We start from the raw sequence: 115343 nt of genomic DNA, 5'->3' as shown, positions 1-115343 counted from the left end.
CAAATACGGTTGGCGTAACCCCTGTTGGATAAGCGTGATAACGCTTTACATCAGCGCCGCGGCTTACATGAAAGTAAATACCAATATTACCCGTTGAAAAATGTGTACTGTTTTTCGAAACAAGCGTATCGAGTATTTCCCGCCATTGTTCTGGCGTATATGGGTTGTCTATATTTATCGCGCTAAGTCCATCCGACATCCGAGCCGTGTGGCCTTTAAAACCTACAGGAGCACCATCGTAGGTAGGTACTACTTCATAGATGCCGTCGCCAAATAAAAAACCTCTGTCCATGGGCGAAATTTTTGCCTCCGCTAACGGCATGAATTCACCATTTAAAAATGCGATTGTCATAACATCTCTCCTTGTAACTGACGCATTCTACTTGTCGCCAGTAAACATTGTGCTCGTGCTGCTTCATTGTTTTGAAACGCAAAATGTATTTTTTCACCCGGTACCGCTTGCGCTAACCTGTTTATATCTATCGGGTTCACACACCCAAGTTTGGGATATCCACCCAGCGTTTGGCGGTCGCGCATCATAACAATTGGTTGGCCATCTGGTGGTACTTGAACCGCACCTAAATGCACGGCTTCTGAACGCATTGTGTCAATTGATGAGCGAATATCTGGCCCATTAAAACGATACCCCATACGATCGATAGACGATGTAACCGTATATTCGCTACTAACAAATAATTGTTGAGCAACATTGCTGAACCTATCTATTTGGTAACCAGGAATTACGTTTATAGGAATTTCTAGGTTGTATTTAGGCCTTAATGCTTGGTGTAGTTTTCGCAACCGTTTGCGCTCGATATTCAGCAATGAGTTTTGCTTTATTTCAATTACGTGGCCTTGCTGCAATGGTTGCCCATTTTCATTTAAACCGCCAAGACCTTCTCGCATCACGGTACTTGCACTGCCTACTACGTCCGGCACTTGCCAGTTACCGCTTATCGCCAGATACGATTTACAGCCAAGTGTAGCGCTGCCTACGCTTACTTCATCAAAAGCATTCAGTAAAACGGTGGTATAGTTTGGCCGATGCTCTCCGTTTACTGTTAATGTAACATCTCGCCCGGTTGCCGCTATGGCACATGCTTCAGTTACTTGCAGACTTATATTGCCCATAACCTCAAGACACGGCGTATTGTCCATGTTGAAGGCTAAAAAGTTAGCCCAACTATATGCCAATTCATCCATAGGTCCCGACTGACAAAAACCATCTTTTTGTCTACCTACTCGACCGCCGTCAATGATTAGGCTAAGTAAGCCCTTGTTGGTAATTTCAACCTTCATTGTACGCTTTAAATTCCTCTTCAGAGATGGCTACAAATCTTACCTTATCTCCCGATGTTAAACGTGATGTGCTGCCATGTACGTCATGTGTCACCATATCTAACGGCGTTAAACCCAATAAATTCCACCCACCAGGCGATTCGCTAGGGTACACCGCTGTTTGTCTATCGGCGATAGCTACAGCGCCTTTTGGTACGCGTTTTCTGGGCGTGCCTAACCGTGGGCACTGAAGCTTAGTTGGGATCTCGCCCATGTAAGCAAACCCAGGAGCAAAACCAACGGCGTACACTCTGTAAATAACACTCGTGTGCTGCTCGATAATGTCGTCGATGGACAACCCCGTTTGTTTGCTCACTACGCTAAGGTCACTGGCATTTGGTGCGCCATACCAGACGGGTATCAGCTTTGTGTCTGATGAACCTTCATTAGCAATGGTAGCCTGTGCACCTTTATCCAAACTTAAGTGCACACTTTCTATCTGCAAACCTTTGAGGGCTTTATAAACACCGTGGCTGTCAATAAGCTCATAATTAAAAACAATCAATAAGCTGTCATAAGACGGAACACATTCAATTAGCCATGACCATTGTGATGGAAACTGTTTATTGCCATTTTCAATTGCAGCCAGCCACCTTATGCAAGCGTGGTTTGCCTCATCAAGCGTTGCACCATCGAAATACAGAATGAGTGCGTCAATTCCCGCATAGGCAATATGCTTTACATCGCCAAACGCTTTCATCTAGTTTCCTTGGTAATTATGTTTTTTATGTGGCAACGATATTGAAATGTGATTGATTTATTTGGTTTCAAAAACAACGTTCTGACACCCCTAGTCAATGAATTGTCTTATTTGTTTTGCTATTTCAACGGCACCTAATGTATCGCCATGTACACACAGCGAATGCGCATTTACGGAAAGCGTATTGCCCGATGCTGTGGTGACCGTGCCTGTTTCGATTAGCTGTTTCGCTTGCTCAAGGGCTTGAGACTCATTCAAAACCGCACCATCGATTAATCTAGACTGTAGTAAACCTTCATCGGTGTAACGTCTGTCAGCAAAAGCTTCAAAATATAGAGTAAGCCCCAAATCATTAGCCATGCGTTGGTATTGCTCGTTATTGGCTGTTTCTTGAATCATTAGCGCTAATGGCGACGCGGCTTTACTCATTGCACTTACACTATTCATCACTGCTTCCATAACGTCGATGTTTTTCATCATATCGTTATATAGCGCGCCATGAGGTTTTACATAGGTTACCTGTGTATCGCAGATACCAGCCATTCCCTGAAGCGCAGATACTTGATATTGAATGATGGCGATAAGCTCATTTGCGGGTATCGACATACTGCGTCTACCAAACCCCTGTAAATCTGGGTACGCTGGGTGTGCACCAATGGTGACGTTGTTTGCTTTTGCTAGTGCAATTGCGCGCTTCATCACTAACGGATCGCCAGCATGAAACCCACACGCAATATTGGCTTGGTCAATTTGTGCCATAATTGTATCTTCAACAGGCATTGACCACGCGCCATAGCTTTCGCCTAAATCGCAATTTAACTTCATAATGGTTTAGCTCTTAGCCCTGTTTTAGTATCATGTTACCTGTTCTTTTTAAAAAGTCAGTGATAATGATAAATATCGGAAAAATTAATACATTACGCGTAGTGGCCGAGTACCCATTTGGTTACGCTTTAGCGCCTTTACTTGATGGCGAAACAAACGATGACGGCGTTTATGAGGCTATTGAAGATGCGGACCAGCAAACCGTAACACTTGCCATTGATGAAGTTGAAACGCCGCTTACAGAGGGCCAAGAGCTTAGCGTATTTGTTACCACTGACCAGCGCGGAGAACTTTACGCTACTTTCAAGAAGCCGCTTATTCAGGTTGGAGAAACAAAGGTACTGAAAGCAGTATCGGCAACCAATTTCGGCGCGTTTTTTGATTGGGGTTTAGAGACTGATCTCCTTATTCCAAACGATTACCAAGCACAGCCAGTGAACGCCGGAATGTACTATGTAGTGCACGCCTTTTTCGACGAGAAAACACAGCGCGTTCTGGGCGCTACCAAACTTCATTACTTCTTGAAAGAAAACAGTGCTTACTTGAATGAAGGTGATACCGTTGATTGCTTGGTATACGCGAAAACAGACTTGGGCTTTAAGGTGGTTATTAATGAAAAAAGCTTAGGTCTCATTTTTCATAGCGATGCATTTAAACCACTTAAAGTTGGTCACGCCACTGAAGGCGTTATTAAAAACATTCGCGAAGACGGCAAAGTAGATGTAGCACTTCAGCGTGTAGACAAAGGTGGCCGTGACGCACTACAGCAAGCAATATTAGAAGACTTAGAAGCACACGGTGGGATTTCAACGCTAACTGACAAAAGTGCCCCAGAGGCCATTTACACCCACTTTAATGTGAGTAAAGCCGCTTACAAAAAAGCCATTGGCGCTCTGTATAAACAAAAGAAAATAACGCTTAGCCCCGACGCTATTCGTTTGAACAAAGATAATGCTTAACAAGCCACGTAATTATTAGGATTTAAGATGAAAGCAAACGTTTCTTGGGATAAAGATCTGTCGTTTACTGGCACTACCGACAGCGGTTATAAAACGGTGATGGACGGTAACGGTAATGCGATATCACCCATGGAATCTGTACTTGTAGCAGCAGGCGCTTGCTCGAGCGTTGACGTTGTCGACATTTTGAAAAAAGGCCGTTTTGATATAACGCACTGCGACTGTGAACTAGAAGCAAAGCGTGCAGAAGAGCCACCAAGAGTTTTTACTGAAATTCACGCGCACTATAAAGTTACTGGTGAAGGCATTACCGATAAAGCGCTAGCACGAGCGGTTCAACTGTCTGCCGAAAAATATTGTTCGGTAATGCTAATGCTAGAAGGCAAAGTAAAGATCACCACCAGCTACGAGCTAGTTTAACTACTACTTTGGTGTAATAAACCTTAGTTTAGTAATAATTGCTAATGAATAGTGAAAAAAGCCAACGCCTGACGTTGGCTTTTTTGTATTTACGCTTTGTTACACATGTAAAACATTGATAAATATCACTTTTAACATAGGTTAACATCTTTGGCATGTTAGCTGCTGTTTATGGTCAATAATATATAACGACGACAACGTTAGGGTTTTGACCATGGAAACAAACAACCGCTCTTCACTCGCTTTTTCTAAACCAACTTTGCGTTTACTACTTGGTAGTAGCATTGTTGCCCTTTCACTATCAATAACGGCTTGTTCAGACGCAGATGCAGTAGATGCTGAAGCAAATAAACAAGAAGAAGTGGTTTTCGCCATACCGGTTGAAACACAAAGCATTACCACAGGCGATATAACGTCTACTTACGACACCACCGCTATTTTAGAAGCGCGTGAAGAAGCATTTGTTGTAGCGCGTGCCTCGGGCATTATTGAAGAGATCTTCGTTGAAGAAGGTGACTACGTTGAAAAAGGTCAAGCCCTTGCTCAGCTTGATAAACGTCGCTACGAATTAAACTTGTCGAAAGCGCTTGCTGATTTAACCGGCATAGAAAGTGAACTAGACAAAGTGAATAAAGTTTATTCGAAGAAACTCATTAGTGACGACACCTACGATAAATTAAAAGCGCAATACGAATCAGCGAAAGCGTCTGTTCGCCTTGCTGAACTAGATTTAAAAGAAACGACTATTACCGCGCCTATTAGCGGTTATGTTGCCTCTCGTAACGCAAAGGTAGGTAACCTTACCGAGTCGTTCCAGCGTGAGAGAATGTTTCATATTGTTCAGCAGCGCAATTTACAAGGTGTGGTTTACTTACCTGAAAATGAATTACGCAATGTTTCCGTGGGTCAATCTGCTTCACTTACAGTTGCAGCACTTGGCGATTTAACGATTGCCGCTAACGTTGAGCGTATAAGCCCGGTTATTGATGCAACCACCGGTACCTTCAAAGTTACGCTTAAAGTACCTAATGAAAACAATTCGCTTAAAGCTGGCATGTTTACCGATGTATCACTTGAGTATGCCACGCATGCCAATGCCACTCTGTTACCTAGAAGAGCCTTAGTGACTATAGACAACAGTCACAGCGTGTTTGTAGTAGACAACGGAAAAGTGCGAAAAGTAAACATTGATACCGGCTTTGAAAATAACGACGTAGTAGAAGTAGTAAATGGGCTTCAAGGAAACGAGGAAGTGGTTACTGCAGGACACCAAAACCTAAAAGACAGCGCCCCTGTTGAAGTAGTTAACAGCTAAGCACGCTTTAAAAGGAGTTTTATTATGCGCATTGTCGATATAGCAGTTAAACGCCCTGTAGCAGTAAGCATGTTCACCTTTGCGGTACTGTTGTTCGGTATGGTGTCGTTAGGCAGATTGTCCGTAAACCTATTACCCGATTTGTCTTATCCCACGCTTACTATTCGTACCGATTACGATGGCGCGGCACCAGCTGAAATTGAACAGCTTGTATCTAAGCCCATTGAAGAAGCCATTGGTGTGGTAAAAGGCGTGCGAAAAGTTACGTCGACCTCACGAGCAGGCCAGTCTGATGTGGTACTGTCTTTCGCTTGGGGAACAGACATGGACTTCGCCAGCCTTGAAGTTCGAGAGAAGCTAGACGTACTTCAGCTTCCGCTTGATATTGAAAAGCCACGCTTACTTCGCTTTAACCCAAGTTTAGACCCCGTTATTAAACTTGGATTAACCGCACAAACTGAAAGCGCAACCTTGCCTATTGCTGAAATGAAACGCCTTCGTTTGTATGCAGAGCAACAAGTTAAACGTGCGCTTGAATCGGTAGAGGGCGTTGCCGCAGTGCGTGTAGGTGGTGGCTTAGAAAACGAAATTCACATCCTTATCGATCAGCAAAAAGCCAGTCAGCTATCAATTCCTATTACCACCATTATCGACCGCGTCAGTGCTGAAAACATTAATGCTGCAGGTGGTCGTATTGATAACGCAGCTCAAGCGTTTTTGGTGCGTACACTTAACCAGTTCGAAAGCCTAAACGATATTGAAAATTTATACATCGGCCGATTTGAAGGACGCAACATTCAGCTGAAAGACGTGGCGAATGTTGAAAGTGCATACAAAGACCGAGATGTTGTTACCCGCTTTAACGGGTTTGAAGGTGTTGAAATTGCTATCTATAAAGAAGGCGATGCAAATGCCGTAAGTGTGGCAGAAAAAGTAGCCGCCCGTTTAAACGAAGTGCAAAACAACTTGCCCAGCAACTACACGCTTAGTGAAATTTATGACCAAAGTGTTTTCATAAAACAGGCCATTGATAATGTTAAGTCGGCTGCTGTAATGGGCGGAATACTCGCCATGCTGGTGCTGTATTTATTCCTAAAAGATTTTTGGGCTACGGTTATCATTTCAGTCTCTATCCCTGTCTCTGTTATTGCCACTTTCAACCTAATGTACGCTAACGACATTAGCTTGAATATGATGAGCCTTGGCGGCATTGCCCTAGCGGTTGGTTTGTTAGTAGATAACAGCATTGTGGTGTTAGAAAACATTGATAGACATAAAAAGCACAAGCAAGCACTTAACGTTGATGATGCTGACGCACTAGCGGCAAGCCAAGGAACGAAAGAAGTGTCAGGCGCCATTGTTGCCAGTACCCTTACGACTATGGCAGTGTTTGTTCCACTTATATTCGTGGAAGGCATTGCGGGGCAGCTGTTTCGCGATCAGGCACTTACCGTATCATTTGCGCTAGCTGCATCACTCGTTGTCGCGCTAACCCTCATTCCTGCAATGGCACACCAAAAGAAAAAGCAGCAGCTTGATCATGAAGACGTTTTTACCACTGACGCACCACAGCCACCTACCTCAACACTGGGTAAAGTAGCTTATTACTTAACCTGGCCTGTAAGAATGGTGTTCAAGTTTATTTTTGTGTTTCTTCCTGCGGCCTTGGTAACACTGGTTATTGGTGCATGGCATGTTGCCAGTAAATGTCTAAATGTAGTGTTTAAACCAGTACTTTGGCTGTTTAATAAAGCGTTTGATGTGTTAGCAGTAGGGTATGAAAAACTATTAAAAATAAGCCTAAAAGCGCGAGTATTAGTCATTGGTGTTGCCGTTGCGTTATCGGCTGGTGCAGTTACCTTAATACCTAAATTAGGCATGGAGCTAATACCCACATTATCGCAAGGTGAGTTTACTGTAGAAGTTACGTTACCTGCTGGCTCACCGTTGTCTCGTACCGATGCCATCATAAACGAGTTAGCTGCGGTAGCCGTTATGCCCATTTCTACTGTTGCGCCTACAAATTCTTCATCAGTAGAAGACGCTGCTAAAAGCAATGCAAATAGCAACAATACACAAGTGCTTCGCACGTATACTATGTCTGGTACAGGCAGCTTAATAAGTGCGGCGCCTAATCAAGGTGGCGATCATTGGGGCAAGCTTAATATTGTTATGAAACCTGGCGCTTCAGAACAAGACATGAACAATGTTAAAACAGCGCTTCGCGATCACTTAGCACTTAAGCCTCAGGTTCAGGCCACATTCTCAGAACCTGAATTATTCAGCTTTGCTTCACCTATTCAAGTTGAAGTGTCTGGGTACGACTTAAATCAGCTTCAGCAATACGGCGACGCTATTGCTACAAAGCTAGCCAGCTATCCTAATTTCGCAGACGTAACCACCAGCATTCGCGATGGTAACCCAGAGCTTAAGATTGCGTTTCATCATGCCAAACTTGCGAGACTAGAATTAGACGCTGCTACCGTGTCTGAACTTATTGCCGCCAAAGTAGGTGGTCGCGTGGCAACACAATACAGCGTTGAAGATCGCAAAGTAGATGTTCTTGTCAGAACGTTTGAAAATCAGCGCAACAATATAGCCAGCGTGCGTGCCATTGTTGTAAACCCAGGCTCAGTGCAGCCAATCCCTCTGAGCGCCGTAGCTGATGTGTACATGAGCGTTGGGCCAAGTGAAATAACGCGTGTGGGCCAACAGCGTGTAGCACTTGTTTCTGCAAATCTTGCTCAAGGCAAGCTTGATGAGGCCGTGGCGGTAGCAAACAAAGTGCTAAATGAAACTCAGCTTCCTCTTTCACTAAATGCTTCAGTAACAGGGCAAAGTGAAGATATGCAAAACAGCTTCCGCTCTTTACAGTTTGCATTGGCACTGGCGGTATTTATGGTTTACTTGGTGATGGCATCTCAGTTCGAGTCATTGCTTCACCCGTTACTTATATTGTTTGCTGTGCCGCTTGCCGGTGCCGGCAGCGTATATGGATTATGGCTTACAGGTACACCGTTAAACGTAGTGGTGTTTATTGGCTTAATCATGCTGTGCGGCATAGTAGTAAATAATGCCATTGTACTGGTAGACCGAATAAATCAGCTGCGTCGTCAAGGCATGGAAAAACAGTTGGCGATTATCGATGCTGCTAAAACACGATTACGCCCTATTGTAATGACTACGCTCACCACTATTTTGGGGCTGCTTCCCATGGCATTTGGTTTGGGTGAAGGTGCTGAAATACGCACACCAATGGCCATAACGGTAATTTACGGCCTACTGTTTGCCAGTTTACTAACGCTTATCTTACTTCCTGTGTTGTACAGTTTGTTCGACACAAAAAACATTTCGCTAACTGCAGATGCGAAAAGCCAAGTCAAAGACGATGCACAGCAAGGCAATAACAAGTCGCTTCAAGAAGGAGGCGCAGTATGAGCACGCCTTCCTCAAACAACACGCAAAGCATGACAAAAATAGCCGGTATTGGTGCATCGCTAGCGCGCTTTGCCCTTAATAAACCCGTTACAGTCAGTATGCTGTTCCTTTCAATGCTGCTATTTGGCATTGTGTCGGGGCGCTTGTTGCCGCTAGAGAAATTTCCAGGCATTGATATTCCGGAAATGGTGGTACAAATTCCCTACCCCGACGCCACACCAGTTGAAATAGAAACCATGATAACGCGCCCTGTCGAAGAGGCTGTTGCTACCATGTCGGGCATAAAAAGGCTTCGCGCCCGCTCTTATGACAACATGGCCGAAGTGATTGTTGAGTTTGATTGGGACGAAAACCTAAAAGCCAAAAGCATTGAAGCGCGTGAGAAGATTGATGCAATACGCCATACATTGCCTGACGATATCGAGCGCATCATGGTGTATAAATTTAACACCAATGATATGCCTATTTTTCAGCTGCGCGTATCTAGCGATAGAGATCTGTCCAATGCTTATGACCTGCTGGAGCGCAACTTAAAACGCCCGCTAGAACGTGTTGCTGGCGTGTCTAAGGTAGAGCTATACGGCACCATGAAACGCCAAATCACTATTCGTTTAGATCCACAAAAAATGGCGGCCTATCAAATAGACGGCACCCGTCTTGAGCAACAGCTTCAAAGTGCTAACTTTTCGCTTACTGCGGGTTATATGTATAACAACGGTGAAAAGGTACTAGTAAACCCTACTGGTGAGTTTACTGACGTTAATGACTTTAAAAACATGTGGGTAACGCGCAGTGTAAGATTATCAGACATTGCATCGGTAACTTACGAATTACCCGAGCGTAACGAAGGCAGACATTTAGACCGAACTTTCGCCGTTGGATTTAATGTATTCCGTGAGTCTGGTAGCAACCTGGTAGAAGTCTCTAACGCTGTAATGAAGGTGATTGAAAAGGCAAAAGAAGACCCAGAGTTTAACGGTATTAGCTTATTTGTAATGGACGACACCGCAAAAAGCGTAACGTCTTCATTAAGCGATTTACTTAATGCTGGATTGCTTGGCGCACTACTGTCGGTGATCGTGCTTTACTTATTCCTACGCCAGCTAACTACTACACTTATCGTTGTACTATCGGTTCCTTTTTCTATCTGTATTACGCTGGGTATTATGTATTTGCTTGGCTATACGCTGAATATTTTATCACTGATGGGCTTAATGCTTGCCGTGGGCATGTTAGTTGATAATGCAGTGGTAATTACTGAAAGCGTGTTTCAAGAACGCCAGCAAAATAGCAACGTTAAAAGCGCTACGCAAATTGGCGTAAACAAAGTAAGCTTAGCGGTAATTGCAGGTACAGCGACCACCGCCATTGTGTTCTTGCCCAACATTATTGGTGTAAAAATAGATGTCACCATTTTCCTTGAACATGTGGCGGTTGCTATCTGCATTTCACTATTTGCTTCATTATTTATCGCCAAAACGCTTATTCCATTGCTCACCACGAAAGTAGCTATCCCGGTGGTCAAAACACCAAAAGCACCCGGCTATATTCGTGGCTATGGCAAAGCACTTGGTTGGATGTTAAAGCACCAAGGCAAAACCTGTTTTATTGCCTTGCTAATCTTATTGTCTACAGCCATTCCTATGCAGGTTGTTACATCCAATGACGAGGGTAATAACAACCAAGAGCGTATTTGGCTTAATTATCACGTAACGCAGAATTTTACGTTGGACGAAGTAGAAAAAACGGTCGATAAGATGGAAGCCTATTTATATGAAAACCAGTCGCGCTTTCATATAAAGCAGGTTTATACCTACTTTACGGCGGGACATGCAGTAAGTGGTATTACACTAAACGACGAACTTCCCGTACCAGTAAGTAAAATTAAAGAAGATATACGCGAAAACATGCCATCGTTTGTGCGTGCTCGCCCTTCTTTTGAATGGGATAGCGGTAACGGTGGTGGCGTTCGTGTTACTTTACTTGGAGAGTCATCAGACACCCTTTTAGATATTTCGGAGCAAATTGTCCCCATTCTCGCCAGTATTGAAGGCTTAGAAGATGTAAAAGCTGATACAGGTTCGACACGTGATGAAGTTCAGATCCGAATAGACAGAGAGAAAGCAAATAGATTCGGCATTCAAGTAAATGACGTTGCAAAACTAATAGCTACAGCGCTACGTGGCAGTAATCTTCGTACGTTTCGCTATGGTGATGCTGGAGAAGTCGATGTACAGCTTAAGTTTGGCAGCGATGTTCAGGCATCTTTAAACGCGCTTAAGAATATCAATATTGGTTTCTCTCAAGGTCAATCGGTTAGCTTGAGCATGATTGCTGATTTTTCGGTTAAGCCTCAACTTTCACAAATAAACCGTAATTACCGTCAAACTGCGTTGGCTATAGGCGCCAATCTAGAAGGTGAAACAACGACAGAACAAGCTCGTGAACGTATTGAAAAAGCGTTAGAAAACATTGCGCTGCCAACAGGCTATAAGTGGACACTAGATGGCAGTTTCTCTCGTCAAAACGAAGCAAACGCCGTAATGCAAATGAATATGCTGCTAGCCATTTGTATGATTTACGTAGTTATGGCTGCCTTGTTCGAGTCTTTAGTACTGCCTACATCGGTAATTACCTCGCTACTGTTTTCATTTACCGGCGTGTTTTGGGCGTTTATGGTTACCGGCACACCCATGTCGATTATGGGCATGATAGGCATGCTAATACTCATGGGTATTGTGGTGAATAACGGTATTGTTCTAGTAGATAGAATTAACCAACTGGTAAACGAAGGTTTGTCTCTTTATGACGCGGTACTGGAAGGCTGTATTACCCGTATTCGCCCCATTCTGATGACAGTTGCAACCACAGTGCTAGGGCTTATACCCCTTGCAATGGGCAGCACGCGCATTGGTGGAGATGGCCCTCCCTATTCACCTATGGCTATTGCCATTATTGGTGGCCTTGTATTTTCAACACTCACAAGTCTGTTTTTAGTGCCATTGGCCTACGTGTTATTGCTTAAGCTTCGCTTTAAAACACAGCGTTTGTTCAAAACCAGTAAAGCACGGGTTAATCGCTGGGTAAAAGTTTAGTCATATTGTAAGTAACAGCTAAATATAAGCGGGAAGCGACGCAATACTAGTGTGTGTTCGCCTCCCGCTTTTTTTGTTGTTAACTTTGCACTGCTCATTAACTGCGAGACGTCAGGTATTCAAGTACTGCTGTAGCATCACGCTCTACAGAAAACTCTATAAGACTGCTTCCATTACAAGTTAGTCCTTCTTCGGCAGTAACCATTCGAAGCACTTCACGCTGACTTGCACCAATGCGACCGACATTTCTGGATAAACTTGAACGCAGTACTTTAATGTCATCATTAATTACAGCTTTACAAAAGCCTGCAAACTGGGTTTCACCTACAAAGCGCACGCCTTGCTCAGATACAGCTGCAAAAGCCTGACTAGATGCAATAGATGCCGTTAGCACTGTTGCAGATAAAATTGTGGTTAATCGTTTCATGATATCTTCCTCGTTGTGTCTTCCTAATAACTAAGAAAAAATGGTTGTGGCAAACTCATTAGTGATGCACACAACTTTTTAAGCAGGTCTGAATAAGCCATACGTAACTCGTTGGGTGCATATTAGTTATGGAACAAAACGCGGCGCTTTATTGTTGAATCTTTGTACAGAGGTGGTAAACAGTAGGTAAATCAGGATGTTATAAAACTTTTAAATAATTAAACGTCTGAATTAATTGAAGTTTTGTAAACTCCATATTGCAAAAGTAGATATAAAAACGGCTTTTTATATAAAACAAATATAATACTAAAGACTAAAAAGGCTCCCAAAGGAGCCTTAAAACTGTAATTTTAACAAAATAATTAACACACTAAGCTTGAAAAACGCGTATTCAAACCCTCAATATGTAATTAGATTTCCTTATTCGTACTTACGCTCACGCTTCGTTTCTATCGCATCAATGTAAGCATGCCATGACGCATAGCCAATAATGGGCATAAGAACGATAAAACCAACAAAGCCAGTGATAAAGCCAATAGCAACGGTAGTAAATATAATTGCGCCCCAAATAAGCATAGGCACCTTATTAACCCAAACCGCATTCACGCTGGTAAGCACAGCCGTTGCTAAATCTACTTTTCGCTCCATTAGTATAGGCTGAGTAAAAGCTGTAACGAACAGCATAGCAACCGTGAAGACAGCGCCAACAATGGTGCCAAGCGTTAGGAATGGAAGAAGACTTTCCAAATCTGTGTCGATATACGGTGGATAAAGTGCATGTATAATGGAAGCAACTCTTAACCAGAATATCATCATCACCATCAGCAATAGCGCAAAGCCCCATTCATTGGTAGCGTTGCGACGCATTGCGCGCAAAGAATGGCGAAGCGTGGGTTTATGCCCCTTTTCCATTTCCCAGCTTACATCATATAAACCCGCAGCCAAAAACGGACCAACAAGCATAAAGCAAACAATGGCGGGCAATATAACAAGGTGCCACCCTGTCATCGCAACAAGATACATCACAAACCAAGGAATTACAGCAAACAAAACGCCGTAGAAAACGGTTAACCCCGGTGCGCGCATGGCATCACGTAATGCAAGAGACAACCATTTTATAGGGTCTCCAATATCTAATTCTTTACATGGTATAACTCTAGCAATTCCGCTTTGCGTAATCGCGTTTTCAGGAGTTTCTTTAAAATGGTGCGACATATATTAATCACCTCTGCCTGTTAGCTAGCCTCTTACTGGCGTATTTTTTGTACACGCCTTACTACTACGATAGGCGCAGAATGAAAAGTTCACAAGTCATTAACATTATTTTTATTCTTAAGGCCAAATCGAAAGCTTTATCACCTTTATCGTGCAAAAAACAAACATTCAACAAAAAATACGCACATATCTTTCCCTAAATGGCTAAATTGACATCGCATAGTGATGCGCTTTGCGATAATCTCAGGGTATGTAAATCAACCAGATAGACCATGAAACCAGTATCACGCTCACACAAGTTAGATAACGTTTGTTATGACATACGCGGTCCTATAGCTGAACAAGCTAGGAAAATGGAAGACGAAGGGCATAGGATCCTTAAACTGAATATTGGCAACCCTGCCCCATTTGGTTTTGAAGCCCCCGACGATATCGTTAAAGACGTCATACATAACCTTCCCACATCTCAAGGGTATTCTGACTCAACGGGTATTTACGCCGCCCGTGTGGCGGTAATGCAGTACTATCAACAGCGTAATATTAAAAATATCCGCGTAGACGATGTGTACATAGGAAATGGTGTGTCTGAACTCATTATGATGGCCATGCAGGCGCTGCTTAATCATGGTGATGAGGTGCTTATTCCAAGCCCTGACTATCCGTTGTGGACAGCTGCGGTAAGCCTTTCCTCAGGTTCACCAGTTCATTACCGCTGTGACGAGCAAGCGGGCTGGTTCCCAGATATCGACGATATTAAAAGTAAAATCACGAGTAAAACTCGCGCCATTGTGCTGATTAACCCTAATAACCCCACGGGCGCGGTTTACGATGAGGCGTTGCTACAGGAAATAGTAGAAATTGCTCGCCAACACGGTTTGGTGGTTTTCAGTGACGAAATTTACGATAAAATTTTGTACGACGGTGCAAAACATACCAGCATTGCATCGTTAGCAGATGACGTGTTTTTTGTGACGTTCGGCGGGTTGAGCAAGAATTACCGTGTTGCAGGCTTTCGTTCGGGTTGGTTAGTTGTAAGCGGAAACAAGCGTTTAGCGTCAGACTACATTGAAGGTTTAAACATTTTATCGTCTATGCGAATGTGCGCCAATGTGCCCTGTCAGAGCGCAATTCAAACTGCGCTGGGTGGCTATCAAAGTATTGATGACTTGGTAAAAGAAAACGGACGATTACGTATTCAGCGCGACGTCACAACCGATATGCTTAATGGCATAGACGGTATACATTGCGTTAAACCTCAAGGGGCCATGTACTGCTTCGCCCGTGTAGATGAAAAGAAATTCAACATACACAACGACGAGCAAATGGTGTTAGACCTGTTACGCTCTGAAAAAATACTGCTTGTTCACGGCCGTGCTTTTAATTTAAACGAAGGCATTTATTTTCGCTTAGTGTTTTTACCACATAGCGACATTTTGGTGCCCGCACTTCACCGTATTGGCAACTTCTTTAGACATTATAAGCAAGGGGCATAATGTGTCTGATAGAAGCCATTTTTTTGCGCACTTAGCACGACTGAAGCTTATTAACCGTTGGCCACTGATGCACAATGTGCGCACAGAGAACGTGCAAGAGCATAGCCTTCAAGTAGCGATGGTAGCCCACGCTCTCGCCTTGATTAAAAACAAATTCTTTAACGGCACGTTAAACCCCGACCATATTGCCACTATGGCCATGTTTCATGATGTATCAGAAGTATTAACGGGCGATTTGCCAACACCGGTTAAGTACTTTAACCCAGCCATTAAAGAAGAATACAAAAAGATAGAAAAAATAGCGGAAAACAAGCTTATTGAAATGGCGCCAGAAGCGTTTCGCGAAGACTACGCCGCGTTAATCGATCACCACTACCACAGTGAAGAAGAAGCGTTCATAGTGAAAGCCGCTGATGTGCTATGTGCTTACTTAAAAACCCTTGAAGAACTAGCAGCTGGTAATCAGGAGTTTAAGCTTGCTAAAAAGCGTTTAGATAAAATTCTTAAAGACTACCATTCTGACGAGGTAGATTATTTCTTAACGCGCTACGTACCAAGCTTCTCGCTAAGCTTAGATGAAATAACCCTTGATGAGATGTAAAAGCGAAGGACTGAATTGTGACTGCATCAAAATGGGAACAAGCTCTACAGGAAAGACGTTTACCACGCAGTGAAAATCGCGATGGCGATCACCGCAACCCATATCAACGTGACAAAGCAAGGGTTTTGCACAGTGCAGCCTTTCGCCGGCTACAGGCAAAAACACAGGTGCTTGGTGTAGGGCTGAGTGATTTTTATAGAACCCGGCTAACTCACTCGTTGGAAGCAGCTCAAATAGGTACAGGTATAACCGCACAACTTTGTGGTAAGTTTCCGGATGTAGCTGAAACGCTCGCCTTAGATGCAACGCTTATTGAAACACTTTGCTTAGCCCACGACATTGGTCACCCTCCCTTTGGACATGGTGGTGAAATTGCACTGCATTATATGATGCACAGCCATGGAGGCTTTGAAGGTAACGGACAAACGTTTCGTATTATCTCGAAATTAGAGCCCTACACAGCAGAGCACGGCATGAATTTATGTCGTCGAAGTGTGCTAGGGCTTGTGAAATACCCTAATTTTTTAGACACATTACACGGCAATATGGCAATGCCAGCGCGCCCTGCTTCACTGCGACAAGTCAAAGCTGATGAATGGCATCCTCCGAAGGGTATTTTTCGTTGTGATGAACCCTTGTTTGATTGGATGCTAGCGCCGTTTAGCCACAATGATAAACAGCGATTTATGCAGTTTAATACAAAGCAAAACGGACACAGTAAAACCCAGTTTAAATCGTTCGATTGCTCAATAATGGAATTGTCTGACGACATCGCCTACGGCATTCACGACCTAGAAGATGCTATTGTGATGGACATGGTTCACAAGCATCATTTTGTAGACGATGTAACGCTTCCAATTAAGGCCCTTGATGTACCATGGCTCTCGAAAAATATTGAAGCACTTACCAACAAACTTTTTAGTTCACAACATCACGAAAGAAAAAACGCAATAGGCGCGTTGGTGAACAGTTTTATAACCGCAATTGAAATTCAAGGCGTAGATGGCTTCGAGCATCCATTGCTTGCGTTTAATGCCACCATGCCACACCACTTTGCAGAAGCTCTTGAGCTGTTCAAGCGATTTGTGTTTAGAAAAGTCATTCGTCGTCCAGACGTACAACTGCTTGAATACAAGGGCCAGTTAGTGGTTATGGAACTGTTTGAAGCGTTCGCCTCTGACCCCGCTCGATTGCTGCCAGAGAACACGCAAGTTCGCTGGCGTAATGAACAAGATGCTGGAAACGGCATGCGCGTACTCGCCGACTACATCTCAGGTATGACCGACGAGTTCGCAACACGACTGTATGCAAGTATCTTTTCACCTAAACAAGGTGGTATTCAAGACGGCTTTCATATGTAAAAGCAGGCGGTTTACCTTTCTAGACTAGTCAACGACGCCCTTTTACTCTGACTCCGCCACACTTTCTTGTGCTGTAAGTCAAAAACACTGATTTAATTGAAAGTAAAAACGTTTTTACAAGGTCTTATTACTCATAGAAGCAACATTAGCATCGACCCAATATGCCGTTATTTTCGTAATTAGCTTAAACGCTATAAATGAATGCACCTCGCAACGGCCTGCAACAGGTTCGCAAGTGATGAGAAGTAAGGAAGGTAAAACATGCCCAAGCCCTATAAACCCTCGGTAAATCTGAATGAAAGCCACGTAACTGATGAAAACGTGTACATGAATAGACGCAAGTTACTTAAGTCTATAGGGTTTGTTGGGGCTTCAACGTTGCTTGCCAAGTCAGCGAATGCTGCTGGCTGGTTTTGGGAAGATGAAAAAGAAAAAGCCGCGTTTTCTGGTCAACCTCTATCGTTCTCAACGCCACCTGAATATCAGATAAACGAAACGCGAACACCTGAAAGCAAGGTTACTACTTACAACAACTTTTATGAGTTTGGCACGTCTAAAGATGCGCCAGCTAAAAACGCGTCCAACTTTCAAACCAAGCCTTGGCAGCTGAAAGTGGATGGATTGGTAAAAAAGCCCTTCGTTATCGATCACGATGCCCTACTTTCACGTTTTCCACTTGAAGAGCGCATCTATCGACTTCGCTGCGTAGAAGCCTGGTCAATGGTTGTACCTTGGGTTGGTTTTGAGCTTGCAGCACTTATAAAGCAAGCAGACCCGCTTATGTCAGCAAAATATGTGGCTTTTGAAACCTTATACGATCCAGAACAAATGCCAGGGCAACGCAGCCGATTTATGGGTGGCGGTATTGACTACCCCTATATTGAAGGGCTTCGCATTGACGAAGCAATGCATCCGCTTACGTTAATGTCTGTTGGCTTGTATGGTAAAACACTACCTCCACAGAACGGCGCACCAATACGTCTTGTAGTACCTTGGAAATACGGTTTTAAGAGTATTAAATCTGTTGTTCGCATTCGTCTTACAGACAAAGAGCCGCCAACAACATGGAGAAAGCTTGCAGCAAATGAATATGGTTTTTACGCCAATGTAAATCCAAACGTTGACCACCCTAGATGGAGCCAAGCAAGTGAACGTCGAATAACTACGGGTGGTCTTCTTGCACGTAATCGCATCGATACACAAATGTTCAACGGCTATAGCGAGGTAGCTAGCCTGTATGAAGGAATGGATTTGTCTCGATTCTATTAGCCTCGTAACAAACGTTGTTTAAATAACTAAGCTATAGAATCTGTCTAACTTAATTGCATTAACGTTATGGAGAAATTAGTTGGCGTTAATGCAATTTTCAGGAGCAGTATGCCTGTTTTCAAAAAACCTTTTAGAATGTCAGTATGGCAGAGACGAAGCACAAAAGCTGCCGTTCATTTTTTTGCCTTAGGCTATATTGTTTGGCTTTTCTTTGCCGGCATAACCGACAATCTTGGCCCCGACCCCGTAGACACATTAATAAATGAAACGGGAATATGGGCAATCTATTTTTTATTAGCCACACTAACGCTTAGCCCTTTAGCAAAATGGTTACCAAGTCCAGAGCCCATTCAGTTTAGGCGACTCATTGGCATTTACGCCTTCGTGTATGCCTTTGCACATTTGAGCACTTATTTATTGTTTGAACTTCAATTAGACATGTCGCTTATAGCAAGCGAGCTGGTAAGTCGCCCGTATATTATTGTAGGTATGTTTGCACTGCTGCTTTTACTAGCATTAACGCTAACGTCATTTAAGCGCATACAGCGAAAAATGGGAAAGCAATGGCAAAAGCTGCACAATACCATTTACCTTATTCTTCCTCTCACGCTTCTGCACTTCAGCTGGTCTCAAAAAACCTTTTGGCAAGAGCCTATTTGGTATTGGCTTTTGGGTTTACTGGTTATGTGGCCTCGTTTAACGGCATATATAAAAAAGCGAAAGCATCATAAAGAAAGAGCGAAAGAAAGAGAGCGAAAGAAGGAAGCAGCCGTAGTTTAAGAAAGAAAATAAACCAGCGCGGCATAACGCGCTGTTTTTCCAACGGCCACGCATAAAAGAAAAAACCAGAAGTTAGAGCGTAAAACGCCAGCAACCAACGTTATTGGATCGCCAATAACAGGTACCCAACAAAGCAGTAGGCTCCACTTACCCCATCGCGCAAAATAATGCTCAGCTTTGCTGAACGATGTATCGCTTATTCTTAACCATTTTGACGCAAGATGCTTTCCGTAACGAAAACCCAATAAATAATTTAAAAGCGCGCCAAGCACATTACCTATTGATGCAGATGTAAGAAGAAGAAATGGCGTTAGACCATTGCTTAATAATGTGACTAAAACAATTTCAGAACTAAACGGCAAAATGGTTGCTGCTAAAAAAGCAGCTAAGAACATGCCCACATACCCGAGCGTTACAAAACTAATCAATTAGCACTCTCTCATCATTAATAGCTACTTTCTCACATACCCATACTGTGCACGTATGTCAGTAATAGAACAAACGCAGTTAATTTTAAGATGTTTGAATATCTAAAGACAGCTAAGTACAAAATAAAAACGCAAATATATTAATAAGTTACCAAAACAACCTTGATGTGTTTAAAAAAAACGCAACGAAGTACTTGCAAAAACTACCATCCAGTAATACTGTATACACATACACACTGTATATTTAAACAGTTAATAAAAAAACCTGTATAAAGAGTATTGCCATGAACACATCATCAGTTTCTCGATTTAATGCACTACGCACTTCGGTTTCAAATGTTGTACAGCTTCCTCTTCCTTTTGAAGGATTCCCTAGAGATAGCCAAGGCCGAAACGGCAAAAGCCAAGAAGGAAGAGGTTGGAATTATTTGTTAGCAAACTCAGTGTCGTTCTCGAAGGATGTAAACCATGCAATCCGCATACAGAAACCTGAAAAAGAGAAAGTGCCTCAGTGGATCAGTAAACTTATTACCGGTGGTCAGTGTAAAACGTTATATGTTGAGAATATCGATCTTGATTTACAGCCAACAGACAGCGAAATGATTAGAAAGCTATGTGAGCTTTACTCAGTAAGTTTAGTTAACGTTCGCGTTGATGCAGGCGAACAACAGCAAGATGTTGCTGTTGGGCCTTGGTAAGAAAACCATTCAACATTTTATAGCTTTACTTATATCTGTATTCATAGGTTTGAGACATTTTGAAAACAGTTGGGTAGCACCACATACCGCTTTATACTATTAGGCAGTTTATCTAAACCTAATGGTATAAAGTATGCGCTGTTATTGTTGCTCACCTCTCCCGTACGAGAAATGTTGTGAGCCATATTTAACTGGTAAGTCTCTCCCCTCTTCTGCCGAACAACTTATGCGTTCACGGTTTTCTGCTTACGCGACAGAAAACTTTGATTATGTGTTAAAAACCTATTCGAAAGACAAACAGCAGTCGTTAAGCACTGACGCATTAAAAAGCAGTGCCGATGGCGCAACATGGTTTGCGCTTCAAATAAATGCAACACCCTCAGAAGATACAGTTGAATTTACTGCTTACTATTTTGAAAACAAAGCAATGTATCAACTTCATGAGTCTTCTCGTTTTATAAAAGAAGACGGCGCATGGCGTTACCATGATGGCGAATTATTTGATGACTGCGGAAAAGTGAAATACGGGCGTAATCTACCCTGTGTATGTGGCAGCACTAAGAAATTCAAACAGTGTTGCGCGACCAAAGCACGTTAGAGACTAAACACACTTACTAAATATTGAAGAAAACTCATTTAGCCGCCTGAATAAAGGGCGGCTAAATAATGACGGTATTAACACGTCTGGTTAGCAAGCTGCTAATGTTTATGGGTGTAGCGCGGGCAGTCTAAGACTTGAAAAACGTGATACTAAGTGGATAAACCCATAATTCATCGTTATTAGCTTTCATTGCCGCTACAATTGCGAATATCAAGTTAAGCAAACCTAAAATGGCAAAGCCGATAAAGCCAATAAGTACAAACGCCAGCACTGTGCAAATAATTGAATAAACAACAAGGCTTAATATCCAATTTGCTGTTACGCGCCCGTGCTGATTTATACGTTCACTTTGGTCTTTATTCACCACCCACATCACTATAGGTAGTATAAGCCCCAAACCAGGAGCAATGATGCTAGCAAGTTGGCTTAAGTGAATAACTGTACAGTATGTACGCTCGTTCATTCCCCAATACATGTTGTTTTCCATTTTTGTTAATCCTTTATAAGTGCAAAATGCACATTACTTGTGGCAGTTGTTTTATCCAAACTATTTTGTACCACTTTAAATATAAACATGCATTATTTAGCGCTCTCACTTCTTCGTTTAATTGGGAATAAACGCAGCCAAAATGCCGCTTCAAAAACAATACCCAAAAGCACAAATACGAAAGCACCAGATGCAAAGCCTCTGCTGTAACAGGCAATAGCTATAGCTAGAAAAACTAATGCTAAGAGACACCGAAGGAAGGTTTTCATTAAAATATCCTTTTCGAAAATTATTGGTGTGACGCGTTGCTAAAGCCCAACATTGTAAAAGTGCAATAACAAAGCGCTTAGTTGATATTTATATGAGCGCAATAATTCAATAACCAACCCATTGTTTCTACCTTCTTGCCCTCTTAGTTTGTAACACTTTGTTTATCATTTCTTCATTGCTTGTTCAGCTTTACGCCATTTAGCAGTAACAGCACGTGATTTTGTTTACAAATGTCCAATACCGTCTCACAATGAATCTGACATGTCTCTGTGTATACATCGCAGTAAAACCAGAATAACGAAGGACAAACAATGATTAAGCACAAACGCACGCTACTTGCTGCTCTTGTAAGCGTTTCACTTTTGGGTTGTAACGAAACCGCCAAAGAAGCGCCAGTTACTGCACCAACACTTACCGCAGCAGATGCTGAAGCATTCTTAGACAACGCACAGCGCGATATTGAAAAAATGCAGGTTCCTGCCGCTCATGCTGCTTGGAGCTATGCTACAAACATAAATTACGACACTGCAGCCGTAAGCGCCTACTTTAATGAAGTGCTATCAACCAAAGTAGCCAAACTGTCGAAAGAAGCGGCTAAATTTAATGACGTTGAAGTAGATGCAGATACACGTCGTCAATTGGATCTATTAAAAAATGGCTTAACTATGCCACCGCCAGCAGACGCAGCTAAAGCCGAGCGTTTAGCAAAAATAGGTTCAGATTTAAGCGCAATGTATGGCTCGGGTGAGTATTGTCGAGAAGACGGCACCTGCAAAAGCTTAGTAGAGATGAGTGGCGAAATGGCCACAGTGCGTGATGCAGATTTGCTTCTAGAATATTGGAAAGGTTGGCGAGAGGTGTCTAAACCAATGGCGCCTCTATATGCAGAGCAAGTGTCACTTGCCAACGAAGGCGCTGCTGAGCTTGGGTTTGCTAATGTGAGCGAACTTTGGCGCGGTAAATACGACATGCCTGCGGAAGAATTCCCTAAAGAGCTTGATCGTTTATGGTCTCAAGTAGAGCCTTTTTACGAGTCACTACACTGTCATGTACGCGCAAAGCTTGGTGAGCACTATGGCGAAGATGTAGTTCCACAAGATAAGCCAATTCCTGCGCACTTGCTAGGCAATATGTGGGCGCAAACTTGGGGTAATGTTTACGACATTGTGAAGCCTCAGCAAGAAATGAAAGTACCAGATGTGACAGCTGCATTGAATGCACAGGGCTACGATGAAGTTGCTATGGTTAAACAGGCGGAATCATTTTTCTCTTCTCTAGGTTTTGAAGAACTACCTGAAACATTTTGGGAACGCTCAATGTTTCAAAAACCGGAAGGTAGAGACGTACAGTGTCATGCATCAGCGTGGGACCTAGATGACAAGGACGACCTTCGCATCAAAATGTGTATCCAAAAAACTGGCGAAGAGTTTAACGTTATTCACCACGAACTTGGTCACAACTACTATCAACGCGCATACAAAGACCAACCACTGCTGTACAGAGGCTCAGCGAATGACGGTTTCCACGAAGCCATTGGCGACACAATTGCCCTTTCAATTACGCCAAAATATTTGAAGCAAATTGGCTTGATTGACGAGATACCAGACGCATCAAACGATATCGGTATGTTGATGCAGGTAGCGCTTGATAAAATTGCCTTTATTCCATTTGGTCTAATGGTTGACCAGTGGCGCTGGAAAGTACTTGCAGGTGAAGTATCGCCAGAACAGTACAATGATTTATGGTGGGAACTACGAGAAAAGTATCAAGGTGTAATGGCGCCAGTAACACGCGATGCTGATGCTTTCGACCCAGGTGCAAAATACCACGTTCCTGCGAATGTACCGTATACGCGTTACTTCCTTGCGCATATTCTTCAATTCCAATTCCACAAAGCACTTTGTGATATTGCTGGTGATGAGGGCCCGCTTAACCGCTGCTCTATATATGGTAGTGAAGAAGCGGGTAAAGCGCTGAACGACATGCTTGAAATGGGCATGAGCCAGCCATGGCAAAATGCACTAGAAACGCTTACAGGTTCACCTGAAATGGATGCAAGCACAATTGCAGCTTACTTTGCTCCGCTTAAATCTTGGTTAGACGAACAAAATGCTACACGTCAATGTGGCTGGTAGTTGGCTGAGGCTGGTAAACTGCTACAATAGCTAAAACAAAGATAAGTTTAAAAACCTCGCTCTGGCGAGGTTTTTTTATTTTGTATCCCTAGTTTTTTCGTATTTGTTAGCGGCGTTGCAGATTTATGTCATCGAGCGAGACAATCGACATTTCATCGCAAAGTTTGATCGAATTAGCTTGTGCGCCATAACAATGGGTACATACAAATACAAGGAGGATATAATTATGGCAAACGTACTTGTCATTGGCGCATCAGGTCAAATTGGTAAACAGGCTACAGGTAAACTGCTAGAGGCAGGTCACCATGTAAAAGCACCTGTAAGATCACCAGATAAACTTAGTGATATCAATGATGCAAATCTCACCGTGATAGAACAAGACTTAGAAGAAGACTTTTCATCGCACTTTGACAATATCGATGTGGTTGTCTTTACTGCAGGTTCTGGCGGCAACACGGGCGCTGACAAAACCATTATGATAGACCTATGGGCTGCGCGAAATGCAATTAATTATGCTAAAGAAGCAAAGGTGCCAAAGTTTGTAATGGTTAGCTCTATTGGCGCTGATGATCCAGATGCTATTGACTCACCTATCAAGCCTTATCTTGTTGCTAAGCATATGGCAGACGAGCACCTCATTAATAGTGGTTTACACCATATCATTCTACGCCCCGGCACACTTTTAAACGAACCGGGTACTCACTTAGTCAGCACTGAAATGCCAACTAATAGAAGTGATGCGGTTATACCTCGTGAAGACGTGGCAACGGCCATTGTAGAAAGTGTTAATCATGCTGGTAGTGAAAACATTGTGACACACTTATTTAAAGGCGCTACACCAATATCAAATGCGTTCTAACGTTGCTCGTTTCACTTACTAAGAAAAAAGAAAGCCCCTCTTCAGGGGCTTTCTTTTAGCTATGCAACTGTTTTTAGTGGCGTGAGCATTAGGGAATGAGTGCCTGACACACCCAATTACCTTCGCTATTTTTCTCATGCCATTCTCTATTTTGAGGGTTACCGCGCAAATACAAGTAATCGACGGTTTCTATAGCAAGTAAGATCACGCAGAAGTGTTCCGGCGCATGTTTAAAATCGCCTTCAACTTGAAGCGCTGCGGAATCATGTCTTGGTGTTCCAGGCTCTCCCCAAAAGAACTGTTTTTTTCCTGCGTCAGACAATTTGTTCCACTGTTCGCGAACAAGCGCTTCGTCTTGTTGCGCCGTTAACACGGTGGCATTGCAGGTGAAACGATACTGCTCTCGCGTTTTCGAAAAGTACCAACACACCTGTGCTTGAGGGCGTTTTAATAGTTGTTGATATTTCTCAGAACGTGTATCGGATATCACGACAAGCTCGTTATTGTCTGTCAAACCCCGAAAAACCACGGTACGGCAATGGGGAAACCCGCTTTCATCCACACTAGCTAACTGCACATAGCGGCTTTCAGGCATGCTGCGCGTTTGATGTAAACTTTTAGTCAGTCCTTGTCTCCACTGCGGCATAGCGCGTCCCCTTCAGTATGTTGCTTCTATGCCGCTTGCTTTTTAGCAAGCGAGAACAAGTCGTAAAAGTTCTTAGTGGTTATTTGAGCAAGCTCTTTTACCGATACACCTTTTAGCTCAGCAATAAATTCTGCTACTTCCACAACATAACCGGGTTGATTCTGTTTGCCCCTATGCGGCACTGGTGCAAGCCAAGGTGAATCAGTTTCAATAAGCAAACGCTCAAGAGGAATAGCTTTCACCACGTCGCGCAGTTCATCCGCTGAATTAAAAGTCACAATACCTGATATTGAAATGTAGAAGTCCATTTCGATAGCGGCTTGTGCCATTTCTAGTGACTCGGTAAAACAATGAAGCACACCTTTGGTATGCGGTGCTTTATGCTCTTTTAGTAAGTTTATGGTGTCGTCACGTGCATCACGCGTGTGTATTATTAACGGCTTATTTGTTTCATTTGCCACTTTAATATGGTCAACAAACGACGTCAGCTGAACAGCCTTGCTCTCTGGGCTGTAAAAATAGTCTAATCCGGTTTCACCTATTGCAACCACTTCGTCTTGCTGTGCTTTCTCTAACAGCTCTTCATATGAACATGCATCGTCTTGATGAAGAGGATGAACACCACACGACACAGACACATCAGGGAAGTGTTTAACGGTTTCCAGCATACTGTCGTAATCGTTTACTGAAACACAAACACATAGAAAGTGTTCAACGCCTCGTGTACGGGCAAAATCTAATGTTTCTGCAAGCGCCTCTGGGCCCTGCTTTAAGCGGTCTAAATGACAATGAGAATCTACGAACAAAATGTACCTTTACTAATAACTTGATGCTAGTTAGTTAAAATAAAACACTAGCGTTGGAATTGTTTTAACAACCCAAACAACACCATAGACTTGTTAACACCTGGGTGTTGAAGCGTTTTTACCGCCTCTAAACACGCTGAATAACGCGTAAAGTCGCTGGGTTGTTGTTTTTGAATATAATCTTGTTGCGCAATTTGTTGGCACCATTGTGCAACTTGAATAGCGCTATCCTGCCACTTATTGGCTAACGTTTGTGCCTGAAAATCTGGCGAGCCGGCCAACAACGCTTGGAAACCGTCGCTGAAATCTCGGTAACTGAAGTCATCACCACCTTTCAATGCTTCCTCAACTCTCAAAGGCGCACCACCATAAGCCTTTAATAAAGCTTCACTGGCATCTTCTACGCCCTTTGAAGCCAAGTAGTTCACACTTTCCTGTGTAGACGGTAACGCCAGAATGTGCTTTTCACAGCGGCTCAGAATGGTGGGCATAAGCTTATTCATACTGTCGGTAATAAGCACTAAATACGTATTGTCTGTAGGCTCTTCCAAGGTTTTGAGTAACGCGTTTGCCGCCGCTTCAGTCATGGTATGAGCGTCGGGGATCAACAGTACTTTATTCCCGCTCATTTGTGCCGTACCGGAAAGTTTCGCTATGCCCTCACGTATTTTATCAACGCCTAGCTGCTTCTCGCTTTCTAAAATATGAAAATCAGGGTGATTTCCTGCCTGGCGCAAGTGACAACTTTGGCAAGCTTCACACGGTCCATTAACACTTGGCTGTTTGCAAAGTAAAGTGAAACTGAGCGACTGCGCCAATTGGTATTTTCCTATTCCACGCGGACCGCTTAATAACAAGCCATGATGAAGCTTTGCGTCTAGGTATCGCTGCATAAGCCCCGTGTATATATTAGAAAACCAAGGCAACATATTACGCAGTTGCCTCATTTTGGCTGCTTAAATACAACGTAATCTCATCTAAAACCGCTTTGTGTACGCTTTGCATATCTTGCATTGCACTTACTACTTTTATGCTGTCGTCTTGGCCTGCAAGTTCTAAATATCGCTCGCGGGTTCTCTCAAAAAATGCCAAACCAGCCTGCTCTATACGGTCTAACTCACCGCGGCCGCGCGCTCGCTCTAGCCCCACCGCGGGTTCAACATCAAGGTAAATCGTTAAATCGGGTTTGAACCCATTTAAGGCAATATCGCTTATGGCACGCATTGTTTGGGCACTTACTCCCCTGCCACCACCTTGGTAGGCTTGAGACGACAAGTCATGTCTATCGCCTACAACCCAAGCACCATTATCAAGCGCAGGTAAAATACGGTTGGTAAGCAGTTGAACACGGGCCGCATACATAAGAAGTAATTCGGTTTCTTCTGCCACATTTTCGTTCCAATCGTGTTTAACACAATCGCGAATGGCTTCTGCCATAGGTGTACCACCAGGCTCTCTGGTTTGCTCTACCTGCTTTCCTGCTGCTTGTAGTGTCTCTTTAATTAGGCCGATAACAGAACTTTTGCCTGCGCCTTCAAGACCTTCAACTACAATAAATTTTCCGCGCATAATAATTCTTTGTTCTCAATAATACGTAATAGTTCGCGATAACACGGTTTTGCCACAATATTATCGTGGTCTTCGCTAGCGTTTTAGCTGGTATTTTCTCACAGCTGCGTTGTGTGCTTCCAGTGTTGTCGAAAATTGGTGGCTGCCGTCGCCTTTGGCAACGAAATACACCTCATCTGTTTCCAGCGGTTGTAAAGCAGCCTTTATCGCCGCTTTACCCGCCATAGCAATAGGCGTGGGCGGAAGACCTTTTATAACATAGGTATTGTAGGGCGTTGGCGTGCGTAGGTGTTTACGGGTGATATTACCATCGAAATTATCGCCAATACCGTAGATTACCGTAGGGTCGGTTTGTAGTCTCATATTGCTATTAAGCCTGTTTACAAATACCCCAGCTATGCGATTTCTCTCTTCAGGTACAGCGGTTTCTTTTTCAATAATACTGGCCAGAATAAGCGCTTCGTAAGGCGTGTTTATTGGTAAATCTAAGGCACGTTGCTGCCACTGCTCATCAACGAAAGCGATAAGCGCTTCATGCGCTCGAGCCAATACAGCGCTGGCTTTCGTATTGTTGGTGAAGAAATACGTATCAGCTAAATACAAACCTTCATTGTGCTTAATCGCTTGGCAACACCAATCAGCGTTGGTAATTGTGGTTTGACGTAGTGTCTTGTTATCTATATCAAACTGGATGTTACTGTGTGCTTTTAACGTTTCTAACCACTGCTTGAGTGTAAGCCCCTCTACTAAACTAACACTGAACAAGTGTTCTTCGCCTTTGGTAAAACGTGTAAACACATCGACTAAAGAATCTCCTGGCGCAAGTGCGTAGGTGCCTGACTTTACCGATGTGTCGGTGGCAAAAAACTTAAGCCACACTTTTGCAACCATTGGTGGTATGTCTGAATAGGCTTGGTTGCGCAATTGCTTTACCGTGCGATAGGCATTACTGCCTTGCTCAATAACAAACAAAGACTCAGATTGTATCGACAGCGGAGCGTTTACTATTTTAGACAAATAAATAACGGCACATGCTGTACCGAATGCACTGGTAAAGACAAAGCCTAAAATTAGAAATAGAATTCGTTTCATTAAAGCGTCCTTGCCTGTTTATTCGCATTTAACAGTTTATGTAAATATTCTATCTCGGCGTGCTCAATAGCATATTTCACGGTAATGCTATCGTGAAATGTCACCGAACTAACGGGCATAATACCCATTAATGCGTTGGTAATAACCACAGCCTGAGCAGCTTTCAGCTGCTCAAGTGAATATTCGCCTACATTCAACGTTACATTGTCATTTAACAAGCCCTGTACCAAGCATTGCCTTACTACACCGTTTACACCACTTCCCTTCAAAGACGGTGTGTACCACGCCCCATTTGCAAAAAAGAAAAGGTTACCCGCGCTGGCCTCAATAAGGTTTTCGTTGGTATCACAAACAATAGCGTCGTCGGCGCCTGCTTCTTCAACTTCTCGCTTGATCAGCACTTGTTCAAGCCGGTTCATGTGTTTAATACCCGCAAGGACAGGCTGAATTGCTAACGCTGTATTTGCACTAATAGCGTTGATACCACGCTGCCGCATAGCGTCATAATGTTTCGGGTAGGCATGCACCGATAAGCGTACTAGAGAAGGCTGGGATTGATCACGGGCATAGCCTCTACCCGCTTCGCCACCTGAAATATGCACTTTTAACACGTATTGACCGTTATCTTGATGTTTATTTTTATCAGCATCATTTTCATGAACATCGTTTGTCAGGTCATCGACGTTTGGTCTTACCTTTTCGCGCTGTTCGGCAATAAAAGCAATTATTGCGCTTTGCAAGCGCTCTATGTCTATGTGGATATCTAGTGCAGAAGTGTCGTAAGACAGCCTTGAAAGATGCCAAGGCAAAAGCTCGGGAGTATGGTTTAAAACTCGAATTGTAGTAAAAACGCCATCACCATAATTATATGCTCTGTCACTTTGCAAAATGGGCGCGTCGCTGCTGACTATTTTCACTACCTAATAAAAAACCATACTAATCACAATGATTTTGAGTATACCAAGTTGCACGATGCAAACAAGAAAGGCAGCGAATTCGCTGCCTTTCTAATCAATTTAATGGCTTTTTACAGACGCTTGAATATAAGCGACCCGTTAGTGCCACCAAAACCAAACGAATTACAAAGCGCGTATTCTTCGCTAAACGGCTTAGCTTTGTTTGCAACAAAGTCCAAGTCGCAGCCTTCGCCTGGCTCGTCTAAGTTAATTGTTGGCGGTGCCATTTTGTCTCGTAACGCCAAAATGGTAAATATTGCTTCAACAGAACCTGCAGCACCTAAAAGGTGACCTGTCATCGACTTAGTAGAGCTAACGAGTAGCTTGTAAGCGTGCTCGTTAAATACGCGTTTTACCGCAGCAACTTCAGCTACATCACCTGCTGGAGTAGAAGTGCCATGGGCGTTTACATAACCAATATCAGTGGCATTTAGCTGCGCGTCATTAATAGCATTTTGCATAGACGCCGCCGCACCTTCGCCATCTTCTGGTGGTGAAGTCATATGGTACGCGTCGCCACTCATGCCAAAACCAACAAGCTCAGCATAAATGGTAGCACCACGTGCTTTTGCAGCTTCATACTCTTCTAGCATTACCACGCCAGCGCCCTCGCCCATAACAAAACCATCACGGTCTTTGTCCCATGGACGGCTTGCTGCCTGCGGATCATCATTTCTTGATGACAACGCACGCGCAGCGGCAAAGCCTGCAATACCTAAAGGAGTAATTGATGCCTCTGCACCGCCAGCTAGCATGGCGTCTGCATCGCCATAAGCGATGGTACGCGCAGCAATACCAATATTGTGAACGCCAGTTGTACACGCTGTTACTACATTTAAGTTAGGGCCTTTCAAACCTTCCATGATAGAAAGAAAGCCTGAAATCATATTGGTAATGGTAGATGGTACGAAGAAAGGAGAAACCCTTTTTGGGCCACTGTTCATCAGTTTGGTGTGATTTTGTTCAATCTGTTCTAAACCACCAATACCCGAACCTATAGCCAGTCCAACGCGGTGTGCGTTTTCCGGGGTAACGGTTAAACCAGAATCGGCCAGCGCTTGTTTACCAGCGGCAATACCCAACTGGATAAAGCGATCCATCTTCTTGGTTTCTTTCTTTTCGATGTATTCCTGCGGGTCAAAGTCGTTAATCTGACCTGCGAAACGGGTTGAATAGTTACTGCAATCGAAGTGAGTGATTTCACCAATGCCGCTCTCGCCTGCGAGCAATTTGCGCCATGTGTCTTCGCTATTAAGACCCAATGGTGAAAGCATTCCAAGACCAGTAACCACTACGCGACGTTTTGTCACAAAAAGTCCTCGCTTTGGAACTAAGGTAGGAGAAACAAAAACGGCTCTGTAGTAGAGCCGTTTTGTCGCTAATTAAGACTTATGCGTCTTTGTTAGCGTTGATGTAGTCAATTGCAGATTGAACTGTAGTAATTTTTTCTGCTTCTTCGTCAGGAATTTCAGTATCGAATTCTTCTTCCAAAGCCATTACTAGCTCAACTGTGTCAAGTGAATCAGCGCCTAAATCGTCAACGAATGAAGCTTCTGCTTTTACTTCTTCTTCTTTCACGCCAAGTTGTTCAATGATAATTTTCTTAACGCGATCTTCAATGTTACTCATAATTCTAGGTTTCCCTTAAACGTCACTAGATAATAAAGTTGCCGCTAGTTTATTTTGCAAGGTGAGCCCTTGCAAGCTCCAGTTTAAACAAATTTTCTGGTCAAACCAGCGACGTTCCAAATTCGTAAAATACTATTTTTACATCCAAGTTCGGGTAAATACCACCCCAAACTAAGGAAAATTCGCAATTTTTGCGAATTTACCCCATATACATTCCACCATTTACATGGATAGTTTCGCCTGTAATATAGGCAGCACCACTGCTCACTAAAAAGGCAACAGTGGCCGCAATTTCATCAGGTTCACCCAAACGGTTAGCCGGAATATCTTTGAAAATGGCTTCGCGTTGGTCGTCTGACAGTGCTTTTGTCATGTCAGTATCGATAAAACCTGGTGCAACAACGTTAATGGTAATGCCGCGTGATGCTACTTCACGAGCCATAGATTTAGAAAAACCAATAACGCCTGCTTTTGCAGCAGCGTAATTAGCCTGACCAGCGTTACCTGCGCTTCCTACTACTGAACCAATATTTACGATACGGCCAAAGCGCTTCTTCATCATTCCACGAAGTACCGCTTTTGAAAGGGTAAAAATTGATGTTAGGTTTGTGTCGATAATACTTTGCCATTCGTCATCTTTCATACGCATTAGCAAATTATCGCGGGTGATACCGGCATTATTCACCAAGATATCAATAGCACCAAACTCATCAGTGATAGCTTTAACCGCGTTGTCAACGCTTTCTTTGTCAGTAACGTTTAGTGCTAAGCCTTTTCCACCGAATTCGCTAAGATAGCTGCTAATTGCGTCTGCGCCATTTTCACTTGTTGCGGTACCAACAACTGTCGCACCTTGCTGTGCAAGCTGCGTCGCGATAGCCTTACCGATACCGCGACTCGCGCCTGTCACTAGCGCAATCTTACCGTCTAATTGACTCATTGCGTTTCCTTATTGTTTTAATGCTTCCACACCCTCAGGTGTATTAACTGCAAGAGACTCTAGGCCCTTATTAATACGTTTATTTAGCCCCGTTAATACTTTGCCAGGACCTATTTCAACAACACGCTCAACCCCAGCTGCCGCCAAGTACTCAACAGTGCGAGTCCATTGAACTGGACAATAAAGTTGTCTTACTAACGCATTCTTAATTGCGTCGCCTTGTGTCTCAATGGTCACATCGACATTATTAACGATGTTGATTGCAGGTTCGTGAACATTTAAAGAAGATAGCGCTTCTTCTAGCTTGTCTGCAGCAGGGCGCATTAGTTCACAGTGCGACGGAACACTTACCGCTAGCGGTAATGCTCGCTTAGCACCAGCCTCTTTACATGCATTGGCAGCTTGCTCTGCAGCATGTTTTTCACCTGCAATTACCACTTGTCCAGGTGAATTGAAGTTTACTGGGGCAACCACGTCGCCAGTCGCAATGGCTGTTTGTTGGCATATATCTGCTATGGCAGCATCGTCTAGGCCAATAATGGCGTACATGGCACCTGCTCCGGCTGGAACAGCTTCTTGCATGTATTTTCCGCGTGCTTCAACCAACTTAATCGCGTCGGCAAAGTCCATTGCGCCACCACATACCAAAGCAGAGTATTCACCCAAGCTATGACCTGCCAAATAACTTACTTCAATACCGTTTTCACGAATAACGCGCCAAATGGCCACACTTGCCGCAAGTAATGCAGGTTGCGTGATATGCGTTTCATTAATCTTACCCTCAGCATCGTTTTGAACGAGTTCCCAAAGGTCATAGCCCAATGCGTCAGACGCTTCTTTGAACGTCGCTTCTATAACAGGAGAGCTTTCTGCCAGCTCTTTTAGCATGCCCACACTTTGTGAGCCCTGCCCTGGAAATACACAGGCTGTCTTCGTCATGTAGATTCCTTATTATTTTTAATTGTTTTCTAGAAACAAAAGAACCAGTAGGTAAAATTGTATTAGTAGCGCACCAGTGCTGATGCCCACGCAAATCCACCGCCAAAGGCTTCTAGTAATAAATGCTGTCCGCGTTGTATTCTGCCGTCGCGAATAGCCGTATCTAACGCAGTTGGCACGGTCGCGGCAGACGTATTGCCATACTGCTCTAGTGTCATTACTACTTGATCTAATGACATATTAAGCTTTTTCGCGGTAGCTTTAATAATTCTAAAGTTTGCTTGGTGTGGTACTAACCAGTCAAGATCAGATTTTTGCATTCCGTTAGCGGCCAAGGTTTCTTCAACCACTTCCGACAGCTTAGTAACAGCCACTTTGAACACTTCGTTGCCACGCATTACGCCCCAGTTTTCGTGTACTGACTGTTCATCACCTCGGGTTGGATTACCTACGTATAACAAGTCGCCGTGCGACCCTGATGCATTGATATGCGTGGATAAAATTCCAGGCTCGTCACTGGCTTCTATGATGGTAGCGCCCGCGCCGTCACCGAATAAAATGACCATGGTGCGATCTTCAGGGTTAACCAAGCGACTTAAGCAATCGGTTCCAACAACAAGAATACGCTTGGCCATGCCAGACTTAATGTATTGGTCGGCCACGCTTAGCGCATAACAATAACCGGCACATGCCGCTGCAACATCAAATGCAGGAATGCCGTCTATATCTAAAATACGCTGAATTTCGCATGCTGTGCTGGGAAGCGCATAGCGACCACTCGTGGTTGCGCACACAATCATGTCGATAGATTTCGGGTCGATGCCAGCCATCTCGATGGCTTTTTTACTGGCTTCTGCACCCATGGTAGCAGCGGTTTCGTCTGCTCCAATAATGCGTCGTTCTTTTATCCCCGTACGATCAGTGATCCACTCATCACTGGTATCTACCATTACTTCTAAATCGGCGTTTGTACGTACTTCACTGGGATAATAGCTACCTGTTCCTATAAAGCGTGAATATTTGCTCAAAGCTGCTCCAACAATACCGTTTCTATCTTTGTTTTTATCTTTTCCGGTAAATGCATTTTCGCTTCTTTCATTGCTTGCACGATGGCGTAATAAAAGGCGTCTTTTTGTGCATTTCCATGACTCTTGATAACAATGCCGCGCAATCCTATCAGACTCGCACCGTTATACTGGTCGGGGTTCACGCTGTTATAGATAGATTTCAGTAATGGGAAAGCAATTTTCGCGAGTAATCGCGTGTAGAAATTTTTTTGTGACTGGCGTTTTACCTCGTTTATCACGAGTTTTGCTAAACCTTCACTAGACTTAAGCGCCACATTTCCAGTGAAGCCATCAGTAACAACCACATCAGCATGGTCGGTGAAAATATCATCACCTTCAACATATCCAATGTAATTAATACCTGGCGCGTCTTTAAATAGCTGGTCGGCAGATTTTACCTGCGCATTTCCTTTTATGTCTTCTTCACCAACGTTAAGCAGTGCTACTCGTGGCGATGCAATACCCGCAACTTCTTGTGCTAGTACCGAACCCATCACGCCATATTGAAACAATATCTCTGGCGTACAGTTAACATTCGCACCAAGGTCGAGCAGGAAGACATTATGATGGCCTGTTGTAGGCATCATATTAATCAGCGCTGGTCTATCAATACCTGAAAGGGTTTTCAATAAATAGAAAGACAGCGTTAGCAGCGCACCGGTATTCCCTGCGCTTACACATGCATTGGCATCGCCACTTTCAACAAGTTCGATAACCCGGCGCATGGACGAATCTTTTTTGTGTCTTAGTGCTGAGGTGGGTGCCTCTCCCATTTCCACTACTTGAGAGCAATGGTTAACAGTAACGCGGCTGCGCTCTGTTTCAGTAAGGCATTGAATTCCAGCATTGATAATTTGTTCATCGCCACAGAGTGTGAAATTCACATCGGGATGAAGTTGGATAGCTTTGATGGCTGCAGAAAGGATAACAGGGGGACCATGATCGCCCCCCATGATATCTAACGCGATGGTTAGTATAGACAAAATGTAGTCGCCGAATTAAGCGCCGATTACTTTCTTGCCTTTGTAATAACCGTCAGCGGTCACGTGGTGACGACGGTGAGTTTCGCCCGACGTTGAATCGACAGACAAAGTCGCGCCTGTCAATGCATCGTGTGAGCGACGCATACCGCGCTTAGAACGCGTTTTACGATTTTGTTGTACTGCCATAACTTACTCCTGGTCTCGCTTAAGTTCTTTCAAAACCGCGAAAGGGTTTTGTCGCTCCTGTTCCGGTTCAATCTTTCCAAACGACATATCGTCTTGCTTCACTGTACACTCCGACTCTGCATGAAGGGGCACAATTGGCAATGATAATAGTAGCTCGTCTTCAAAAATTTGAAGCAGATTAACTTCTCCGTGGTCGTTGACCTCTACCGGTTCATAAGCCTCGGGAATGATGTCGTCGCTTTCCTGCTCTTCTCCCTGCACTGGAGTAAAACAGAATTCCGTTTCCACGGGGTATTCGAGTTCACCATTACACCTTTGACAGATAAGTGTTACCTGCGTGGCTAAGTGGCCGTGAAAGACAGTAAGACCCTGCGCGTCTTTTTCGAACTGTACTTCTGCGTCCACATAATCACTGCATCGGACAACTGCCTCGCTCAATCGTTCCATATCCTTAGACGCAATCACGCCCCGATAGTCGGAACGTTTCATGGCACTTTTAGTCGGTTCAACCGAATGAGGGAGTTTCACTTTCTGCATAGGGCGCGCATGATATAGCGTCAACCCCTTTGTGTCAAAGCAAAATTGCGTTTAAACAGCGAATAAAACACTGTTCGTCAAAGGTAGTGATAATGTAACATTGCCCTATAAATGCAGAACCTGCAACATATTGATTTTCTATAAGGAGTTCTCGTGACTACTCTTGTGCTTGCATCCTCTTCTCAATATCGAAAAATGCTGTTAGCAAATATAGGCATAAACGTTGAGACTCACGCACCAGAAATTGATGAAACCCCCATGGTCAATGAACAGCCTACCGCCCTTTCTTTGCGCCTTGCCCAGCAAAAAGCTGAAAAAGTGGCACTTGAGCTAGGTGACGCCGCAGAGAACTGTATTATTATTGGCAGCGATCAGGTAGCACTTGTTGAAACTGAAAACGGCCCACGTTTACTCGGTAAACCAGGTTCTGAAGAAAACGCAGTAAATCAATTAAAGACCTGCAGAGGTAAGCAAGTTAACTTCTACACTGCACTTTGCCTTCATCAAGCATCAAGTGGAAAAACAGTTACTCAAGTTGACGAAACACGCGTATTCTTTCGTCACAACACCGATGAGGCACTAACGGCTTATGTAAAAAAAGAGAAGCCGTTAGACTGCGCAGGTAGTTTTAAAAGCGAAGGAATGGGCGTATTACTTTTCGATAAAATTGAAAGTCGTGATCCAAATAGTTTAATTGGGTTACCCATTATGTTGCTTAACGACCTTTTATCGACCCATTTCGATGTTGATTTATTAATGTTGGCCGCTAGCTAGTTGCTATAAAAAGAAAAGCTAAAGGTGCGGTGCAGTTAATATAATGAGGTGAGCACGATAAGACCAGCGTGGCGAGCCAAACACCTACAGCACTATTCAAATAGTGCTGCTTGTAGTTCCTTAATCGAATGAACCAGCGCAACTGGTTCAAGTACTTCTAAATGCACTTGAGCATGCACACCATACGACACCCCTATTCTATCCATGCCAATAGTTTTAGCCATTTGCATATCGTAGGTGGTGTCGCCAATCATTACCGCATCGCTGGCTTCGAACCCCAGCTCATCGAGTAGCTGCAACAACATATCGGGCGATGGTTTCGATTGTGCTTCATCAGCGGTACGTGACGCACTAAAAAAGAAACCGGTGTTTGTCTGTTTCCAAGCGCGATCTAGCCCTCTTCGTGCTTTGCCAGTAGCAACAGCTAGTGTGCAACCAGCCGTTTTCAAATTACTAAGTAGTTCCTCAACATCAGGAAACAGTGGGCAAGGTGTTACATCAACGCTAACAAATGCCTCTTTATAGGCTTGAACCAAACGATCGCCAAGTTCAGAGTCAGTAATCGAGAAAAGCTGCATAATAGCCGGCTTTAAGCTTATACCAATAATATGCCCTACTTCTTCATAAGTAGGTATTGGCATATCACATTGCTTTGCCGCAAGTTGCATGCAGTTCACAATTTTATCGGCAGAATCCATTAACGTGCCGTCCCAATCAAAAATAACCAGTTTGTATCGGGGTGATTTATTAGCCTCTGAAACGCTATTGTGACCTAATTGCATAACTACAACACGCTCAATGTTTTTGACAGCACATCATCAAGAGGTGCCGAAAAGGTAACACGCTCTTCAGTTGCAGGATGAAGCAAAGAAATACTGCGTGCATGCAAAAACAGCCTGTTTAACCCTTTGCCCTGCATTGCACTATCGAATTCAGTATCGCCGTATTTTGGATCGCAGGCTATTGGATGCCCAGCATGAAGGCAGTGAACTCGAATTTGATGCGTTCGTCCCGTAATGGGCGAAGCCTCCACAAGCGTAGCCCCCTCGAACCGTTCGAGAATACGGTAGCGCGTTTCAGAGGGTTTGCCATCGTCACTTACACTCACCATTCGCTCGCCCGACTGCAAAACATTCTTACGCAGAGGCGCTTTCACTTTAAAACGGTTTTCTGGCCAATCACCCGCTACCAGCGCATTATAACGCTTATCCATTTTGCCAGTGCGTAGCTGCTCGTGCATATGACGAAGCGCTGAACGCTTTTTAGCAATCAGAATACAACCAGAAGTGTCTCTATCTAATCGGTGCACCAGCTCCATAAATTTAGCATCGGGTCGAAGTGCACGAAGCCCTTCAATTAAGCCGAAACTTAAACCGCTACCACCGTGAACAGCCATACCAGAAGGTTTATTAATAACAAGGATGCGGTCGTCTTCAAACAAAATATGCGACTCTAGCGCTGCAATTTTTGCCAGTTTAGGTGAAGGTGCAGGCGCGCCTTCCGAGACTCTTACAGGCGGAATTCTAACGAGGTCGTCAGGTTGTAACTTGTATTCAGGTTTTACCCTGCCTTTATTCACACGTACTTCGCCTTTTCGCAAAATACGGTAAATCATGCTTTTCGGTACGCCTTTTAACTGAGTACGTAGAAAATTATCTATTCTTTGGCCGGCTAAGTCGGCCTCAATCGTTACAAAACGAACTTTTTGGGGAGCTTCATCTTTCATGCGCGCATTATACCCAATGCTAATTCTGCAATACACATAAAGTTTAAAATTGAGGAAAAATGATTGTTTAGCGGCATTTTTAAACAAGCTTTGTGTTTTTGAGCGGTTTAAAATAATTATTATTGAATATTTCCGTGACTCTCCTTGCTTAAATTCGGTATTTGATGCCATAATTATCGCCGTTTTTTACACGAAAATTTTCAGGTAGCAATAAGGGTCAAGAACGGTACAAAAACCAAAAGGCCAGTTACGTGAGTTGCATCGTGAAAAAATAGCAAGACCGATTAAACAACACGCATGGTCATGCGCTAGTTGTAAGATGCTTGTAAACAAAAAAGCGTGATTTAGATGTCGGTGGCATCAGCAATGAAAAACATTTTCATACCGACCGAGCTAGAGAGGCAACGACTACACTGCCGTAATAAAGCTGAATCAATGCTTGCGAACATAAAATAAGTTTGCCGTTTAGCTAACAGAATTAAATGACAATCAAGCGAAAGATAGTTTCGTTTGTAACAATGAATACAGTAACAAGGGCTTGTCGCTCCCGACATCCTAAACGCAGTGTGACATTGGCTTTTCGTATACACGAGCGCAGCAGTAATTGCGCCAGCATACTCAGCCTAAGCGCTTACTAAGTAAACACCAGCAAAACGCTGGTTTAAGTAGCAAAGTCACCCACCAAGGATAATGCGACGTTACAACAAGGTCCCCGTCCAGCCGTGAGGTTGCGCGGTGAGGGTTTGCACATGTCACTTTAATTTTGTGTCTTAACGGCTGTACTAAAACAGAGTTAGATACAATGAAAAGAATGTTAATTAATGCAACTCAGCAAGAAGAGTTGCGTGTTGCCCTTGTTGATGGGCAACGCCTGTACGATTTAGATATTGAAAGTCCAGGGCACGAGCAGAAGAAAGCCAATATCTACAAAGGCAAAATAACCCGCGTAGAGCCAAGTTTAGAAGCTGCTTTTGTTGACTACGGCGCAGAGCGTCACGGTTTCCTACCTCTTAAAGAAATTGCCCGCACCTACTTCCCCAAAGGTTACAAATTCGAAGGCCGCCCTAACATCAAAGATGTTATTAAAGAAGGCCAAGAAGTCATTGTTCAAATCGACAAAGAAGAGCGTGGCCAGAAAGGCGCTGCACTTACTACTTTCTTATCGTTAGCGGGTAGTTATCTTGTATTAATGCCAAACAATCCTCGCGCTGGCGGTATTTCACGTCGCATTGAAGGTGACGAAAGAACAGAACTAAAAGAATCACTTAGTAAGCTAGACCTGCCTGACGGCATGGGTCTTATTGTTCGTACTGCTGGCGTTGGGAAATCGTACGAAGAACTAGAGTGGGATTTAAAGGTTCTACTTAAGCATTGGGAAGCCATTTCTGATGTTGCAGAACAGCGCGAAGCGCCGTTCCTAATTCACCAAGAAAGTAACGTCATTGTTCGTGCAATTCGCGACTATCTACGTCGTGATATTGGTGAAATCCTTATCGACAAAACGAGCATTTATGAGCAAGCACTTCAGCACATTCAGCTAGTGCGCCCAGACTTTGCTAACCGCGTAAAATTATACCGCGGTGAAGTGCCTTTGTTCAGCCATTATCAAATTGAAAGTCAGATTGAGTCTGCGTTCCAACGTGAAGTTCGTCTTCCATCGGGTGGCTCAATTGTTATCGACCCTACAGAAGCACTTACGTCTATTGATATCAACTCTGCTCGTGCTACCAAAGGTGGCGATATTGAAGAGACTGCGCTTAACACCAACCTTGAAGCTGCTGACGAAATTGCACGTCAATTGCGTTTGCGTGATTTAGGTGGCTTGGTAGTTATCGACTTTATCGACATGACGCCTGTTCGCCATCAGCGCGAAGTTGAAAACAGAATGAAAGACGCGGTAAGAAGCGACCGTGCACGCGTTCAGTTAGGTCGCATCTCTCGCTTTGGCCTTCTTGAGATGTCACGCCAGCGCTTGAGACCTTCTTTGGGTGAGTCTGCACACATTGTATGCCCTCGCTGTTCTGGTCATGGCACCATTCGCGGTACGGAGTCTTTAGCACTGTCTATTCTTCGTATTCTTGAAGAAGAGAGTATTAAAGAAAACACTGGGCAGATTGAAGCGCAGCTTCCAGTGCCAGTTGCGACTTATCTTCTAAACGAGAAGCGTAAATCAATTCAGCTTCTAGAAAAACGCCACGGTGTTGACTTACTGTTAATTCCTAACGCAAACCTTGATACACCTCACTATCAAGTGCTTCGTCGTCGTCCGGATGACGTGGTATCAGAAGCAAGCTATGACGTTGAATTGATGCCAGCAGTAGAGGCTGAAACAGAAACCACAACTACAGCACCTGTTAAGCGTGAAGAGCCTGCATTGAAAGGTTTAGTGGCACCAACAGCAGCACCAGTGGTAGCGCCTAAAGAAGAAAAAGCACAAGCGGAAGATGGCCCTTCTCTGTTTGCGCGAATTGGTAAGTGGTTTAGCGATTTATTGAGCTCTGAAAGCGAAGAAGACAACAAGCAAAGCAAGAAGCAACAGTCTAATAACCGTGGCAAAAATGCGCGCAATCGCAACAACGACGACCGCCGCCGTAAGCCTCGTAATAAGAATAACCGCCGTAACAATCAGTCTTCACAAGGTAAAGACGGTGAGCAGCAAGACAACCGTAAGTCGCGCAACGAACAACGTTCTGAGCAAGACGACAAGCGTAATAACCGAGGCCGTAAGCAGCGTAACAAGCCTCAACAGCAACGCGATGAGCAGCAAAAGCCGAAGCACGAAAGTAATGATAACGATCAGCAGGAAAACCAAACGCAGAAGAAACGCGAGGTTGCTGAGCGTAGAAAACGTCGTGACAAACGTCGCAGTGTTCGTGTTAAGAAAGACGAAAACGGTCAAACTGTAACCGAGCAGCCGAAGCAAAAACCAAAGGCTTCGGAAGCGAAAAAAGAGGTTCAGAAAGGCAAAGCGCAAGAAACGTCAAAGTCTGAAGATCAAAACAACGTAAATACCGAAGTTGCAGCAGAAAACAAAGCTACTAAACCTGTAGCTATAAGTGTAGTTGATGTAAACGAAGCACCTGCACAAACAGATGATGTACAAAATGCGACAGAAGCTAATGTGAAAGAGGCAGACGTTACCCCAGTTGAGACTTCTGCTGTTAATACAACTAACGCAGACGTTGCTGACGCTAAAGATGCTAACGATGACGCAGCGAAAGCTGATGACGAAAACGGTCAAAAGCGTGAAGGTCGCGGTCGCTCGCGTCGTTCTCCACGTCACGTAAGAGCTGCAGGCCAACGCCGTAAGAAGGAAGCGCAACAGGGTGACAGCGCAGACGTTGCGCAAACTCAAGCAGAGCAACCAGGGCTACTTGAACCTGCGACAGGTGAAGGTAAAGAAGTAGACAATACAACGCCTAGCAACAATGCTCCTGTAGTTGAAGAAACTCAGGCGACTGAACCGGGCAAGCTTGAAGCTGCACCTGTGAAAGAAGCCGCTGAGAAAGAAGCCGAGCAAGCAGCTAAGAAGGTAGCGCCGAAAACAGCTAATGTTGAAGTTGTTCAAGATGAACTTCAATTTGATGCACCTGAGAGCGATTCAAATGAAAGCACCAGTGATGAAAGCTCAGATGAAGCTACACTTCAGACAGATGTAGAAAGCGCTGCTGATGTACCTGCTAATGTATCTGCTAATGAAGATGCAAATACAGCACCTGAAGTGGAAACCGAGGCATCATCGCAAAACGATGTGAAGCCAGAGCAAGTTGAGATTAACTTATCTGAACAAGCATCGGAAGAAGCTGTAAAGGCAGAAGACACGGCAACACAGCAAGAAGTTAAAGAAGATGGCGTTTCAGAAGCGCCTGCTACTGAAAAGGCCACTTCACAGGCTTCTGCACAGACTGTTGCGACATCTGCTGGTGAGATAAACTCAGCGCTTGCAGCAAGCGGTAAAGGGAAACGTCGCGCTTCACACCCTATGGCTCTGCCAGTTGAAGTTAACGATACGTTTGTTGATGTTGCGCTTACTGCCAAAAGCGACGAAGCTCGACCTGCTTTAGTAGTATCAGGTAAAACAGCTGCTATTGCTAAAGCTACGTCGAAAGCGTCGGCGCCAACTACACTTCCGACAAGTGTAGATAGCTAAAAGCCAAAGTCACGCTAAAAAAACGCCAAAACTTGAAAAGCCGCTTAACAGCGGCTTTTTTATTTGGGCATGATCCGTCAGTATATCCAGTGAACTGTACGGGGCGTAAGTAGGAGTTATTCAATGCGTGTTCAACAGCAGCATATAGACTGGCTTAAGAGGCTATGCAACGTAAACGTAACGTCTACAACGTTAATTCAAACGTTGTGGAGTGGTTACGGAGAATGTTTTAGAGCAACATTAGAACACTCTTCTGCACAAACATCACAGCTTAAGCTGCCTACCGCTGTGGTAGTAAAGTGTGCCAGCCCAGCCAATGCCACTAGCCATCCTAGAGGATGGAATAACAACACAGGCCACCAGCGTAAGTTGCAGTCTTTTATTATAGAGAAGGCATTTTATAAATACCTACAGCCACTCACCTCACCACAGTGTTACGTGCCACAGCATGTGGCTAGCGAATCTAATAACGGAAACACAATGCTTGTTATGGAAGACTTAGCAACTATTGGGTTTTCTCGTTGCGCATCGTCACTGTCTATTACGCAATCTGAAACCGTGCTGCAATGGCTAGCGGCTTTTCATGCGCAATTTCTTGTTAAGCGTGATGCAATACACACAAATGAGCTAGAAGTGTGGCAACAAGGTACCTATTGGCACTTAGCGACAAGAATGGATGAACTTGCTGCCATGCCCGACTGCGAACTAAAACATAAAGCGCATGAACTAGATAAAGCGTTGAATAATTGTAGTTATCAAACACTCGTGCATGGTGATGCAAAGGTTGCAAACTTCTGCTTTACCGAGAATTTTGAAAGCTGTGCAGCAGTGGACTTTCAATATGTTGGTTATGGCGTAGGAATAAAAGATGTGGCTTATTTTTTGGGCAGCGCACTAACAACTGATGAACAAACAACCTATTTGACACACCTATTAACGATATACTTTGAAACATTGAAAAACGCACTTCGCACCCGTAACACGCAATTGGAAAACCAGTCCCCTTCAACGCCAACGCCCTACCCGGTTTCGGTATTCTCTGAAAACGAAATAGCGGAAATCGAAAGGCAATGGCGTGGGTTATTTAGTTTTGCTTGCGCTGATTTTCACCGATTTTTATCGGGTTGGAGCCCTGGGCATTGGAAAATAGACCGCTTACTTCAAGAGCAAACTGCTATCGCACTTGCACAAGTGTAATGCGACAGGGTAGAAACTTAACCAATTCCAAGTACAAAGAATTGCATAACGTGCACTTTTCGCCGGCATTACACGTATTTAATATATTCTTTATGTCGTTCCGTAATGTTTATGTACAAACGCAAGTTATACCTATTTGGTCTGCTATCCACTTTTATTCTTCTTATTGCTCTTGCTAGCGCAGCCGTTTCTGCTCATCTAACGCGGGCAAACCTTAAACAAAGTCAGCTTGCACAATCGCTTCTTTCAGAGCATCAGCAGCTCTCTAGTATCTCGTACCGCCTGTTTAAACAGTTAACCGATGAGCTTATTTTTGGCAAAAATGCTAATCAGGCCAAAGTTCGAAACAAGCAACAGCAAATACAACAATCTCTTGTGCGTATAAAACAGTTCGAACTTGCCCAACGCGAAGCGCTTGGTATTGAAGCTACACAAGGCAGCGTAGAAGATACTGACGAGCTTGAGGCATTAATTGCCGAGATTGTGAACGAGTTTAGAGCCATTGCGCAAAGTAACGATTCAGCTCCACTGTATGAACAACAACGTTTGCAAACGTTGCTTGAATCGACGATTGATAATCAGTTTAGAGAAGCAATTAACTCGGCAGTAACTCGTCAAACCCGCGTGGTATCGAGGATTAATGCAAGTATTGAAACTCTTAATACCAGTATTGTGTGGTTTACTATTTGCCTTGGCATTATCACCTGCCCGTTTATTTTGCTTGGCTGTTTTTGGCTGTTTAACTCTCTTTATCAACCTTTGACGGTAATAAGAACAGGCACAGATGCCATTGCATCAGGCAATTATGACTACCGGCTTCCAGAAACCCTAGACGATGAATTTACCGACTTAGTGAAGGCGTTAAATTCTATGATCACAAGGCTGGCCGAACACGAAGACAAAGCCGATGCCTACAGAAAACAACTTGAGTTTGAAGTAGAAACCAGAACACGAGCGCTCAAAGAAGCCAACAGTAAACTCACGCAAATTGACGCTAAACGACGCCAATTTATGGCAGACGTAAGTCACGAGCTAAGAACACCGCTAACCATTATACGCGGCGAAGCGCAGGTAACGTTAAGACAACGTTCGGCAACTAACGAAATTTACCAAGAGACGTTAGAAACCGTGCTAGAACAAGCCATTAACCTAAGCAAACTTGTTGATGACCTATTACTTCTTGCTCGTGCAGAAATGCACGAGTTTACGCTAGACCTTGCAAAAACAAATCTGAAAACCCTGCTAGAACAGCAAACCTCAACATGGCAAAAAGTCACTAAGCCCCGAGAATTTAAACTTGAATGGGCAGTGAATCGCAATGTGATTGTATTTATCGATGAAGGACGCCTTTTACAAGCTCTCACTATTCTTATTGAAAATGCGCACAAGTATTCTCACGAAGGGCAGCCTATTACGCTAAAAGTGAGTTCAAATAACGACTGGGTTACGCTTTCAGTTATCGATATTGGCGATGGTATTTCATCTGGCGACCTAGAGCACGTGTTTGAACGCTTTGTACGACTTAAACGAAAAGGTGATGGAATGGGGCTTGGGCTATCCATTGCTAAAGCCATTGCTGAGGCCCATGGCGGAAAGCTTGAAGCACACTCCACCTTAGGAAAAGGCTCTGAATTTATGCTTGCTATTAAAGCATCGCCAGACAGTGAATAAAGAAAAAGATATCCCCTTTTATTGTTAATGAAGAAAACTTTTTTAGAAGAGACACAAGTAATGAAAATCCTGATTGCCGACGATGAAGCCCCTTTATTGCGATTCTTATCCAGAGGGTTAAGCGCAGAAGGCTATGAATGTGTGGAAGAAAGTGCGTTACATAACCTTGTTACTCGTATAAAGCAGGAAGCGCCCGCTATTGCTGTACTCGACCGCATGTTTGGTGACGAGGATAGCGTAGAGCTACTTTCGACAATTAAAGCTATGCCTAACGCACCTATGGTGCTTTTACTTACCGCCGTAGACGAAGTAAAAGAACGGGTTAACGGTTTAAAGTTAGGTGCTGACGACTATCTTTGTAAACCATTTGACTTTGATGAGTTACTTGCTCGAATTACAGCATTAAGTCGACGCGCGAATGTGATGGTAGAAACTCCAACACTTCAGGTTGGCCCACTTTCTATTGATGAAGAATCGCGAATTGTATGCTTAAACGAGGTAGAGCTAACGCTAACTAAGTTAGAATATGACATGCTTTATTACTTTGCTGAGAACGCCGAGAAGGTACTATCACGCGAACGTATTTTAAGTCGAGTTTGGCGAAGTCACAGCGATCCGCTTACTAATGTGGTTGATGTTTACATTAGCAGGTTACGTCAGAAACTAAGTGGTGCCAACGATATTGCTATTGAAACACTCAGAGGCAATGGCTATCGCCTAAGCACAAAAAAAGCCCAGCCTAATCATTAAGCTGGGCGCTGTGCATTGGCTACAAGTTTACACGCTTACTCTTAAAGCGCTGGTTTTTACGTGACTTGGGAATACCAGTAAAAAGCGCTTTAGAAGACCAACACGAAGGAACACACTGGGTACCGTATCGGTAACAGGAGTAGAGTGTACGTATTAACTCTGAAGAACGCTTTTCAGTAAGATTAAAGGAACATTAACGCAGCATTAAAACCTCTGCGCTCGGCTGCGCTTCATATCAATGTGAGGTATATCATCTTCTAGATACATGGTAGACGTAGATACAAAACCAAAACTTTTGTAAAACGCTTTCAAGTACTCTTGCGCGCCTATCTCTATGTCATGTGTTGGCCAAATTTTTTCGCAATGTGTTATCGCTTCGCGCATCAGTAGTTTGCCCAGGCCATCACCGCGATGGTTTTTTGCTGTGGCTACTCTTCCAATACTTGCAGAAGGATAACTTACACCAGGTGCGAGCAATCGCGCGCATGCCACAAGCTCATTGTCTTTGAAACCCATTAGATGATATGAGTCAGCGTGGCGGTCTTTCTCATCTAATTCGGGATACGCACAGTTTTGCTCTACAACAAATACGTCTACTCGCAGCTTCAACAACTCAAATAATTCGTTCGTGGTCAGTGTGTTAAACTGCTTTACTTGCCATGAAATCATGCTGCTCCAATTAAAAAAATGAACGTAATAACATAAAAGATTTGATATTGCCAAACCCCTTTTAAAATTCAAGAAATGTTTTATAAAGTGGGCGTAAATGCGACGTCTTACCTAAAATAAGCTGTCTGCAGATAGTGCATATAAATCCTCAATAGACTAGTAAAGATTACCTAAAACTAACCTTGGATCAGGATAGCGCTCTAACATTTTGGTAATGTCCTGTTGGCAAACAACACCCGGCATATCGCAAACATCAGGCTGCTCCGTACAAAGCTGTAAATGAAGATGTGGTGTCCACCCACCATTTTCATGCACATCACCCATCCAAGCAAACTCTTCACCTTTCGAAATTGCCCTACCCGGGGGATTATGTTCAAAGGACGCTTTACTTAAATGTCCGTAAAGCGCGTAGAATTTGTTCCCCTCAATCTGGTACTCAACGATGAGGGTGTAGCCATAGTCAAGCTCAAGGTGGTTATACTCGCGAGAAAAAACCACACCATCATCAAAACTATGAATGGGCGTATTTCTAGGCCCAAAAATATCAACACCGATGTGAATATTTCGTATTAATTCAGGATTATCTGCATTTTTAAATTGTTCAGCGTTATATATATCAGGTCGTAATTCATTGTATTTCCCTACGGCATACTCCTGTCCTTCAGGCATCACCATTGGCCCAGATGACAAGTCAAATACATGATAGTCAGAAGGTAGATGCACAACACGAGCAAACTCCCTTTTTTCAAAAAGTCGTATATCTAAACTACTCATAATATTCCTATTATATTTTCGTTTCTTAACTAATACCTATATTGAAGAAACGTTCGAAACGTCGATGTTAAATTTTTGCGACGTCGACGAAAAAAGAATTTGTGATCTGTCATAAACTTGCCTGTGCATTTCAGCACTTCACGTGTGACAGCGTAAGCATAAGTGCTGATACTGACACAAGAGTCAATCAGATACGGTATTGTCAAGGTTGAACCTACACTAGAAACTCGAGAGTAACTCAATATCATTACAGCTGTTAGCTGACAAAACGGAAACACAAGCAATATTATTTCTTCCGTTTCGTTTAACATGGTACAGCGCATCGTCAGCCTTTGCCAAAATGAAGCTCGGCACGTCGTCAATGCCAGTGTCATCAAATGTGGACAACACTTCCGCTACCCCAAAAGAGCAAGAAACTTGAAATTTTCTTCCTTTCACTTCGTACTCAGTATCGAGTATCTGGGCCCTTATACGCTCTATGAGCTTAGGCACATCGTTATGGGCATCGTGGTTATTAATCAAAATAACAAACTCATCTCCGCCTAACCGTGCAATGCAGTCCGAAGTCCTGATAGCTCCCTTTACAACCTTGGTGATGCCAGCGAGCACGCTGTCCCCTGTTTCGTGGCCATAAGTATCATTAACTTCCTTAAAATAGTCGATGTCGAATACGCATACTGCGACCGAAGAGAGCTGCCCACGAAACAAGAGATTAAAACTTTCCGTCATGCGAACATCGAGATAGCTACGGGAACACGCGTTTGTAACATGGTCAAACATTAGTTGAGTATTCAAATTTCTTTTAGCTTCATAAAGGCCATCAATATCTTTAATCAACAACCAAGCAATACAACATATAACGAAAAAAGACCCAGCCCATGTCAGCGGTGGAATATCTATAAATTGTAGCCCGGTAAGCATGTCTAAAACACCGGTGATGAGCCATACGATATTTGCAATTAACAGCAACAATACGGTTCCGCTTCCAACCTTTCCACGCTGCCGCTGTCGTTGAAAAACCTTTATAATGACAAAGACACTATACCCAGAAAGAATGAGAACCCATCCGCCCCATAGCTCAAAGAGAGGACCATAAACAAGTCCGGTATAATATTTTGACGTACTAAAGAGGGCACTACCCAAAAAATAGGCGTTTGGGAAGAGAGCGAAAAATGAAAAAACTACACATATGCAGTAGCTCCACCTCAAAAAAATAGGAGCTCGGTAATTAAAGAAAGCAAGATAAAAGTGCAGGCTCAACAAAAAGCTGAACATAGCTGATATAACCGTTATACGGTTGGTTATATTTAGCACAATAGGAAATTCAGCGGAATTGAGAAATATTGCAAACGCCCCAAAGAATACGGAATTGCTTAACGCTGATATTGCGAAGATGATGTAATTTTTTACTGCCTCTTGATGAAAACGAGTAATGCGGACGTAAAGTAATGTAAAAAACGCAGCAAGGAGCAGACTCAGGCTTGACGTGATAAACAACGGAAGCGACAAAAGGCTCACCATAACTAAGCTTCCTGACCAATATCTAAATACACCAAAAAAAAATATAGCTTAATATTTTTAAATTAAATATTTAAACTTTCTTATTCATTGATATGTTGACTGAACGTTTAAGATTTACCTCCATCTATATCCCAGTATTTTTCGCACCAGCTAAGCTTGAATTGGCGTACTTTTCATTTACACCACACACAACCTTTCTTTCGCTTTTCATCGACAATTTCGCTTCTCTTCAAATATATCTTCAAGTGTCATATTGCAGAAATCTATCCAACGAGTGACACAAAAATAAATCGATATTTCAACGGGCTATAGAAAAACTAAACTAAAGTTTACTCGCTCAAATTACGCACATTCCGCGAGACTACACTAACGTTTAGTTAGTGCTAGAACGTGTTCTAGGTTGTCACAACTAACAAAGTGGTCGATGTTATGCGTATTTGGTCTGTTGTTTTCATCGCATTATTCTCAGCAAACACTAGTTTCGCCAAGGACAAAGAAGAGCATCATTGGCAGGACACGCCTCATCATTTATCTGCGTTACTCGGTACAACCTATACAAGAACATGGGGGAATGCATTTACTGTAGGCATCGATTATGAATACAGAGTAAACGACTTTCTAGGTGTCGGTGTGGTTGCTGAATACGCAGGCGAAGACTTCGACGCCTATACGCTTATACTCGTTGCGGACTTGCATATTACCAACGCAGCCATCGTTCAGATTGGACCCGGCGTAGAATTCCATGGAAGCCATAAGATGGAAGTCGTACGCGTTGGTGCACTCTATGAAATGGAAATGTCTGGCTTTACGTTTTCACCTCAATTGCATTACGATTATCATCGTAATCACAAAAGCGCTTTAGTCGCGGGGTTCGCTATTGGTTTTTCTTTCTAGGTGTAAATTGTAACTAGCAGCTCACACTTTCAATAGGAAAAGTGCCCCACAATTACGCTATGGCACTCAAATAGCTAATTGATGTTATAGCGAGATACGTCGTTCTGAGCGCTTAAAGTGGTCGAATTAAGAACACCACCTGAAGACTCAATCATTCGCTTAGATGCTTCATTTTGTGAGTAACAATGCACGTGCAGTGTTTTATTAGGCGATTCTCCGATACCTTTTGTCTTTGCAATCTCACAGGTCCAACGTAGAAGCAAAGTACTAAGCCCCTTACCTCTAGCGCTTGGTCGAATGCCAAGCCCAACATGCCCGCCAACATGGGCAATCTGTTCATTTAATCGGTGGCGAAGGTTGCTCACACCAAGCAGTGTGTTTTCGCAGACCAACCAAAACGTTGAGCTTTCAACATAATCTTCGGGAATATCAATACCCTGTTTAAATTCGTTTAAGCGTCTTAAGTAGTCATTGAAATTACTGGCATCTAAATCTAAAACGAACGGGTAGCGCTCTTCATCTTTAAGTTCAGTGATATAGGTTCGAAAACTTTGCTCATAACGCAGAGAGGGCGTAACTAGTTTATAAGTTACACCTTCTTTCTCTAATTCCTTCAGCGTAATACTTTCCATGCTTAATACTTAAACGGTTACCAGGTTAAATCATCCGGAATTTCGTAATCGGCGTACCAGTCTTCTTCATTCTCGTCCACGCCATCATTGCCGCTCTTGTCTAAGTCGGCACGATACACAATTGACGACTCGTCGCGTTGAGCAATTTTGTCGGCTACAGGTGTAGGCACAAGTTCGTATGCATCATCTAGCAACACAACTGTTAGGCGCCCTTTTGTAACTTGTTTGTGCATGTCTTCACTCACATACATACGTTTTACTACGTTGTCGTGTGTGAAGTTAAGTACGGTATCGCCCTTACGCTCTTGCTTATTAACTGTTATTAACTGACGCACTTGTGCAGCTATTGAACGCTTCTCACGCTCTTGTTGCTGTAGTTGATTAAGCTCTCGAGAGCGGACTTTCTTTTCTTCAGCCGCTTGCTGAGCCGCTAATGTTGCCTCGTCAACAACAGGCTGTTTTTGCTTGTTTTTTTGCTTTTGTTTTTTTCTTTTATCGGCACGCGCTTGCTTGGCTGAAGACTTATCGGCTAAGCCAGCTTTTAGTAGTTGGTCCTGTAATGAGGCCATAGTATTTATCTCTACTATCTGAATTACGTTCTTGCGTATTGTAACGTGTTTGCTAAAGGGAAAAAAAGGTTTGATTGAAAGCAAAAAGCCCGAAAAAAATCGGGCTTTAAGATTACTAACATAAGCAGCTTATTTTGAAGCCAAAGTGCTCACGCTAATTTCCACTTGACTACTCTATGCAGCTACTTTTTCTTCGCTTTCGACTTAGCAGCAGGCTTTTTAGCAGCTTGTTCCTGCCACTTGCCGTTGTCATACCATGCAGACCACCCCGTCGCTTTACCGCTGTCATTTTCCGACATTACGTATTGCTGTTTGGTTTTTCTGCTGTATCGAACAATAGCCGCGTTTCCATCTGGATCTTTCTGCGGCGCATCCGCTAGGTAGTAAAACTTGGGCGAAATACGGTCTCTAAAGCGTGCTAACTCTTCCACCTTAGGTGCACGAGTCTCGCGAGATTTAGGGAAGTTATGCGCCGCTAAGAAAATACCAGAAGCACCATCACGTAACATAAAATGTGCGTCAGACTTTTCGCATGGAAGCTCTGGTAGATCTACCGGATCTTCTTTAGGTGGCGCAGCTTCACCGTTACGCAGCAGCTTACGTGTGTTTTTACATTCTTCGTTAGTGCAACCGAAATACTTGCCGAAACGGCCGTTTTTCAGTTCCATATCGCTGCCGCATTTGTCGCATTCAATAATAGGACCGTCATAGCCTTTAATCTTAAAGGTACCCGTCTCTAGAAGCGTGCCGTCACAGGTTGGTGTGTTACCACATACATGTAACTTGCGCGTTTCATCTACAAGATAGCTGTCCATCGCAGTGCCACACTTCGGGCAACGCTTTTTGGAACGAAGCGCTTCTGTCTCTAGCTCTTCCTCGTCATCTACTTTCACCACTTCGTCACCTGGTGTGAGGTTCATGGTGTTGGTACAGCGCTCTTTAGGCGGCAAATTATAGCCAGAACACCCTAAGAAGACGCCGGTTGACGCTGTGCGCACATTCATTTCACGGCCACATTTACCACATTCAACGCCAGCAGGCACTGCCTGATTTAGGCGCATTCCGCCCTCTTCAGGGTCTTTTTCAGCGTTCAGCAGCTTTCCGTAAAAACCGCTGTAAAATTCATTCAGAACGTCTTTCCAGTCTTTGTTACCTTCGGCGATATCATCAAGTTGTTGCTCCATGTTTGCCGTAAAGTCAAAGCTCATTAGGTCGTCAAAGTTTTCCATCAGACGGTCGTTAACAATTTCACCCATTTTTTCAGCGTAGAAACGTTTATTCTCTAAACGTACATAGCCGCGATCTTGAATGGTTGAAATGATGCTAGCGTAAGTTGACGGTCGGCCAATACCGCGCTTTTCAAGCTCTTTAACCAGCGACGCTTCGTTAAAGCGTGCAACAGGCTTAGTGAAATGTTGCTTAGGATCTAACGCTTTAAGACTAAGTACATCGCCTTGCTGCACGTCAGGAAGCATCAGCTCTTCGTCACCTTTCTTGCGCAACTGTGGCTGAACACGCGTCCAACCATCGAACTTAAGCACGCGACCTTTGGCTGTAAGCTCATAGTCGCCAGCTGCTACTCTAATTGTAGTGGCATCGTATTTCGCTGCAGTCATCTGACATGCCACAAACTGACGCCAAATAAGCTCATACAAACGCTGTGCGTCTCGCTCCATATCACCAAGGCTTGCCGAGCTTACGTTAACATTCGATGGACGAATGGCTTCGTGAGCTTCTTGTGCGCCCTCTTTGCTACCATAGCGAAGCGGTGAATCAGGTAAATATTTGTTACCGAAATTGTCAGCGATGTATGCGCGTGCACTTTCCACAGCTTCTTGGCTTAAATTCGTAGAGTCGGTTCGCATATAGGTAATGTAGCCCGCCTCATAAAGGCGCTGGGCCATCATCATTGTCTTTTTAACGCCAAAACCTAAACGGGTGCTTGCAGCCTGCTGCAACGTTGAAGTGATAAACGGCGCAGACGGACGGCTTTGCGTCGGCTTAGATTCGCGGCTCTCAACTGTGTAGCTAGCGCTCTCTAAATCACTTAACGCTTTGTCGGTTTCAGCCTTGTTTTTCGGCTTAAACGCACTTCCCTGATGCTTGGCAACTAGCATGCGCAACGCATCTTTTTGCTGGCTGGTTAAATCGGCATGTACGTCCCAAAACTCTTCTGGAACAAATGCCTTTATCTCGCGTTCACGCTCAACCACAAGGCGCACTGCTACCGACTGTACACGCCCTGCCGACAAACCTCTCGCAATTTTCTTCCACAGAAGTGGCGACACCATAAAGCCAACAACACGATCTAGGAATCGACGTGCTTGCTGCGCGTTTACACGAGAAATATTCAGCTCACCTGGGGCTGAAAACGCATCTTGGATCGCATTTTTAGTAATCTCGTTGAACACCACGCGTTGGTAAGTTTTACCTTTGGTGCCAAGCAGTTCTTGCAAGTGCCATGCGATAGCCTCTCCCTCGCGATCCAAATCGGTTGCGAGATAGATGGTGTCAGCATCTTTGGCTAACTTTTTAAGTTCGTTTACTACTTTTTCTTTGCCTTGTAGCACTTGGTAATGCGCTTTCCAGTCTTTTTCTGGATCAACACCCATTCGGTCTACAAGCTTTAAATATTCATGACGACGAAGGTACTCTTGCCTCTCATCATCACTTAATGTCTTGAGTTCTTTTGCCGGTTTTTTAGGCTCTACTTTGCCTAAAGCCTTCGTTGGAAGATCCCGTACGTGGCCAACCGAACTTTTTACGATAAAATTTTTGCCAAGATATTTATTTATCGTTTTCGCTTTGGCTGGTGATTCGACTATGACCAGTGATTTTGCCATATAATTGAACTAAACCTATTGATTTTTAATGACTATTTACGTCAAATTCCTGAATATGGAGCCCCATTGCACTATATATAGGGCGCTCGCTCTTTTTTAACATATATCTACAAAGTGAATGGAAAACAAGATCTTCTTCATACTTATTCTTCACACTGCTTCAAACGCGAGCAAAAACCGTACAAATATTAACCACCTCGATTGGCATTGCCTTTAAAAGCCGTATAATGCCAGCCATTCCAACCTTATATTGTGCTTTCGTAGAAGGGCGATTTGGGGATTAAAAAGTGCAACGGTTGCCCCTGCTGCTAACTGTGTAGCGTAGCGGTCAATCGAAAAAACACCAACAATGAGGGAAAGTATGAAGCAGTTTGAAGTGAATTTTGATGGTCTAGTTGGCCCTACCCATAACTATGCTGGTTTGTCATTCGGCAATGTTGCTTCACTTAACAATGCCAATGCAATTAGCAGTCCGAAACAAGCTGCAAAGCAAGGATTAGCAAAAGCAAAAGCGTTATCTGATATGGGAATGGTTCAAGGTGTCTTAGCACCGCAAGAGCGCCCAGATATTGCCGCCCTGCGTCGTTTAGGGTTCACAGGCTCTGATGCGCGTGTTTTAGAAAGCGCTGCAAAGCAGTCTCGCGAGATTTTCTTGGCATGTTGTTCTGCAAGTAGCATGTGGACAGCAAATGCCGCTACCGTGTCTCCTAGCGCCGATACCGCAGACGGTAGAGTACACTTTACGCCTGCTAATCTTACGAACAAGTTCCATCGCTCTCTTGAACCTCGCGTAACCGGAAACATCTTGCGCGGCACGTTTTCCAACGAGAAACACTTTGCCCATCACATGCACCTTCCCGATAATGAACATTTTGGTGATGAAGGCGCAGCTAACCACACACGCTTGTGCAGCAATTACGGGCAAGCTGGCGTAGAGCTGTTTGTTTATGGCCGCCACGCATTCGATACTAGCAAACCTGCACCAAAGAAATTCCCAGCACGACAAACACTTGAAGCATGCCAGGCAGTAGCCCGTTTGCATGGGTTAGACGATGACGGTGTGGTATACATGCAGCAAAATCCAGACGTTATTGACCAAGGTGTATTCCACAATGACGTTATTGCTGTTGGTAACCAAAACGTGCTGTTTTTCCACGAGCAAGCTTTCTACCAAAAAGAAGCTGGCTTGAAAGAGCTTCAAGCTAAATTTGGCGAAGAGCCACTTCACTTTATTGAGGTGCCTACCGATGAAGTGTCTGTGCTTGACGCGGTAAAAACCTACTTGTTTAACACGCAAATTATTACGCTACCTAGCGGTGATATGACAATTATTGCGCCAACAGAGTGTGAAGAGAACGACGCAGTTAAGCGCTACTTAGACAAACTAGTCACCCTTGGCACGCCAATAAAATCGGTAAACTACTTTGATGTAAAACAAAGCATGCGTAACGGTGGTGGCCCTGCGTGTTTGCGATTGCGCGTTGCAATGAACGACCAAGAGCTAGCTGCCGTTAATCAGAATACATTGATTAACGATACACAGTTTGAGCGCCTTAATGCATGGGTAGACAAGCATTACCGCGACCAATTAAGCGAAGATGATTTACGTGATCCGCAGCTTCTTATCGAGTCGCGCACGGCACTTGATGAACTTACGCAATTACTGAAACTTGGTTCGGTGTACCCGTTCCAGCAGGCATAGTTTACGCTTGTAAAACTTTGCTTTTATACACATGAAAAAGCCGGCTTATGCCGGCTTTTTGTTTAGCGTTTACTGCTAATGCAGCTATGCATTAGCAGTATGTAGCACTATGGAGTTACCAATGTACATTGATCAGTTACACCGAATGGGTTCGCAGGTGGTGCTGAGCCTTCATCATTCACATCATCTGCTAATATCCCTAAGCTGTAATCCATAGACGCTTGCGCTTCACTGCCTGTAGACTGACCAAACACTGTAACAACGATGTCGTACCAAACCGCATAGCTTTTCGGATAGCGATACTCTAGTTCGGCATAACCATTTTCATCTGTTACTGAACCGTTCGCGAAAGTTAATGTACCAATCAGTCCTGGAGTAAGTTCACCATCCCCGTTAGTGTCCTCATCACGAGGAGTGGTGTCCAAAATACCGTTGTCGTTTACATCTTCGTTTTCACAGTTTTGATTCACTACAGGAACCCATAGGTCTGCAACATCATCAAAAGCCCAGAACCCTGTACGATACTCACCGCCTCTATTGAATTTTACTGGCGCAATGGATGCAGTAAGATCAACACCACTAACAGGCTGGCCGGCGGAATCAGAGACAAATACTCCGAAACGCTTGAGATAACTGGTAGAATTAAGGTTTTCTATTTCATTTCCAGTTCCGATCGAAATATCAAACGCTCTCGCGCCCACTGTCAGAATAACTTGATCATCAATTGCTGTGTCGTCAGCCACGAAAGCTGTAATCACAACAGATTCTGGTGTAGACACCGAGCCAGACGTAAATACCGTTGTTGCTATACCTTTACTGTCGGTGGTAGCTTGTGATGGTGATACAAAGCCCGTTGATACATCTGATACGGTAAAGTTAACTACACTATTTTTAACAAGGTTACCGTCTTCGTCGCGCACCACAGCACTTATTGTGCTAGTTTGACCGTCTGGCCCTAGCAAATCAGGTGACGCGTCGGCAATCAAGGTGTGTGGTGTCGTAGCAATAAACTCTACCTGCGTTAGTGCTGAAACCAATACCGCACCACTGCCGTCAGAGGCTGTTGCGGTTATTGACGAAATGCCCGCATTCGTTGAGCTTAGATCTATGCTTGCCTGGCCGTTTGCATCGGTAGTCACCGTAGCATTGCCAGCAATTTCGCCACGTGACACACTAAACGTAACGTCTTGGCCGACAACCGCAGCATTATTTTGTCGCCATTCAACGGTAATGGTTTGAGACTGATTTACCGGAATTTCTGCTGTTGGAAGATTAACGAAATTAAACTCGTCTTGCTGCACTTGTACCGTAAACGTCGACTCAGCGTTTAGCGCAGACGCGGTGATGGTATTTTCGCCTGACGCCGTTGCTGTATAAGTTACCGTCGCTTGACCGTTGGCACCTGTATTAACCGTGTTCGCACTTAGCGTTCCATTTGAAGCAGAGAGCGTAACGTCTTGGTTAAGAATAGAAGTACCGTCTGAGTCTTGCACCCTTACAGTGTAGTCAACGCTATCATTTAAAATAACCGACGATGCACCGTTAATAGTAACCTCTGTACCCGCAATAGTAATTTGAACGGTTTCCGTCAGCGCGCCTGCTGATGATGTAATGGTTATTGTGCGGTTAGACGCATCATTACGAGACGTTAAAATAGCGCGAGCAGTGCCATCCGCTGCGGTTTGTGGCTGCGTAAGTTGAAGCTCTACACCGTCACCAGAAGCCGCTGAAAAGCTCACATCTACACCTTCCATAAGCACGCTTTGTTCATTTTTCACTAGCGCTATGAGTTCTACTTCATCGCTTCCGCTAGAAGCAAGCTGAATACTATTAGCAAAGAGTTCTAGTGATGCTGGCTGCGCACTCACCGCAGTGCTGCCCGCAGAGCTAAACGTTGTAGTTGCGCTTTCGCCCGACCCCAACGTCGCCGTTACTTCACCATCACCCGAAAGCGAACCTACCGACATTGTTATCGTAGCAATACCATCAGCGTTCGTAGATGCAGTGCCAGTGTCGTTTGAGAACACTGCCAATTCATCATTACTGAGCGTAAAGGTAAGTAATGCATTCGACTGTGGTTCACCCTGCGCATTAGTAACCATTGCTAGTGCAGTTAACTCGTTATTGGCGGTTAAATTGCTATCTGCTTCACCACTTGAGTTCTGCAATTGCAAAGAAACGCTAATAGTTTCATCAGTAGTGCTGGTAGCGGTGGCATTGAAAGTTACTCGCCCCGTTTCACCTGTACTAAGGCTGGCGGTAATCTCGCCAGCTCCCGATGCGGTCCTGGCGTTTATACCCAGTCGTGCTACACCGTCTGCATTCGTGCTTGCAGTTCCTGTATCGTTTGCAAACTCTGCTAATTCATCGTTGCTAAGGGAAAATGTAAGAAGTGCGTTGGCGTGCGCATCACCATTTTGGTCTGTTACGTTTGCCACAATAACAAGGCTATTGTCTTGAGTAAGGTTATTATCGCTTACACCACTGGCGTTTTCCAGTGTGAGGGAAATGGTATAGGTTGTCGTCGGATCAGGTGCCGGTGTGCCACCACCGCCATTATCGACTTCTTCTCTAGAGACAGAGCCGCCTCCTCCGCATGCAGTTAGCATGAATAATGCACTAATTAGGCTTAGCGTTTTCGCGAATGTCGACATAATTCGTTCCTGAACCTCTTTTATTGACAATTGCGTCGTTTTTTATGTTTAAAAATCAACTGAATCTGGCAAACTACGGGTGATTAAAAAATATAATAATGCACAGGAAACATTCATGTCTTCATCTGCACATAAGTATAGCTTAACCGCTCGTATCTTTATCGGCATGGCAGCCGGTATCTTGACTGGTGTCTTTCTCCAATTCTTGTTTGATGATAGCGGAGATTTCACTTTTTCGGTATTCGGTTTAGAGCTATCAACGTATAACATTCTTGTTGAAGGTATATTTTCAACCCTCGGACAGATATTCATTGCCAGCTTGAAAATGCTTGTGGTGCCTTTAGTGTTCGTGTCGTTAATATGCGGTACAAGCACCCTTTCAGATCCAAGTAAACTTGGACGCCTTGGCGCTAAGTCGGTTGGTTTGTATGTTGTCACAACGGCTATTGCTATTACACTGGCTATGAGTATAGCTTTAATAGTCTCTCCTGGTGACGGCTTAAATCTGGCCACCGAAACCACTTATCAGGCTAAAGAGGCGCCTAGTCTTTCTGACGTTATTGTTAACATGTTCCCAAGTAATCCCATCAATTCGATGGCTCAAGGCAACATGCTGCAAATTATTGTTTTTGCCGTATTGTTTGGTATTGCCATGGCAATGACAGGCGATGCTGGAAAGCGCCTAACCGCTATCTTCGAAGACATCAACACCGTTATTATGCGTCTGGTTACCATAATCATGAATTTAGCGCCATACGGCGTATTCGTGCTAATGGCGAAGCTATTCTCAACAATAGGTGGCGACACAATTCTTAGCTTGGCGAAATATTTCTTCTTAGTATTCGGCGTATTATTGCTACATGGCTTAGTGACGTACTCGGTATTACTTAAAGTATTATCGGGCTTAAACCCGCTTATTTTGCTGAAGAAAATGCGCGACGCAGCACTGTTTGCTTTTAGTACATCAAGCAGTAGCGCTACCCTGCCTGTTACTATGGAAACCGCGAAAAATAAACTTGGCGTAGGTAACTCGGTTTCATCGTTCACGCTGCCTCTTGGCGCCACAATTAATATGGACGGTACGGCCATTATGCAGGGTGTGGCTACCGTATTTATTGCTCAGGTTTACGCTGTTGATTTAAGCCTTGGCGATTACATGATGGTTGTACTTACCGCAACGCTTGCCTCTATCGGAACTGCTGGCGTACCCGGTGTAGGCCTTATTATGCTGGCCATGGTTTTGCAGCAAGTGAACCTACCTGTTGAAGGCATTGCGCTTATTATTGGTGTAGACCGCTTGTTAGATATGACCCGCACCGCGGTAAACATTACTGGCGATTGCATGGTGTCTTGCGTTGTAGCAAAAAGTGAAGGTGCGCTTGATGAGAGCATCTTTAACGACCCTAATGCTGGCGAGAAACAAGAAGATGTCGATTTTAAACACTTCGATAGAAACAGCTAATACCTGAACGCCCAAGCACAAACGACAATAAAAGATAATAAAAAAGGTAGCATGTGCTACCTTTTTTGTTTCGTGTTTATCATGTTTGTAGGAATGAAAAACTAGACTTCCTTCGTGTCTAGAGAGAAAACTCTCATCAGTGCAACGCAGATGACGGTGCTATTTTTGCAGCTTTATGCGCAGGATAAAGGGTTGCAGCCACACTTAATAACAAAGCAACAACAGCGGTTAACACCACGTCTTGTACGTAAAGCTCAGACGGTAAGAAGTCAATAAAATAGATGTCGCCTGACAATACCTCTATACCTAGCAAATGCTCAATAAAACGCACAATGTCTGACAAGTTAGGCGCTACTAGTAATGCAAGCGCAACGCCGGTTGATACACCCACTACGCCGTTAATTAAGCCCTGGTACACAAACGCTTTGCGGATAAGTCCATCTGTAGCTCCCATCGTTTTTAAAATGGCAATAGCCGCCTGCTTTTCGCGCACTGCCATAACCAACGAAGAAACAATGTTGAAACAGGCCACGGCAATAACCAAAGTAAGCGCAATATAAACGACTACTCTTACAAGCTGTATGTCGTTGTATAGGTGTCCCTGTGTTCTTGTCCAATCCGACATATATACTGCTTGCGGGAAGCTATACCCTATTTCACGCATTAAGGCGTTTGCCTCAAAGGGGTTATTGAAAGTAAATTGAATACCTTGCGCATCGCTTGCTAGTTTTAACGCCTCAGTTGCCTTTGTAAGGTGCATAACACCAAGCTGATTATCCAGCTCGCCACCTACTGATAACACCCCTACTACGGTGAGTGAAATAGTACTAGGTGCTTTAAACGTTAAGTCGCTGGTTCGCTGTGGGATCAGTGCTTGTACTACATCGCCTTTTATTAGCCCGAGCTTTTCGGCAATACCTTCACCAATGAGTAAACCATCAGGCATGGTTTGCAATGCCTGCCAGTCTTCATTACTTACGCTGTTTTCAAATACATTAGTTGTTGCTTCGATAGGAAGCCCTGTAATGCTAATGGCTTTAAGCGTACCTTTGAATTGAAGCATGCCCGTAAGCTTTGTATAAGGCGTTACCTGCTTTATTCGTTCGTCTTGTCGAAACCGATAAAGCTGTGCGTCAAGATTATCAATACCACGCTGATCAACACTGAATAGTTCACCGTGCGGCACTACACTTAAAATGCGCCCGGTAAGCTCGCGTTCAAAGCCGTTCATTACACTTAGCAGCACAATAAGCACAAAACAGCCCAAACCAATGCCAACAGTTGACGACATGGAAATAAACGAAATGAAGCGCTGCTGGGTTCTAGCCTTACGAAAGCGATTAGCGAGTTCAAAAGCCAGCATTACACTTTTGCCTCTTGTACAGACTGCTCTGATATAGACTTTGGGGAGTCAGGCTGAGAAGAGTCAGACTGTACAAGCTGTCCATCTTTAATTCTCAGTACGCGATCCATCTGATTTGCCAATGCAATATCGTGAGTTACCACAACAAACGCGGTATTCTTCTTCTCACTTAGCTGGGTAAGTAACTGATAAATTTGCTTGCCTGTGGTGTCGTCCAAATTACCGGTTGGTTCATCGGCTAGAACTACCGAAGGCTCTGTTACCAATGCTCTTGCGATAGCAACTCTCTGCCTTTCCCCACCAGACATCGCCGATGGTAAATGAGACGCTCGGTGCGATAAGCCCACCTCGTTCAGCATTTTTTTGGCTTTGTCCTCTGCTTTTTTTTGCGACAAACCACGAATTCTTAGCGGCATGGCTACATTTTCAAGGGCGGTAAATTCACCGAGCAAATGATGAAATTGGTAAATAAACCCCATTTCGTCATTGCGAAGTTTGGCTAGTTTGGTGGCGCTTAATGAATGAATGGCGTTGCCGTTAAATTCGACTTCCCCAAATGTTGGAGCATCTAGCCCACCAAGAATATGAAGCAGCGTGCTTTTTCCAGAACCAGAACTTCCTAAAATAGCAACGTGCTCACCAGGCTTAATAGCGAGTGATACGTCGTGAAGAACCTGAGTTTTATTGGTGCAATCAAAGTATGTTTTGTGGATATTGCGGCAAAGTAGCACATCCTGCATGCGAATTTTCTTCTCTTTTATCCAAATGGTGCATGGTAGCGTTAAACACTACCAACACCAAAAGAAAATTTACAGTTATTAACGGGTTATTTATGCTCTGAGGCTGTGCTTAAAACGCTATCTCCAAGCGACTCGATAGTTTGAGGTTTTCCATATAGCCAGCCTTGGCCAAAACCAATAGTAAGCCCCTGTAATTGTTTGCTTTGGTCTAGGTTTTCAACACCTTCAGCAATAAGGCTTACGTCAAGCCCTTCTGCAATACTTACAATATGTGGAATTAATGACGAGCGAATACTGTTATCTTCCATTTCCATTACAAAGCTGCGGTCAATTTTCAAATAATCACAGTTTAAACTTTTCAGCTGGCTTAAATTTGAATAACCAACACCAAAATCGTCAATTGCAAACAAAAACCCTTTTCTTTTCAGCGTTTTGATATGCCTCACTGCACTTTGCGTGGCAATTTGCTCGTCTTCGGTAATTTCCAAAACTAACTTAAACTCTTTCTCATTCATGTTTTGGACGAAATCAAGATCTAAGCTTTCATCTTGTGTAAAATCTGAGGGAAACAGGTTAAACGATACCTTAAAGCCTTCAGGAATGGCGTCGTTCTCATTAAGTTCTCTCATTGCCGTTGTAATCATATCGACAGTGAACTCCCACGTTTTACCTTGCTTTTTAATTTGGGGAATAAACTGGTCTGGATAAATAGGGCCGTAATCATCTTCAAAGCGGCTTAGCACTTCGCAACCAATAACTTCACCGGTTTTAAGATCGACAAAGGGTTGGTATAGGCAGTAAAATTTGTGGTTTTTCAAACCATTAGAAATGCGCGCATACATGGACCGGCGTCTTCTTAAATAATTAAATACCATCATGTGGGTAAGTACTGCGGTCATCACCATTACGCAGATAAACAAAATAAGCTTGCCCATGTGAAGGTCAATTACGCGAGTACTATCAGAGCGTACTTTTAAACACGTGTCAGAATAACGACCATCACACATTACGAATTCAAGCGAGAAAAATCCGTCGCTTTTTAACACGTCTTCTTTTGTTTTGCTTCGGTCGACCAAAGCTGGGTTTCCTGCGATGTGATAAATCTGATCACCGTTGTAAAACAATTGCCAGTCTTGCGTAAAGCTGTAACCAATTACACCGTCCATATCAAGAACCGCGTTATATTTACCGCGTTTTGCAATGGTACCCGTTGCCTGTTTATCGAAAAGTTTTAAAGGTGTATTTATCCAAAATTCGTCGCCAAGCGCGGTGTAAAAATCGGGCTTAACAGCCTCAAACGGAACCTCTAATACGCCTAAATAAGTACTGCATTTCAGCCTACCATTTTCATAAAAACCAATTTCTTTGACAAAACGTGAACGGAACAGTGTTTTGCGCATTTCAGCAAGATTTTCTTCTGTGCAGGTCTCATACGGAAGCGTATTAAGATAATCTAACGTTATTTCAGCATCCCTGAATACCAAACGCACATTATTGAGAATTTCTTCAGCTCGAGTTTCTTCTTGGTTGCGCACCAGCGTAAACATGACTGAAGCTAATATGGATGATAGCGTTAAAACGCAAACGATGGTGAAAGCAATAGCTTTCGCGCTGTCTATGGTTATATGTTTTTGTTCTGTTTCTGACATAGTTTGTTCTGTACCGCATACACTTCGTATAGCAAAAGCGTAGTACAAAACGCGAAGAAAGCGATAAAACGTAACAAACAACAAACGGTGCTTTGTTAGTTCTTTTAAAGTGTTGAAGATTTTGCCCGGAAGGGCGAATGACTAAAGCATGAAATGGCGGAGCGGACGGGACTCGAACCCGCGACCCCCGGCGTGACAGGCCGGTATTCTAACCAACTGAACTACCGCTCCGCAGAATGGGATGCGCGCTTTTTTCGATTAATGGCGGAGCGGACGGGACTCGAACCCGCGACCCCCGGCGTGACAGGCCGGTATTCTAACCAACTGAACTACCGCTCCACATAATCGAGATTGCGCTATATAACTAAATGGCGGAGCGGACGGGACTCGAACCCGCGACCCCCGGCGTGACAGGCCGGTATTCTAACCAACTGAACTACCGCTCCGAAGCCTTTTAGTTATAGCATTGAGAGAGTGGCGGAGCGGACGGGACTCGAACCCGCGACCCCCGGCGTGACAGGCCGGTATTCTAACCAACTGAACTACCGCTCCACATCTTCAATGTTATCAGTAAGTTGACTTGGCTTGTTGTTGCCCTGTCCCCTGACTGCGGCGCAGATAATACGTATTCCCCCATGTGGAGTCAACGCTTTTTATTAATAAAATTGTCATCTGCGGTTTGTTTGCCTGTAATTTAGGCATTGTGTCGAAATAAAATCCAATATGTGTGAATACACTGCGTTGTTAAGGGCTGTATACAGTTATTGCTACGCTATTCATCATTATTTTAATCGTCACTATTTTTCTCTTCGGCCTTTTTCTTTTTAAACAAGCCTAATAGTTTCTTAATGCCCTTTGGCTCATTATCCATAGTGAGTTTATCTTCTGACGAATTAAATGAAGCAGATACAGCCGCTGTATTTGTGCTCTTTGCTTTTCGTTTTCTTAATACAATGATAACTACAGCGGTCAAAACACCAATTAATACAATAGAGCCATTAATTGCAACAAGCAGCAACGTAAGGGTTTCATCATCAATGTCATCTTGTTTTGCCATTGCAACATCAGTGGGCGGTTCCATAGACGATGCTATGCTTGCTTCAAGATCATTCTCTGGCATAACCTCTGTTGCATTTGCAGCATCAATGGGTTCTTCCTGCTGAGCTTCAGGCGATCGCGCTAAAAAAGTGTATTCAGGTACATCAAGAATGAAATCACGCCCATCAACTGTTGTACCATAAGCAGTAAGTTTTACTCGAAAAGTTCCCTCTTCATAAGACACGACTAAGTGCTCGCGAGCCTCACTACCGCCTTCAGTAAGCGAGAAATTTTGAATATCGCTGTTAGGAAAGCGCACTTTACCATCGATAAGTAACGACTCTATATCAACTAACTCACGGTCGACATCAATAATTACCTTGTGATATCCCTCACCATCGTCGATGACAACATCTATCTTCACTGGGTTTTGGTGAAGAATGATGGGCTCACCAACTTGTTCACGGGTATACATAGGTGTGGTAACCCTAAAAATCGGCTTCCACTCTCCCGACGCAACTTTTAAATTAAATTGTCCGGTGAAAACACCGTCCCCCGGTCGTTCATCCATACCGCGGCCGTTGTCTTCAAATGTCGCTATTGCCTCAATCCCTGCGCCGAAGTTGTTGTAATTGGGATTGTTGGTACTAATGAGTTCAATGTCTAAATCGACAACGTCACGAAACTGCTTGTTCTCTATGGGCTTGCCATCGTTAGTAAGATACGCAGTAGACTTTAAAATCTCGCCCGCAAAAACAAGGTTCGGTAAAGGTTCGGCATGCAGCTGAACATCTGACAACACCATTATTCTGCTTTCTGGCAGCACCTGACCAACAGCTTGCCAAGGCCCGGGTACTGGGTTCTTAATGGTGATCATGTCGAAGGTGTCAGCGTCGAACCACTTTATTTTTTCTTCATCTAGACGCCCTTGGAAGATTTTTGACCCATCAGGTCTCACAAGAACAACTGGCGCAGAGCCATACTCCCTAAAGAAAACCATTGTGACTTCATCAACGTTGTAATCTATGCGAAAGCGATTTCGAAGTAGTTCAATAGAATTAGTGTATTCATCACCTAAACGTGAAAGGGGTGACGGTGAAGAGACTTCTTTTTGTTCGTCAGCACCTGTTACCGCACTGTCGGTAACCTGGCGTGCTATATCTCGCTCTTCAAACTGTGATTGCGCGACAGCAGCCGTTTGTATCAGCGTAAAAAGTAATAGAAAGCCAAAAACCTTATTTATCACGCTAGATAGCTCCTGCCATTATCAAAAATTTAGTTATTTTAAAGATGCGAAATAGTGGCGATTATTTTGCCCAACAAATGTATTTATGACGCATCAACGTCCTGCGGGCGCCATAAACACTTACCACCCGCGTTTTGCACAATGTCTAAACGCGCTTCATGCTGTTCTAACTCATCGGCGCTTGCCTTGATAACCTTTAATTTATTTCCTGTGCGGTTGAGGCGTCTTATTGCCGTTGCATCTGCATCGCCACTGCCACTTGAGGCCAATTTCAGCTTAGTCTGACCACCTGTCATTAACAGGTAAACATCGGCTAGGATCTCAGCATCCAGTAATGCGCCGTGAAGCGTACGGTGGCTATTATCAATACCATAGCGTTTACACAACGCATCAAGGTTATTTTTCTGCCCCGGGTGCATTTGCCTTGCAAGTACTAGCGTGTCTAACACGTCACACATATTGCTAGTTACTACACCAGAGGTTTTAGGCTCCATATTGAACTCATGGTCCATAAAGCCCACATCGAACGGTGCATTATGAATGACGAGCTGTGCGCCTTTGATAAAGCTTACGAACTCTTGCGCAACTTGCGAAAACGTGGGTTTATCCGCAAGAAACTCATTGGTGATACCGTGAACTTCGATAGCTTCCTGTTCGATATGGCGGCCTGGATTGATATAAACATGAAAGTGATTACCCGTTAAACGACGGTTAATAACCTCTACACATCCAATCTCGATAATTCGATGACCTTCTTTCGGGTCGATACCCGTCGTTTCTGTATCAAGAACAATTTGACGCATGCTAGCCCTACTATTATTACGCTTTCTTTTTTTGGTAGTATATCAACCCCTTTGCAAGACGCTAAGGGAAAAAATACAGATTAAGGAAACAACGTGGCGCAAAAAACCATTCACATTTACACAGACGGTTCTTGTTTGGGCAATCCTGGCCCCGGCGGTTACGGTGCCATTTTAGTGTACAAAAAACACAGAAAAGAATTGAGCGACGGTTTTGCGCATACTACAAATAATCGAATGGAGCTTTTAGCCCCAATCGAAGCGCTCAATAGTTTGAATGAAACCTGCACTGTAGAACTTACTACTGACAGCCAATACGTGAAAAATGGCATTAATCAGTGGATCCACAACTGGCGTAAAAATGGCTGGCGCACCTCAGATAAAAAGCCAGTAAAAAACGCCGACCTTTGGAAGCGTTTAGACGAAGCCGTTAAAAAGCACACGGTGAATTGGCATTGGGTAAAAGGTCATTCAGGACATCCAGAAAACGAGCGATGTGATGAACTTGCTCGTAGCGCAGCAGAAGCAAAACCAACACAAGTTGATGAAGGGTTTGTAGGTTAACTGCTCTTTAGGCTTTGATTGAAGGCTTCCACGCGAAGCCTTCAATTAGCGGCTGTAACCAAGAGGCTTTTACGTCGGAGCTCTTACCACGAAGCTATTCTAAGAGACTACTACCACGAAGCTCTTACCAAGAAACAACCAGCTTACCCATTGTGTCGTTCGCCTCCAGTCGCGCATGTGTCTTTGTGATATCGGCAATGTGGTAATGGGTATCTACATTTACTTTTAGATCTTTTGTTGAAAACGCAGGCAAGCATGTTGAAGTAAAGTCTTGAACTAGCTCTGCTTTATACGCATCGCTTCTATTTCGAAGCGTTGTGCCGGTAATAGTAGCGCGCTTTGAAAGCAATAAGGCCATATCCAAATTATCAGCATAGCGACCTGCCAACATGGCTAAGTAAACAATTCGGCCGTCCTGGCTTAACACATTTAAATTTTTATTAAGATAATCGCCGCCTACCATATCTAAAACCATTTGTACGCCGCTTGGCCATGTATTTCTGATTTCTTCATCGAAGGTTTGTGTATGGTAGTTAATTAATAGCTCAGCGCCGTTTTCCTTGCACTGGAGCAGTTTATTTTCACTTGATGCTGTTACAGCGCTGTGCACGCCCCAGTGCCTGCATAGCTGCAATGCAGCCAACCCAACACCACTGGCTCCTCCGTGAATCAATACCCGTTCTGCTGGTTTTACATGAGAGATAGTACGAAGGCATTGGTAAGCGGTTAAGAACACTTCTGCTAGTCCCGCTGCCTCGAAAAACGCCATACCATCGGGTATCGGCATAAGATGCGAAGGTTCGGCGATAACTTCGGTTGCGTAGCCGCCGCCCGCGACTAATCCAAATACCTTATCACCAACGGAAAATTCAGTTACACCGTCGGTCACCTCTATTACAGTGCCTGCCATTTCTAATCCAAGTATGCTGCTTTCGCCTTTTGGTGCAGGATACTTTCCTTGACGCTGTAATATGTCGGCCCGATTGATACCAAAAGAAACGACGCTTACTTTTACTTTACCAGCCGGTGTAGACAGTGGCGCATGTTCTTTTACCGATAGGCTTGAAGGTGCCCCACCCATATCAAAGTCGACATACTGCATTCATCACTCCTCTACTGGTTTTAACTGGCCTATTTTAAAAGCCTCTTCTATCAAACAGCTCTCTTGCTCAAAGGTAACCACGCACATTACTTGATATACCGAAGATATGTACTGTAATAGCAAATATTCAGATTTAAGTGTGCGTAGTTTTCAGTATAATTCCGCCCCTTATTACACACTTGCCAATTCATTACGAGAACTTTCATGTCAGCACACGTTATTTTGCAGCCATCCAGAGACAAATCACTTCGTCGTAAACACCCTTGGGTATTCGAAAGTGCGGTGGCAGAACTTAAAGGGCGTGCTCGCGTTGGCGATACTGTTGACGTATTTGACTCAGAGGGTGACTGGCTTGGTCGTGGAGCGTACTCTCCGCATTCGAAAATACGCGTGCGCATGTGGACATTCAAAAAAGATGAAAGTATTGATAATGGCTTTTTTCTACGAAAATTAGAGACTGCACTAGCGCTTCGCAAACGCTTATTTAATCCAGAAAAAACCAACTCGTTTCGCTGGATAGCGTCAGAAAGCGACGGCCTTCCAGGCATAACCATTGATGTATATGACAATGTTGCAGTGGTGCAACTGTTAAGTGCTGGCGCGGAAAAACACAGAAATAAAATTGTGTGGGCCATTACGAAATTGCTGCCCGACATTCATGTGTATGAACGCAGTGATGTAGACGTTCGAAAGAAAGAAGGCCTTGAGCCGGTTACCGGTGTGCTTCATGGCACGCCGCCTATGCAGGTTACCGTTAAAGAGAATGGGCTTAATATTGTGGTAGATATTGAGCACGGACACAAAACCGGCTTTTATCTTGATCAGCGTGATAGTCGCGCAGCCGCTGCATATTACGCTAAAGATGCAGATGTACTAAATTGCTTTAGCTATACGGGCACATTTTCATGCTATGCCCTTAAAGGTGGCGCTAAATCAGTAACGAATGTTGATGTGTCTCAACCGGCATTGGATCTTGCAAAACAACATGTTGCATTAAATGCGCTTGATGAAGCTAAAGCGCATTATGTAAACAAAGATGTATTTAAAGCGTTGCGAGAATACCACGAGCAACAACAACAATTTGATATGGTCATTCTAGACCCGCCAAAGTTCGTAGAAAGCAAAGCCTCGTTAACGCGCGCTGCACGTGGTTACAAAGACATAAACATGTACGGTATTCACGCAGTAAAATCAGGCGGATTACTGCTTACGTTTAGTTGTTCTGGTTTGATGCCAGCCGATCTATTTCAAAAAGTCGTTGCAGATGCTGCACTAGATGCAGGGCGTACCATCAAAATTATTGCCCGTTTAAATCAAGCATCAGACCACCCCATTATCGGAAGTTATCCAGAAGGATACTACCTGAAAGGGCTAGTGTGTGAAGTAACAGACGAGTAACCCATTGCGCTAAAAATGTTCACTAAAACCGCTCGCGGCTAAGCCCACAGCGCAGCGCAATATACAACGCGGCGCTTCTCACCGTATGTTCGCCTACTACACGCTATGCATTGCTTGATGATTAGTAGTTTGGCGAGCATATGAATTGGAATAACGTTGCCCTTTCGATTCGATCTTTTTCCAAACAAGTTCGTGGAAATAGAACGCTATGGTATTGATTGCAGGCTCAACAAGCGCTACAGCACCACCAATTACCACGCTTCCCGTGAGTAAATAGGCAACAGCAAATGCAACACTAAAATGCATAACTGCAAAGGTCATTGTTTTTTTCACGCCGCCCCCTCTAATTAATGGTTTTGCGTAATTGAATATGCTGATTATTATTGTTGACGAAACAAAGAGGGTAAAATGGATTATGTAGAACAGAATGTTCAACTTTTTTGATTGAGAAAGATGTACTAACTCCGCGATGTAGTGATTGCCAGTCAGTATCAATAAAAGTGGGTCATAAGAAAAACTACAGTGGAAGCGATAGCCATACCTCGATTATCCAAGGTAATGTTGATTTTTGCTTTCGTTGTAGCTTTCGCTAGTGAGAGAGCAATTTGACGCGCTCTCTCACTATCAACATCATTTCATTTGTGAAATTTCAACACCGATAACGCAACTAGACTCAGACTCTGCTTCGCATCTTACTACGGTTGCTAGTGCAGCTAGCGAAGGAATTTGCGAGCTTGAAGACTCAATGGCTACGCTCACCTGAGTACCCACTTCGATAGACGGCTCGTCAACCTCTAAAGACATGCCCGTTGCACTGATGTCTTTACACATAGCCTGCATTGTACGACTCGACTCATCGTCAGTAACTTGCAACTGACAAGGCGAATTAACCATCATCCTGAAAAAATTTCGCTTATCGTCGTATCCTAACATGTCTACTTCTCCTAGTGTTTAGCTTTACGCTTACGACTACTTTGTTGTTATAGGGCGTTCACGATTTGTTGTCAATTGAACTGTTTATTTTTTGTTCAATCAATATCATGTAAGCACTTTATTATATTATTTTCAACCGCAATACTGCGCTTGCTTCTGCCTAGCGTTTTCAAATCCAACTATAGACTTTAACGTTTTACCTGTCACTCTGATATTGTAAATAGACTGCGCTATCGCTAAAAGTCGTTGAGATACAGTGTAATGCGTTTAGCCGAAATTGGATAAGCCGTTCCAAGTTGTTGAGCAAAAAGCGAAACCCTAAGTTCTTCTATCATCCAACGTACGTCATTTAGTGCATCAGGTACTTTCCCTTTGGGGTATTTACCGCAGACCTTTTCCCATTCTCTCATAGACTTCTCTACAGTAGCTTGGTGCATTCGGTCTTTGTTCGGATCGATGGGCAATTTCTCGAGCCTGCGCGCAAGCCCTTTAATATAGCGATTCCAATCATCTAATTTAGCTTCGCCAATATCTGACACAAAACCTGGAAATACCAGTGAAGCTAAATGCGCTTTGCAATCGCCCAGAGCATTAATCATAGTAAGAGGCACGTTGCCTTTCATCTGCTTTTGGCATTGATGCGCAAGGGTTAGTCCCTGCTCAACGCGTTTGGCAATTTCAAGCACACGGTCATTTATTTCTGCCCTAGCAATGTCTAAACATGCGTCAAAGTCGGCTTTGTTTCTTACATCGCTGTCATTTGCTTTACAGAAGTCCGCAACTATTGAGTCGATGCCAGCAAATATACAGTCATCAATTAGTGCCTTAACTTGGCCAAATGGGTTGAAGTACAACCCTAGCTTTGCTTTGTTAGGCAATTTGTTTTGAAGGTAATTCAAAGGCGAAGGCATCGCATTCTTAATCAGCACATTAACACCTTGCCTGTGCAGCGTCTGCGCTTTTTCAGCCTCATCGATAAGCGCAATATCAACGGTTTCGCCTTTCTGTACAAGCGCCGGAAATGCCTGCACTTCGAAGCCGCCTACTTTCTGTACAAAAGTTTCTGGCAGGCTTTCGAAATCCCATTGCTCTATGTTGCTTCTCTCTAATTCGGGAGTCGCGGCCTGTTCAAACGTTTGCTTAACCTGCCCTGCGCATTGCTGTTTAAGCGCATGAAGATCGTCGCCTTTTGCTATGTCACCACCGTTGTCGTCTACAACCGCGAAATGCATGATAAGGTGCTTATCTAACTGTGCTAAATTCCAATCTTCAGGCTCTATCACTACGCCAGTCATTTTGCGAAGTTTGTCGCTTACCGCGTCTAATAAAAGTACTGGGCGGTTGTTTTTATCGGTTTCACTTATGTCTGCAAGGCACGCATCGGCAAAATTAGGTGCCGGCACAAAATTACGTCTCAAACGCTTTGGCAGTGTTTTAATTAGCCCAACTACCAAGTCGTGTCGCAATCCCGGCACCAACCAATCAAAACCCACGTTATCCACTTGGTTAAGCACTGGCAGTGGAATAACCACCGTAACACCGTCGTCCTGGGCATTTGGCTCAAAGTTATAGCGAAGCGGCATGGTAATGTTGCCCTGTCGCCACACATCAGGAAATGCGTTGGCAACCGACTGCCCGGGTTGCTGCCTATACACGTCTTCTTCGGTGAAGGTAAGCAGGTCATTGCTGCCGTACTGTCTAAACCACTTTTTAAACGACGCATCGTTGTTTGCTTCTACAGGTATTTTCTTTGCGTAAAAACTCACAAGCTCTTCGTCATCAACAATAAGGTCGCGACGACGTGTCTTTTGCTCAAACTCATCGGCTTGTGCAAGCAGCGCCTGATTCTCTTGAAGGAATCCGTAATTTAGTTTTGTATTACCTTCAACCAATGCTTCTCTAATGAAAAGCTCATGGCAAATTGGCGGGTCTATCAGGCTGTACACTTTGGCGCGCTTCATCACTATCGGCAGCCCAAATAATGTCACTTTCTCGAACGCCATAACCGCACCGCGTTTCTTAGACCAGTGTGGTTCTGAGTAGCTTCGTTGTACAACGTGCTCAGCTAAAGGCTCAATCCATGTGGGGTCTATTCTGGCTACCATTCTTGCGAACAGCTTTGACGTTTCAACTAGCTCTGCAGCCATAACCCATTTAGGCTGTGACTTAGCTAGCCCTGAACCCGGAAAAATTAAAAACTTGGTGTTACGAGAACCCAAGTATTCTCGGTCTTTGTCTTTGAAACCAAGATGAGACAAAAGGCCACTTGCAATAGCTTGGTGTATTGCTTGATAGTCGGCCTCTTGTTTTGTGATACCAAAGCCTAACTCCGCAATAGATTTTTTAAGCTGGCTAACAATATCTTGCCACTCTCTCATACGAAGGTAGTTAATAAACTGCTGTTTACACCACTTACGAAGCTGATTTTGGCTTAGGGCGTTTTGCTGCTCTCTAAATGCTGTCCAAAGATTGTATAAGCTAATAAAGTCTGAATCTTTATCGTGGTATTCGCTGTGCCTTTCGTCTGCCTGCTGACGCTTTTCTTGCGGGCGCTCTCTTGGATCTTGAATAGACAAGCCAGCCGCAATAACCATGACTTCATTAACTGCATTAGTGCGCTGTGCCTCTATCACCATACGTGCATAGCGAGGGTCTATTGGCAGCCTAGCCACCTGCTTACCAAGCTGAGTAAGCTGCATTTTGCCTTTGCGCTTTACAATGGCCTGAATTTCTTCCAACAATCGAAAACCGTCATTAATGTTTCGATTATCGGGTGGCTGCACAAACGGAAACGCTTCGATATCACCTAAACCCAGCGCTAGCATTTGAAGAATAACCGACGCAAGGTTAGTGCGAAGAATTTCTGGGTCGGTAAATTCAGGGCGCCCTAAATAATCATCTTCACTGTACAGTCGAATACAAATACCGTCAGATACACGACCACAGCGCCCCGACCTTTGGTTCGCAGACGCTTGTGAAATTGGCTCAATCGGTAGACGTTGCACTTTACTGCGCGCACTGTAGCGAGAAATACGGGCGAAACCTGGGTCTATTACATATTTTATGCCTGGCACAGTAAGCGATGTTTCGGCTACGTTGGTAGCAAGCACAATACGTCTTCCGCTATGCGACTGAAAAATACGGTTCTGTTCTGCAGCAGACAGACGCGCGTAAAGCGGCACAATTTCAGTATTACGGTAGTGCTGTTTGCTGAGTGCGTCTTGCGTGTCCCGAATCTCGCGTTCACCGCTGAGAAACACCAATATATCGCCAGGCGCCTCGCGCATCAGTTCATCAACTGCATGAATAATAGCGTCGGTTTGCTCTACGTCGTCTGCACTGTCCTCAGGTGCGTGGTAGCGAATTTCAACCGGATAGGTTCGGCCACTAACTTCGATGATAGGTGCATTATTAAAGTGTTTTGAAAAGCGTTCAGGGTCGATTGTTGCCGATGTGATAATCAGTTTAAGATCAGGGCGCTTGTCGAGTAGCTGACGTAAATAACCCAAAAGAAAATCGATGTTAAGACTTCTTTCGTGAGCTTCATCGATAATAATGGTGTCATATTGATTTAAGTACCGGTCTTGCTGCATTTCAGCTAGCAGCATACCGTCGGTCATCAGCTTTACGTAACTACGCTCGCTAACTTGGTCACTAAACCTTATTTTAAAACCGACTTTCTCACCTAGCGGCGTATTGAGCTCTTCGGCAATTCTGGTAGCTACACTTCTAGCGGCCAGTCGACGAGGCTGCGTATGCGCTATAAGACCGTTAACGCCACGCCCTAACTCTAGACAAATTTTTGGCAGCTGAGTGGTTTTCCCCGACCCTGTTTCACCCGCAACAATAACCACTTGATTATTAGCTATAGCAGCTTTGATATCTTCTTTTTTGTCACTTACCGGGAGCGGCGGGTATTCTACCTTAGGTAAATTTGACTGACGCCACGTGCGCTTGGCAATAGACGCCTCTATGTCGTCAATAAGCTGCTGTGCTTGTTTTTCAATTTGTTGTTCAAATTGCAATTCACTTCGATTTAAAGCCTGCGCTGAATCACTGCTTTTTTCACTCACACCTTCGTCGTGGTTTTTGCGTTTCGTGTTGTCTTTTGATGATCCCGCTTTTAGTTTTTGCGCTAGTTGGGTTATGCGGCGCTTTAGACGGAATTTATCTGCACTTAAACATTCATCGAGTTTGGCGTAAAGGGGCTTAATAGCAATGGCTGAAGACAAAATTGCAATCCTACGGAGTATATCGAAACGTCATTAAAATTCGGGCGGCGATCCTAGAAGATACCGCCCTAAAAAGCTAGCGTGTGAATTGTTAATTCAAACGTGAACCTCATTACGCAAAACTACACCGATTGGGTTAGTTCGTCGCCTTGAGGTGATGAAAAGCGTGGAAAACCAAACCAAATTGCGGCAACGCCGAAAACAAATATGAGCATGGGATACCAGCAGTAAGGCGTTATTGCCAAAGGCGATATGCCTACAACTGCTGCGGCGCTAAGCAATTGCGCACCATAGGGAACAAGGCCTTGGAAACTACACGAGAAAATATCAAGCAGCGATGCAGTACGACGCGGGTCAACACCATATTTTTCATTTAAGTCTTTAGCTATGGGTCCAGCGGTAACAATAGCAATAGTATTGTTAGCGGTTGTAATATCAAGAAAACTTACCAAACCTGCAATACTAAACTCGGCGCCCTTTTTTGACGTAACTTTGCGTGTTAAGCGCTGAATAAGCCACGTTATACCGCCGTTTGCATGCATTAATGCAACAATACCGCCTATCGTAATGGCAATCATTGCAAGGTCTTGCATCCAGCCCATGCCTTTTTGGATGCTTTGCATCATCGATAACGGCGTAAAGCTGCCCTGAACCAGTCCTACCGCGCACGCACTTGCAATACCTATTGCCAAAACGCTGATAACGTTAAAGCCAGTAAGAGCAAAAGCAATAATGCAAAGATAAGGTAAAATACGCCAGAAATCATAATCTTTACCTTCTACTATGCCAGAGGTATCTACATCGACCATAAGCAACAACGCCATAGTAACTACGCATGCAGGTACTGCCACCATAAGGTTTGCGCGAAACTTATCTTTTAGCTGAACACCCTGCGTACGTGTAGCTGCAATGGTGGTATCGGAGACAAACGATAGATTGTCACCAAACATTGCGCCCCCTACAACAATACCTAGTGCCATTTCTACCGGTAACCCTAAACTGCTTGCAAGGCCCGCACCTATTGGAGAAAGCGCAGTTATCGTTCCCATTGATGTACCCATAGCAAATGAAATAAAACAGCAAATGAGAAATAGCCCAGGAAGAATAAGTGCCGATGGTACAAACTGAAGCGCCATGTTTACAGTTGCGTCACGTGCCCCTATATCTATTGTTACAGCATAAAAAGCGCCTGCGAGCAGAAAAATTAAAACAAGGAGAATGATGTTTTTGTCACCGCCACCTTTGCAAAACGTTTGCACTTTGTTTGAAAAACTCACCTTCTCGCCTTTTGGATTAAGGCAAAGTCCGTAGCCAGCACTAATAAAAAACGCTACTAGAATAGGCATTGAAGTAATATCGTTGGTGGTAATGCCAGTAACCACAACTAGAACTACGAACAATAGTATGGGGGTCAGGCCTATTGGGTTGGGCACGATATCGTTTTTTAGGTGCACTGAATACCTCTGATGATGGGGTTATTTTTTAGATTACTGTAGCGTAACGTTTTTTTGTAAACGCGCTCTAGTAATTGATTATGCGAAATAGTAGGAAAGGATATGCGTTTTTTAAACGAATGGAAAGACGATTAGCCATTGTAGCAAACTCGCTTTACCTGAAATGGAGTGGTTGATTTTCTGCAAAAAAAAGGAGCTGCTGCTCCTCTTACGTATTTTCATTAACAGGCATTTAATTAACCGGCCCGTTGATAACCGTCATGCAGCTGTACGTCGATAGCACGTAATACGGCGGTTCGGTTAATACAACCTTGCAAGACACCGTCATCGTCAACAACGGGATAAACCCTCGGCTTTTCCTTGAGCAGTAATTGCGCTAGCTCAATAACCGACATATAAGGTTTTATCGAAATAACGGGCGTTTTCATAATCTCGCCTACCTGACAAATCTGCTCTCGGTAATAACTCGATGCTATCATCTGAGCAATACAGTCTTGCTCTGATAAGAAACCTACTACTTTGCCTTTACTATCTACTACTGGACCACCGCTTTGCCCACTCGATAGCAATGCTTCAACTGCCTGCGCAACGGGCATGTCTACTTTAAGCTTAACCGGATGAGTATTCATATAATCACTGACTTGCAACGATTCCATACATTTTCTCCAGCCGTGGCGCCTTGTGACCGATACTGCTAAGGTGTTACCCCAATAGTGGCGATACGGCACGTCAATTGTTAATTGTTATAAATCACTTGTGAAAGCTTTCCCCCACACTCTAACTCTAGTCGGTGAAACAACAGCAAGCCAGTTTCTTACACATTAAAATTACAGTGCGTCTTTGTAGATGGCCACTGTAACATCGCCATCAGTTGAAATGCTGGCGCGATACATACCTTTTGAGTTAAAAGGCATAGCAATATTGCCAGCGCTATCTATTGCAATAACACCACCATCACCTTTCGCTTCTACCAAAATGCCGTTAACGACCTTGTCGGCGGCTTCAGAAAGGCTTAGGCCTTGGTATTTCATGCGTGCACAAATATCAGCGGCAACATGATATCGAATAAAAAATTCCCCATGCCCAGTGGCCGACACTGCACAGCTTTCATTATCTGCATAGGTACCCGCACCTATTATGGGTGAATCACCAATTCGGCCGTAGCGCTTCGCGGTCATTCCTCCGGTTGACGTGCCAGCGACTATGTTGCCTTGCTTGTCTAAAACTACTGCGCCAACGGTACCAAACCTTTCGCTCCCCTGCTGAGAACCATAGCCAGCGCTTGCCTGCGCCATGCGAGCCTTGGCTTTATCTAATGCATGCTTTCTAAACTCGGTGTCAAACATTGTGTTGTCGACTTGCTCTAAACCATTTTCTGCTGCGTATTGTTCTGCACCTTTGCCAGAAAGCATTACATGCGGCGACGATTCCATCACCAACAGCGCAGCTTCAATCGGGCTTTTAATGGTGGTAACTCCCGCTACCGCACCAGCATTTTTAGTACCACCGTGCATAATTGATGCGTCTAGTTCATGTTTGCCATCAAACGTATATACCGCGCCTACACCTGCGTTAAACAGCGGCGATTGTTCTAGTATTTTAATGGTTTCAACAACGGCCTGTTCGCCAGGTACGCCTTGTTTTAGCAAGCTATAACCATGCTTTACAGCTTGCTCAAGCGTTGCTCTATACGCGGCCTCTTTTTCAGGTGTCATTGACGATTTTAAAATAGTACCCGCACCGCCATGAATGGCTATGGCAACTGGCGCGTTTTCAGACTGATGTTCATGCGCAAAAGCAGATATAGAAAAACTTAATGAGGTTACAGACAAGGCCAGTAAACATGATTTCTTTACTGAACTAGAAAACCATTTAACGGCGTTAAATACGGTATTCGCTGTCGTGGAAGGTGTATTAAAGTTAAACAAGATAAGCTCTCCCTGTAAAAATATTAGTTGCCGCTTATCGTTTTTATTACGCTACCTCTAATAACTCGATGAAAGTATTTAAGTCATCATTGATGGTGTGCATTAATTGTTCTGCGGCTGTCCAGTCTTCTACTTTAGACAATTCCCATAACTTTTCAAAGTCTCTCTTTAATTGCACTGCACCAATATCTGCAGACATAACCTTAAGCTTTAGTGAAACCACCTGTATCTCCTGAGAATCTTGTTTCTCAATGGCATGAGAAATCACTTTAAGCTTTTCTGGTGCACTTTTCGCGTAAGATTCGCACACGCGGGCAAACTTTGCTTTGTCACCCATAATTCGTGCTAATGCACTTTCTTTCTCCCATCTACATGTTTCTTCATCAGTGGCTTGTTTAGTTGCCTCATCACTACGATTAACTAGATTGTCGGGTGTTGGTTTATTTTCCTCGATTCTCTCAAGTAATGACGCATTGCGAACAATACTGTCCACAAGAGGGGTTGTGTTCTTTGGGGTCATTACGGCCAATCTGTGAAGTAGCCACTGTTTCACTTTCGGTATAAGCACATCGGCCATAACAGGCTTTGTGGTAAAGTCGTCCATACCGGCTTCAAGGCATTTCTCTTTTTCTCCCAACATTGCATTAGCGGTCATCGCAATGATAGGTACACCTTGATGAGAAGCGCCCGCCAATCCATTTCGGATTGCACGTGTTGCCTCATATCCATTCATTTTTGGCATTTGGCAGTCCATTAAAATGCAGTGGATATGTTTTTGCTTTTTCTCGCATTTGAGCAGGAACGCAACAACCTCCTCACCGTCACAGCAGGTAAATAGCTTACATGGCAAATCTTCTAAAACACCTTTCGCAATTTCTCTATTAATCAGGTTGTCATCGACAACAAGCAGGTTTGTATTATCAATAGACAGTGCTAAATCATTGTTGTCATCTTTATTTGCTTTCGCTTGAAACTCTTGCCCTCGTTCATTTTTATCTAAAAGCGCGGTGGTATAGTCGAAGCCTGACAGTTTTGCCTCTAAGCGTTGGACGATATTGTCAAAACTTGCGCTTAACAATGGTTTTGAAAGGTGTACAGGCGCGAGGTGTTTGAACGTTATCGGCACCGCTTCGATTTTTTGTAATACACAAATAAGAGGTAAGTCGGCACTATCGTGCGTTTCAAGTAACGCTTCCCACGTCTCATCAATAGTCGACAATAGCGCGCTTGTTTCGTCAACAATAACAACCGTAAATGCTGTCCAATCAATCTCGTCATCCTGCGTTGAAAGCACGCTACATTTCGCACCAAAGTGCATTACAAGAGAGCACAAGTTCTCCTGTAAAGGCGCATAGTTGGCCGATATACCAATACGTAAGCCATTAAAAATAGAACTGGATATATCTTCGCGTTCGTAAATATTCGAGGCCACATTTGCGCGTATATAAAATGAGAAAGTACTGCCTGTGCCATGAGTAGAATGGAATTCTATGTCACCGCCCAAGAGTTTTGAGAGCTGTTTGCAAATAGAAAGCCCTAAACCCGTACCACCATACTGGGTTGCCACGGCAGCATCGGCTTGTGTAAATGCAGTGAAAAGCTTTGGCTGGTTTTCTTTGGCTATTCCAACGCCGGTATCAGACACAACAACATGAAATTCATATTCATCTTCATTCACTTCACACATATCGACTTTTAGCTGTATGTGACCTGTATGAGTGAATTTAATCGCGTTGTTGAGCAAGTTACTAATAATCTGATTAATTCTGTGAGGGTCAGAAATAAGCTCTGCTGGCAATACACCGGTGGTATCAACAATAAGCTCCAGCCCTTTTGACGCTGCTTTTACAGCAAATCCCCGTGCAATAGACTCAACAAGTTCGAGCGGAGAAAATTGTTGGTGGTTTATGTCTAATTTTCCTGCTTCAATTTTTGACAAATCCAAGACGTCATTAATAAGCACATTTAGATTATTACAGCTAATCTCCATCATAGACACAAGTTGCTCGGCTTTTTCATTTAGCGGCTGACGCTTTAGTAAGGATAGCGAGCCAACTACTCCATTTAGGGGGGTGCGCATTTCGTGACTTATATTGGAGATAAATGAACTTTTGATTTCGCTAGCCTTTTTAGCCTCTTCAGTTGCTTCCATGAGTTCTTTTGTTCTACTTGCCACTTTTTCTTCAAGCTTAGCGTTAACCCGCTCTATCGCGTCTTTTGCTTGTTGCTCATCTGTAATATCACGTATTACCACCGCAACGCCGGAAATATGAGATTGTTCTGTCCACACCGTTGATGCGGTAACCAATAGCTTACGCTCATTACCCTGATCATCACTAAATGATGTCGAATACGTGTTTTGTTTGCCTGTTTGCGTTAGCAGTTTATCAATGTCTAATTGCGCAAATTGTTCAAAGGCACTAATGGGGTGGTTTATCACAAGTTGGCTTGGCAAATCGAACAATGACTCGGCAGACATGTTCCACGTTTTCACAATGCCCTTTGAATCAATACTAAAAATCGCGTCTTTCGAGCTGGCTATGATGGCAACTGATTCTCCGCGCACTTTCGCCAATTCAATATTTTTTCTATTACTCCGGTGAACAAAAGACAAAACAACGCAGAAAATAAGCGTTACAACCACTATAACGCTATACACCGTAATGCGTTTTTCATTGATGACGGATTGAACCACATTCTCAGGAAGCATAACGTGAATAAAAAATGGAGCACGTTGCTGATTGGCCGCAATTGAAAGCGCTCTTGTTGCGCTGTAAAGCTTAGTTGTGCTGTAAGGCATATTTTCGCTTTGCATTTGATTTTCAAGAAGCGCAGTGCCTGTTTGCAGTTCGACATTGAACTCTGATTTCCAATTAACGTTGGGATTTAAATCTTTCGAAAAGCTTTTCTCTGATTGTGGGTGCGTGACAAAATACCCCAGAGAGTCAGTGATATAGAGTTGCTGCTGTGCATTTAATGTAGATTCAATTTGGCTGACCAAATGTGAAGCATTGATGTTCATGATAATAAAACCAAAGCGCACGCCAGCCTCACCAAAAATAGGAAGGGAAATTCTAATAACGCTTTTGTATGGGTACTGAAGCGCTCCGTATTCACGGTTTAAATTGATATCTGAAATATAAAACTCGCCGCTATTGCTTTTTAAACTTTCAGTAAAATAACCTCTTTCCCCTTTTGCCTGAAGTTCATGCTCGCTAGCAACGTGAATACTTCCCCCGTCTCGCACTACTCGAATGTATTCCATCCCTTCACCAGACGCTTCAATTATTCTTAGCTGGTCTATTTCTTCATTGTTTTCAATAAAGCCAACAAAAATGGTTTCTAAGCGACGCTTCCATTGAATGGAGGTAGTGGTATCTACTGGGTCAACACCGTTGTTTTCTCTTGCTCTAACAATGCCTTGAATGGGCGGAGTAGCATGAAGAAACTTAAGGTCACTCATGTATTCTCGCACTTGGGATTTAGCGGTCTGCTCGGCATTCACTACGGATTCTTCTAATACTTGATAAGTTTGCTTTTCTGCAACCGATGAAATGCTGTTTTCAAATAACAGCACAATTGCTATCAAGAACAGAGCAGATATTAAAAGCGCAAAACCAAGCGTACTCTTCGCTTCATGATTGGATAGCAACGTTTTTAAAGTGGGCAAGGAAGCAACATCCATTTAACTTAGAAACACTTAAAAATTAGACATCAATTAGTTTTTACGCAAGTTATCGCTTGCTAAAAGCCCCCCCGTAACAGCATTAGATATGACACATTTCGTACAAAAAGCGGGTGTGGTTTGGTATTAGAAAAAACGCAGTGTAAACTGCTTTCAAATTTTGTTTACGTTCTTAGAAGTAGTTATGCACTCTCCCAGTTTTCTTTGGCACGATTTCGAAACGTTTGGCACAAGCCCACAAAAGGACTTACCCTGCCAATTTGCAGCCGTAAGAACTGACTTAGACTTGAATGTTATTGGTAAGCCAATAAACATTATTAGTGCTATTGCTAACGACTACCTGCCGCACCCTGAAGCCTGCTTAGTAACAGGAATAACACCTCAGCAGACAATTAGAGATGGCTCAAATGAAGCCGACTTTGCTGCCAAAATATATCAAGAGATGTCAACGCCTAACACGTGTAGCGTAGGATTCAACAGCATTCGGTTTGACGATGAAGTGTCGAGATATCTTTTCTATCGAAATTTCTATGACCCGTATTCACGGGAATGGCGCAATGGAAATAGTCGTTGGGATATTATTGATTTAGCGAGAGCCTGCTACGCGCTTCGCCCAGAGGGCATTGAGTGGCCCTTACGCGAAGACGGTGCGCCAAGCTTCAAATTAGAAGCATTAACCGAAGCTAACGGGTTAAGCCATGAAAATGCCCATGATGCCCTTAGTGACGTATATGCCACTATCGCACTAGCAAAACTGATTAAGGAAAAGCAGCCACGATTATTCGATTACGCTTTCTCTTTAAGAAGCAAACATAAAGTACTTGAGCAAATTGACGTAAGTAAGCCTTCTGTTTTACTGCACATCTCGTCAAAACTCCCTGCTGCCCAAGGATGCTGCACATGGGTGATGCCTATTGCTAAACACCCAACTAACAACAACGCGTTTATTGTTGTCGACTTATCCCATGATGTGACTAGCTTATTAAACGATTCATCTGAAGATATCAAAAGCGCCTTGTATGCCAGATCAGAAGATTATGACGACCCGAAAGATAGGCCGGGAATTAAATTAATCCATGTTAATCGCTCACCATTTATTACCACGGCGAAGGCAATGACAGAAGACAATGCAGCGCGTCTTGGGTTGGATCGCGATAAATGTTTGGATAACTATCGTCAGCTTGCAAGCGCACCAGAACTTGCTGAAAAACTTGTGCAAATTTATAACGATTCGTTCACTGATGACGACGTAGACATTGATCATGCACTATACAGCGGTGGCTTTTTGAATGACGATGATAGACGTTGGTGTGAACAGGTAATAGAAGCCAATCCAGAACAGCTTTCAGCACTAGAAGACAAGACACAACACGACGGTCTTAAACGTTTGTTGTTTAGGTATCGCGCCAGAAACTACCCCACTACACTTACCGCCGATGAATTGACGCGCTGGCAACATCATAGGCAAGCTCGACTTACCGACCCTGCATTCAACGGTTCGATTACCCTTGAAAGCTATATGATGAAATTAGAGCAACTCGCTCACGAGCATAGTGACAACCCTGAAAAACAGGCTATTTTGCGTGCGCTGTATCAATATGCGCAAAACCTTTGACCTTGTTCTTTTATAGGCATAAATTACCTGTAGATGTTTTATTTGCATGATGCGAACAGCAGCACAAGAACAGTCACAAAAAAGTAATGGCTGCCGATAATAAGAAAGATAATAAGAAAAAGTACTCAGGGGATGTATACAGTATGGATGGCGTAACAATCAGCTTCGACAATACGCGTACTTATATTAATTTAACGCTAGAGCCAAAGGCATTTTCAAAAGAAATAGATGTTAAAGAAGTTAGAGAAGCGCTGTCACAGGGCGAAACTAAACAGCTTTATGTATCAGAAAAAGCGTTAAAATCGGCATGCGATACCGCCAATCACTATTTCAAAACAGACGATGACACTGTTGTTAGCGAACGTATTGGTGAGCGTAAAAATGCTGAAGTAGAATTTAGAGTGCCGGAAGATGGCATGCGAGCTAACCTTGTACTCACCACTCCCTATGGCGGCAAATTCCCCTCTCTTGATGCCGTACTATCGCTTGCAGCCAAAAAGAAAATTAAGCGCGGATTGAGCACAAAAATTATTAAGCAGATGCTTTTAGAAGCAAAACAAGCGCCAGCCGGAACCATTATTGAAGAAACGGTAGCTAAAGGGCTGCCCGCACGCAACGGCAAGAATTCAAAATTTGTACCGCTTGTACCTAATGCGCTAGAGCGCGTGCTGCGCCCTCAAACTGGAAGTGGCGAACGCGTTGATATGCGAAATCTAGGTGAAGTAATTTGCGTTAAAATTAACACGCCCGTTTTACGGCGCACAGCGCCAACACAGGGGCGATCAGGGTTTGATGTTAAAGGTAACAGAATAGATGCCGTTGCAGGTGAATGGGTTGATTTCAAAATGGGTGGTGGCACCGTCGTATCGGACGGCGACGCAAACCTATTAATGTCTGCCATCTCTGGTATGCCTAAATACAAAGATCAAACCATGACCGTAGATGACACCTTCATATGTAGCGGCGTAAACGTAGGCTCAGGCCATGTTAATTACGAAGGCGCAGTACTGGTAAATGGTGATGTCACCGAAAAAATGGAGATTAAAGCGTCAGGAGACGTAACCATTAATGGTTTTGTGGAATCGGCATATATAGAGTCTGGTGGCGATATCATCATTACTGAAGGCGCCATGGGCAAGGTCAACGATACTCAAGGAGACTTTCAGTGCAAGCTTGTTGCAGCAGGTAGCATTCACGTTCAGCATGGCCAAGGTATTGATGTGCAGTGTAATGGCGATATTACTGTGGGACGGCAGTTAGCCTACAGTCGATTACGTTGTGCCGGTGCCGTTATTGTTGGTCAAATTGATAAGCCAATGGGTAATTTATTTGCTTGTGAAATAGTAGGTCAAGCTCGTGTGGAAGCTGGTACACTGGGGGCAGTGTCTGGTAGCACCCTTAAGGTCGACTTTAGCCCTGGCTTCAATTTACTTTTGGAAAGAAAAGACTCTCTAGATGAGCTGCTTAAACAACTAAGAGAAAATAATTTAAAGCACAAAGAAAAAATTTCTTTAATTAAAAGTAAGAAGGTGCCTCGCGAACTGCAGAATAAGGTCGCAGAAGCATTGGAACTAGTTAATAATGAAAATGCGTTGTTGGAATGGCTTGAGAACAAGTCGAATATCGTAAAAATGGCGAAAGAAAGCTACCAGGCCGATATAAAACTCATCGCTAACAAACGTCTATACCCCGGCGTTTCAGCAAAGCTGAATAATAGAAGTTGGCGATCTGAGCGAGAATTCGAGAGAGTTAAAGTGCATTACGACTCACACGAATGGCACTACGACCCTATCGTTTAAAAAGGGTATTTAACGCCAGTGCTTTGGGCTGGTATTTATCTCTCTTCGAAACAAAATTGCCCAGATTAATCGGCTATAGCAACGTTGTTGTAACCCAACCTTTTAGACTGGTAGAGCGCTTTGGTAGTTCGCTCAAGCCAGTCATTAAAATCTTCCCTAGCCAACAGCTCCGCCATGCCCACTGCAACGCTAAAATGCTTTTGAACAACATCATCATTACTCAAGCTTGATAGTAGTCGCTCTGCCAGTATTTTTGACGGCTCTAACGGCGTTTGTGGGCAAAGGATTACAAATTGCTCAGTATTAAATCGCGACACTACGTCAACTTCCCTCGCCGAGCTTAAACAGTTGTCAGCCACAACTTTAAAAGCTTCTTCTACTGCGCTTGTATCTATATCTTCGCTCGAAACTTGATAGCTTAGCTCCACAATAATAAGTGAAGCACTGGTATGAAAACGATGAAAACGAGAAATCTCTTCTTCTGCTCGCTGGATCATATGATTTCTATTATACAGACCAGTAGCTGCGTCGTGCGCAGACAGTATCGCTACTGTTTTGTTTTTCTCTTGCAATGTTGCCTGAAGCGACGCTATTTCTGAATTTTTTTGCTTCACTACGCTTTTGAACAAACGTTTATACCGCTGTCGCACTATTAACACTAAAAAAACCAGCATAATAAGCGCAGTGCCCAAAGCCCACGTAATGTAGTCTTTACTTTGACGAATTTTAACGCTATTCCACTGCTTATAAATTTGAACTTTACGCGCTTCTGGAATGCGCTCAATGGCATAATTGAGTCTATCGACCAAGTGAGCAAATGATTTGTTTACACCATAGGCAAGTGAATCGAAAGGCTCAGCATATCCCACTATGACCAGTTCATTCAGGTTCAGATCATTGATATGCATGTTCACGCTCATAAGCGATCCAACTAACACATCAAAATCGCCAGAAGCTAGCTTTGTAAGACCCTCTTTTTCCGATTCTACAAGCTTAATGCGTAAACTAGGATAGTAGCGAGAAATATACTCAACCTGACGATAACCTTGCACAATCCCTATTGTGCGACTTCCAATGCCGCCGTAGCCTTGAAGCATTGGTGTACCCTGTCTGGCAACCAGCACATTAGGTGCTTCAAAATACGGTTTGCTAAAAGCGAGGAATTGCTTGCGGTAATCTGACGTATTAAGCATCGGAACCACATGACATTTGCCCTGCTGAACAAATTCTAAGCTTTGCTGCCAACTTTCTGTTGGCACTAAAGTAAAATTCAAACCCGAAAGTTCAGCGATAACCTGCAGATACTGTGCAGAGATACCCACATGAATGCCATTTTTTATAGCTTCATAAGGTTCCCAGTGGGGGTCGACGCAGTACAACAAGTCTTCTTGTGATTCTGGGTTAATTTGATTAGTTTGCGCCACCGAGAGAGCAGTGCCAAAGACACCGCTTAACACCAGAATACAACACAGCAAAATAGATTTCGAAAAGCGCTTCAAAAAACACCAATAATAGAGGACAGCTAAAACGAACGACGGAGTATTAAACGTTAGGACGTAAAAAGCAATAACAATACATTCGTCTCATATAAACAGTAAGCACAATAGGCTTTAGGTTACTCGCTGCTGTGCTTTATATTTAGGATTGTCGTATCGCTTCTCGCGCATGATAAGCGCTAGCTTCTTCACCGCATATTCAATGTCGCTGAAAGTAAGATAAAGCGGTGCGAATCCCACACGCAATATATTGGGTGCACGGAAGTCTGCAATTACGCCTTCGTCTATCCATGCCTGACAAATCGCATAGGCATCATCGTGTGCGAACGCTACCTGACTTCCTCTTTGCTCAATGGCTGGGCTTACATTGATGAAATGTAAAGATAGCCCTTCTCGCTTCGCCTCAGCAATGAAAAATGCTTGAAGCTTTTTAGATTTTTCATCAATCGCTTTTAAAGAAATACCATCAAAAACAGACAGTGCAGCATCTAATACACTCATACCTATCACACCGGGTGTACCGCATAAATTTTGCTTGATGCTTGAATCTGGTGTGTAGTCGGGTGAAAAGGCGAAAGGCGCACTGTGCCCCATCCAACCTGAAAGAGGTTGCTTGTAGGCTTGTTGATGACGCTCTGCAACATAAATAAAAGCAGGTGCACCTGGGCCACCATTTAGGTACTTGTACGTACAACCAACGGCAAAGTCCACATTACAATCATCCAGTTCAACAACAAACGCCCCTGCACTATGTGCAAGATCCCATAGTGTAAGAATACCCTTTCTTTGGGCTTCAGCCGTTACCTGTTTCATATTCAGTTTATGGCCGCTGCGAAAATTCACTTGCGTAAGCATCAATACTGCAATGTCGTCAGTCAAAGCATTTTCTATATTGTGCTCGTCAATGTAACGAATACTGTACTCTTCACCCAGCAGGTCGATTAAGCCCTGCACCATATAAATATCAGTGGGGAAATTATCGCGTGTAGTGGCTATTACCTTTCTTGAAGGCTGCATTTTAATTGCCGCACTTAACACTTTAAAAAGGTTTATCGAAATGGAATCACAACATACAACCTGACCTTGCTTCGCACCCACAAGTGCACCCACTTTATCGCCAACTATCTGGGGTAATGCAATCCAGTCGTTTTTATTCCAACTGGTAATAAGGTCCTCTCCCCACTGCCGATTTACTACGTCGCTTGCTCTTTCTTTGGCTGCCTTAGGCAACGCACCAAGTGAATTACCGTCTAGATAAACCGTATTTTTTGGAAGAGAAAATTCATTTACTTTCTCACGCAGCGGATCTTTTTCATCTAGCTGCTGTGCAGTAAAAACCTTATTCATAATGTTCACCAAAAACGTCAAGTAACGCATTAAACGAGGTCGATTGAGAATGCAGCCAGTCGAAGTGGCCGCCGTTTGCAATAATAACCGCTTTTGCACCTTCAAGAGAAGCATGCTTCTGAGGCACGATGCTATCAGCATCACCTTGAAGAAGCACTACCGGTAAAGAAACGTTTGTTATCACTGGAGTTGCATCAAAGTACGCTACAGGGGCTTGTTCTGGTGTTGCTGCCATAAATGAATTGGTGGCGCTTTGACAGCTATTATCACCGTTTGCGTAAGAAGTAATATCGGTAATTGCAGCAAGTCCAACAACCGCGTTAATGTTTAGGCCATCATATTGTTTCTGCAGTACATCAGTGCTTAATAGCGCCAAATGTCCACCTGCTGAATGCCCCACCACAAACACATTGCTATGCTGTTTTTTTACAGCAATGTGTTTAAGCGCGGTTTCAATGCCCGATTTAACATCGTTAAGGCTTCCCGGCCAGCCGCCGCCATCATCGCCAGTTCGACGGTATTCAACAGCGTAAACATTCATGCCTTTTTCTTTTAGTGCATGATAGAAACCATTGGCATGTGTATAGTCGTAAGCGTTTAACCAGCAACCGCCGTGAATATAAATAACGGCACTAGCACTCGCTGAAAGGCGTTCATTCACGCCTGCAGCTTGCCAGTGATAAATTCGCTGGAGTGGATCGTCTCCATAAGTGATGACTGAAGAAGGGGGCGATGTGCTAAGCGTTGCTAAGTCTTTGTAGGCAACTTGGGTTAAGCCTGAAGATACCTTTTCGATGGTATCTGCGAACGGTTTTTCAATGCGAATCTTTTCATTACTCACAGTGCTGCTCTTAGGAGTACTGTCAGCACTCGTACATCCTTGAAGGGCCCCAAGCGTAATGAGCGTTGTCATTGAAACACCAACGCACTTTAGGGTTACGTTCTTTATTTTCATTATTATTTATTGAATTACTTTTCCTTAACCCTATGACACCACAATACGGTGTCATAGGTTAAGTTAAATATTGTTACATGGTGTAACTAATACTTACAGCATTTCAACGGCAAGTGCTACGCCTTCTCCGCCGCCGATGCACAACGAAGCAATACCTTTTTTGCCATCTTGTTGCTTTAATGCATGCAACAAAGTTACAAGAATACGCGCACCTGATGCACCAATAGGATGACCTAGAGCACACGCACCGCCTTTTATATTAACTTTGTGTTGGTCAAGTCCCAGCTTCTGAATAGCAAGCATGGTTACCATGGCAAACGCTTCGTTGATTTCAAATAAATCTACGTCTTCTTTCGTCCAACCCGCTTTATCGAGCACTTTCTCCATGGCACCAACAGGAGCAACAGTAAAGTTTTCTGGCTCAATAGAATGCGTGGCATGTGCAACAATGCGTGCAAGTGGCGCTAAACCTAGTGCTTTTGCTTTTGATTCGCTCATTACCACAAGTGCGGCTGCACCATCAGAAATTGAACTCGAATTTGCTGCTGTAACCGTGCCATCCTTTTTAAAAGCAGGTCGAAGTGATGGTATTTTCTCTGGTCGCGCAGAGCCTGGACCTTCATCAGTATCTACCACTACTTCCCCTTTACGGGTAGCCATGGTCACAGGCACAATTTCGTCATTGAAAGTGCCGTTGCTGATAGCATCGTTTGCCTTTGATAGCGAGCTAAGAGCAAATTCATCCATGTCGCCGCGTGTGATGTTTTCTTCATCGGCAGTATCTTGAGCAAAACAGCCCATCGCTTTACCGTCGTAAGCATTTTCAAGGCCATCAAGCATCATATGATCAAGTACCTGACCGTGCCCCATTCGGTAACCCGAACGAGCCTTTGGCAGCATGTAAGGCGCGTTGCTCATACTTTCCATACCGCCAGCGACAACTGTCTCAACACTGCCCGCTTTTATTAGGTCGTGGGCTAACATAACGGCTTTCAAGCCCGACCCACATACCTTATTAATGGTCGTAACACCGGCGCTTAACGGCAAGCCAGCCCCTAAAGATGCTTGACGCGCTGGAGATTGGCCTAGACCTGCAGGCAATACACAGCCCATGATAACTTCATCAATGGCCGACATATCAATGTTTTCACATGCCGCTTCAATGGCAACTTTACCTAAGTCTGTCGCTGTCATAGACGACAGGCTGCCATTAAATCCACCCATTGGAGTGCGTTTTGCTGCAACGATTACTACTGATTCACCACTCATGATTGTGCCCTTAATTAAATAAATTGAGTAACTTAGCTAGCCATATGATGCGAGATGTATACAAAACTAAACACTTGTTTTTGTACCAACACCCACCTAGCACCATGAAAAATTGACGTTAGCAAAATGTTACTTTACCTTAACGTAAATTGTAATTAACGTTAACGTAAACCTGTACTAAAAATGTGTCAAGCAAACGCTACGCATAACATCACATAAGTGTAGCGTGCCAGTGTAAAGCTGCTACATAGCACATTCGTACTAGCCAACGTTTATATGCCCAGTGTTTTAAGTGCCCTGCGTTTTAATAGCACAACGCATTGGACGGAAGTTACAAGTATTCACTCATCAATACGCTTGTGTATTGCGCTGAGTGATAAGAACGCGAATAAAACAAGGTATATGTATGAACAAGCACGACGACGATACCACGTACGCAATTGGTGAGCTTGCTCGCGAATTCGATATAACGCCACGCTCAATAAGGTTTTACGAAGAGCAAGGGCTGATGTCTCCCTCAAGAACGGGACAAAACCGCGTCTATCTGAATAAAGATAGGGTGAGACTGAAACTTATATTACGTGGGAAACGCTTAGGCTTTTCACTTGCGGAAGTGAAAACACTGTTCGACATGTACGACAGCAACCCGAATTCGGCAGTTCAGTTAGAAGCCATGCTTGAAATGACTGAACAAAAACGTGCCGTACTTAATCAACAGCTTGAAGATATTCAAATGCTGATGACAGAACTTGATGACGTAGAGGCACGTTGCCGCGAAGAACTCGCAGAACTCAAACGAGGAAAAATTGCATGAATACCGTTTACCCTACTCTTAACTTCGGACTTGGTGAAGACATTGATATGTTGCGTGACCAGGTTTACCAATTTGCACAAAATGAAATTGCACCGCTTGCTGAGAAAGCTGACGCTGATAACCAGTTTCCCAACGAGCTATGGACTAAACTTGGCGACATGGGATTGTTAGGTGTTACGGTTTCTGAGCAATACGGTGGTTCAGATATGGGCTACCTTGCACACACTGTTGCGATGGAAGAAGTCAGTCGTGCATCTGCAGGCATCGGATTGAGCTATGGTGCTCACTCTAACCTTTGCGTGAATCAGATTTACAAAAATGGAAATGAAGCGCAAAAAGAAAAGTACTTGCCGAAGCTGGTTTCTGGTGAACACATTGGTGCGTTGGCAATGAGTGAGCCAAATGCGGGCTCAGATGTGGTAAGCATGAAACTACGTGCCGAAAAACGTGGTGACAAATACATTCTTAACGGCAACAAAATGTGGATCACAAACGGTCCAGACGCACATACCTTCGTTATTTACGCAAAGACAGATCCAAACGCAGGGCCTCGCGGCATTACTGCGTTTATCGTAGAACGCGATTTTCCTGGTTTTAGTCGTGCACAAAAACTCGACAAGCTGGGTATGCGTTCTTCAAATACGTGTGAACTTGTGTTTGAAGACTGTGAAGTACCAGCAGAAAACGTCATCGGTAACGAAGGTGAAGGTGTTCGCGTACTTATGAGCGGCCTTGATTACGAGCGCTTAGTGTTGTCAGGTGGCCCACTGGGCATTATGCAAGCGTGCATGGATGTAGTGGTACCTTACATTCACGACCGCGAACAGTTTGGTCAATCTATTGGCCAGTTCCAACTTGTTCAAGGCAAAGTGGCTGACATGTACACTCAGATGAACGCCGCACGAGCGTATGTGTATGCAGTGGCTAAGTCTTGCGACCGTGGTGAAACCACACGTAAAGATGCTGCGGGCGCTATTCTATATTCTGCTGAACTGGCAACCAAAATGGCGCTAGATGCAATTCAACTTCTAGGCGGCAACGGCTATATCAACGAATATTCAACAGGTCGCCTTCTCCGTGATGCCAAGCTATATGAAATTGGCGCAGGGACATCAGAAATTCGCCGTATGCTTATTGGTCGCGAGTTATTCAACGAATCAAAATAAAAACCAATCGCGAGCAGCCCAAAAACAGTATTAGATAAACACTATGCTGTATCGCGACGACAACCCTTAACAGTGCCATAGCGCAAATGTTAAGTACCGGACGACAACACAGCCCTATTCAATAGGGCTGTCACACAAGGAGGGGTTATGCCCGTTCTTCGCTCTACAATAAATGTAAAATCTGACACCTTCGTTGCCAATACCAAGGCAATGCAAGCACAAGTAGACGACCTACTCGAAAAAATTCATCAAATTACTCAAGGCGGCGGCGAAAAAGCAGCAGAAAGGCACGTATCACGTGGAAAGCTGCTGCCTCGCGATCGCATCAATGCGCTTATTGATGATGACACACCGTTTTTAGAAATTGGGCAGCTAGCTGCCTGGGAAGTGTACGACGATTATGTACCCTGCGCTGGTGTGGTAGCCGGTATTGGTGTGGTAAATGGCGTTGAGTGCATGATTGTTGCGAACGACGCTACCGTAAAAGGCGGTACGTATTACCCGCTTACTGTCAAAAAGCACCTTCGCGCACAAACCATTGCTGAGCAAAACAACCTACCCTGCATATATTTAGTCGACTCGGGCGGTGCTAACCTACCCCGTCAAGACGATGTATTCCCCGACCGAGAGCACTTTGGGCGAATCTTCTTCAACCAAGCGAATATGTCGGCGAAAAACATTCCACAAATTGCAGTGGTAATGGGTTCGTGTACCGCAGGTGGCGCTTATGTACCAGCAATGGCAGATGAAAGCATTATCGTTAAAGAACAAGCCACTATATTCTTGGGTGGTCCACCGCTTGTTAAAGCTGCTACCGGTGAAGTAGTGACAGCCGAAGAGCTTGGAGGTGGTGATGTGCACACTCGTATATCGGGCGTAGCCGATCACCTTGCTAACAACGACCAGCACGCATTAACACTTGCACGAAACGCCGTATCTCGACTTAACCGCAGAAAACCAGAATGCGTTGAAGTGGCTGAAGTAAAACCACCCCGTTACGACAGCAAAGAGATTTACGGTATTGTGCCTGCCGACAGTCGTCAAACCTTTGATGTACGGGAAATAATCGCGCGTGTTGTAGATGACTCTGATTTCGACGAGTTCAAACCTTTGTATGGCACAACACTAGTTTGTGGTTTTGCCCGCATTTTTGGATACCCAGTAGGCATAGTAGCTAACAACGGTATCTTATTCGGTGAAAGCGCACTTAAAGGTGCTCACTTCGTTGAGCTGTGTGCTAAGCGAAAAATTCCACTAGTGTTTTTACAAAATATTACCGGCTTTATGGTGGGTAAGCAGTATGAGCATGGCGGTATAGCAAAACACGGCGCCAAAATGGTAACAGCGGTAGCGTGTGCCAATGTACCTAAGCTTACTGTGTTAATTGGCGGTAGTTTCGGTGCAGGTAACTACGGTATGTGCGGACGAGCATACGACCCTCGATTCTTGTTTATGTGGCCCAATGCGCGAATCTCGGTAATGGGAGGCGAACAGGCTGCCGGCGTATTAGCACAGGTTAAACGCGACCAAAAAGAGCGCGCCGGTGAAACGTGGAGCGAAGAGGAAGAAAAAGCCTTTAAACAGCCTGTTATCGATACTTACGAAAAACAAGGCCACCCTTACTACGCCTCTGCACGTTTATGGGATGACGGTGTTATCGACCCTGCCGATACACGCCTTGTGCTAGGGCTATCACTTTCTGCCGCACTGAACAAGCCAATTGAAGATACCGAGTTCGGTATCTTCAGAATGTAGGAGCAAAGATTATGGAACAAGCAGTAACCTACGAAATTGACGAACGCAATGTGGCAATCGTAACCCTTAATCGCGCAGAAAAGCACAACGCTTTCGATGACGAGATGATTGCCGAATTAACTCGCCTATTTAAAAAAGCAGGCGAGGACGACAGCGTTCGCGCCGTAATTCTTCAAGCAAAAGGAAAAAGCTTCAGTGCAGGCGCAGACCTGAACTGGATGAAGAAAATGGCTGGCTATACCCAAGAGCAAAACGAGCAGGATGCGATGGGCTTAGCGACCATGCTTCAAACGCTTTACACTCTGCCTAAACCAACCATTGCGCGTGTTCAAGGTGCTGCATTTGGCGGCGCTGTTGGCTTAATAGCGTGCTGCGACATTGCTGTTGGCAGCAAATTAAGCAAGTTCTGTTTAAGCGAAGTGAAAATTGGCCTTATTCCAGCCACTATAAGCCCTTATGTTGTTGAAGCTATGGGTGCACGTGTTTGTCGCCGTTACTTCCAAACGGCTGAAGTGTTCTCTGCTCGACGCGCTCGTCGTCTAGGCCTGCTTAGCGAGGCCGTAACAGAAGACGAACTAGACAGTACTATTGATGATTTGATTTCGAATATAACGAAAAATGGTCCACAGGCTGTTTCTCAATCTAAAGCCCTTGTTCAATGGGTTGCTTCTCAACCTATCAATAACGACCTACTTACTGCCACCAGTAAACTTATTGCACACGTGCGTACATCAGAAGAAGGTCAAGAAGGGCTTGGCGCGTTTTTAGAAAAGCGCAGTGCGAATTGGATTGAGCAAAAAACCAATCCAGAAGCAGGCGTGGAGAAATAACATGATTAATAAACTACTCATTGCAAACCGTGGTGAAATTGCCTGCCGCGTAATTAAAACTGCAAAAGCGCTTGGTGTAAAAACGGTTGCTGTTTATTCAGATGCAGATACCCAAGCACGACACGTTAAAATGGCTGACGAGGCGGTTTATTTAGGCGCATCGCCGTCCAAAGAAAGCTACCTACGCGGTGAACTTATTATCGAAAAAGCGAAGCAGCTTGGCGTAGATGCTATTCACCCTGGCTATGGTTTCTTATCGGAAAATGCCGATTTCGCCAACCTTTGTTCCAAAAACAACATCATTTTTGTAGGCCCACCTGCTTCGGCAATAGAAGCGATGGGGTCAAAATCAGCTGCAAAACACATCATGGAAAATGCAGGTGTACCGTTGGTGCCCGGCTACCATGGTGACGATCAGGACGAAGCAGTATTAAAAGCCGCAGCCGATGACATGGGTTACCCAGTGCTGCTTAAAGCGGCTGCTGGTGGTGGCGGTAAAGGCATGCGTCAGGTGTGGAATGAAAAAGAGTTCTCCGCTGCACTGAATGCCGCTAAACGCGAGTCGATGGCAAGCTTTGGTGACGACCACATGTTGGTTGAAAAATATTTAACTCGCCCTCGTCACGTTGAAATTCAAGTATTCTGCGACACTCTAGGAAATGGTGTATACCTGTTTGAGCGAGATTGTTCGGTACAGCGTCGTCACCAAAAGATCATTGAAGAAGCCCCAGCGCCTAACATGTCTCAAGATATCCGTGAGAAGATGGGTGAAGCCGCAATTCTTGCAGCGAAGGCCATTAATTATGTTGGTGCTGGTACTGTAGAATTTCTTCTTGATGAAGACGGCTCGTTCTATTTTATGGAGATGAATACGCGTCTACAGGTTGAACACCCTGTTACCGAAATGATCACGAATGAAGACTTGGTTCAGTGGCAGTTGACCATTGCTGAAGGAAAGCCTATTCCGAAGCAACAAGATGAACTTACCCTGACAGGTCATGCTTTTGAAGCACGTATTTATGCTGAAGATCCAAACAATGAGTTCTTACCTTCAACAGGCACGCTTCATCTACTTAAAACCCCAGAAGAAAGCGACGTTGTTCGCGTAGACACTGGTGTTGAGCAAGGCGACGAAGTAAGCGTATTTTACGACCCAATGATTGCCAAGCTGGTGGTCAAGGGTGAAACACGTGAAGTCGCCCTTAAGCGCTTGCTGCATGCGTTGGGCAACTATCATATCGAAGGTGTTTCTACCAACATTGAGTTTCTGAAGCGCGTGGCAAGCAACGAAGCATTTGTAAATGCAGAACTTACAACCACGTTTGTTGAGAAGCACCATGATGCACTATTCGCAAAAGCCGAAGTTAGTGATCACCACAAGCGAATAACACTGCCCACTATAGCGTTACTGGCTTTGCTGCATCGCGAAAACACCATGAAGGCTAAACAAAGCGAAACTGCTCGACACCTTCCTGTTTGGCGCTCTGCAGGCGCATGGCGTGCCAATATGGCGCACAGCGAAACGCTGACGCTTGATTTTGGTGGTGAGGCTGACACGCAGGAATTCAACATCACACATTCCAAAACCACTCACCCATTAGCGTGGCAGGTGTCTTTCGATGATGTAAATGTTGAAGTTATGGGAAGCCTAAGTGCATCACCTGACGGTGACCTAATACTTAACGCAGAAGTGGACGGGTATAAAACGCAGTATCACTTTGCTGAAAAAGACGGACGCTTTACTTTATTCAACAATGAAACTCACAGCAGCTTTAGCGTTGTGTTGCCTTCATTGGGCGATGACAGTGATGCCAACCAAGACGCTAATTTTAACGCACCTATGAACGGTACCATTGTTGCTCTGCTTGTAGAGCCAGGCCAGAAGGTAGAAAAAGGCGAGCCTATCCTGATTATGGAAGCAATGAAAATGGAGCACAGCATTGTTGCACCTGAAGACGGCATGGTTGAAAGCTTCTACTTTAAAGCCGGCGAACTTGTTGATGGCGGCGCTACTTTGTTGTCGTTCGCCGGTAGCGAAAAGGAGTAACTATGAGCTTTCCAAGCCAAGTCAGCATTGTTGAAGTTGGCCCTCGTGACGGCCTGCAAAACGAAAAGCAAATTGTAAGCGCTGACGATAAAGTCACGCTGGTTAATATGCTGTCGAAAACAGGCCTTAAGCGCATTGAAGCTGGTAGCTTTGTTTCGCCTAAATGGGTGCCACAAATGGCTGACTCAGGTGCAGTGTTCGAGAAGATATCGCGCACACCGTCTATTCAATATTCGGCGCTTACGCCGAATATGAAAGGCTTAGAGGCAGCCCTTGAAGCTGGTGTTGACGAAGTGGCAGTATTTGGCGCTGCGTCTGAATCATTCTCACAGAAAAACATTAACTGCAGTATTGCTGAAAGTTTACATCGTTTCGAGCCGGTTATTGAACTGGCAAAAACGCGTAACATTCCGGTACGTGGTTATGTGTCTTGTGTTATGGGGTGCCCGTATGAAGGCGAGATAAGCCCTAGCGCCGTAGCTAATGTGTCTAAAACCCTGTTAGACATGGGGTGTTATGAAATTTCCCTTGGCGATACGATAGGAACAGGCACTCCGGGTGCAACTAAGCTTTTATTAGATGAAGTACTAAAGCATATTCCGGTTTCAGTCACAGCAGCCCACTTTCATGATACTTTCGGACAGGCGCTTGTGAATTTGTATACTGCGTTGGAGTACGGCGTAGCAACTATCGACTCTGCAGTGTCAGGTTTAGGTGGTTGCCCATATGCAAAAGGTGCAAGCGGTAACGTTGCTACAGAAGATGTGGTTTACATGCTAAACGGAATGGGAATATCAAGTGGCGTAGATATGCAGCAACTGCTCGCTACATCACAGTTTGTTGAAAAACTGCTTAACAGACCACCTGTATCAAAAGTTGCTAGTGCGCTTTTAGGTAAATAGGTGTATTACCCAAGTAAACACCTTCAAGAAGCAGCTCATAGGTAAAAACAGCAAAAAGCCAGCAATGTCGTTTTACGCATGCTGGCTTTTTTATGTCTGCTTTGTTCATTTTTCTTTGGGTAAAATAACGGTGGAGACCAGAGCAGCAAGTAACAGTCCAGACATAAGATACACTACAGAAAACGAGATGAGCGGTGTTATTACTGCATAAAGGCTACCAAACGCTAAAAGAATTAAACCAATAGCGGTATTTGAAAAGCCCACTAACTCTGTACGCTCTTGACCTTCTTTCACATCTAAACTGTAGGTTTTTCTTCCCGTTCTTACACCAGCATGAGCAATAGAAAGTACAAAAAATAAAATAGCAGACACGATCAGCGAGTTGTTTGTTATAAGTAGTAACCCCACGCAAGCTGTTAACGCCAGTCCACCAGCTATTTGAAGAGTTAGCTTTGCGCTTTTATCAGCCACTTTTCCCCATATAAATGACGAAAGCAATGCTGCTAGCGCCTCTGCAGCGATATAAATGGGAAGTAACTCACTGACGTTATCACCCTTTTGCACCATAAAATACGGCGCTACTAACGCTGAATGTACAAACAAGCCTCTCACGAATATGAACTTGTACACCGTGCTATCAAAGTTAACACTAATGATGTTGCCAGTTTCTTCATTAGATTGAACTGACGTTTTTATAGGCCACATACAAAAAAGCGTAGCTATAAATATCAGTGCACTAAATCCGATTAGCGCCGCCAGAGCAACAGTGCCTAAAGAGTCGTTGAACATAAACAAAGGAACGGCGACTGCCAATGTTGCAAAGCCCGACACTGTTGACGCAATACCTATCAAGCTACCGCGCTCTCCTTTTTGGGCAACATCAGCTTCCATGTCTTTTACTGTAAGTGAGCACGCAGAGCGCCCAATACTTAAAAGGGCCAGAGAAAACAACACTGCGCCCCCCGCTATCGCGCCCTCAAAAAACAGCGCAGCCAATAAAATTCCTACAACACTGCAAGCTTGCATTGTTATTCCCAACCGCCATACAACATGGCGCTGTTTGTGCTGTCTAAGGTAATAGCTGATAAATGCCTGAGGTAATAACGCGCCTGACTCTCTAATGGGTACAAGCCACACTATCATCCATGTGGGCGCCCCGAATGCGAGCATCAGAGCGGTTAGCGTTGTCTTTGTCGAAATAAGAAGGTCAGCAAGCTTGTTGAGCGACAAGCCTGCTATTAAACGTTGCTTTTTGTTGATAGCCAATGGCAAAAGCTCGCTTATTTGTTGAGTGATATTTCCCCATTTACTTGAATTGTAAACCAGCGGGGTCGTAAACTACCTGTAGTGAGAATTATACTGTTAAAATGTTGACGCAGATCAATTACCTACCCTTTGTTCTCCACCAACGTTTTGAGATTTTCTAAACCCATTTCGAAGTCTGGGCCAATCAAGCTATCAATAAATAAAACGAAGAATCGATTCACTGGGTTATTGTCTACACTACCAGCATCAGTCCAGGTAACTTGCGTTCCATTGTCTACCTGCTTTATATCCAGTACACCTGTAGAGCCCATATCAAACTCGGGGAAATATAAACTGTATAGAACCCGTTTGTTGTGCTCTAACTGGGTAATCTCCATTTCACCGTTGCCTTCGGTTTCACTCTTCCACTCAGAGCGCATGCCGATAGCACGGTCGGGGCCAGAATAATTTAACTCCATATTGGGGTCGCGTTGAAACCATACCCCCCACTTCTGCCATTCCCTCAAATCGACAACGTACGGATATACTTCACTAGGATCAGCATCAATCGTGATAGAACGCTCTACTGTGTAGTCTTTAGGAATAAGAAAACTACTTGCAACGAATACAACTATAACCACGCCAACAAAGACTAACAGCTTTTTTAATGCGCCCATTCGCACCTCCGAATTTGTTCATTGCATCAAATATAACATTTAATTAACAAATGTCACTGGCGGCTGAGTAAATTCACCGCTTAGGAAATGAATTACCATCTGCCTTACAAAATCAGCATTAACCTCTGATACCCAAGATACTTCTCTGCCCTTAAATTCGCTACCGTGGGGCGTTCCGTCTCCTTCGCCGAGTCCACTGTCTAAATTTCTATCTACACGGTAAATTTGACCCGCATTAGGCGTGTTAGTGCCTACTGCTAGCATTGCGGTATCGACCTTAAAATGCTCGTTTGGTAGCGCAACAATGCAAGTAGAAAGCACGTCCCACAAGAAGTAAGTGAATTCATACGACGGAATTGCCGTTACTGTTGCTGCCCAAAACTGTCCAGCTAAATCAGATACTGGGCTTTGTACTTTCGCTAGTGATGTTAGAAAAGGCCAACTTACCGGCAAGGCATTAGTGGCGTCTAAAGGTACAAGCAACACCGGCAGTGAACTATTAATTAATGTTGCTGTGGCGTCAGGGTGCCAGTAAGCATTCCACTCCGCCGTGCCGTTATGGTCATGCATTGCAACATTGCCCTTAACATCGATAGCACCACCCATCCATATTACACGTTCAACATTATCAACAAACGCAGGCTCACCACCCGCAAGCTCAATCGCGCCAGCGAGATTAGTAGCAGGACCCGTCATAAGCACCGTCACTTTCGACGAATGTTGCTCTATCATTTTTTTCATCCAGATGTGAGCAGGTTGATCAATCACCTTTATACCGTCACTAGATGTTCTTAACATGACGGGCACTGCATGGCACATTTTTGGTTGCGCACGCCACTCTGGTGGAAACGGATTTGGCCCAACACACTTGCCAACACAAACCGGTATATGCGAATTATTGGTTAGGTTGAGAATTTTTTTTGTACTCAGCAGTGCATCATCAGGGTAACAATCTGCAGGTGTTATACTTACACCAATTACTTCTATATTCGGCAAACGAAGGAGTAAAAGTAGCGAAAGTAGGTCATCTATTCCACCATCATGATCGAAAATAACGGCTTGTTTTGAAGACATAAAGAAACATTCCCTTAAAAAAATTAACGATTAAATTACAAAGGCGAAAAATCGCGCTTTTAATCTAAAATTTCTTGTGTAATATGGATTTAGGTTATCACGAAACCCACTACGCTGTTGTTATTTGTGACTCGCAATAACAGGTGGTACAAGGAAATTTCATGTACGGCGCCAATTATCGCATACCTTCATTTTCCTATTACAAAACTATCCCTAAATCGTTGTCACTTTATTACAGGAGTTATTAGAGAATGGCAGACCAAAGCTCTCGTTACATCAGTAATTTAACTCGCGATACCTATGCGCTTATTCTCGCAGGCGGAAAAGGCTCAAGATTGCACGAGCTTACCAACTGGCGAGCAAAACCTGCTTTGTATTTTGGGGGCAAGTTTCGCATCATCGACTTCCCGCTTTCTAATTGTGTAAACAGCGGCATTAGACGCATAGGCGTAGTCACGCAGTATAAGTCGCACTCGCTAATACGTCATTTAGTGCGTGGTTGGGGGCACTTTAAAAAAGAGCTTGGAGAGTCTGTAGAAATACTACCTGCCTCACAGCGTTTTTCAGACAGCTGGTATGAAGGCACAGCCGACGCGGTGTTTCAAAACATCGACATCATTCGCGATGAACTTCCCAAATACGTGATGATTTTGTCTGGCGACCATATTTACCGTATGGACTATGGTGATATGTTGGCGCAGCACAAAGAGTCTGGAGCCAAGATGACGGTTTCATGTATGTCTGTGCCGGTAGAAGAAGCAGCAGGTGCATTTGGCGTTATGTCGGTAGATGAAAACTATCGAATTAACGGCTTTGAAGAAAAGCCCGCTACTCCCACGCCACTTCCTCACGATAGTAGCCGCTGCTTAGCGTCTATGGGAAATTATGTTTTCGACACTGAGTTTTTATTTGAGCAGTTGAGAAAAGACGCGGAAAAAATGGGGTCTCAGAGAGATTTTGGCAAAGATATAATACCCTCAATCATCAAAGACCACCCTGTTTACGCCTTCCCTTTCGAGAAAAGTGGTGGTGACAACGCTTATTGGCGCGATGTTGGTACTATTGACTCTTTTTGGGAAGCAAACATGGAAATGGTTGCCCCCGTACCGCAACTGAACTTATACGACAGAAAATGGCCTATTTGGACATATCAAGAGCAATTGCCCCCCGCCAAGTTTGTTTGGGAAGATCATGATAGACGCGGTGAAGCGATTAACTCTGTGGTTTCAGGGGGCTGTATTATTTCAGGGTCAACCCTGCGCTCATCAATTTGTTTTTCAAACGTGCGAGTGCACTCATACGGGCTAATTGAAGATGCCGTAATACTGCCCGACGTGGAGATAAAACGTCACTGCAAGCTTAAGCGCGTTATTATTGATAGAGGCTGCGTTGTACCTGAGGGCACTACAATTGGTTACGACCACGATGAAGACCGCGCTCGAGGCTTTCGCGTGTCGGAAAAAGGTGTGGTGTTAGTTACCCGTGAGATGTTGGGGCAGCCTGTAGGCGGCCTTGCAAAGACCACCTCTTTAGACTAACTTTCATTCCACTGTTTCAAGGTAGCAGCAACAAGTTCTGCTACCGCCTCTGGGTGCTCAAGTGGAAACATGTGACCACCTGCCATGACTTTGTGATTTATTTTGTTGTGCTGCATCAGTCGGCTATACATCTGTGGTTTACACACATTACTTTTTTCTCCTGTGACCAGTAATGCTGGGCACTTCAGCTTGCCCTTATACTTTCCTAGGTTGTGAGGTACGTTTCTAAATAACTCAGCCTCTACATCGGCACGAAATGTAAGCGATATAGCATCACCTTTCTGTGCAGTTACGGCCTTTACGTAATCGCGCACGCAGCGCTTATCCATGTCTCTGAATAAAGCTTTTCCGTGAAAGTACGCTTCCATGTCGGTATTCAGTGGCCATTTGGCGTTTCGCGTTTGTGCCAGCTTTGCCGGCGTTAGCTTGTTAATTAAGGGAGTATGCTTAGCAAACTTAAAAAAGTAGCTAAGCGGGCCCACTACCAGCGGTGGGTCGAACAAAATGATGCCGCGAAAAAGCTCGGGGGCTTCGCAGGCTGCCATGTAAGTGATGACAGCTCCAAACGAGTGCCCAACGCCATACACGCCACGTTCATCGGTGTTTTCGTTTTTTATATGGCGTATAAGTTCTGTTACTTGGTTTCGCCAGTTGCCATTAACAGGAAGTAAAGGGTCGTGCCCAAAGCGTTCCACATGCAAGCGATTAAATGTATCAGGCAAACTTGAAAACATGGCGTTGTAGCATGACGCTGGAAACCCGTTGGCGTGAGCAAAATGAAAGCTTAATTCAGAAGACGGCACAAAAAACCTCGGAAAATTAAAAAGAAAGGAGCGAATGCTCCTCTTTGTAAATCGGCTGACAGACTATGGTCATGTTACTACAAGCCTCTTGCCTCTGCCATTTCCCAGTCTTTCACTATTTTTGTACTGGTCCACAAAAATACGGCAATAGACAAAGCATAAGGTACAACAAGGTAGAGCAACGATTGACGAAGTGCTTCTGTCTCTCCAAGAGAAGGCACAAGCGCCTGGCTTATGATCCCCGTCAATGTTGGGCCGCCGCCTAAAGCAATGATGTTAAGCACAAAAAAGAACAATGCTGTAGACATAGCGCGGACATTTAATGGTGCTAACGTTTGCGCCATTGCGAAACTTGGTCCAAGGTAAGAGCCGCTGGTAAATAGTAGTAGCGCCATTAAACCAACTGAAAGCCAGAGATCTTGAACTTGCAGTGAAACATAAAAGGCTGGCACACCAATAATGAGTGCTATTGCAGGTAACAGCGCGTACGCCTTTTTATTGGTTTTTCCCCATCTGTCAGCAATATAACCACCCAACCACACGCCAAGGGCATATGCGGTGCCGTTAATAATACCAAATACAATAAGTAACTGTGTAATATCGAGCCCAGCAAAGGCGCGCACATAGTAGTCAATGATCCATGTTGAAATAGCGTAGTTGCCAAACGAACCAAATGAAATACCCAAAGCCATTCCCCACCATGTGGGAATTTTGAGCAAGGTTTTAAGTGATGACTTTACGCTAGGTTTAGCGACTTGCGCCTCGTCGACCGCTGATGTAGCCGTTCGCTTGGGCTCTTTCACTGTAAGTTTTAGCAATACAGCAAGCAAAATACCCGGAATACCCACACTGTACATTACTGTGCGCCAGTCAGCCGACCCGCCTTGTAGGAAAAAAGCAGAGGCGAAAAACGCCAGCATTACGCCAAACGGAATGCCCAATGAATAGATAGCAAGCGCACCAGCCCGTTTTTCTTTAGGAAATAAATCGGAAATAATACTGTGTGAAGGTGGACTGCCACCTGCTTCACCTATTCCTACACCTATTCGCGCAATGGCTAGCTGCATATAGTTTGCCGCTAAACCGGATGCCGCGGTAAAACCGCTCCATAGCGTGAGTGAAATGGCAATGATGTTTACTCGACTGTAGCGGTCTGCAAGCCAGGCAATTGGAATACCCATAACGGTGTATAGCAGTGCAAAGTAAATGCCTTTTAACCAACCTAGCTGCGCGTCATCAAGCTCTAAATCAGCTTTAATAAATGGAGACAAGATCCCTATAATTTGTCTATCTATAAAATTAAAGGCGTACACTAATGTGAGAATGAACAACACGTAGTTACGATAGCTTCTAGATGCGCCGGCTTCACTAACAGGAATACTTTCAACGTGAGTTTGTGCCATAACTGTCCTTTTTGGTAAAGATTTCCCAGTCTACGCATCAGCAGAAAAAATGCACAACTAAATGTTACTTATTTGTTAACATAACGAAAATTTCTAACAGAGTCTTTCTGTTGCCCAGCGCTTGAGGTAGGATGTCGATTCATCAACTCATCAGACCAGACAGGCAATTATGACGGTAGACGAACTGTTAAATATTCCCGCTTTAACCCAGACTTCTGACAACACGTGGAAGGTCGACGGACTTGTTATACCGAAAACATGGGGGCAAGGACGAACTGCCTTTGGTGGTATTTCGGCAGGTATGCTGTATTGTGCAGTGAAGCAGCAGGTACATGACGAAAGAGTATTGCGCTCGTTCACGACCAACTTTGTTGGCCCGCTTAACTTAGAGACCCCCTTCTCAATTGAAGTTACGCTATTGCGCACTGGTAAAAATGTGTCGCAATTCACTGCTCATGCTATTCAAGACGGCAAAAGCTGCGTATTTTCTCAGGCCTGTTTTGGCAATGCGCGCAAGTCATCTATATTGGTTGAAAACGATGAAGTGCACGACATGGCGCAGCCAGTTAAAGCCAAGTTTATTCCCCAAATTCCAAAAGTTACGCCTAAATTTTTGCGTTACTTCGACCTAGCCATCGACGCTGGTGGCATTCCTTTTACGCGTAAAAAAACCAGCCATTACCACGGCTTCATGCGTTTTAAACAGCCACCAGCTGAAATTACTGATGCCCACATTATTACAATGATAGATGCGTGGCCCCCAACGCTGTTGCAGATGATGAAACTGCCGGCCCCAGCGAGCACGGTAAGCTGGAACCTAGAGTTTATTCACCCACACAAACCTGTAAGCCCCACAGACTGGTTTGCATATAAAGCGCATACGCGACAAGCCGCCGATGGCTACGGACACACTGAAGCGACTATTTGGGATAAGGATAATGAAGTCATTGCGATAAGCCGACAAACTGTTGCTGTTTTCGACTAAGTACGTGTCCAATAACCTATTTGTGAGTGCGTCATTGACTCTAGAGCATTGGCCTACCAAGAAGGGCTTATTTGAGAATAAGCCCTAATAAAGCATGAATGCGTTAGGGTTAAATAAAGATATCACAGAGATACACTGAAGATTAGTAACATCAAGAGCATCTTCGAGATCTTCTTTTGCTAATGATAATGAGTTATGTAATTCAGGCTTGAGGTTATGGTAGCTTGGGTAAATTTCAGGATTCACATTGTCCAAAGCCAACACATAGGATAGCTGCAATATGCGTTGCTCAACGCTGAGCGATGTATTTTCTGTATCATGAATCGAGGTAATGGGTGACACAATGGATTCCGGAATTCCCCATTTATCGATAAGTCTTGCTGACAAGCTAGTATAAGTGTATCCCAGAACACCAAATTGTAATTCCGCTGGCGTTACACGCGCATTAAATGCCTGGCAGCGTTGCGCCGACTCAGGCATTGTAGTTACCACCACCAGTTCGCCAATGTTGTGAAGAAGCCCCGCCACAAAAAAACGCTCAGGCTCGCGGATATTACGCATGTCGGCAAAGTATTTTGCCAATAAGCCACAAGAAACACTTTGTTCCCAGAACTTGTCTAGATCTATGTTTTGACCGTCAACATCGCTAAACGCTTGGCTTACACCATAGGCAAGAGCGAGGTCGTAGGTAGAGCGGGTACCCACGACTTGGATGGCTTTGGTAATAGTGTCGATTTTGTTTGGAAATCGGTATAAGGCCGAGTTGGCAACCCGCAAGAGCTGTGTAGCCAGCGAAGGGTCGAAAGCTATAACATCACCGATATCGTCAATGCTTGAGGCCTCGTCATCCATGCATGCCTTTAAACGTGTTACCGAATCGGGTAAAACAAAAAGGTCTTCTGCTTTTGCAACTAGCTCGTCTAAATTCATCTGTGCACGCTCTCCAACGCAACAATAGTTTTGGTGCTAGGTACCTCCATTTACCCTCGCTGCCCTATAAAGGTATAGGCTTATTTACCCATTAGGTCAATGACCGATAACTAGTAAAAAAGTATGATGTTTGTTCTTCTAATCTTTCTTATAAAAGGAATAGGAACATTATTCATCGTACAACAACGTTATAAGGTATTAGCTTAACCAGAAATAGTATGTTCGATGCAAAGTTATCAAATAAAATAACAATTCGCAGAATTGAATTGAGTTGACTTGAGTTACCGGTAGTGTTCACGATGCACTTTTTCAACACTCGCTATAGCGCATAAGTTGAACTTAACAAAGACAAAACTAGGCAATACTACGACAAAACCTACATGAAAGCAGAGGGTGAAGCGCTGAAACAGCCCAATGACCTTCTGTTGCATATTACGTTTTCTTTTGCATACGTAACAGTATACCCCGCTGACCGTGTATGTTCACCCAATTAGTTTGTAAAGATGGTATTATGGCGTAATGTTCAAGTAACACGTGCAACAGTACGATAATACGTAATCGTTACCAGCTTCCAACTTAAACAACGTTTAATTCAATGCCTTCACTAACTACTCTCAAAATTGTCATTATTGGCTATGTTTGGCCTGAACCAAATTCATCTGCTGCCGGTCAGAATATGCTGTCGATCATTAAACAATGTAAAGACGCGGGGCACTGCATATCTTTTCTTACCGCTGCCACAGACAGTGATCACAAGGCTGATTTAGATGAATTGGGCATCGATAATCACACTATTGAATTGAACAGCAGCAGTTTCGACAATGTGATTGCATCGATGGCACCTGACGTGGTGATTTTCGACCGTTACATGACTGAAGAGCAGTTTTCATGGCGAGTAAAAGAGGCATGCCCTAATGCACTACGAGTGCTAAATACTGAGGATTTGCATAGCCTACGACAAGCGAGGTTAGACGCTGTTAAAACACACTGTGATGCTGCAAAAGCAAACCTAAATAGTGAACTGGCGCAGCGCGAAATAGCCTCAATTCTTCGCAGCGACATAACGCTAGTAATTTCAAGGCGCGAACTCAACTTGCTAACAACGTATTACGGTATCCCCGCTTCACAGCTTCGCTACCACCCACTTGAAGTAGGAAAAATAATAGAAGATGCTCCTACCTTTGAAGAAAGAGCACACTTTGTGCACATTGGAAACTTTCGACATGCGCCGAACTGGGATGCGGTACTTCAGTTAAAGCAAACTATTTGGCCTGCGATCCGTAAACAGATTCCACAGGCTGAACTTCATATTTACGGAGCCTACCCGCCCAAAAAAGCCACACAGCTGCATAACAAACAACAAGGTTTTCTAGTAAAAGGTTGGGCCGAAAGCGCTGAAGATGTCATAAAGCAGGCTCGCGTATTAATTACCCCCATCCGATTTGGTGCAGGCATAAAAGGTAAATTATTAGATGCAGCACGCTGCGCGACGCCTAGCATTACAACTTGGCTCGGTACAGAGGGTATTCTTTTTGATGAAGATATTACGAACTGGCCTGGTGCAGTATGTCCGGCGGTGTATACAGAACAGCAAGATAGCAAGGAAGGTAGCGCAAAAGTTGTTGCAATCAATGATGCAGTTAGCGACTACGTGAAATGTGCGGTGTCGTTATATAATGAAAAAGATGATTGGCAACAGGCAAGCAGAAAAACTATACCTTTGCTTAGCAACTATGCTGCATCAAAGCTCCAACAAACGTTGGTAGACAGTTTTGTGCACCTCAGTAACAACATTCAGACGCACCGAGATGGACTATTTTTGCAAAGCCTCGTTTGGCATCAATCGTTAACCGCAAGCAAATATATGTCGCAGTGGATTGAGGCTAAAAACGCGAACCTTGAAACGCTGCGTAATGATAAAAATGATGAATCACATTAGACAGCACTAAAACGTGCTATTGTCTTCTAAGCGCGTTGATAACAGCCGTAATACCGTTGCCTCTAGACTGACTGAGATAACGTGATAGTTGGCACTGTTCTAGGTATGCAGCAAAGTCAAAGCTGCTGCGCTGCTCTGCAGTTAGGGAATTTGCACGCTCAAGTAAAACAGCCAGCACACCTCTGATGATTTTACTGGGTGAATAAGCCATAATTTCACCGTCAGTTACACACAGCCATACTGGACTTTCACAACCCTCGACGCTGTTGTCATGTGTGCGTTGTTGTTCAGGCAAAGCGGGTAAAGCCTTGCCTGCTAACATCAATACGCGTGTGAACGTGTCCCACCCCTTTGCCGAGGCCAACTTAAGGGCTATCGGCGGCAAACTGTCATCTTCGCTGTTTTCAATGTACACGTTTCAGTATCCACGTCTTTGCTTTTAATATAAGCAGCTTGTTATACAGCCACAAGTTCCGCAGCTAAGTCTTCCGCAGTCATTACAAGGTTTTCAACATCGCTTTGCGTTGGAAACATTACCAACTCAACACCGTTTTTTTGCAAGCCAGGAAGCCACGTTGCTGTGAACTCTTGTAACTCTATGCTTACCGCTTGACCTGTAATGCCGTTGGTTGCCACAAAGTTACTTGCTAAGTCTTTGTGAGGAAATACGGGCAGCTGCACATTGTCCCCATCTTCGAACATCACAAACCCTTCTTCGCCTTGAACTAGCCAAATTGCCTTTGCTTTGTTTACATAGCTAACTACTAGTTCTTGGCGCTCTTCGGCACTCAGCTTCATCGCCTGTTCAATTACCGCATCGCTTAACGTCTCTGCAACTGTTTCTGGAAACACAATTTTCTCGCTTATAGAAATTTTGCCGCAAGTATACCCTTACCAAGCTGATGTGCAACAAACAAGGACGCAACAAACATGGGGCATCAATCATACAAAGCACAAAATAAAGCGATTCCTATTCTTGATAGATTTTCATATGATAAATAAACGCTTAGCAATATTCTGCGTACCTACTTACAAATACAACCTAGTTGTTTAATAAGAATTCGAATTTAAGTGAGCGACACCATGCAATCTGTTTTCACAGCACTAAAACAAGGTACGCATTCTCAACATGTAGCCCTTGAGAACACCTACCCTTTTTCGCTCTACCAAACGAATAGCGCACCAGACAAAGCGGTTTATCTGGATATTCTTAATGTCATGCTCCACTTTCATAAACAGGTAGGTGTAGTTATTGAAGTGTTAAATACGCACAGTGATATTGTGTCTCTTGCTCAGTTGCTAAACCAAACAAGCGTAGTTGCTGCACTTGAAGCTGATATAAAACATTTGGAAGCTGAATTTCATGCAGGTGCAGGCAACAAAGAATTACATAGTGTTTTCAATCAAGAATTTAGTAATGTAGAAAACACACCATCTGTTGCGCTTTCGGCTATGTACGTTTGGCTTGGTTCTTCAATGGGCGCCAGTGTATTACTTCGAAGGCTGAAAAGTACAAGCGAACTTCCCGTTAACTATTACAGTGCAATGACAGAATGCGCGCGAGCATGGGTTGAATTTAAACAGCAGGTTGACTCGCTACTGCCTTCTTTTGCAGCTGAAGAAGACAACATTCATTCAAACATGCTAGAAAACGCAAACCGTTGGTTTGCGTTTCTTATTTGCTTAGGTGAACAAGTTACTCCTGTTGAATCATGTTAAGAGCAATATTAAAAGAAGCAAATCGTCTGGCCGTTACTCAAAGCGCGCCAGCTTTGTGCATTCTTCAAACGAGCCACACCTCACCATAAAAAAGTCTTAATCAAATCGCCTGTTTAAATGCTCTAAAATCGCACTTGGGCATTAAGAGCAAACACACATTCTGATAGACTTGTCGTATTAAAAAATCAGCAAAGAACAAACATGAAAGTAATCTCATTTAACATAAACGGTATAAGAGCACGACTTCACCAATTACAAGCGCTTATTGACGCTCACAGCCCTGACGTTATCGGACTTCAAGAAATTAAAGTACACAACGAACAATTCCCAGTCGACGCTGTAAAGGAAATGGGGTATCACGTTTATTTTCACGGTCAGAAGAGTCACTATGGCGTGGCGTTTCTAACCAAAAAGGAGCCTTTGTCAGTGACTATGGGTTTTCCTAGTGACGAGGAAGACGCACAGCGTCGAATGATTATGCTTGAAACAACAAATGATGCCGGCGAAGAAGTCACCATTTTAAATGGGTACTTTCCTCAAGGTGAAAATGAAAAGCATGAAACAAAATACCCAGCCAAGCGCAAATTCTATAAAGACCTCATGTGCTACCTTGACGATAACCACACGCCAGATGACAACGTCATCGTGATGGGCGACGTTAATGTCTCGCATACTGACCTTGATATCGGCATTGGTGAAGACAACCGAAAACGCTGGTTAAAAACGGGTAAATGCAGCTTCTTACCAGAAGAGAGAGAGTGGCTTAACACGGTGATGAACTGGGGCTTTGAAGACAGCTTCCGTTCACTTTACCCTGACACTAACGATAGATTCTCGTGGTTTGACTATCGCTCGAAAGGGTTCGTCGATAACCGTGGTCTTAGAATTGATTTAATCCTAGCTACCAAGCCTCTGCACACTTCATTAACTGAAGCGGGAATAGATTACGAGTTGCGAGGTATTGAAAAACCTTCAGACCATGCGCCTATTTGGGCTGTGTACAAGGAATAACATTGATGCATGGCGGCCTAAATATCAAGTTGAGTGTAACGCTTGTTAGCACCTGTAGAGAATTGACGCTGTGAGTACGCTTCAACTAATAGGACTGCTTCTATACGGCACCATTGTGGTAATGTCGTTTAAGAAAGTAGACATCACACAGTTTGTAAAAGACCGCCATCAACAGCACCTTGTATTTGGTACCGCTGCCTCGCTATTTGTATTGTGGTTATTGAAAGCGGGCATATTTGAAGGCCTTGATGTACATTTCCTCGGCCTTACAGTGCTTACGTTAATGCTCGGGTTCCGCTATGCCGTTTTATCATCATTTTTAGCGCTTATTGGTGCAAACCTTATTGGGTATGGTAGCTGGGTAAATACAGGTATAAACGGACTGTTAGGAAACGTGCTTCCTATTGTTATTACTTATCTGTTTTACATGCTGTCATTTCACCGTATTCCGAGGCAGCTATTTGTGTACATCTTTGTGTGTGCCTTCTTTCCCGCAGCGCTATCTATCGCGTTTAAAACATTAGCGTTAGGTGGGTATTTCGTAGTTGAAGGCGTATATTCATGGGATACCGTCTTTGATAACTATATTTTGCTCACTCCACTACTGGTTTTCCCCGAGGCCCTTTTAAACGGTATGGCTATTACCATTTTAGTTATTTATAAGCCGTCTTGGGTATATACGTTTCACGACAAGTTCTATCTTCAAAAATAAGGTTCTTTGTCGAAAAGTAGTAAAGAGCACTATAAAAAAGACAATAAAAAACCGCACATATGTGCGGTTTTTTATTTGAGGTACATTAGCTCAAGAAAGCTTAATTGATAATTTGAACACTATTTTTGAAATAGTATGTCCATAACATCAGAAAGCTCACCTTTGCCTTCACGAATCTCTTCTTCAGACAAACCTGCAATTTCATGAGGGAACACTAGCCACTCGTCACTTTCGTTAACGTAGTAGTCTGGCACGATATCAGTCGTGTTGTTCTGCGGCTTATACCAAGGGCACGCAATGCGAATATCTGTTGGCATGTTAAGACGCATAAGCTTGTTAATTTGCTTAATAAGCGCTTCAACACTTCGTCCAGAATCAAACACGTCGTCTACAATTAGGAGCTTGTCGCCTGCGTTTGCATTTTCTACAAGGTAGTGCAAACCGTGAACGCGTATCTCTTTAGACTGTTTGTTGATGCCGTAATACGATGAAGTACGAACGGCAATGTGGTCGGTCGATGTATTTTTGAACTCAAAGAATTCTTGTACTGCGATACCTATAGGTGCACCACCACGCCAAATACCGATAATAAAATCTGGACGGAAGCCATCTTCATACACCTTTGACGCTAGGCGAAAGGAGTCCTGTAACAGCGATTGCGAGGTGATAAAATTCTTATTCATGACGTCTCACTGGGCAAACTTTAAAAGACCGCGAGTATAGTGAATTTCAACGCATTTTGCACGGCTAATTCAATGAATTATTCATTCTGTAGCGCTTGAGATGGTTGAATTTTCATGGCTTTGCGTGCTGGGTATACGCTAGCTAATACACATAGCAAAAGCGACAGTAAGGTTATGCCGATTATTTGAGTGGCCTGCATTTCAATGGGTAGCCCGCTGCCGTCAGCGGCCAGCGCAATGGGTACACCCAAAATCGCTAGTACGTCATTTATCACCAGTGTAGTAAATACGCCTAGCAATAAACCTACCCCGGCACCTTTAACACCATTAAATAGGCCATTTAATATGAACACCCACATAATGGTATTTGGCAACATGCCTTGTGTTTGTAGTACCGCAATGTCGCCCTTTTTCTCTGAAACCACCATAACCAGTGCTGACACAATGTTAAATGCCGCTACAGCAATAATTAGCAGCAGCATTAACATCATCATGTTCTTTTCCATTTTAACCGCATCAAAAAGCGGCCCTTGTCGCTCACGCCATGTTTTGATAGCGCTATCGTCTACATTCACCTTACTTTTTAGCGCAGTCACAACCGCCTGGTAATTAAACGCATCATCGAGAAAAAGTCGCGTAGACACACCGCTTCCTTTTGGATCGCGCAGTAGTCTGTTGACGTCATCAAGGTGCATATATATCACTTTATCGTCTACCTGCGACCCCATATCAAATATGCCGGCCACGGTAACCAGTCGTTGGCTAGGCATGCGGCCAAAGGGGGTATATACGCTGGCACCTGTCACCATTACGCGTAGCTTATCGCCTACTCGTGCATCAAGTTGTATGGCCAGCGAACGCCCAATAATGGCAAAATAGCTACCACTAGCTAAATCACTAAACCTTCCTTGTTCAAGGTTCTCAGCTACCAAGGTGTGCTTTACCATTACCTCGGGTGAAACGCCGTGTATTTGAACACCACGAAGATCAGAGCGACTTTGCACTACAGCCTCTGCCTCTCTATACATCATAGTGGTGATAACGCCATCGATTGCCTGTACAGCATCGATATGACTAGCATCAATTGCTTCTGTTTCAATGTGTGGCACAACGCCTAGAATACGTTGCTTCAATTGACCTTCCAGCCCATTCATCACCGAAACGACTATAATTAATGCCATAAGTCCTAAAGCGATTCCCGCTACCGAAAATCGATTGATAAATGCTACAAAGCTGGTTTGACTGGCTTTATTCGACTTCGCATAGCGATAAGCGATAAATGCTGACAGTGAGTAAGATGAAGAAGAAAACATAACGCCTTGTTTATATGAAACCTTATTAGTGCTTTGCCTGCACAACAGTACAATACGATATAAAATGCTGTGGGGGTTTCAACCTGAAATAGTAAAGTGGCTATAGTACGTGTAAGCTACTGGCTGTACAAGAATAAGTGGCAGAGGTAAACGGTGAGCAATCAAAGTCTAAACGACAAACAAGCCCAATTCGATGAATACTTCTCAATAACGCACAGCATTAATGCGAATATGCGTGTACTGGAAGCAGATGAAGCCGTGCCAGATATTGAAAACATCGAAGATGCAATGCCCTATGCATTTCGCATTGCCAGTGAAATGGCAGCCATTGAAGCACAAGCTATCCGCCCTCTTCGCAATTTAAGCGATCATGCTGAATCACTTGCTGATTATTTAAATCATCAATCACGTAAAATCGACTTAATGATGTCTTTCGTTCTTCACCAACAAGACGAACCAGAATACCGCTTTAAAACCGTTAAATTTGGTGGTGGCGGTGTAATCATAGATGCGCCGTCGGCCCTTGAAACTGGAACTAATGCCGAATTGAAGCTTTTTTTGGATGCAGAAGCTGCTGCCATTTTTTGTTTTGGTGAAGTGATTAGCTGCGAGCCGGTAGAAGACCGATATCATATTGCTTTTATTTTTAATACAATTCGCGAACAAGATCAGGAGCTATTGGTTAGAGCCAGTTTACATATTCAAACCCTACAGCTCAGGAAACGTGCACAAGAGAAAAAAGCCGGATCCTAAACGGCAACTAAGTCAGTATATATCGCCTAACAATTTGGTATTACCTGCATAACGTAAATAGGAAGTCATGACAGCCACCTTACTATCGCTGCCTCTGCCGGCGCAGAAGAAAGACGCATCAACACAAGATCATAAACAATGGGGACAGCTTCAAGGCAGCAGTGCTGCACTATGCATTAGTGAAACCTTGAAGCAGTACAAGGGCCCTGTTGTGTTAATTACGGCAGACACGCCGTCTGCTATGAAGCTTGAAAAAGAAATAGCGTTCTTTTTACAAGGTGACAACGCACTAACCAACACCCCCATTACACTTTTCCCAGATTGGGAAACGCTTCCGTACGATTCCTTTTCGCCACACCAAGACATTGTTTCGCAACGC

At 44.0% G+C, this 115343-nt stretch carries 98 protein-coding genes and 4 tRNA genes (2 of these 102 cut by a window edge); 40 read left to right on the top strand and 62 right to left on the bottom strand.

Annotated elements, in window-relative coordinates:
• The 4 genes from V7R35_RS12640 to V7R35_RS12625 form a co-directional block, all read right to left on the bottom strand.
• A protein-coding gene (locus V7R35_RS12640; RefSeq protein WP_334015221.1) for a D-amino acid aminotransferase crosses the window boundary here: on the bottom strand, positions 1-352 show its beginning. It extends 515 nt beyond the left edge of the window; the window shows 352 of its 867 coding nt (coding positions 1-352); the start codon lies at positions 350-352; its stop codon lies beyond the left edge, outside the window.
• Positions 349-1299, bottom strand: coding sequence for a biotin-dependent carboxyltransferase family protein (locus V7R35_RS12635; RefSeq protein ID WP_334015220.1), 951 nt, complete (start codon positions 1297-1299; stop codon positions 349-351). The genes V7R35_RS12640 and V7R35_RS12635 overlap by 4 nt, the downstream gene beginning before the upstream one ends.
• Positions 1289-2038: a 5-oxoprolinase subunit B family protein gene (locus V7R35_RS12630; RefSeq protein ID WP_334015219.1), complete on the bottom strand. Its 750-nt coding sequence runs from the start codon at positions 2036-2038 to the stop codon at positions 1289-1291. Before V7R35_RS12630 ends, V7R35_RS12635 begins: the two co-directional genes overlap by 11 nt.
• A gap of 90 nt (positions 2039-2128) precedes the next feature.
• A complete protein-coding gene (locus V7R35_RS12625) occupies positions 2129-2863 on the bottom strand; it encodes a 5-oxoprolinase subunit PxpA (RefSeq protein WP_334015218.1) in 735 nt (244 codons plus the stop codon).
• Positions 2864-2928: 65 nt separating this feature from the next.
• On the opposite strand from V7R35_RS12625, the gene V7R35_RS12620 reads away from it, so the two are divergent.
• The 5 genes from V7R35_RS12620 to V7R35_RS12600 all read left to right on the top strand — a co-directional run bounded on the left by V7R35_RS12620 (position 2929) and on the right by V7R35_RS12600 (position 12090).
• Positions 2929-3822: a CvfB family protein gene (locus tag V7R35_RS12620; RefSeq protein WP_334015217.1), complete on the top strand. Its 894-nt coding sequence runs from the start codon at positions 2929-2931 to the stop codon at positions 3820-3822.
• Positions 3823-3849: 27 nt separating this feature from the next.
• Positions 3850-4242, top strand: coding sequence for an OsmC family protein (locus tag V7R35_RS12615; protein ID WP_334015216.1), 393 nt, complete (start codon positions 3850-3852; stop codon positions 4240-4242).
• 214 nt (positions 4243-4456) lie between these two features.
• Positions 4457-5557: an efflux RND transporter periplasmic adaptor subunit gene (locus V7R35_RS12610; RefSeq protein WP_334015215.1), complete on the top strand. Its 1101-nt coding sequence runs from the start codon at positions 4457-4459 to the stop codon at positions 5555-5557.
• 24 nt (positions 5558-5581) lie between these two features.
• The gene (locus V7R35_RS12605; RefSeq protein WP_334015214.1) at positions 5582-8995 is read left to right on the top strand and encodes an efflux RND transporter permease subunit; all 3414 of its coding nucleotides are present in this window, start codon (positions 5582-5584) and stop codon (positions 8993-8995) included.
• 29 nt (positions 8996-9024) lie between these two features.
• Positions 9025-12090, top strand: a complete 3066-nt coding sequence (locus tag V7R35_RS12600; RefSeq protein WP_438823475.1) for an efflux RND transporter permease subunit — start codon at positions 9025-9027, stop codon at positions 12088-12090.
• Positions 12091-12187: 97 nt separating this feature from the next.
• On the opposite strand, the gene V7R35_RS12595 is transcribed toward V7R35_RS12600, so the two are convergent.
• The gene (locus tag V7R35_RS12595) at positions 12188-12517 is read right to left on the bottom strand and encodes a hypothetical protein (protein WP_334015212.1); all 330 of its coding nucleotides are present in this window, start codon (positions 12515-12517) and stop codon (positions 12188-12190) included.
• 420 nt (positions 12518-12937) lie between these two features.
• Positions 12938-13732, bottom strand: coding sequence for a DUF2189 domain-containing protein (locus V7R35_RS12590; protein ID WP_334015211.1), 795 nt, complete (start codon positions 13730-13732; stop codon positions 12938-12940).
• A 272-nt stretch (positions 13733-14004) separates the two neighbouring features.
• Here V7R35_RS12590 and V7R35_RS12585 point away from each other — a divergent pair, with 272 nt between their 5' ends.
• The 5 genes from V7R35_RS12585 to V7R35_RS12565 all read left to right on the top strand — a co-directional run bounded on the left by V7R35_RS12585 (position 14005) and on the right by V7R35_RS12565 (position 19236).
• Positions 14005-15225, top strand: coding sequence for a pyridoxal phosphate-dependent aminotransferase (locus V7R35_RS12585; RefSeq protein ID WP_334015210.1), 1221 nt, complete (start codon positions 14005-14007; stop codon positions 15223-15225).
• A 1-nt stretch (position 15226) separates the two neighbouring features.
• Complete coding sequence (yfbR, locus tag V7R35_RS12580) at positions 15227-15826, top strand: 5'-deoxynucleotidase (protein ID WP_334015209.1); 600 nt, start codon at positions 15227-15229, stop codon at positions 15824-15826.
• 17 nt (positions 15827-15843) lie between these two features.
• On the top strand, positions 15844-17187 hold the full coding sequence (locus V7R35_RS12575; RefSeq protein ID WP_334015208.1) for an anti-phage deoxyguanosine triphosphatase: 1344 nt from the start codon (positions 15844-15846) through the stop codon (positions 17185-17187).
• A 261-nt stretch (positions 17188-17448) separates the two neighbouring features.
• On the top strand, positions 17449-18456 hold the full coding sequence (msrP, locus tag V7R35_RS12570) for a protein-methionine-sulfoxide reductase catalytic subunit MsrP (RefSeq protein ID WP_334015207.1): 1008 nt from the start codon (positions 17449-17451) through the stop codon (positions 18454-18456).
• Between the two features lie 108 nt (positions 18457-18564).
• Positions 18565-19236 (top strand): sulfite oxidase heme-binding subunit YedZ, encoded by a 672-nt coding sequence (locus V7R35_RS12565; protein ID WP_334015206.1) that lies wholly within the window; start codon positions 18565-18567, stop codon positions 19234-19236.
• On the opposite strand, the gene V7R35_RS12560 is transcribed toward V7R35_RS12565, so the two are convergent.
• The gene (locus tag V7R35_RS12560; protein ID WP_334015205.1) at positions 19233-19664 is read right to left on the bottom strand and encodes a YqaA family protein; all 432 of its coding nucleotides are present in this window, start codon (positions 19662-19664) and stop codon (positions 19233-19235) included. The genes V7R35_RS12565 and V7R35_RS12560 overlap by 4 nt on opposite strands.
• A gap of 284 nt (positions 19665-19948) precedes the next feature.
• Between V7R35_RS12560 and V7R35_RS12555 the strand changes: the two genes are divergently transcribed.
• Together V7R35_RS12555 and V7R35_RS12550 are read left to right on the top strand one after the other, a co-directional pair.
• The gene (locus tag V7R35_RS12555; RefSeq protein ID WP_334015204.1) at positions 19949-20362 is read left to right on the top strand and encodes a deoxyguanosinetriphosphate triphosphohydrolase; all 414 of its coding nucleotides are present in this window, start codon (positions 19949-19951) and stop codon (positions 20360-20362) included.
• 226 nt (positions 20363-20588) lie between these two features.
• Complete coding sequence (locus V7R35_RS12550) at positions 20589-20960, top strand: YchJ family protein (RefSeq protein WP_438823472.1); 372 nt, start codon at positions 20589-20591, stop codon at positions 20958-20960.
• Between the two features lie 130 nt (positions 20961-21090).
• On the opposite strand, the gene V7R35_RS12545 is transcribed toward V7R35_RS12550, so the two are convergent.
• Complete coding sequence (locus tag V7R35_RS12545; RefSeq protein ID WP_334015202.1) at positions 21091-21450, bottom strand: DUF4870 domain-containing protein; 360 nt, start codon at positions 21448-21450, stop codon at positions 21091-21093.
• Between the two features lie 581 nt (positions 21451-22031).
• Here V7R35_RS12545 and V7R35_RS12540 point away from each other — a divergent pair.
• Together V7R35_RS12540 and V7R35_RS12535 are read left to right on the top strand one after the other, a co-directional pair.
• A complete protein-coding gene (locus V7R35_RS12540) occupies positions 22032-23855 on the top strand; it encodes a M2 family metallopeptidase (RefSeq protein ID WP_334015201.1) in 1824 nt (607 codons plus the stop codon).
• A gap of 226 nt (positions 23856-24081) precedes the next feature.
• On the top strand, positions 24082-24714 hold the full coding sequence (locus V7R35_RS12535) for an SDR family oxidoreductase (protein ID WP_334015200.1): 633 nt from the start codon (positions 24082-24084) through the stop codon (positions 24712-24714).
• An 88-nt stretch (positions 24715-24802) separates the two neighbouring features.
• Here the strand turns inward: V7R35_RS12535 and V7R35_RS12530 are convergent, their stop codons facing one another.
• The 14 genes from V7R35_RS12530 to yceD form a co-directional block, all read right to left on the bottom strand.
• Positions 24803-25360, bottom strand: coding sequence for a pyridoxamine 5'-phosphate oxidase family protein (locus V7R35_RS12530; protein WP_334015199.1), 558 nt, complete (start codon positions 25358-25360; stop codon positions 24803-24805).
• 26 nt (positions 25361-25386) lie between these two features.
• The gene (locus tag V7R35_RS12525) at positions 25387-26166 is read right to left on the bottom strand and encodes a TatD family hydrolase (RefSeq protein WP_334015198.1); all 780 of its coding nucleotides are present in this window, start codon (positions 26164-26166) and stop codon (positions 25387-25389) included.
• 47 nt (positions 26167-26213) lie between these two features.
• Complete coding sequence (gene holB, locus V7R35_RS12520; RefSeq protein WP_334015197.1) at positions 26214-27113, bottom strand: DNA polymerase III subunit delta'; 900 nt, start codon at positions 27111-27113, stop codon at positions 26214-26216.
• Positions 27097-27735: a dTMP kinase gene (gene tmk, locus V7R35_RS12515; protein WP_334015196.1), complete on the bottom strand. Its 639-nt coding sequence runs from the start codon at positions 27733-27735 to the stop codon at positions 27097-27099. The genes holB and tmk overlap by 17 nt, the downstream gene beginning before the upstream one ends.
• A 75-nt stretch (positions 27736-27810) precedes the next feature.
• Positions 27811-28827 carry an endolytic transglycosylase MltG gene (gene mltG, locus V7R35_RS12510; RefSeq protein WP_334015195.1) on the bottom strand — a complete coding sequence of 339 codons (1017 nt, stop codon included), beginning with the start codon at positions 28825-28827 and terminating at the stop codon, positions 27811-27813.
• Positions 28827-29744 carry an aminodeoxychorismate lyase gene (gene pabC, locus V7R35_RS12505; protein ID WP_334015194.1) on the bottom strand — a complete coding sequence of 306 codons (918 nt, stop codon included), beginning with the start codon at positions 29742-29744 and terminating at the stop codon, positions 28827-28829. The genes mltG and pabC overlap by 1 nt, the downstream gene beginning before the upstream one ends.
• A 110-nt stretch (positions 29745-29854) precedes the next feature.
• Entirely contained in the window at positions 29855-31093 is a 1239-nt protein-coding gene (gene fabF / locus V7R35_RS12500) for a beta-ketoacyl-ACP synthase II (RefSeq protein WP_334015193.1), read from the bottom strand.
• A 79-nt stretch (positions 31094-31172) separates the two neighbouring features.
• Positions 31173-31412 (bottom strand): acyl carrier protein, encoded by a 240-nt coding sequence (gene acpP / locus V7R35_RS12495; RefSeq protein ID WP_334015192.1) that lies wholly within the window; start codon positions 31410-31412, stop codon positions 31173-31175.
• A 199-nt stretch (positions 31413-31611) separates the two neighbouring features.
• On the bottom strand, positions 31612-32352 hold the full coding sequence (gene fabG / locus V7R35_RS12490; protein ID WP_334015191.1) for a 3-oxoacyl-ACP reductase FabG: 741 nt from the start codon (positions 32350-32352) through the stop codon (positions 31612-31614).
• A gap of 9 nt (positions 32353-32361) precedes the next feature.
• A complete protein-coding gene (gene fabD, locus V7R35_RS12485) occupies positions 32362-33291 on the bottom strand; it encodes an ACP S-malonyltransferase (protein ID WP_334015190.1) in 930 nt (309 codons plus the stop codon).
• Positions 33292-33353: 62 nt separating this feature from the next.
• On the bottom strand, positions 33354-34319 hold the full coding sequence (locus V7R35_RS12480; protein WP_334015189.1) for a beta-ketoacyl-ACP synthase III: 966 nt from the start codon (positions 34317-34319) through the stop codon (positions 33354-33356).
• Positions 34316-35341 (bottom strand): phosphate acyltransferase PlsX, encoded by a 1026-nt coding sequence (plsX, locus tag V7R35_RS12475; protein ID WP_334015188.1) that lies wholly within the window; start codon positions 35339-35341, stop codon positions 34316-34318. The genes V7R35_RS12480 and plsX overlap by 4 nt, the downstream gene beginning before the upstream one ends.
• A 15-nt stretch (positions 35342-35356) precedes the next feature.
• Positions 35357-35527 carry a 50S ribosomal protein L32 gene (gene rpmF, locus V7R35_RS12470; protein ID WP_012518206.1) on the bottom strand — a complete coding sequence of 57 codons (171 nt, stop codon included), beginning with the start codon at positions 35525-35527 and terminating at the stop codon, positions 35357-35359.
• A 3-nt stretch (positions 35528-35530) separates the two neighbouring features.
• Positions 35531-36064 (bottom strand): 23S rRNA accumulation protein YceD, encoded by a 534-nt coding sequence (yceD, locus tag V7R35_RS12465; protein WP_334015187.1) that lies wholly within the window; start codon positions 36062-36064, stop codon positions 35531-35533.
• Positions 36065-36217: 153 nt separating this feature from the next.
• Here yceD and V7R35_RS12460 point away from each other — a divergent pair, with 153 nt between their 5' ends.
• A complete protein-coding gene (locus tag V7R35_RS12460) occupies positions 36218-36838 on the top strand; it encodes a Maf family protein (RefSeq protein WP_334015186.1) in 621 nt (206 codons plus the stop codon).
• A gap of 92 nt (positions 36839-36930) precedes the next feature.
• On the opposite strand, the gene V7R35_RS12455 is transcribed toward V7R35_RS12460, so the two are convergent.
• Together V7R35_RS12455 and rluC are read right to left on the bottom strand one after the other, a co-directional pair.
• Positions 36931-37620 (bottom strand): HAD-IA family hydrolase, encoded by a 690-nt coding sequence (locus V7R35_RS12455; RefSeq protein WP_334015185.1) that lies wholly within the window; start codon positions 37618-37620, stop codon positions 36931-36933.
• Positions 37621-37622: 2 nt separating this feature from the next.
• Entirely contained in the window at positions 37623-38564 is a 942-nt protein-coding gene (gene rluC, locus V7R35_RS12450; protein ID WP_334015184.1) for a 23S rRNA pseudouridine(955/2504/2580) synthase RluC, read from the bottom strand.
• Between the two features lie 802 nt (positions 38565-39366).
• Here rluC and rne point away from each other — a divergent pair.
• The 4 genes from rne (at position 39367) to V7R35_RS12430 (ending at position 46332) form a co-directional block, all read left to right on the top strand.
• Positions 39367-42714, top strand: a complete 3348-nt coding sequence (gene rne / locus V7R35_RS12445) for a ribonuclease E (protein ID WP_334015183.1) — start codon at positions 39367-39369, stop codon at positions 42712-42714.
• 123 nt (positions 42715-42837) lie between these two features.
• A complete protein-coding gene (locus tag V7R35_RS12440; protein WP_334015182.1) occupies positions 42838-43911 on the top strand; it encodes a phosphotransferase in 1074 nt (357 codons plus the stop codon).
• A gap of 111 nt (positions 43912-44022) precedes the next feature.
• Positions 44023-45582 (top strand): sensor histidine kinase, encoded by a 1560-nt coding sequence (locus V7R35_RS12435; protein WP_334015181.1) that lies wholly within the window; start codon positions 44023-44025, stop codon positions 45580-45582.
• A 60-nt stretch (positions 45583-45642) separates the two neighbouring features.
• Positions 45643-46332 (top strand): response regulator transcription factor, encoded by a 690-nt coding sequence (locus V7R35_RS12430; protein ID WP_334015180.1) that lies wholly within the window; start codon positions 45643-45645, stop codon positions 46330-46332.
• A gap of 204 nt (positions 46333-46536) precedes the next feature.
• Here the strand turns inward: V7R35_RS12430 and V7R35_RS12425 are convergent, their stop codons facing one another.
• The 3 genes from V7R35_RS12425 to V7R35_RS12415 all read right to left on the bottom strand — a co-directional run bounded on the left by V7R35_RS12425 (position 46537) and on the right by V7R35_RS12415 (position 49296).
• Positions 46537-47001: a GNAT family N-acetyltransferase gene (locus V7R35_RS12425; RefSeq protein ID WP_334015179.1), complete on the bottom strand. Its 465-nt coding sequence runs from the start codon at positions 46999-47001 to the stop codon at positions 46537-46539.
• A 156-nt stretch (positions 47002-47157) separates the two neighbouring features.
• Positions 47158-47775: a peptidoglycan DD-metalloendopeptidase family protein gene (locus V7R35_RS12420; protein ID WP_334015178.1), complete on the bottom strand. Its 618-nt coding sequence runs from the start codon at positions 47773-47775 to the stop codon at positions 47158-47160.
• A gap of 219 nt (positions 47776-47994) precedes the next feature.
• Complete coding sequence (locus V7R35_RS12415; RefSeq protein ID WP_334015177.1) at positions 47995-49296, bottom strand: GGDEF domain-containing protein; 1302 nt, start codon at positions 49294-49296, stop codon at positions 47995-47997.
• Between the two features lie 429 nt (positions 49297-49725).
• Between V7R35_RS12415 and V7R35_RS12410 the strand changes: the two genes are divergently transcribed.
• Positions 49726-50190 carry a hypothetical protein gene (locus V7R35_RS12410; protein ID WP_334015176.1) on the top strand — a complete coding sequence of 155 codons (465 nt, stop codon included), beginning with the start codon at positions 49726-49728 and terminating at the stop codon, positions 50188-50190.
• A gap of 74 nt (positions 50191-50264) precedes the next feature.
• Here the strand turns inward: V7R35_RS12410 and V7R35_RS12405 are convergent, their stop codons facing one another.
• The 3 genes from V7R35_RS12405 to topA all read right to left on the bottom strand — a co-directional run bounded on the left by V7R35_RS12405 (position 50265) and on the right by topA (position 54234).
• The gene (locus V7R35_RS12405; RefSeq protein WP_334015175.1) at positions 50265-50822 is read right to left on the bottom strand and encodes a GNAT family N-acetyltransferase; all 558 of its coding nucleotides are present in this window, start codon (positions 50820-50822) and stop codon (positions 50265-50267) included.
• 17 nt (positions 50823-50839) lie between these two features.
• Entirely contained in the window at positions 50840-51391 is a 552-nt protein-coding gene (locus V7R35_RS12400) for a DUF2058 domain-containing protein (RefSeq protein WP_334015174.1), read from the bottom strand.
• A 182-nt stretch (positions 51392-51573) separates the two neighbouring features.
• Positions 51574-54234, bottom strand: coding sequence for a type I DNA topoisomerase (topA, locus tag V7R35_RS12395; protein ID WP_334015173.1), 2661 nt, complete (start codon positions 54232-54234; stop codon positions 51574-51576).
• A gap of 361 nt (positions 54235-54595) precedes the next feature.
• Between topA and astB the strand changes: the two genes are divergently transcribed.
• On the top strand, positions 54596-55936 hold the full coding sequence (gene astB / locus V7R35_RS12390; protein WP_334015172.1) for an N-succinylarginine dihydrolase: 1341 nt from the start codon (positions 54596-54598) through the stop codon (positions 55934-55936).
• 107 nt (positions 55937-56043) lie between these two features.
• On the opposite strand, the gene V7R35_RS12385 is transcribed toward astB, so the two are convergent.
• The gene (locus V7R35_RS12385; protein WP_334015171.1) at positions 56044-58590 is read right to left on the bottom strand and encodes a beta strand repeat-containing protein; all 2547 of its coding nucleotides are present in this window, start codon (positions 58588-58590) and stop codon (positions 56044-56046) included.
• Between the two features lie 115 nt (positions 58591-58705).
• Here V7R35_RS12385 and V7R35_RS12380 point away from each other — a divergent pair, with 115 nt between their 5' ends.
• Positions 58706-60052: a dicarboxylate/amino acid:cation symporter gene (locus V7R35_RS12380; RefSeq protein WP_334015169.1), complete on the top strand. Its 1347-nt coding sequence runs from the start codon at positions 58706-58708 to the stop codon at positions 60050-60052.
• A 136-nt stretch (positions 60053-60188) separates the two neighbouring features.
• On the opposite strand, the gene V7R35_RS12375 is transcribed toward V7R35_RS12380, so the two are convergent.
• The 9 genes from V7R35_RS12375 to dnaQ form a co-directional block, all read right to left on the bottom strand.
• Complete coding sequence (locus V7R35_RS12375; RefSeq protein WP_334015167.1) at positions 60189-61415, bottom strand: lipoprotein-releasing ABC transporter permease subunit; 1227 nt, start codon at positions 61413-61415, stop codon at positions 60189-60191.
• The gene (gene lolD / locus V7R35_RS12370; protein ID WP_334015166.1) at positions 61415-62155 is read right to left on the bottom strand and encodes a lipoprotein-releasing ABC transporter ATP-binding protein LolD; all 741 of its coding nucleotides are present in this window, start codon (positions 62153-62155) and stop codon (positions 61415-61417) included. Before lolD ends, V7R35_RS12375 begins: the two co-directional genes overlap by 1 nt.
• An 86-nt stretch (positions 62156-62241) precedes the next feature.
• Positions 62242-63804 (bottom strand): EAL domain-containing protein, encoded by a 1563-nt coding sequence (locus V7R35_RS12365; protein WP_334015164.1) that lies wholly within the window; start codon positions 63802-63804, stop codon positions 62242-62244.
• Between the two features lie 154 nt (positions 63805-63958).
• Positions 63959-64035 (bottom strand) — tRNA-Asp (locus V7R35_RS12360).
• Positions 64036-64066: 31 nt separating this feature from the next.
• Positions 64067-64143: transfer RNA gene (locus V7R35_RS12355), tRNA-Asp, on the bottom strand.
• Positions 64144-64173: 30 nt separating this feature from the next.
• A tRNA-Asp gene (locus tag V7R35_RS12350) sits at positions 64174-64250 on the bottom strand.
• A gap of 29 nt (positions 64251-64279) precedes the next feature.
• Positions 64280-64356 (bottom strand) — tRNA-Asp (locus V7R35_RS12345).
• A gap of 235 nt (positions 64357-64591) precedes the next feature.
• Positions 64592-66088, bottom strand: coding sequence for a TIGR03503 family protein (locus V7R35_RS12340; RefSeq protein WP_334015163.1), 1497 nt, complete (start codon positions 66086-66088; stop codon positions 64592-64594).
• An 83-nt stretch (positions 66089-66171) separates the two neighbouring features.
• A complete protein-coding gene (dnaQ, locus tag V7R35_RS12335; RefSeq protein WP_334015162.1) occupies positions 66172-66891 on the bottom strand; it encodes a DNA polymerase III subunit epsilon in 720 nt (239 codons plus the stop codon).
• 93 nt (positions 66892-66984) lie between these two features.
• Between dnaQ and rnhA the strand changes: the two genes are divergently transcribed.
• Positions 66985-67452: a ribonuclease HI gene (rnhA, locus tag V7R35_RS12330; protein WP_334015160.1), complete on the top strand. Its 468-nt coding sequence runs from the start codon at positions 66985-66987 to the stop codon at positions 67450-67452.
• A gap of 124 nt (positions 67453-67576) precedes the next feature.
• Here the strand turns inward: rnhA and V7R35_RS12325 are convergent, their stop codons facing one another.
• Positions 67577-68554: an NAD(P)H-quinone oxidoreductase gene (locus tag V7R35_RS12325; RefSeq protein ID WP_334015159.1), complete on the bottom strand. Its 978-nt coding sequence runs from the start codon at positions 68552-68554 to the stop codon at positions 67577-67579.
• A 204-nt stretch (positions 68555-68758) separates the two neighbouring features.
• Between V7R35_RS12325 and V7R35_RS12320 the strand changes: the two genes are divergently transcribed.
• Positions 68759-69952 carry a class I SAM-dependent rRNA methyltransferase gene (locus V7R35_RS12320; RefSeq protein WP_334015157.1) on the top strand — a complete coding sequence of 398 codons (1194 nt, stop codon included), beginning with the start codon at positions 68759-68761 and terminating at the stop codon, positions 69950-69952.
• A 96-nt stretch (positions 69953-70048) separates the two neighbouring features.
• On the opposite strand, the gene V7R35_RS12315 is transcribed toward V7R35_RS12320, so the two are convergent.
• The 7 genes from V7R35_RS12315 to V7R35_RS12285 all read right to left on the bottom strand — a co-directional run bounded on the left by V7R35_RS12315 (position 70049) and on the right by V7R35_RS12285 (position 82169).
• Positions 70049-70285 carry a DUF2061 domain-containing protein gene (locus V7R35_RS12315; protein ID WP_334015156.1) on the bottom strand — a complete coding sequence of 79 codons (237 nt, stop codon included), beginning with the start codon at positions 70283-70285 and terminating at the stop codon, positions 70049-70051.
• Positions 70286-70582: 297 nt separating this feature from the next.
• On the bottom strand, positions 70583-70885 hold the full coding sequence (locus tag V7R35_RS12310; RefSeq protein WP_334015155.1) for a PilZ domain-containing protein: 303 nt from the start codon (positions 70883-70885) through the stop codon (positions 70583-70585).
• 236 nt (positions 70886-71121) lie between these two features.
• Positions 71122-75117, bottom strand: a complete 3996-nt coding sequence (hrpA, locus tag V7R35_RS12305; RefSeq protein WP_334015154.1) for an ATP-dependent RNA helicase HrpA — start codon at positions 75115-75117, stop codon at positions 71122-71124.
• A gap of 122 nt (positions 75118-75239) precedes the next feature.
• Positions 75240-76571, bottom strand: coding sequence for a Na+/H+ antiporter NhaC family protein (locus V7R35_RS12300; protein ID WP_334015152.1), 1332 nt, complete (start codon positions 76569-76571; stop codon positions 75240-75242).
• 236 nt (positions 76572-76807) lie between these two features.
• Positions 76808-77227, bottom strand: coding sequence for a CBS domain-containing protein (locus V7R35_RS12295; RefSeq protein ID WP_334015151.1), 420 nt, complete (start codon positions 77225-77227; stop codon positions 76808-76810).
• Between the two features lie 171 nt (positions 77228-77398).
• On the bottom strand, positions 77399-78376 hold the full coding sequence (locus tag V7R35_RS12290) for an isoaspartyl peptidase/L-asparaginase family protein (protein ID WP_334015270.1): 978 nt from the start codon (positions 78374-78376) through the stop codon (positions 77399-77401).
• Between the two features lie 169 nt (positions 78377-78545).
• Positions 78546-82169: an ATP-binding protein gene (locus V7R35_RS12285; RefSeq protein WP_334015150.1), complete on the bottom strand. Its 3624-nt coding sequence runs from the start codon at positions 82167-82169 to the stop codon at positions 78546-78548.
• 199 nt (positions 82170-82368) lie between these two features.
• On the opposite strand from V7R35_RS12285, the gene sbcB reads away from it, so the two are divergent.
• Both sbcB and V7R35_RS12275 read left to right on the top strand, forming a co-directional pair.
• The gene (gene sbcB, locus V7R35_RS12280; RefSeq protein WP_334015149.1) at positions 82369-83799 is read left to right on the top strand and encodes an exodeoxyribonuclease I; all 1431 of its coding nucleotides are present in this window, start codon (positions 82369-82371) and stop codon (positions 83797-83799) included.
• A gap of 143 nt (positions 83800-83942) precedes the next feature.
• Positions 83943-85598 (top strand): DUF342 domain-containing protein, encoded by a 1656-nt coding sequence (locus V7R35_RS12275; protein WP_334015269.1) that lies wholly within the window; start codon positions 83943-83945, stop codon positions 85596-85598.
• Between the two features lie 65 nt (positions 85599-85663).
• On the opposite strand, the gene V7R35_RS12270 is transcribed toward V7R35_RS12275, so the two are convergent.
• The 4 genes from V7R35_RS12270 to V7R35_RS12255 form a co-directional block, all read right to left on the bottom strand.
• Entirely contained in the window at positions 85664-87022 is a 1359-nt protein-coding gene (locus tag V7R35_RS12270; RefSeq protein ID WP_334015148.1) for a diguanylate cyclase, read from the bottom strand.
• 186 nt (positions 87023-87208) lie between these two features.
• Positions 87209-88444 carry a kynureninase gene (gene kynU / locus V7R35_RS12265; RefSeq protein WP_334015268.1) on the bottom strand — a complete coding sequence of 412 codons (1236 nt, stop codon included), beginning with the start codon at positions 88442-88444 and terminating at the stop codon, positions 87209-87211.
• Entirely contained in the window at positions 88434-89354 is a 921-nt protein-coding gene (locus V7R35_RS12260) for an alpha/beta hydrolase family protein (protein WP_334015147.1), read from the bottom strand. Before V7R35_RS12260 ends, kynU begins: the two co-directional genes overlap by 11 nt.
• 135 nt (positions 89355-89489) lie before the next feature.
• Positions 89490-90665, bottom strand: a complete 1176-nt coding sequence (locus V7R35_RS12255; RefSeq protein ID WP_334015146.1) for a thiolase family protein — start codon at positions 90663-90665, stop codon at positions 89490-89492.
• 406 nt (positions 90666-91071) lie between these two features.
• On the opposite strand from V7R35_RS12255, the gene V7R35_RS12250 reads away from it, so the two are divergent.
• The 6 genes from V7R35_RS12250 (at position 91072) to V7R35_RS12225 (ending at position 98179) form a co-directional block, all read left to right on the top strand.
• Positions 91072-91479, top strand: coding sequence for a MerR family transcriptional regulator (locus tag V7R35_RS12250; RefSeq protein ID WP_334015145.1), 408 nt, complete (start codon positions 91072-91074; stop codon positions 91477-91479).
• Positions 91476-92645, top strand: coding sequence for an isovaleryl-CoA dehydrogenase (locus V7R35_RS12245; protein ID WP_334015144.1), 1170 nt, complete (start codon positions 91476-91478; stop codon positions 92643-92645). Before V7R35_RS12250 ends, V7R35_RS12245 begins: the two co-directional genes overlap by 4 nt.
• Positions 92646-92792: 147 nt before the next feature.
• Positions 92793-94400: a carboxyl transferase domain-containing protein gene (locus tag V7R35_RS12240; protein ID WP_334015143.1), complete on the top strand. Its 1608-nt coding sequence runs from the start codon at positions 92793-92795 to the stop codon at positions 94398-94400.
• 11 nt (positions 94401-94411) lie between these two features.
• Positions 94412-95230 carry an enoyl-CoA hydratase/isomerase family protein gene (locus V7R35_RS12235; protein ID WP_334015142.1) on the top strand — a complete coding sequence of 273 codons (819 nt, stop codon included), beginning with the start codon at positions 94412-94414 and terminating at the stop codon, positions 95228-95230.
• A 1-nt stretch (position 95231) separates the two neighbouring features.
• Positions 95232-97277, top strand: a complete 2046-nt coding sequence (locus tag V7R35_RS12230; RefSeq protein ID WP_334015141.1) for an acetyl/propionyl/methylcrotonyl-CoA carboxylase subunit alpha — start codon at positions 95232-95234, stop codon at positions 97275-97277.
• 2 nt (positions 97278-97279) lie between these two features.
• Positions 97280-98179: a hydroxymethylglutaryl-CoA lyase gene (locus V7R35_RS12225; protein ID WP_334015140.1), complete on the top strand. Its 900-nt coding sequence runs from the start codon at positions 97280-97282 to the stop codon at positions 98177-98179.
• A gap of 105 nt (positions 98180-98284) precedes the next feature.
• On the opposite strand, the gene V7R35_RS12220 is transcribed toward V7R35_RS12225, so the two are convergent.
• From V7R35_RS12220 to V7R35_RS12210, 3 genes are all read right to left on the bottom strand, one after another.
• Complete coding sequence (locus V7R35_RS12220; RefSeq protein WP_334015139.1) at positions 98285-99445, bottom strand: MFS transporter; 1161 nt, start codon at positions 99443-99445, stop codon at positions 98285-98287.
• A gap of 122 nt (positions 99446-99567) precedes the next feature.
• Positions 99568-100101 (bottom strand): SRPBCC family protein, encoded by a 534-nt coding sequence (locus tag V7R35_RS12215; RefSeq protein ID WP_334015138.1) that lies wholly within the window; start codon positions 100099-100101, stop codon positions 99568-99570.
• Positions 100102-100140: 39 nt separating this feature from the next.
• On the bottom strand, positions 100141-101175 hold the full coding sequence (locus V7R35_RS12210; RefSeq protein WP_334015137.1) for a nucleoside hydrolase: 1035 nt from the start codon (positions 101173-101175) through the stop codon (positions 100141-100143).
• A gap of 251 nt (positions 101176-101426) precedes the next feature.
• Here V7R35_RS12210 and glgC point away from each other — a divergent pair, with 251 nt between their 5' ends.
• On the top strand, positions 101427-102713 hold the full coding sequence (glgC, locus tag V7R35_RS12205) for a glucose-1-phosphate adenylyltransferase (protein ID WP_334015136.1): 1287 nt from the start codon (positions 101427-101429) through the stop codon (positions 102711-102713).
• Here glgC and V7R35_RS12200 read toward each other — a convergent pair.
• Both V7R35_RS12200 and V7R35_RS12195 read right to left on the bottom strand, forming a co-directional pair.
• A complete protein-coding gene (locus V7R35_RS12200; RefSeq protein WP_334015135.1) occupies positions 102710-103516 on the bottom strand; it encodes an alpha/beta fold hydrolase in 807 nt (268 codons plus the stop codon). The genes glgC and V7R35_RS12200 overlap by 4 nt on opposite strands.
• A 77-nt stretch (positions 103517-103593) precedes the next feature.
• A complete protein-coding gene (locus V7R35_RS12195; RefSeq protein WP_334015134.1) occupies positions 103594-104919 on the bottom strand; it encodes a spinster family MFS transporter in 1326 nt (441 codons plus the stop codon).
• Between the two features lie 169 nt (positions 104920-105088).
• On the opposite strand from V7R35_RS12195, the gene V7R35_RS12190 reads away from it, so the two are divergent.
• A complete protein-coding gene (locus tag V7R35_RS12190) occupies positions 105089-105904 on the top strand; it encodes an acyl-CoA thioesterase (RefSeq protein WP_334015133.1) in 816 nt (271 codons plus the stop codon).
• Between the two features lie 84 nt (positions 105905-105988).
• Here V7R35_RS12190 and V7R35_RS12185 read toward each other — a convergent pair whose 3' ends face one another.
• Complete coding sequence (locus V7R35_RS12185) at positions 105989-106834, bottom strand: HDOD domain-containing protein (RefSeq protein ID WP_334015132.1); 846 nt, start codon at positions 106832-106834, stop codon at positions 105989-105991.
• 595 nt (positions 106835-107429) lie between these two features.
• On the opposite strand from V7R35_RS12185, the gene V7R35_RS12180 reads away from it, so the two are divergent.
• Positions 107430-108773 carry a glycosyltransferase gene (locus tag V7R35_RS12180; RefSeq protein ID WP_334015131.1) on the top strand — a complete coding sequence of 448 codons (1344 nt, stop codon included), beginning with the start codon at positions 107430-107432 and terminating at the stop codon, positions 108771-108773.
• A 16-nt stretch (positions 108774-108789) separates the two neighbouring features.
• Here the strand turns inward: V7R35_RS12180 and V7R35_RS12175 are convergent, their stop codons facing one another.
• Positions 108790-109188 (bottom strand): SufE family protein, encoded by a 399-nt coding sequence (locus tag V7R35_RS12175; protein WP_334015130.1) that lies wholly within the window; start codon positions 109186-109188, stop codon positions 108790-108792.
• A gap of 41 nt (positions 109189-109229) precedes the next feature.
• On the bottom strand, positions 109230-109625 hold the full coding sequence (locus V7R35_RS12170) for a DUF2750 domain-containing protein (RefSeq protein ID WP_334015129.1): 396 nt from the start codon (positions 109623-109625) through the stop codon (positions 109230-109232).
• A 231-nt stretch (positions 109626-109856) separates the two neighbouring features.
• Between V7R35_RS12170 and V7R35_RS12165 the strand changes: the two genes are divergently transcribed.
• The 3 genes from V7R35_RS12165 to V7R35_RS12155 all read left to right on the top strand — a co-directional run bounded on the left by V7R35_RS12165 (position 109857) and on the right by V7R35_RS12155 (position 112215).
• Positions 109857-110492 (top strand): biliverdin-producing heme oxygenase, encoded by a 636-nt coding sequence (locus V7R35_RS12165; protein WP_334015128.1) that lies wholly within the window; start codon positions 109857-109859, stop codon positions 110490-110492.
• 201 nt (positions 110493-110693) lie between these two features.
• A complete protein-coding gene (gene xthA, locus V7R35_RS12160; protein ID WP_334015127.1) occupies positions 110694-111503 on the top strand; it encodes an exodeoxyribonuclease III in 810 nt (269 codons plus the stop codon).
• Between the two features lie 70 nt (positions 111504-111573).
• Positions 111574-112215 (top strand): energy-coupling factor ABC transporter permease, encoded by a 642-nt coding sequence (locus V7R35_RS12155; protein WP_334015126.1) that lies wholly within the window; start codon positions 111574-111576, stop codon positions 112213-112215.
• Between the two features lie 119 nt (positions 112216-112334).
• Here V7R35_RS12155 and V7R35_RS12150 read toward each other — a convergent pair whose 3' ends face one another.
• Both V7R35_RS12150 and V7R35_RS12145 read right to left on the bottom strand, forming a co-directional pair.
• Positions 112335-112898 (bottom strand): phosphoribosyltransferase, encoded by a 564-nt coding sequence (locus V7R35_RS12150; protein ID WP_334015125.1) that lies wholly within the window; start codon positions 112896-112898, stop codon positions 112335-112337.
• A gap of 77 nt (positions 112899-112975) precedes the next feature.
• Positions 112976-114211, bottom strand: coding sequence for a lipoprotein-releasing ABC transporter permease subunit (locus V7R35_RS12145; RefSeq protein WP_334015124.1), 1236 nt, complete (start codon positions 114209-114211; stop codon positions 112976-112978).
• A gap of 153 nt (positions 114212-114364) precedes the next feature.
• Here V7R35_RS12145 and V7R35_RS12140 point away from each other — a divergent pair, with 153 nt between their 5' ends.
• Together V7R35_RS12140 and mfd are read left to right on the top strand one after the other, a co-directional pair.
• On the top strand, positions 114365-114964 hold the full coding sequence (locus V7R35_RS12140; RefSeq protein WP_334015123.1) for a PilZ domain-containing protein: 600 nt from the start codon (positions 114365-114367) through the stop codon (positions 114962-114964).
• Positions 114965-115031: 67 nt separating this feature from the next.
• A protein-coding gene (gene mfd, locus V7R35_RS12135; protein ID WP_334015122.1) for a transcription-repair coupling factor crosses the window boundary here: on the top strand, positions 115032-115343 show its start. 3192 nt of this gene lie beyond the right edge of the window; only the first 312 of its 3504 coding nucleotides appear in the window; its start codon is at positions 115032-115034; its stop codon lies beyond the right edge, outside the window.

Origin of the sequence: Alteromonas sp. S167, assembly GCF_036864375.1 — a bacterium.
Classification (GTDB): Bacteria; Pseudomonadota; Gammaproteobacteria; order Enterobacterales; family Alteromonadaceae; genus Alteromonas.
Note: the sequence above shows the minus strand (reverse complement) of the source record. Positions and strands in the feature narration are given on the sequence as shown.

Excerpts from the sequence above, each read along its gene's own strand:
- V7R35_RS12440 (WP_334015182.1), top strand. The coding sequence starts at position 42,838 with ATGCGTGTTCAACAGCAGCATATAGACTGGCTTAAGAGGCTATGCAAC.
- V7R35_RS12245 (WP_334015144.1), top strand. The coding sequence starts at position 91,476 with ATGAATACCGTTTACCCTACTCTTAACTTCGGACTTGGTGAAGACATT.
- V7R35_RS12295 (WP_334015151.1), bottom strand. The coding sequence starts at position 77,227 with ATGGAATCGTTGCAAGTCAGTGATTATATGAATACTCATCCGGTTAAG.
- V7R35_RS12630 (WP_334015219.1), bottom strand. The coding sequence starts at position 2,038 with ATGAAAGCGTTTGGCGATGTAAAGCATATTGCCTATGCGGGAATTGAC.
- V7R35_RS12260 (WP_334015147.1), bottom strand. The coding sequence starts at position 89,354 with ATGACAACGCTCATTACGCTTGGGGCCCTTCAAGGATGTACGAGTGCT.
- V7R35_RS12250 (WP_334015145.1), top strand. The coding sequence starts at position 91,072 with ATGAACAAGCACGACGACGATACCACGTACGCAATTGGTGAGCTTGCT.
- V7R35_RS12375 (WP_334015167.1), bottom strand. The coding sequence starts at position 61,415 with ATGCTGGCTTTTGAACTCGCTAATCGCTTTCGTAAGGCTAGAACCCAG.
- V7R35_RS12405 (WP_334015175.1), bottom strand. The coding sequence starts at position 50,822 with ATGGAAAGTATTACGCTGAAGGAATTAGAGAAAGAAGGTGTAACTTAT.
- V7R35_RS12150 (WP_334015125.1), bottom strand. The coding sequence starts at position 112,898 with ATGAATAAGAATTTTATCACCTCGCAATCGCTGTTACAGGACTCCTTT.
- V7R35_RS12620 (WP_334015217.1), top strand. The coding sequence starts at position 2,929 with ATGATAAATATCGGAAAAATTAATACATTACGCGTAGTGGCCGAGTAC.
- V7R35_RS12590 (WP_334015211.1), bottom strand. The coding sequence starts at position 13,732 with ATGTCGCACCATTTTAAAGAAACTCCTGAAAACGCGATTACGCAAAGC.
- tmk (WP_334015196.1), bottom strand. The coding sequence starts at position 27,735 with ATGCGCGGAAAATTTATTGTAGTTGAAGGTCTTGAAGGCGCAGGCAAA.
- acpP (WP_334015192.1), bottom strand. The coding sequence starts at position 31,412 with ATGAGTAACATTGAAGATCGCGTTAAGAAAATTATCATTGAACAACTT.
- V7R35_RS12615 (WP_334015216.1), top strand. The coding sequence starts at position 3,850 with ATGAAAGCAAACGTTTCTTGGGATAAAGATCTGTCGTTTACTGGCACT.
- V7R35_RS12235 (WP_334015142.1), top strand. The coding sequence starts at position 94,412 with ATGGAACAAGCAGTAACCTACGAAATTGACGAACGCAATGTGGCAATC.
- V7R35_RS12275 (WP_334015269.1), top strand. The coding sequence starts at position 83,943 with ATGGATGGCGTAACAATCAGCTTCGACAATACGCGTACTTATATTAAT.
- V7R35_RS12635 (WP_334015220.1), bottom strand. The coding sequence starts at position 1,299 with ATGAAGGTTGAAATTACCAACAAGGGCTTACTTAGCCTAATCATTGAC.
- V7R35_RS12585 (WP_334015210.1), top strand. The coding sequence starts at position 14,005 with ATGAAACCAGTATCACGCTCACACAAGTTAGATAACGTTTGTTATGAC.
- V7R35_RS12225 (WP_334015140.1), top strand. The coding sequence starts at position 97,280 with ATGAGCTTTCCAAGCCAAGTCAGCATTGTTGAAGTTGGCCCTCGTGAC.
- V7R35_RS12430 (WP_334015180.1), top strand. The coding sequence starts at position 45,643 with ATGAAAATCCTGATTGCCGACGATGAAGCCCCTTTATTGCGATTCTTA.
- V7R35_RS12365 (WP_334015164.1), bottom strand. The coding sequence starts at position 63,804 with ATGTCAGAAACAGAACAAAAACATATAACCATAGACAGCGCGAAAGCT.
- V7R35_RS12190 (WP_334015133.1), top strand. The coding sequence starts at position 105,089 with ATGACGGTAGACGAACTGTTAAATATTCCCGCTTTAACCCAGACTTCT.
- lolD (WP_334015166.1), bottom strand. The coding sequence starts at position 62,155 with ATGCAGGATGTGCTACTTTGCCGCAATATCCACAAAACATACTTTGAT.
- V7R35_RS12385 (WP_334015171.1), bottom strand. The coding sequence starts at position 58,590 with ATGTCGACATTCGCGAAAACGCTAAGCCTAATTAGTGCATTATTCATG.
- V7R35_RS12600 (WP_438823475.1), top strand. The coding sequence starts at position 9,025 with ATGACAAAAATAGCCGGTATTGGTGCATCGCTAGCGCGCTTTGCCCTT.
- mltG (WP_334015195.1), bottom strand. The coding sequence starts at position 28,827 with ATGAAACGAATTCTATTTCTAATTTTAGGCTTTGTCTTTACCAGTGCA.
- V7R35_RS12215 (WP_334015138.1), bottom strand. The coding sequence starts at position 100,101 with ATGGGCGCATTAAAAAAGCTGTTAGTCTTTGTTGGCGTGGTTATAGTT.
- V7R35_RS12415 (WP_334015177.1), bottom strand. The coding sequence starts at position 49,296 with ATGGTGAGCCTTTTGTCGCTTCCGTTGTTTATCACGTCAAGCCTGAGT.
- V7R35_RS12195 (WP_334015134.1), bottom strand. The coding sequence starts at position 104,919 with ATGGCACAAACTCACGTTGAAAGTATTCCTGTTAGTGAAGCCGGCGCA.
- V7R35_RS12420 (WP_334015178.1), bottom strand. The coding sequence starts at position 47,775 with ATGAGTAGTTTAGATATACGACTTTTTGAAAAAAGGGAGTTTGCTCGT.
- V7R35_RS12320 (WP_334015157.1), top strand. The coding sequence starts at position 68,759 with ATGTCAGCACACGTTATTTTGCAGCCATCCAGAGACAAATCACTTCGT.
- V7R35_RS12380 (WP_334015169.1), top strand. The coding sequence starts at position 58,706 with ATGTCTTCATCTGCACATAAGTATAGCTTAACCGCTCGTATCTTTATC.
- rpmF (WP_012518206.1), bottom strand. The coding sequence starts at position 35,527 with ATGGCAGTACAACAAAATCGTAAAACGCGTTCTAAGCGCGGTATGCGT.
- V7R35_RS12240 (WP_334015143.1), top strand. The coding sequence starts at position 92,793 with ATGCCCGTTCTTCGCTCTACAATAAATGTAAAATCTGACACCTTCGTT.
- rluC (WP_334015184.1), bottom strand. The coding sequence starts at position 38,564 with ATGAAAGATGAAGCTCCCCAAAAAGTTCGTTTTGTAACGATTGAGGCC.
- V7R35_RS12550 (WP_438823472.1), top strand. The coding sequence starts at position 20,589 with ATGCGTTCACGGTTTTCTGCTTACGCGACAGAAAACTTTGATTATGTG.
- V7R35_RS12605 (WP_334015214.1), top strand. The coding sequence starts at position 5,582 with ATGCGCATTGTCGATATAGCAGTTAAACGCCCTGTAGCAGTAAGCATG.
- msrP (WP_334015207.1), top strand. The coding sequence starts at position 17,449 with ATGCCCAAGCCCTATAAACCCTCGGTAAATCTGAATGAAAGCCACGTA.
- fabD (WP_334015190.1), bottom strand. The coding sequence starts at position 33,291 with ATGACGAAGACAGCCTGTGTATTTCCAGGGCAGGGCTCACAAAGTGTG.
- V7R35_RS12565 (WP_334015206.1), top strand. The coding sequence starts at position 18,565 with ATGCCTGTTTTCAAAAAACCTTTTAGAATGTCAGTATGGCAGAGACGA.
- glgC (WP_334015136.1), top strand. The coding sequence starts at position 101,427 with ATGGCAGACCAAAGCTCTCGTTACATCAGTAATTTAACTCGCGATACC.
- dnaQ (WP_334015162.1), bottom strand. The coding sequence starts at position 66,891 with ATGCGTCAAATTGTTCTTGATACAGAAACGACGGGTATCGACCCGAAA.
- sbcB (WP_334015149.1), top strand. The coding sequence starts at position 82,369 with ATGCACTCTCCCAGTTTTCTTTGGCACGATTTCGAAACGTTTGGCACA.
- V7R35_RS12610 (WP_334015215.1), top strand. The coding sequence starts at position 4,457 with ATGGAAACAAACAACCGCTCTTCACTCGCTTTTTCTAAACCAACTTTG.
- V7R35_RS12555 (WP_334015204.1), top strand. The coding sequence starts at position 19,949 with ATGAACACATCATCAGTTTCTCGATTTAATGCACTACGCACTTCGGTT.
- fabG (WP_334015191.1), bottom strand. The coding sequence starts at position 32,352 with ATGAGTCAATTAGACGGTAAGATTGCGCTAGTGACAGGCGCGAGTCGC.
- V7R35_RS12185 (WP_334015132.1), bottom strand. The coding sequence starts at position 106,834 with ATGAATTTAGACGAGCTAGTTGCAAAAGCAGAAGACCTTTTTGTTTTA.
- topA (WP_334015173.1), bottom strand. The coding sequence starts at position 54,234 with ATGGCAAAATCACTGGTCATAGTCGAATCACCAGCCAAAGCGAAAACG.
- V7R35_RS12410 (WP_334015176.1), top strand. The coding sequence starts at position 49,726 with ATGCGTATTTGGTCTGTTGTTTTCATCGCATTATTCTCAGCAAACACT.
- V7R35_RS12230 (WP_334015141.1), top strand. The coding sequence starts at position 95,232 with ATGATTAATAAACTACTCATTGCAAACCGTGGTGAAATTGCCTGCCGC.
- V7R35_RS12400 (WP_334015174.1), bottom strand. The coding sequence starts at position 51,391 with ATGGCCTCATTACAGGACCAACTACTAAAAGCTGGCTTAGCCGATAAG.
- V7R35_RS12180 (WP_334015131.1), top strand. The coding sequence starts at position 107,430 with ATGCCTTCACTAACTACTCTCAAAATTGTCATTATTGGCTATGTTTGG.
- xthA (WP_334015127.1), top strand. The coding sequence starts at position 110,694 with ATGAAAGTAATCTCATTTAACATAAACGGTATAAGAGCACGACTTCAC.
- holB (WP_334015197.1), bottom strand. The coding sequence starts at position 27,113 with ATGAGGCAACTGCGTAATATGTTGCCTTGGTTTTCTAATATATACACG.
- V7R35_RS12145 (WP_334015124.1), bottom strand. The coding sequence starts at position 114,211 with ATGTTTTCTTCTTCATCTTACTCACTGTCAGCATTTATCGCTTATCGC.
- V7R35_RS12455 (WP_334015185.1), bottom strand. The coding sequence starts at position 37,620 with ATGCAATTAGGTCACAATAGCGTTTCAGAGGCTAATAAATCACCCCGA.
- V7R35_RS12625 (WP_334015218.1), bottom strand. The coding sequence starts at position 2,863 with ATGAAGTTAAATTGCGATTTAGGCGAAAGCTATGGCGCGTGGTCAATG.
- V7R35_RS12210 (WP_334015137.1), bottom strand. The coding sequence starts at position 101,175 with ATGTCTTCAAAACAAGCCGTTATTTTCGATCATGATGGTGGAATAGAT.
- yceD (WP_334015187.1), bottom strand. The coding sequence starts at position 36,064 with ATGCAGAAAGTGAAACTCCCTCATTCGGTTGAACCGACTAAAAGTGCC.
- astB (WP_334015172.1), top strand. The coding sequence starts at position 54,596 with ATGAAGCAGTTTGAAGTGAATTTTGATGGTCTAGTTGGCCCTACCCAT.
- V7R35_RS12535 (WP_334015200.1), top strand. The coding sequence starts at position 24,082 with ATGGCAAACGTACTTGTCATTGGCGCATCAGGTCAAATTGGTAAACAG.
- V7R35_RS12530 (WP_334015199.1), bottom strand. The coding sequence starts at position 25,360 with ATGCCGCAGTGGAGACAAGGACTGACTAAAAGTTTACATCAAACGCGC.
- V7R35_RS12545 (WP_334015202.1), bottom strand. The coding sequence starts at position 21,450 with ATGGAAAACAACATGTATTGGGGAATGAACGAGCGTACATACTGTACA.
- V7R35_RS12325 (WP_334015159.1), bottom strand. The coding sequence starts at position 68,554 with ATGCAGTATGTCGACTTTGATATGGGTGGGGCACCTTCAAGCCTATCG.
- rne (WP_334015183.1), top strand. The coding sequence starts at position 39,367 with ATGAAAAGAATGTTAATTAATGCAACTCAGCAAGAAGAGTTGCGTGTT.
- V7R35_RS12595 (WP_334015212.1), bottom strand. The coding sequence starts at position 12,517 with ATGAAACGATTAACCACAATTTTATCTGCAACAGTGCTAACGGCATCT.
- V7R35_RS12425 (WP_334015179.1), bottom strand. The coding sequence starts at position 47,001 with ATGATTTCATGGCAAGTAAAGCAGTTTAACACACTGACCACGAACGAA.
- V7R35_RS12435 (WP_334015181.1), top strand. The coding sequence starts at position 44,023 with ATGTACAAACGCAAGTTATACCTATTTGGTCTGCTATCCACTTTTATT.
- V7R35_RS12310 (WP_334015155.1), bottom strand. The coding sequence starts at position 70,885 with ATGTTAGGATACGACGATAAGCGAAATTTTTTCAGGATGATGGTTAAT.
- V7R35_RS12540 (WP_334015201.1), top strand. The coding sequence starts at position 22,032 with ATGATTAAGCACAAACGCACGCTACTTGCTGCTCTTGTAAGCGTTTCA.
- V7R35_RS12165 (WP_334015128.1), top strand. The coding sequence starts at position 109,857 with ATGCAATCTGTTTTCACAGCACTAAAACAAGGTACGCATTCTCAACAT.
- V7R35_RS12255 (WP_334015146.1), bottom strand. The coding sequence starts at position 90,665 with ATGAGTGGTGAATCAGTAGTAATCGTTGCAGCAAAACGCACTCCAATG.